This is a genomic window from Crocosphaera sp. XPORK-15E (genome assembly GCF_034931425.1).
Classification (GTDB): domain Bacteria; phylum Cyanobacteriota; class Cyanobacteriia; order Cyanobacteriales; family Microcystaceae; genus UHCC-0190.
This window is the reverse complement of record NZ_JAYGHQ010000007.1, coordinates 113,894-214,915: the sequence shown is the minus strand read 5'-3', so window position 1 is coordinate 214,915 and position 101,022 is coordinate 113,894. Positions and strand designations below refer to the sequence as shown.

The 101,022-nt window shown below is 38.1% G+C and carries 103 protein-coding genes, 1 tRNA gene and 3 pseudogenes (1 of these 107 running past the window's edge); 52 read left to right on the top strand and 55 right to left on the bottom strand.

Annotated features, from left to right (window positions below):
• The 4 genes from VB691_RS09490 to VB691_RS09475 all read right to left on the bottom strand — a co-directional run.
• The coding region (locus tag VB691_RS09490) for a helix-turn-helix domain-containing protein (RefSeq protein ID WP_323291250.1) at nucleotides 1-116 on the bottom strand (116 nt) is incomplete at its 3' end.
• Nucleotides 117-451: 335 nt separating this feature from the next.
• A complete protein-coding gene (locus tag VB691_RS09485; RefSeq protein WP_323291239.1) occupies nucleotides 452-1,405 on the bottom strand; it encodes a PRC-barrel domain-containing protein in 954 nt (317 codons plus the stop codon).
• A 342-nt stretch (nucleotides 1,406-1,747) separates the two neighbouring features.
• Nucleotides 1,748-1,993 carry a hypothetical protein gene (locus VB691_RS09480; RefSeq protein WP_323291238.1) on the bottom strand — a complete coding sequence of 82 codons (246 nt, stop codon included), beginning with the start codon at nucleotides 1,991-1,993 and terminating at the stop codon, nucleotides 1,748-1,750.
• A 365-nt stretch (nucleotides 1,994-2,358) separates the two neighbouring features.
• The gene (locus tag VB691_RS09475; protein WP_323291237.1) at nucleotides 2,359-2,883 is read right to left on the bottom strand and encodes a DUF721 domain-containing protein; all 525 of its coding nucleotides are present in this window, start codon (nucleotides 2,881-2,883) and stop codon (nucleotides 2,359-2,361) included.
• A gap of 62 nt (nucleotides 2,884-2,945) precedes the next feature.
• On the opposite strand from VB691_RS09475, the gene VB691_RS09470 reads away from it, so the two are divergent.
• The 4 genes from VB691_RS09470 to VB691_RS09455 all read left to right on the top strand — a co-directional run bounded on the left by VB691_RS09470 (nucleotide 2,946) and on the right by VB691_RS09455 (nucleotide 6,046).
• Nucleotides 2,946-3,113 (top strand): hypothetical protein, encoded by a 168-nt coding sequence (locus VB691_RS09470; protein ID WP_323291236.1) that lies wholly within the window; start codon nucleotides 2,946-2,948, stop codon nucleotides 3,111-3,113.
• Between the two features lie 399 nt (nucleotides 3,114-3,512).
• Nucleotides 3,513-5,051, top strand: coding sequence for a 4-alpha-glucanotransferase (gene malQ / locus VB691_RS09465; protein ID WP_323291235.1), 1,539 nt, complete (start codon nucleotides 3,513-3,515; stop codon nucleotides 5,049-5,051).
• 144 nt (nucleotides 5,052-5,195) lie between these two features.
• Nucleotides 5,196-5,567 (top strand): nucleotidyltransferase domain-containing protein, encoded by a 372-nt coding sequence (locus VB691_RS09460; RefSeq protein WP_323291234.1) that lies wholly within the window; start codon nucleotides 5,196-5,198, stop codon nucleotides 5,565-5,567.
• Nucleotides 5,564-6,046, top strand: coding sequence for a hypothetical protein (locus VB691_RS09455; RefSeq protein WP_323291233.1), 483 nt, complete (start codon nucleotides 5,564-5,566; stop codon nucleotides 6,044-6,046). Before VB691_RS09460 ends, VB691_RS09455 begins: the two co-directional genes overlap by 4 nt.
• A 13-nt stretch (nucleotides 6,047-6,059) precedes the next feature.
• Here the strand turns inward: VB691_RS09455 and VB691_RS09450 are convergent, their stop codons facing one another.
• A complete protein-coding gene (locus VB691_RS09450; RefSeq protein WP_323291232.1) occupies nucleotides 6,060-7,226 on the bottom strand; it encodes an FtsW/RodA/SpoVE family cell cycle protein in 1,167 nt (388 codons plus the stop codon).
• 261 nt (nucleotides 7,227-7,487) lie between these two features.
• On the opposite strand from VB691_RS09450, the gene VB691_RS09445 reads away from it, so the two are divergent.
• The 9 genes and pseudogenes from VB691_RS09445 (at nucleotide 7,488) to VB691_RS09405 (ending at nucleotide 15,482) form a co-directional block, all read left to right on the top strand.
• A complete protein-coding gene (locus VB691_RS09445) occupies nucleotides 7,488-7,877 on the top strand; it encodes a DUF3110 domain-containing protein (protein WP_323291231.1) in 390 nt (129 codons plus the stop codon).
• Nucleotides 7,878-7,883: 6 nt separating this feature from the next.
• Nucleotides 7,884-8,807, top strand: a complete 924-nt coding sequence (murQ, locus tag VB691_RS09440) for an N-acetylmuramic acid 6-phosphate etherase (RefSeq protein WP_323291230.1) — start codon at nucleotides 7,884-7,886, stop codon at nucleotides 8,805-8,807.
• A gap of 24 nt (nucleotides 8,808-8,831) precedes the next feature.
• Nucleotides 8,832-10,340: a site-2 protease family protein gene (locus VB691_RS09435; RefSeq protein WP_323291229.1), complete on the top strand. Its 1,509-nt coding sequence runs from the start codon at nucleotides 8,832-8,834 to the stop codon at nucleotides 10,338-10,340.
• Nucleotides 10,341-10,513: 173 nt separating this feature from the next.
• The gene (locus VB691_RS09430; protein ID WP_323291228.1) at nucleotides 10,514-11,581 is read left to right on the top strand and encodes an amino acid ABC transporter substrate-binding protein; all 1,068 of its coding nucleotides are present in this window, start codon (nucleotides 10,514-10,516) and stop codon (nucleotides 11,579-11,581) included.
• Nucleotides 11,582-11,663: 82 nt separating this feature from the next.
• Nucleotides 11,664-12,713, top strand: coding sequence for a glycosyltransferase (locus tag VB691_RS09425; RefSeq protein WP_323291227.1), 1,050 nt, complete (start codon nucleotides 11,664-11,666; stop codon nucleotides 12,711-12,713).
• 93 nt (nucleotides 12,714-12,806) lie between these two features.
• Nucleotides 12,807-13,976 carry an ABC transporter permease subunit gene (locus VB691_RS09420; RefSeq protein WP_323291226.1) on the top strand — a complete coding sequence of 390 codons (1,170 nt, stop codon included), beginning with the start codon at nucleotides 12,807-12,809 and terminating at the stop codon, nucleotides 13,974-13,976.
• Nucleotides 13,977-14,032: 56 nt separating this feature from the next.
• Nucleotides 14,033-14,902, top strand: a pseudogene (locus VB691_RS09415) (4-hydroxybenzoate solanesyltransferase); the annotation flags it as partial.
• Nucleotides 14,903-14,998: 96 nt separating this feature from the next.
• Nucleotides 14,999-15,136 carry a helix-turn-helix transcriptional regulator gene (locus VB691_RS09410; RefSeq protein WP_323291249.1) on the top strand — a complete coding sequence of 46 codons (138 nt, stop codon included), beginning with the start codon at nucleotides 14,999-15,001 and terminating at the stop codon, nucleotides 15,134-15,136.
• On the top strand, nucleotides 15,126-15,482 hold the full coding sequence (locus VB691_RS09405; RefSeq protein ID WP_323291225.1) for a hypothetical protein: 357 nt from the start codon (nucleotides 15,126-15,128) through the stop codon (nucleotides 15,480-15,482). The genes VB691_RS09410 and VB691_RS09405 overlap by 11 nt, the downstream gene beginning before the upstream one ends.
• Here the strand turns inward: VB691_RS09405 and VB691_RS09400 are convergent.
• The 4 genes from VB691_RS09400 to plsX form a co-directional block, all read right to left on the bottom strand.
• Complete coding sequence (locus tag VB691_RS09400; protein WP_323291224.1) at nucleotides 15,460-17,172, bottom strand: Eco57I restriction-modification methylase domain-containing protein; 1,713 nt, start codon at nucleotides 17,170-17,172, stop codon at nucleotides 15,460-15,462. The genes VB691_RS09405 and VB691_RS09400 overlap by 23 nt on opposite strands.
• A gap of 215 nt (nucleotides 17,173-17,387) precedes the next feature.
• Complete coding sequence (fabD, locus tag VB691_RS09395) at nucleotides 17,388-18,260, bottom strand: ACP S-malonyltransferase (protein WP_323291223.1); 873 nt, start codon at nucleotides 18,258-18,260, stop codon at nucleotides 17,388-17,390.
• 51 nt (nucleotides 18,261-18,311) lie between these two features.
• Complete coding sequence (locus tag VB691_RS09390) at nucleotides 18,312-19,313, bottom strand: beta-ketoacyl-ACP synthase III (protein ID WP_323291222.1); 1,002 nt, start codon at nucleotides 19,311-19,313, stop codon at nucleotides 18,312-18,314.
• A 75-nt stretch (nucleotides 19,314-19,388) separates the two neighbouring features.
• A complete protein-coding gene (plsX, locus tag VB691_RS09385) occupies nucleotides 19,389-20,435 on the bottom strand; it encodes a phosphate acyltransferase PlsX (RefSeq protein ID WP_323291221.1) in 1,047 nt (348 codons plus the stop codon).
• A 163-nt stretch (nucleotides 20,436-20,598) separates the two neighbouring features.
• Between plsX and VB691_RS09380 the strand changes: the two genes are divergently transcribed.
• Nucleotides 20,599-21,891 (top strand): D-alanyl-D-alanine carboxypeptidase/D-alanyl-D-alanine-endopeptidase, encoded by a 1,293-nt coding sequence (locus VB691_RS09380; RefSeq protein WP_323291220.1) that lies wholly within the window; start codon nucleotides 20,599-20,601, stop codon nucleotides 21,889-21,891.
• A gap of 250 nt (nucleotides 21,892-22,141) precedes the next feature.
• On the opposite strand, the pseudogene VB691_RS09375 reads toward VB691_RS09380, so the two are convergent.
• Together VB691_RS09375 and VB691_RS09370 are read right to left on the bottom strand one after the other, a co-directional pair.
• Nucleotides 22,142-22,864 (bottom strand): annotated as a pseudogene (locus VB691_RS09375) (DUF262 domain-containing protein); the annotation flags it as partial.
• A 12-nt stretch (nucleotides 22,865-22,876) separates the two neighbouring features.
• Entirely contained in the window at nucleotides 22,877-23,002 is a 126-nt protein-coding gene (locus VB691_RS09370; RefSeq protein WP_323291219.1) for a hypothetical protein, read from the bottom strand.
• Nucleotides 23,003-23,344: 342 nt separating this feature from the next.
• Between VB691_RS09370 and atpD the strand changes: the two genes are divergently transcribed.
• From atpD to VB691_RS09345, 5 genes are all read left to right on the top strand, one after another.
• Nucleotides 23,345-24,796, top strand: a complete 1,452-nt coding sequence (gene atpD / locus VB691_RS09365) for a F0F1 ATP synthase subunit beta (RefSeq protein ID WP_323291218.1) — start codon at nucleotides 23,345-23,347, stop codon at nucleotides 24,794-24,796.
• A gap of 80 nt (nucleotides 24,797-24,876) precedes the next feature.
• Entirely contained in the window at nucleotides 24,877-25,287 is a 411-nt protein-coding gene (atpC, locus tag VB691_RS09360; RefSeq protein WP_323291217.1) for an ATP synthase F1 subunit epsilon, read from the top strand.
• A gap of 64 nt (nucleotides 25,288-25,351) precedes the next feature.
• Nucleotides 25,352-25,996 carry a histidine phosphatase family protein gene (locus tag VB691_RS09355; protein ID WP_323291216.1) on the top strand — a complete coding sequence of 215 codons (645 nt, stop codon included), beginning with the start codon at nucleotides 25,352-25,354 and terminating at the stop codon, nucleotides 25,994-25,996.
• 84 nt (nucleotides 25,997-26,080) lie between these two features.
• Nucleotides 26,081-26,467: a cyclic nucleotide-binding domain-containing protein gene (locus VB691_RS09350; protein WP_323291215.1), complete on the top strand. Its 387-nt coding sequence runs from the start codon at nucleotides 26,081-26,083 to the stop codon at nucleotides 26,465-26,467.
• A 22-nt stretch (nucleotides 26,468-26,489) separates the two neighbouring features.
• Complete coding sequence (locus VB691_RS09345; RefSeq protein WP_323291214.1) at nucleotides 26,490-26,783, top strand: acylphosphatase; 294 nt, start codon at nucleotides 26,490-26,492, stop codon at nucleotides 26,781-26,783.
• A 51-nt stretch (nucleotides 26,784-26,834) separates the two neighbouring features.
• Here VB691_RS09345 and VB691_RS09340 read toward each other — a convergent pair whose 3' ends face one another.
• Entirely contained in the window at nucleotides 26,835-29,321 is a 2,487-nt protein-coding gene (locus tag VB691_RS09340; protein WP_323291213.1) for a phospholipid carrier-dependent glycosyltransferase, read from the bottom strand.
• A gap of 280 nt (nucleotides 29,322-29,601) precedes the next feature.
• Here VB691_RS09340 and VB691_RS09335 point away from each other — a divergent pair, with 280 nt between their 5' ends.
• From VB691_RS09335 to VB691_RS09325, 3 genes are read left to right on the top strand one after another with little or no spacing between them, the layout of a single operon-like run.
• Nucleotides 29,602-30,537 (top strand): hydratase, encoded by a 936-nt coding sequence (locus VB691_RS09335; protein ID WP_323291212.1) that lies wholly within the window; start codon nucleotides 29,602-29,604, stop codon nucleotides 30,535-30,537.
• Nucleotides 30,538-30,558: 21 nt separating this feature from the next.
• Nucleotides 30,559-31,173, top strand: a complete 615-nt coding sequence (locus tag VB691_RS09330) for an esterase/lipase family protein (RefSeq protein ID WP_323291211.1) — start codon at nucleotides 30,559-30,561, stop codon at nucleotides 31,171-31,173.
• Nucleotides 31,174-31,200: 27 nt separating this feature from the next.
• On the top strand, nucleotides 31,201-31,704 hold the full coding sequence (locus tag VB691_RS09325) for a tetratricopeptide repeat protein (protein WP_323291210.1): 504 nt from the start codon (nucleotides 31,201-31,203) through the stop codon (nucleotides 31,702-31,704).
• A 28-nt stretch (nucleotides 31,705-31,732) separates the two neighbouring features.
• Here the strand turns inward: VB691_RS09325 and VB691_RS09320 are convergent, their stop codons facing one another.
• The 3 genes from VB691_RS09320 to VB691_RS09310 form a co-directional block, all read right to left on the bottom strand.
• Nucleotides 31,733-33,088 (bottom strand): cytochrome c biogenesis protein, encoded by a 1,356-nt coding sequence (locus VB691_RS09320; protein ID WP_323291209.1) that lies wholly within the window; start codon nucleotides 33,086-33,088, stop codon nucleotides 31,733-31,735.
• Nucleotides 33,089-33,212: 124 nt separating this feature from the next.
• The gene (locus VB691_RS09315) at nucleotides 33,213-33,953 is read right to left on the bottom strand and encodes a cytochrome c biogenesis protein CcdA (RefSeq protein ID WP_323291208.1); all 741 of its coding nucleotides are present in this window, start codon (nucleotides 33,951-33,953) and stop codon (nucleotides 33,213-33,215) included.
• Nucleotides 33,954-34,035: 82 nt separating this feature from the next.
• Nucleotides 34,036-35,286: a folylpolyglutamate synthase/dihydrofolate synthase family protein gene (locus VB691_RS09310; RefSeq protein ID WP_323291207.1), complete on the bottom strand. Its 1,251-nt coding sequence runs from the start codon at nucleotides 35,284-35,286 to the stop codon at nucleotides 34,036-34,038.
• A gap of 65 nt (nucleotides 35,287-35,351) precedes the next feature.
• On the opposite strand from VB691_RS09310, the gene VB691_RS09305 reads away from it, so the two are divergent.
• The gene (locus VB691_RS09305; RefSeq protein ID WP_323291206.1) at nucleotides 35,352-36,533 is read left to right on the top strand and encodes an aldo/keto reductase; all 1,182 of its coding nucleotides are present in this window, start codon (nucleotides 35,352-35,354) and stop codon (nucleotides 36,531-36,533) included.
• Between the two features lie 19 nt (nucleotides 36,534-36,552).
• Here the strand turns inward: VB691_RS09305 and VB691_RS09300 are convergent, their stop codons facing one another.
• Nucleotides 36,553-36,924, bottom strand: coding sequence for a PilZ domain-containing protein (locus VB691_RS09300; RefSeq protein WP_323291205.1), 372 nt, complete (start codon nucleotides 36,922-36,924; stop codon nucleotides 36,553-36,555).
• A gap of 154 nt (nucleotides 36,925-37,078) precedes the next feature.
• A complete protein-coding gene (locus tag VB691_RS09295; RefSeq protein ID WP_323291204.1) occupies nucleotides 37,079-37,558 on the bottom strand; it encodes a hypothetical protein in 480 nt (159 codons plus the stop codon).
• A 96-nt stretch (nucleotides 37,559-37,654) separates the two neighbouring features.
• Between VB691_RS09295 and gshA the strand changes: the two genes are divergently transcribed.
• The 4 genes from gshA to VB691_RS09275 all read left to right on the top strand — a co-directional run bounded on the left by gshA (nucleotide 37,655) and on the right by VB691_RS09275 (nucleotide 42,116).
• Complete coding sequence (gshA, locus tag VB691_RS09290) at nucleotides 37,655-38,800, top strand: glutamate--cysteine ligase (protein WP_323291203.1); 1,146 nt, start codon at nucleotides 37,655-37,657, stop codon at nucleotides 38,798-38,800.
• A gap of 119 nt (nucleotides 38,801-38,919) precedes the next feature.
• A complete protein-coding gene (locus VB691_RS09285; protein ID WP_323291202.1) occupies nucleotides 38,920-39,381 on the top strand; it encodes a tRNA (cytidine(34)-2'-O)-methyltransferase in 462 nt (153 codons plus the stop codon).
• A 401-nt stretch (nucleotides 39,382-39,782) separates the two neighbouring features.
• Complete coding sequence (locus VB691_RS09280) at nucleotides 39,783-41,918, top strand: peptidoglycan DD-metalloendopeptidase family protein (RefSeq protein ID WP_323291201.1); 2,136 nt, start codon at nucleotides 39,783-39,785, stop codon at nucleotides 41,916-41,918.
• A 124-nt stretch (nucleotides 41,919-42,042) separates the two neighbouring features.
• Nucleotides 42,043-42,116: transfer RNA gene (locus VB691_RS09275), tRNA-Met, on the top strand.
• Between the two features lie 96 nt (nucleotides 42,117-42,212).
• Here VB691_RS09275 and VB691_RS09270 read toward each other — a convergent pair.
• Both VB691_RS09270 and VB691_RS09265 read right to left on the bottom strand, forming a co-directional pair.
• Nucleotides 42,213-42,500, bottom strand: coding sequence for an HU family DNA-binding protein (locus tag VB691_RS09270; protein ID WP_323291200.1), 288 nt, complete (start codon nucleotides 42,498-42,500; stop codon nucleotides 42,213-42,215).
• Nucleotides 42,501-42,744: 244 nt separating this feature from the next.
• A complete protein-coding gene (locus VB691_RS09265; RefSeq protein WP_323291199.1) occupies nucleotides 42,745-42,972 on the bottom strand; it encodes a hypothetical protein in 228 nt (75 codons plus the stop codon).
• 298 nt (nucleotides 42,973-43,270) lie between these two features.
• Here VB691_RS09265 and VB691_RS09260 point away from each other — a divergent pair, with 298 nt between their 5' ends.
• Complete coding sequence (locus tag VB691_RS09260) at nucleotides 43,271-44,749, top strand: NADH-quinone oxidoreductase subunit M (RefSeq protein ID WP_323291248.1); 1,479 nt, start codon at nucleotides 43,271-43,273, stop codon at nucleotides 44,747-44,749.
• An 11-nt stretch (nucleotides 44,750-44,760) separates the two neighbouring features.
• Here the strand turns inward: VB691_RS09260 and VB691_RS09255 are convergent, their stop codons facing one another.
• From VB691_RS09255 to VB691_RS09245, 3 genes are all read right to left on the bottom strand, one after another.
• Nucleotides 44,761-45,105 (bottom strand): SH3 domain-containing protein, encoded by a 345-nt coding sequence (locus VB691_RS09255; protein WP_323291198.1) that lies wholly within the window; start codon nucleotides 45,103-45,105, stop codon nucleotides 44,761-44,763.
• A gap of 119 nt (nucleotides 45,106-45,224) precedes the next feature.
• Nucleotides 45,225-45,971 (bottom strand): L,D-transpeptidase, encoded by a 747-nt coding sequence (locus tag VB691_RS09250; RefSeq protein WP_323291197.1) that lies wholly within the window; start codon nucleotides 45,969-45,971, stop codon nucleotides 45,225-45,227.
• Nucleotides 45,972-46,009: 38 nt separating this feature from the next.
• Nucleotides 46,010-46,561 (bottom strand): L,D-transpeptidase, encoded by a 552-nt coding sequence (locus VB691_RS09245; RefSeq protein ID WP_323291196.1) that lies wholly within the window; start codon nucleotides 46,559-46,561, stop codon nucleotides 46,010-46,012.
• Between the two features lie 378 nt (nucleotides 46,562-46,939).
• Here VB691_RS09245 and VB691_RS09240 point away from each other — a divergent pair, with 378 nt between their 5' ends.
• Complete coding sequence (locus VB691_RS09240; protein WP_323291195.1) at nucleotides 46,940-48,649, top strand: DnaJ domain-containing protein; 1,710 nt, start codon at nucleotides 46,940-46,942, stop codon at nucleotides 48,647-48,649.
• Here the strand turns inward: VB691_RS09240 and VB691_RS09235 are convergent.
• From VB691_RS09235 to VB691_RS09215, 5 genes are all read right to left on the bottom strand, one after another.
• On the bottom strand, nucleotides 48,646-49,899 hold the full coding sequence (locus tag VB691_RS09235) for a dihydroorotase (protein ID WP_323291194.1): 1,254 nt from the start codon (nucleotides 49,897-49,899) through the stop codon (nucleotides 48,646-48,648). The genes VB691_RS09240 and VB691_RS09235 overlap by 4 nt on opposite strands.
• Before the next feature lie 132 nt (nucleotides 49,900-50,031).
• The gene (locus VB691_RS09230) at nucleotides 50,032-50,649 is read right to left on the bottom strand and encodes a class I SAM-dependent methyltransferase (RefSeq protein WP_323291193.1); all 618 of its coding nucleotides are present in this window, start codon (nucleotides 50,647-50,649) and stop codon (nucleotides 50,032-50,034) included.
• A gap of 66 nt (nucleotides 50,650-50,715) precedes the next feature.
• Nucleotides 50,716-51,462: an HAD family hydrolase gene (locus VB691_RS09225; protein ID WP_323291192.1), complete on the bottom strand. Its 747-nt coding sequence runs from the start codon at nucleotides 51,460-51,462 to the stop codon at nucleotides 50,716-50,718.
• A gap of 38 nt (nucleotides 51,463-51,500) precedes the next feature.
• On the bottom strand, nucleotides 51,501-51,902 hold the full coding sequence (locus tag VB691_RS09220) for a type II toxin-antitoxin system VapC family toxin (RefSeq protein ID WP_323291191.1): 402 nt from the start codon (nucleotides 51,900-51,902) through the stop codon (nucleotides 51,501-51,503).
• Nucleotides 51,902-52,060 carry a hypothetical protein gene (locus VB691_RS09215; RefSeq protein WP_323291190.1) on the bottom strand — a complete coding sequence of 53 codons (159 nt, stop codon included), beginning with the start codon at nucleotides 52,058-52,060 and terminating at the stop codon, nucleotides 51,902-51,904. The genes VB691_RS09220 and VB691_RS09215 overlap by 1 nt, the downstream gene beginning before the upstream one ends.
• A 484-nt stretch (nucleotides 52,061-52,544) precedes the next feature.
• On the opposite strand from VB691_RS09215, the gene psb34 reads away from it, so the two are divergent.
• The 3 genes from psb34 (at nucleotide 52,545) to VB691_RS09200 (ending at nucleotide 54,311) form a co-directional block, all read left to right on the top strand.
• On the top strand, nucleotides 52,545-52,877 hold the full coding sequence (psb34, locus tag VB691_RS09210) for a photosystem II assembly protein Psb34 (protein WP_323291189.1): 333 nt from the start codon (nucleotides 52,545-52,547) through the stop codon (nucleotides 52,875-52,877).
• 53 nt (nucleotides 52,878-52,930) lie between these two features.
• Nucleotides 52,931-53,248, top strand: a complete 318-nt coding sequence (locus VB691_RS09205; protein WP_323291188.1) for a hypothetical protein — start codon at nucleotides 52,931-52,933, stop codon at nucleotides 53,246-53,248.
• Nucleotides 53,249-53,417: 169 nt separating this feature from the next.
• Nucleotides 53,418-54,311, top strand: a complete 894-nt coding sequence (locus tag VB691_RS09200; RefSeq protein ID WP_323291187.1) for a mechanosensitive ion channel family protein — start codon at nucleotides 53,418-53,420, stop codon at nucleotides 54,309-54,311.
• Nucleotides 54,312-54,334: 23 nt separating this feature from the next.
• Here VB691_RS09200 and VB691_RS09195 read toward each other — a convergent pair whose 3' ends face one another.
• Nucleotides 54,335-54,913 (bottom strand): hypothetical protein, encoded by a 579-nt coding sequence (locus tag VB691_RS09195; protein WP_323291186.1) that lies wholly within the window; start codon nucleotides 54,911-54,913, stop codon nucleotides 54,335-54,337.
• A gap of 136 nt (nucleotides 54,914-55,049) precedes the next feature.
• On the opposite strand from VB691_RS09195, the gene VB691_RS09190 reads away from it, so the two are divergent.
• Nucleotides 55,050-55,334, top strand: a complete 285-nt coding sequence (locus tag VB691_RS09190; RefSeq protein WP_323291185.1) for a DUF427 domain-containing protein — start codon at nucleotides 55,050-55,052, stop codon at nucleotides 55,332-55,334.
• Nucleotides 55,335-55,345: 11 nt separating this feature from the next.
• Here VB691_RS09190 and VB691_RS09185 read toward each other — a convergent pair whose 3' ends face one another.
• The 7 genes from VB691_RS09185 to VB691_RS09155 form a co-directional block, all read right to left on the bottom strand.
• Complete coding sequence (locus VB691_RS09185) at nucleotides 55,346-56,359, bottom strand: hypothetical protein (protein WP_323291184.1); 1,014 nt, start codon at nucleotides 56,357-56,359, stop codon at nucleotides 55,346-55,348.
• Between the two features lie 152 nt (nucleotides 56,360-56,511).
• Nucleotides 56,512-58,218 carry a DEAD/DEAH box helicase gene (locus VB691_RS09180; RefSeq protein ID WP_323291183.1) on the bottom strand — a complete coding sequence of 569 codons (1,707 nt, stop codon included), beginning with the start codon at nucleotides 58,216-58,218 and terminating at the stop codon, nucleotides 56,512-56,514.
• A gap of 60 nt (nucleotides 58,219-58,278) precedes the next feature.
• A complete protein-coding gene (locus VB691_RS09175; RefSeq protein WP_323291182.1) occupies nucleotides 58,279-58,824 on the bottom strand; it encodes a hypothetical protein in 546 nt (181 codons plus the stop codon).
• A gap of 148 nt (nucleotides 58,825-58,972) precedes the next feature.
• Complete coding sequence (locus VB691_RS09170; RefSeq protein ID WP_323291247.1) at nucleotides 58,973-59,782, bottom strand: tetratricopeptide repeat protein; 810 nt, start codon at nucleotides 59,780-59,782, stop codon at nucleotides 58,973-58,975.
• A gap of 43 nt (nucleotides 59,783-59,825) precedes the next feature.
• Nucleotides 59,826-60,725 (bottom strand): ferritin-like domain-containing protein, encoded by a 900-nt coding sequence (locus VB691_RS09165; protein WP_323291181.1) that lies wholly within the window; start codon nucleotides 60,723-60,725, stop codon nucleotides 59,826-59,828.
• A 123-nt stretch (nucleotides 60,726-60,848) separates the two neighbouring features.
• A complete protein-coding gene (locus VB691_RS09160) occupies nucleotides 60,849-62,537 on the bottom strand; it encodes a glycosyltransferase family 39 protein (protein WP_323291180.1) in 1,689 nt (562 codons plus the stop codon).
• 222 nt (nucleotides 62,538-62,759) lie between these two features.
• Complete coding sequence (locus VB691_RS09155; protein WP_323291179.1) at nucleotides 62,760-64,403, bottom strand: LA_3751/LA_3752 family putative glycosyltransferase; 1,644 nt, start codon at nucleotides 64,401-64,403, stop codon at nucleotides 62,760-62,762.
• A 9-nt stretch (nucleotides 64,404-64,412) separates the two neighbouring features.
• Between VB691_RS09155 and cofH the strand changes: the two genes are divergently transcribed.
• Nucleotides 64,413-65,555 carry a 7,8-didemethyl-8-hydroxy-5-deazariboflavin synthase subunit CofH gene (gene cofH / locus VB691_RS09150; RefSeq protein WP_323291178.1) on the top strand — a complete coding sequence of 381 codons (1,143 nt, stop codon included), beginning with the start codon at nucleotides 64,413-64,415 and terminating at the stop codon, nucleotides 65,553-65,555.
• Nucleotides 65,556-65,577: 22 nt separating this feature from the next.
• Here cofH and VB691_RS09145 read toward each other — a convergent pair whose 3' ends face one another.
• Nucleotides 65,578-65,973, bottom strand: a complete 396-nt coding sequence (locus VB691_RS09145; protein ID WP_323291177.1) for a hypothetical protein — start codon at nucleotides 65,971-65,973, stop codon at nucleotides 65,578-65,580.
• A 124-nt stretch (nucleotides 65,974-66,097) separates the two neighbouring features.
• Nucleotides 66,098-68,764 carry an ATP-dependent chaperone ClpB gene (clpB, locus tag VB691_RS09140; RefSeq protein ID WP_323291176.1) on the bottom strand — a complete coding sequence of 889 codons (2,667 nt, stop codon included), beginning with the start codon at nucleotides 68,762-68,764 and terminating at the stop codon, nucleotides 66,098-66,100.
• Between the two features lie 280 nt (nucleotides 68,765-69,044).
• On the opposite strand from clpB, the gene VB691_RS09135 reads away from it, so the two are divergent.
• A complete protein-coding gene (locus VB691_RS09135) occupies nucleotides 69,045-69,437 on the top strand; it encodes a hypothetical protein (protein ID WP_323291175.1) in 393 nt (130 codons plus the stop codon).
• On the opposite strand, the gene VB691_RS09130 is transcribed toward VB691_RS09135, so the two are convergent.
• Nucleotides 69,404-70,573: a transposase gene (locus tag VB691_RS09130; protein WP_323291174.1), complete on the bottom strand. Its 1,170-nt coding sequence runs from the start codon at nucleotides 70,571-70,573 to the stop codon at nucleotides 69,404-69,406. The genes VB691_RS09135 and VB691_RS09130 overlap by 34 nt on opposite strands.
• A gap of 353 nt (nucleotides 70,574-70,926) precedes the next feature.
• Between VB691_RS09130 and VB691_RS09125 the strand changes: the two genes are divergently transcribed.
• Nucleotides 70,927-71,742 (top strand): SDR family NAD(P)-dependent oxidoreductase, encoded by an 816-nt coding sequence (locus tag VB691_RS09125; protein ID WP_323291173.1) that lies wholly within the window; start codon nucleotides 70,927-70,929, stop codon nucleotides 71,740-71,742.
• 271 nt (nucleotides 71,743-72,013) lie between these two features.
• The gene (locus tag VB691_RS09120; RefSeq protein ID WP_323291172.1) at nucleotides 72,014-73,432 is read left to right on the top strand and encodes an LCP family protein; all 1,419 of its coding nucleotides are present in this window, start codon (nucleotides 72,014-72,016) and stop codon (nucleotides 73,430-73,432) included.
• Here the strand turns inward: VB691_RS09120 and VB691_RS09115 are convergent.
• Together VB691_RS09115 and VB691_RS09110 are read right to left on the bottom strand one after the other, a co-directional pair.
• Nucleotides 73,429-73,866 carry a Bdr protein gene (locus VB691_RS09115; RefSeq protein ID WP_323291171.1) on the bottom strand — a complete coding sequence of 146 codons (438 nt, stop codon included), beginning with the start codon at nucleotides 73,864-73,866 and terminating at the stop codon, nucleotides 73,429-73,431. The two genes, VB691_RS09120 and VB691_RS09115, sit on opposite strands and share 4 nt — an antisense overlap.
• 39 nt (nucleotides 73,867-73,905) lie before the next feature.
• Nucleotides 73,906-75,366 (bottom strand): DASH family cryptochrome, encoded by a 1,461-nt coding sequence (locus tag VB691_RS09110; protein ID WP_323291170.1) that lies wholly within the window; start codon nucleotides 75,364-75,366, stop codon nucleotides 73,906-73,908.
• A 386-nt stretch (nucleotides 75,367-75,752) separates the two neighbouring features.
• On the opposite strand from VB691_RS09110, the gene VB691_RS09105 reads away from it, so the two are divergent.
• Nucleotides 75,753-75,905 (top strand): hypothetical protein, encoded by a 153-nt coding sequence (locus VB691_RS09105; protein ID WP_323291169.1) that lies wholly within the window; start codon nucleotides 75,753-75,755, stop codon nucleotides 75,903-75,905.
• Here VB691_RS09105 and argJ read toward each other — a convergent pair.
• The 8 genes from argJ to bchD all read right to left on the bottom strand — a co-directional run bounded on the left by argJ (nucleotide 75,898) and on the right by bchD (nucleotide 82,271).
• Complete coding sequence (argJ, locus tag VB691_RS09100) at nucleotides 75,898-77,142, bottom strand: bifunctional ornithine acetyltransferase/N-acetylglutamate synthase (RefSeq protein ID WP_323291168.1); 1,245 nt, start codon at nucleotides 77,140-77,142, stop codon at nucleotides 75,898-75,900. The genes VB691_RS09105 and argJ overlap by 8 nt on opposite strands.
• A 121-nt stretch (nucleotides 77,143-77,263) precedes the next feature.
• The gene (locus VB691_RS09095; RefSeq protein WP_323291167.1) at nucleotides 77,264-77,452 is read right to left on the bottom strand and encodes a type II toxin-antitoxin system HicA family toxin; all 189 of its coding nucleotides are present in this window, start codon (nucleotides 77,450-77,452) and stop codon (nucleotides 77,264-77,266) included.
• A gap of 3 nt (nucleotides 77,453-77,455) precedes the next feature.
• Entirely contained in the window at nucleotides 77,456-77,674 is a 219-nt protein-coding gene (locus VB691_RS09090; protein WP_323291166.1) for a type II toxin-antitoxin system HicB family antitoxin, read from the bottom strand.
• Nucleotides 77,675-78,058: 384 nt separating this feature from the next.
• Nucleotides 78,059-78,370 (bottom strand): hypothetical protein, encoded by a 312-nt coding sequence (locus tag VB691_RS09085; protein WP_323291165.1) that lies wholly within the window; start codon nucleotides 78,368-78,370, stop codon nucleotides 78,059-78,061.
• Between the two features lie 418 nt (nucleotides 78,371-78,788).
• The gene (locus VB691_RS09080) at nucleotides 78,789-78,959 is read right to left on the bottom strand and encodes a type II toxin-antitoxin system HicA family toxin (protein ID WP_323291164.1); all 171 of its coding nucleotides are present in this window, start codon (nucleotides 78,957-78,959) and stop codon (nucleotides 78,789-78,791) included.
• A 67-nt stretch (nucleotides 78,960-79,026) separates the two neighbouring features.
• On the bottom strand, nucleotides 79,027-79,281 hold the full coding sequence (locus VB691_RS09075) for a hypothetical protein (RefSeq protein WP_323291163.1): 255 nt from the start codon (nucleotides 79,279-79,281) through the stop codon (nucleotides 79,027-79,029).
• 205 nt (nucleotides 79,282-79,486) lie between these two features.
• Nucleotides 79,487-80,068 (bottom strand): hypothetical protein, encoded by a 582-nt coding sequence (locus tag VB691_RS09070; protein ID WP_323291162.1) that lies wholly within the window; start codon nucleotides 80,066-80,068, stop codon nucleotides 79,487-79,489.
• 187 nt (nucleotides 80,069-80,255) lie between these two features.
• Nucleotides 80,256-82,271 carry a magnesium chelatase ATPase subunit D gene (bchD, locus tag VB691_RS09065; RefSeq protein ID WP_323291161.1) on the bottom strand — a complete coding sequence of 672 codons (2,016 nt, stop codon included), beginning with the start codon at nucleotides 82,269-82,271 and terminating at the stop codon, nucleotides 80,256-80,258.
• A gap of 831 nt (nucleotides 82,272-83,102) precedes the next feature.
• Between bchD and VB691_RS09060 the strand changes: the two genes are divergently transcribed.
• The 6 genes from VB691_RS09060 to VB691_RS09035 all read left to right on the top strand — a co-directional run bounded on the left by VB691_RS09060 (nucleotide 83,103) and on the right by VB691_RS09035 (nucleotide 86,409).
• Entirely contained in the window at nucleotides 83,103-83,477 is a 375-nt protein-coding gene (locus tag VB691_RS09060) for a hypothetical protein (RefSeq protein WP_323291160.1), read from the top strand.
• A gap of 248 nt (nucleotides 83,478-83,725) precedes the next feature.
• On the top strand, nucleotides 83,726-84,079 hold the full coding sequence (locus tag VB691_RS09055) for a hypothetical protein (RefSeq protein ID WP_323291159.1): 354 nt from the start codon (nucleotides 83,726-83,728) through the stop codon (nucleotides 84,077-84,079).
• Between the two features lie 484 nt (nucleotides 84,080-84,563).
• Nucleotides 84,564-84,731 carry a ribbon-helix-helix protein, CopG family gene (locus VB691_RS09050; protein WP_323291158.1) on the top strand — a complete coding sequence of 56 codons (168 nt, stop codon included), beginning with the start codon at nucleotides 84,564-84,566 and terminating at the stop codon, nucleotides 84,729-84,731.
• Between the two features lie 119 nt (nucleotides 84,732-84,850).
• Nucleotides 84,851-85,069 carry a hypothetical protein gene (locus VB691_RS09045; RefSeq protein ID WP_323291157.1) on the top strand — a complete coding sequence of 73 codons (219 nt, stop codon included), beginning with the start codon at nucleotides 84,851-84,853 and terminating at the stop codon, nucleotides 85,067-85,069.
• Between the two features lie 177 nt (nucleotides 85,070-85,246).
• The gene (locus VB691_RS09040) at nucleotides 85,247-85,420 is read left to right on the top strand and encodes a hypothetical protein (RefSeq protein WP_323291156.1); all 174 of its coding nucleotides are present in this window, start codon (nucleotides 85,247-85,249) and stop codon (nucleotides 85,418-85,420) included.
• Nucleotides 85,421-85,587: 167 nt separating this feature from the next.
• Nucleotides 85,588-86,409 (top strand): hypothetical protein, encoded by an 822-nt coding sequence (locus tag VB691_RS09035; protein WP_323291155.1) that lies wholly within the window; start codon nucleotides 85,588-85,590, stop codon nucleotides 86,407-86,409.
• Between the two features lie 174 nt (nucleotides 86,410-86,583).
• On the opposite strand, the pseudogene VB691_RS25825 reads toward VB691_RS09035, so the two are convergent.
• Both VB691_RS25825 and VB691_RS09030 read right to left on the bottom strand, forming a co-directional pair.
• A pseudogene (locus VB691_RS25825) lies at nucleotides 86,584-86,673 on the bottom strand (transposase); the annotation flags it as partial.
• Nucleotides 86,674-86,724: 51 nt separating this feature from the next.
• Nucleotides 86,725-86,919, bottom strand: coding sequence for a transposase family protein (locus tag VB691_RS09030; protein ID WP_323291246.1), 195 nt, complete (start codon nucleotides 86,917-86,919; stop codon nucleotides 86,725-86,727).
• 697 nt (nucleotides 86,920-87,616) lie between these two features.
• Here VB691_RS09030 and mazG point away from each other — a divergent pair.
• The 3 genes from mazG (at nucleotide 87,617) to VB691_RS09015 (ending at nucleotide 90,180) form a co-directional block, all read left to right on the top strand.
• The gene (mazG, locus tag VB691_RS09025; RefSeq protein WP_323291154.1) at nucleotides 87,617-88,450 is read left to right on the top strand and encodes a nucleoside triphosphate pyrophosphohydrolase; all 834 of its coding nucleotides are present in this window, start codon (nucleotides 87,617-87,619) and stop codon (nucleotides 88,448-88,450) included.
• Between the two features lie 32 nt (nucleotides 88,451-88,482).
• Nucleotides 88,483-89,088 (top strand): signal peptidase I, encoded by a 606-nt coding sequence (gene lepB / locus VB691_RS09020; RefSeq protein ID WP_323291153.1) that lies wholly within the window; start codon nucleotides 88,483-88,485, stop codon nucleotides 89,086-89,088.
• Nucleotides 89,089-89,190: 102 nt separating this feature from the next.
• Nucleotides 89,191-90,180, top strand: coding sequence for a DnaJ C-terminal domain-containing protein (locus VB691_RS09015; RefSeq protein ID WP_323291152.1), 990 nt, complete (start codon nucleotides 89,191-89,193; stop codon nucleotides 90,178-90,180).
• Between the two features lie 84 nt (nucleotides 90,181-90,264).
• On the opposite strand, the gene VB691_RS09010 is transcribed toward VB691_RS09015, so the two are convergent.
• Nucleotides 90,265-90,864, bottom strand: a complete 600-nt coding sequence (locus VB691_RS09010; protein WP_323291151.1) for a tetratricopeptide repeat protein — start codon at nucleotides 90,862-90,864, stop codon at nucleotides 90,265-90,267.
• Nucleotides 90,865-90,938: 74 nt separating this feature from the next.
• Nucleotides 90,939-93,713, bottom strand: coding sequence for a tetratricopeptide repeat-containing serine protease family protein (locus VB691_RS09005; RefSeq protein ID WP_323291245.1), 2,775 nt, complete (start codon nucleotides 93,711-93,713; stop codon nucleotides 90,939-90,941).
• A 105-nt stretch (nucleotides 93,714-93,818) separates the two neighbouring features.
• On the opposite strand from VB691_RS09005, the gene VB691_RS09000 reads away from it, so the two are divergent.
• On the top strand, nucleotides 93,819-94,115 hold the full coding sequence (locus tag VB691_RS09000) for a type II toxin-antitoxin system Phd/YefM family antitoxin (RefSeq protein WP_323291150.1): 297 nt from the start codon (nucleotides 93,819-93,821) through the stop codon (nucleotides 94,113-94,115).
• Complete coding sequence (locus VB691_RS08995) at nucleotides 94,115-94,375, top strand: type II toxin-antitoxin system RelE/ParE family toxin (RefSeq protein ID WP_323291149.1); 261 nt, start codon at nucleotides 94,115-94,117, stop codon at nucleotides 94,373-94,375. Before VB691_RS09000 ends, VB691_RS08995 begins: the two co-directional genes overlap by 1 nt.
• A 47-nt stretch (nucleotides 94,376-94,422) precedes the next feature.
• On the opposite strand, the gene VB691_RS08990 is transcribed toward VB691_RS08995, so the two are convergent.
• Nucleotides 94,423-94,653 carry a COP23 domain-containing protein gene (locus tag VB691_RS08990; RefSeq protein ID WP_323291148.1) on the bottom strand — a complete coding sequence of 77 codons (231 nt, stop codon included), beginning with the start codon at nucleotides 94,651-94,653 and terminating at the stop codon, nucleotides 94,423-94,425.
• Between VB691_RS08990 and VB691_RS08985 the strand changes: the two genes are divergently transcribed.
• Nucleotides 94,646-97,873: an eIF2A-related protein gene (locus VB691_RS08985; RefSeq protein ID WP_323291147.1), complete on the top strand. Its 3,228-nt coding sequence runs from the start codon at nucleotides 94,646-94,648 to the stop codon at nucleotides 97,871-97,873. The genes VB691_RS08990 and VB691_RS08985 overlap by 8 nt on opposite strands.
• A gap of 66 nt (nucleotides 97,874-97,939) precedes the next feature.
• On the opposite strand, the gene VB691_RS08980 is transcribed toward VB691_RS08985, so the two are convergent.
• Nucleotides 97,940-98,827 carry a hypothetical protein gene (locus VB691_RS08980; RefSeq protein ID WP_323291146.1) on the bottom strand — a complete coding sequence of 296 codons (888 nt, stop codon included), beginning with the start codon at nucleotides 98,825-98,827 and terminating at the stop codon, nucleotides 97,940-97,942.
• 395 nt (nucleotides 98,828-99,222) lie between these two features.
• Here VB691_RS08980 and VB691_RS08975 point away from each other — a divergent pair, with 395 nt between their 5' ends.
• A complete protein-coding gene (locus VB691_RS08975; protein ID WP_323291145.1) occupies nucleotides 99,223-99,597 on the top strand; it encodes a cytochrome c in 375 nt (124 codons plus the stop codon).
• A gap of 37 nt (nucleotides 99,598-99,634) precedes the next feature.
• Nucleotides 99,635-100,267, top strand: a complete 633-nt coding sequence (locus VB691_RS08970; protein WP_323291144.1) for a Uma2 family endonuclease — start codon at nucleotides 99,635-99,637, stop codon at nucleotides 100,265-100,267.
• Here VB691_RS08970 and mdh read toward each other — a convergent pair.
• Nucleotides 100,264-101,022 carry the 3' portion of a malate dehydrogenase gene (gene mdh / locus VB691_RS08965; RefSeq protein WP_323291143.1) on the bottom strand. Its footprint extends 216 nt past the window's final position, so 759 of the gene's 975 nt are visible here — the last part of the coding sequence; its start codon lies off the right edge, out of view; it ends in the stop codon at nucleotides 100,264-100,266. The genes VB691_RS08970 and mdh overlap by 4 nt on opposite strands.

Here is a 101,022-nt window from a genome sequence, read left to right as displayed (position 1 = left end):
GAAAATCTTTCACCTAGCATCCGATTGTACCAATAACGACAGACCCGAAGCCAGGTATTCAGTTCTAGCTTTTGTTCTGTTGTTGGCTGTAATTGATACTGATAAGTTGATTTCATTGTTATTTTGGTTTATCTCCCTTACAATAATGCTAGACCAATCACGTTCATTTTGTCAAGCATGAGAGAAAAAAAAGTTGAGGTCAGGGTAAATGAAGTTGAATACAATTGGCTGAAAAGCTATGCAGACAGGGAACAAATCTCTATGGGTGAGGCTATGAGACGTTTTCTTAATAGTTATCGGTTAAATCAATAAATTATTTGTCAATTTTCGGGGCATTGAACCCCTCAATTGACCCGCTTTCATCCCGACGCTAACCCAAGGGTATAGCGCGGGGCTTCTCGCGGAGGAGCTAACCCCATCTGTTTCTCAACAAGGATGGGGCCATCAATGATCATGCTTCTTCTTCGTAATATTCCGCTTGTTTTTGTTTTTGAGGAATATTGACGCGAGGGGGGTTGTAAGGTTCAGGTTCTACATCATCATCCCAAACATCTCCCTGCACCTCATCATAGTCATAATCGTACTCTTTTTCTTGGCGAGGGGGTTGATAGGAGAGGGGTTCTTCTCGTCGCACGTCTTCCCAGTTATCTTCCTCATACTCATCATAGCGAATTGACTCAGCTTGTCGTCTTGGGGGAGGGGCTGTGATCGGTTTTTCCCAGGTATCTTCGTCCCAACGTTCCTCCATCACAGGTTTTCGCATTTCTACGGGGGTTCTGATGGGAATACCCGTTCCTAACTGGTTTTCGGGGCGGGCAGTTGGGGGAGAATAGATGTAGTCTTCGTCTTCTTTTTCCCAAGGGGGTCTACCGATGCCTAAACGTTCTAAAACCCCGACAGTTAACTGGGTTAACCGTTCCTCTGCCCCTTCAAAAACAATTAAGCGGTTGGGGCCACTACTGACAACTTCTTCAATGCTAATTTCGTAGGTACTTAAGACCTGATCGGGAATTTGAGGATATCCGAAAGAAGCAATAATAATTGAGGATACTTTACCCGTTGCTAAATCAAACTGAAAGTCTCGAACTTTCCCTAAAGGTTCCCCCGCTTCTGTAATCACCTCACTATTAATTATGGGAGTATAAGCGTCAATATCAACAGGTTCGATGGCATCTTCATTGTCAACGAGGATGACATCGCCGATTTGACGGATACTGGAAATATACATATATTGGGGCATACCAGACAAAGAAAGCATATTATCCCGTAGCCCTAGGGCGACGACTTCCCGTTGGTCAATATCGACCAAAATTTCTTTGACGACCCCTAATTTTTTCCCCCTATCACGGGTGATCACTTGTGTATTAATAAATTCGTTGCGTAATCGGATGTTATCTGTGGTCATTTTGTCTTAGGTTTGATGACTGGCTTCCTAGGGATAGAAAAATCAAATAGCAGATTTTTAGGTTTGACGATAATAGGTCTTAGTTAATCGATAATACCTTAAGAGCTAACTTTTATCCTTAATCACGATTGGTCAGTAATTAGGATTCAGGATGGTTTTCATTTAAGCCCTCAAGCATCTATGGGAAGGCTCTGTCTTCTATTTTAACCAATCCCTTGCCATTTGCCTGAACCAGCCCGCCACAAAAATAACACCTTTAATGACAAAGGTGCTTTCTTTTTAGGAATCTGAGGTAATTTTAGCAAAAAAAAGCTTAATTATTGAAGAAATTGAAAAAATTGATTAGACTAAGGTTGTTTCAATTGTTGCTAGATCAACTTGGCATTCCAGTCCGAGGGACTTTTCTAGCTTAACAACATTTTCTAAACTTTCCCAGGTTTCGGTGAAAGGTGAGACAGCTAGACTACAAGCTTTCCATTCGGCTCGAACGGGAACACCCAACTGCTGACACATTCCCCCCCGACGGCCTTCTGTTTGATAATAACGACAATAGCGGCAAGATGACGTTAAGCAATTAGCGGTTTTCATGGGAGTTCTACGGCAAGGAGTAATTTTGAGAAATTAAGTTTATCTTATACAACCTATTATCTAACATGACCTAATTGATTCTCGATTGACCCTAATTGCGCCACTGTCTTGATTTCATTGTTTCCCTTGAGTCCTGACTCTTTAGGGTTTTTTAATATTTATTTTACAAAATTTAATATTATGTCCTAGTAATCAAAGAAACTTAATAAAATAAAAGTAGACAATTTTAGACATTTCTTAGGGAAAACCCTAGGGATCAAGGGTAAAAACCGTATAACACAGGAGACATAAAAAATAAAACCGAAAATTTACGGAGAGAGATTTAGGAGTAAAACTTATAGAATCAAGAATTAATCGAAAGTTTATTAAGATTTTTGTTGCCAATATCGTATCATACAAAGCGAACATTTGTCCCAACGGTTAAGTTCTGCAAGGGGTGTGGGACAGTGACATTGAGGACATAACGGCAGAGCTTGATCTCGATGTTGGAGGACTTTCACCCATTGTTCAAAGGCTTCTTGGGGGTTTGTGGTAACTTCAGAGGATAGGCTTTCTGAAGCCCTGGAAATGGGATCTGGAGTCAAGGGTTGAGGCTGATACCACTGGGCAGAAGAAAAGCGAATATTCTCTAAGGGTTCAGAAGATAAGTGAGTATTGAGTTGTTTCAGTAGAGAATAGCGGGTTAGGGAGAGTTGCTGGGCCCAAACCGCACTGGCGGTAGCTACCCAAAGAATATTGCGGTTGATAGATAGGGGGCGTGTCTGAGCAGCGACTCGCTCATTAACCACTTCATCCCAGGCCTGACAAACTGTTTGATATCGTTGATAGGCTGCCAAATGAGGTTGAGCGATGAGGTTAGTTAGTAGTTGATTGAGAGAGTTCAAAGTCATGGAATTCTCGCTACAATGAAGAAAGTTATTCGTTTGTTCAGATGCCATTTTAAGGAATAAAAATGAAAAAAATCACCAATTTGACTTTATGCGCCCTTATCGGTGCGGCTACAGTAGTTTATACTTATCCCTTCTTCCAAAACGCAGCCCATCAAGTGGCTTATAAATGGGATGGGAAAGCTGAACAATTTCATTACAATTTCTCCAAATATTTACGTTATAGTTCTTAAGTTTATCGCAAAATCATGGGTCTAAAACCCCGCCCTTCAGGGCATAATTGTGCTACAATGGAATTGTAGCGTTAACGGCTACCTACTGGGGGTCCCCCAGGAAGTGACGACTAACCCTGAATTGGCAGGGTGTCTGGAAACAGATGGATGTATGACCTAGTAAGGTAAGTACCAGTCAGCCTAGTAAACCTCACAAGAGAGTAGGTTTCAACAAGTAATTGTTGAATCATACTCCACTCGCCTTTAGGCAGTGGAGTATGTCAACTTAAAATTCTCTAGGGATCGTGTTCTTAAGCCTGCTGACGCAGGCTTTGTCTCTGGATGACAAAACTAAGCGGCCACATTGTTTTATAATCGGGCTACATAGCATCATTCAAGGCAGACAAGGCGTAGCCATTCATGACATTTTTTAACAGATCTAGTGGTATTTTACTACACCCAACCTCCCTACCCAGTCGTTTTGGAATTGGAGACTTAGGGGAAGGCCCTTATCGCTTCATTGATTTTTTAGCCGCCAGTGGACAAACTATCTGGCAAGTATTGCCCTTGGGGCCAACAGGCTATGGAAATTCACCCTATTTATCCTATTCTGCCCTAGCAGGAAACCCTCTTTTGATCAGTCCTGATATCCTCTACGGAGATGGATTACTTACCCAAGAAGATTTGGACAGTTTACCCGAATTTCCGGCTGATTATGTAGATTATGACCTGGTAATTCAAACCAAGTTTCCCCTACTCAAAAAAGCCAGTGATACCTTTAAAAATCAGGGCCATGAGGAATTATGGCAAGAATTTAATCAATTCTGCGATCGCCATGCTTATTGGTTAGAAGATTATGCCCTGTTCATGTCTCTCCATGAAGCACACCCAGGCAAAGGATGGCATCAATGGGAACCTGATTTAGCAAAACGGGAACCCCAAGCCCTTCAAGCTTGCAAAGAACGGTTAGGGGATGCCATTTTTTATCATAAGTTTCTCCAATTTGAATTTTTCCGTCAATGGCAAGGGGTGAAAAAATATGCCAACGAGCGCAACGTTCAGATTTTTGGGGATATTCCCATTTATGTCGCCTATGATGGGGCGGATGTGTGGGCCCATTCCGATATCTTTTGTATTGACCCCGAAACCCATGAAATTGAGTTAATGGCCGGTGTTCCCCCGGATTATTTCAGTGCCACAGGGCAGTTATGGGGAAATCCTGTTTATAATTGGGAAAAAGTCCAAGAAAATAACTTTAAGTGGTGGATTCAACGGTTTAAAACAACCTTAGAGTATTTTGATCTGGTGCGGATTGACCACTTTCGCGGTTTCCAAGCCTATTGGGGAGTTCCTAAAGGGGAAACCACTGCCATGAACGGGGAATGGCTAGAAGCCCCAGGCGATGCCTTTTTTGAGCGTCTCAAGGAAGAATTAGGGGATTTACCGATTGTAGCTGAAGATTTAGGGGTAATTACCCCAGAAGTGGAAGCTTTACGGGATAAATTTGAGTTTCCTGGGATGAAGATCTTACATTTTGCTTTTGATTCAGATCGAGGGAATCCCTTCTTACCCTATAACTACGTTAACCGTAATTGTGTGGTTTATACGGGAACCCATGATAATAATACGACGGTGGGATGGTTTGCTGAGCGTAATTTTGAAGAAAAAGCGAGAGTTGGGGACTATTTAGGGTCGATCTGTTCTCAAGGTATTCATTGGGGTTTGATTCGTTTAGCGATGGGTTCTGTTGCTAATCAAGCTGTGTTTCCTTTGCAAGATTTGTTAGGGTTAACAGAGACAGCGCGGATGAATACACCTGGCCTCGCAGATGGTAACTGGGGATGGCGATATCGTCCTGAAATGTTAACACCAGAGTTAGGGAAACATTTACGGTTTTTAACAGAATTGTACGGACGTATTGTTTACCCTGAATATAAGGAATCTGAAGAAGTATCATAGGGGATTTTAGCTGATTTTTGGGCTAATATTTATCCTGAAAAGGTAGGGGCAATTCATGAATTGCCCCTTTTAAGATAATTTAAAAATTATTGTTTATTGTGCTACCATGTTTTAAAAAATAATCTATCAATACAATCAAAAATCATGAATAAAGTTAGACTAGAAGACATTATTAAATATCGTCAAACCGCACAACAAAATTGGCAAAAAACTCAAGTCCAAAGACAAGCAAGACAAGAAAAAGCTTGGACATTAGCAAAACAAGCAGCAACCTTATTAAAAGAACAATTTCAAGTTACAAAAGTTGTTGTTTTTGGCTCACTTATTCGAGAAGATTGTTTTACCCTTTGGTCAGATATTGATCTTGCTGCTTGGGGACTTTCCCCTCAAGATACTTTTCGTGCAATGGAAGTATTAAAAGACTTAGATCAAGAAATTGAAATTAATTTGGTCGATATAGAAACTTGCAGTCAACAATTAACAAAAAGTATAGAAAAAGAGGGTATATTCTTATGAATAAGCGGTATCAAACATTATCAGCAAGAATTAAGCAAGAATTAATTGAATTGGAAAAAGTTGTTAATCGCGCTAAAAGAGCAATGAATGCAGTCAATAATCAGTTAGAAAACCAAGACTTATTTTTAGATTCTGTTGCCTTAAGCATTCATGATTTTTATACAGGTTTAGAAAGAGTATTTTCTCAAATAGCAACTGTTGTTGATAATTTTCTGCCATCAGGACAAAATTGGCACAGAGAATTATTGAATCAAATGGGACGAGAAATAGATAATTTACGTCCTCAGATTTTTTCAGCAGTAAGTATTGAACAATTAGATGAATATAGAAGATTTCGTCATGTAGTCAGAAATGTTTACGGGTTTGAATTTGAGATAAGTAGAATTGAACCATTAGTAATTAAATTAGAGGAATGTTTTACAATTGTCAAAAAAGAGCTATTAAATTTTGCTGAATTATTAGAGGTTATCGCCCAATAATTTTTTAACTTGTTTAACCTTTTTGGGGTAACATCACCACATCAGCTTCATTACTTTCTCTTGCCACTCGAATTAAAAGGGCTGCTAAAGTTAAACTAGCTAAAGTAGAACTACCGCCATAACTCCATAAGGGAAAAGGTAAACCTGTTGTTGGTAAAGCCCCTGTTGCCACACCAATATTTAATAAAGCTTGTCCCACCATCATTACCATAACGCCGATCGCTACTAGCCGTTTAACACGATGACTACAATTTACGGCCACTCGTAAAGCAAACGTTGCATAAGTTAATAATAATATCAGTAAAACAATGCTACCGACAAAGCCAAATTCTTCCGCATAAACCGAAAAAATAAAATCAGTATATTGAATCGGTAAATAAAACAATTTTTGTTGAGACATTCCATAGCCTACTCCAAAAGTCCCCCCCGATCCCACAGCCATCAAACTTTGTACTAATTGATAGCCATTGCCCAAAGGATCAGCCCAAGGATCAAGAAATGCTGTAATCCGTTTCCGTTGATATTCTCGAAAACTAATACTAACAAAAGCAGTTAAAATACCCCCTAAAGCGGTTGTGGTTAAATACATAGATGGAATGCCCGATGCTAAAGCAATTAACCATAAACTCATGCCACATAAAGCAGTTGTACTTAAATTCGGTTGTAATAAAATTCCGGCTAAAATTAAGCCAAATACACCGATCCATTGCAGTCTTACGCGCCAAGAATGTCGGTGCCATTGACCAAAAATATAGGCACTTTGTAACACTAAAAAAGGTTTCATTAACTCCGAGGGTTGGATTAAAATTGGGCCCAATTTAATCCAACGAGTCGCCCCATAAACCTCATGGCCTAAACCTGGGACAAGGGTAGAAAAAATTAATCCTAATAATAATAAAATAGACCAAGGAGCCAACTTGACTATGTATTGTAGGGGCAATCGCGTAATTAAATTAAGCCCGTGCAGCCCGGCCCAGATCCAGATTCCTTGACGAATTACATAATACCAACCATTACCCGTTTCAGCGAGGGCAACGGGATAGGAAGCGGAAAACAGAGCAATTAAACCAAGAGATAACCAAAGCAAAGTTAACCAGCGTAAAAAGCGGGCTTCGTTTGACCAATGCTCTAAATCGGGATTGACAATGGGAAAGATAATCAGAATGAGTTTTCGTAGCACAGTAATTCTCTGACCCTGGGTAAGAATTAATCCATAGAATAGCAGACTCAGTGATTTAATCAGTGTTCCCTCTCCTCCCCATCTTCCCTCTCCTCCCACACCCCCCATCTCGTCTTAATGAAAAAGATGACGTGAAAAGTCAGGTCCTGATGACCTTGCTTGACTTGGTGAAAAAACCGAGAATCAGATATTCTAAGTAACAATGATCTGAGTGTATTGGTGGTCAAATTTTGTCACACCGATGGAGGAGATAGCACGTTTATGGCTAAAGTATATGTCTTACTATTTAACGCCCGTAAGGAAAATGAAGGAATTCATACGGTACAAATGGGCGATCGCAATAAAATTCTGATGTTTGAGTCAGAAGATGATGCCACCCGTTACGCCTTATTACTCGAAGCCCAAGATTTTCCGGCCCCAACAGTGGAACCCTTTGATTCAGAAGAAATTGAAGCTTTTTGCCAAGACGCTGATTATGATTGGGAATTAGTTCCTGATGGACAGTTAGCCATTCCTCCAGAGCAAAATGTGGACGATATCGATTGGCAAGAGGAAGGAAAAAGTCAACCTACTGGGGAACCAGATAGCCCCTCGGACTTATCTTCTGAGGAATTAGACAAAATTCGCCGTAAATTAGAGGGCCTACTATAACCAGCTATGGAAAACTTAGAAGAACGGGGCCATCTGTTGACGGAACAAGTCAACCCCAATAGTCACAATTTAGATCAATTAACTTCTGTGGAGTTGGTTGATCTGTTTAATCAAGAAGATACCCAAACCCTGAAGGCGATCGCCCAAGCCCGCTTAGAATTGGCTCAAGCGATTGAAGTTACCAGTCAAGCCCTCAGTAAAGGGGGTCGTTTATTTTACGTTGGAGCAGGCACTAGCGGACGTTTAGGGGTATTAGATGCGGCGGAATGTCCCCCCACCTTCTGCACTCATCCTGACATGGTACAGGGCATTATTGCGGGGGGGGCTGCGGCTTTGGTGAGAAGTTCTGAAGACTTAGAAGATTGTCCCGAAGATGGGGCCTCCGCGATCGCTCAACGACAAATCACCAACAAAGATGTGGTGATGGGTATTAGTGCGGGAGGTACGACACCCTTTGTTCACGGGGCGTTAGAAGCGGCTAAACAGCGAGGGGCCCGCACCATTGCCATGAGTTGTGTTCCGGCCCAACAAGTACCGATGATTGTTGATATTGATATTCGTTTGTTAACGGGGCCGGAAATTTTAGCGGGTTCCACCCGTCTTAAGGCGGGAACCGTGACTAAAATGGCTTTAAATATCCTCTCGACGGGGGTAATGGTCAAACTGGGAAAAGTATACGGAAATCGCATGATCGATGTTTCTGTGACTAACCGCAAGCTCCATGACCGCGCTTTACGGATTTTACAAGAATTAACCGATCTGAATCGAGAAGGGGCGGGATTTTTGTTAGAGCGCAGTGGAAGACGGGTTAAACTAGCTTTATTGATGCACTGGACAGGATTGGATGTTCAAGATTGTCAAGAGCTTCTGAAAACCCATCAAGGAAACTTGCGGGCTGCCCTGGAAAGTCATACTCAATCGTCTAGTTAATTAGAATTATTGTTAATTAAGCTTATGTTAAATGTCTCTGAGACAACGACCGTTTTCATCATTCTTTTAGTTGCCTTTGGTCTTCTTGCCTGGGGTTATAATCGCGCTAAAGCTTATGGAAAATTGGGAATTTTAGCCTGGTTACAATCAGTGATTTTGATGGCTCCTTGGTTGATTTTCTTTGGCTTATTTGCTGTGGGAATTTATCTCAATTTAGTGGGAATTTTACTCTTATTAATTGGCTCTGTCGCTTTTTATATCTATTTAGGAAAGCGTCTAAGGGCCGAAGGTCAAGATGTGCTGTTGCGAGAAAAAGCAGCGCAACGGTTACAAGAACAAGAAGCCTCAAATTCCCTGGAAACTTCGGAATCTTTCAGAACAGAATCAGACCCCATAATTGTGCCTGATGTTCTCCCTATTCCTGAAGAAGACTTACAATTAATTAAGGGGATTTTTGGCATTGATACTTTTTTTGCAACGGAAACCATTTCTTATCAAGAAGGAGCAATTTTCAAAGGCAATTTAAGAGGAGAACCCGATCAAGTTTATGAGCGTCTCTCCGACAAACTTAAAGCAAATTTTGGAGAAAAATATCGTCTCTTTTTAGTAGAAGGAACTGAAGGAAGACCAGTCATGATTGTCCTGCCTAGTACAGACGATCCTCAACCAACAACCCTTGTCCAAAAAAACTTAGCATTGGTGTTATTCGTAGCAACAATTGTCACTACTTTAGAAGCGGCAGGAATTCTTTTGGGCTTCGATTTATTTAATAGTTGGGGTCGCTATCAAGAAGCTATTCCCTTAAGTTTAGGAATTTTGGCAGTCTTGATTTCTCATGAAATTGGCCATCGTATTTTAGCAAAACGCTACGGTTTACGCCTAAGTTTACCTTTCTTTCTCCCCACTTGGCAAATTGGATCTTTTGGGGCAATTACTCGTTTTGAATCCTTAATTCCTAGCCGTACTGCTTTATTTGATGTAGCATTAGCGGGGCCAGCTTTAGGGGGAATTATTTCCTTTATTTTCTTAATTATTGGTTTGATTTTGTCCCATGAAGGTAGTCTTTTTCAAGTCCCAACTCAGTTTTTCCAAGGCTCAATTTTAGTCGGCAGTTTAGCCAAAGTTGTCTTAGGAGAACAATTGCAAAACTCGATTGTTGATGTTCATCCTTTAACCATTGTAGGATGGTTAGGTTTAGTGATCACGGCTCTTAATTTAATGCCTGCTGGTCAATTAGATGGGGGCCGAATTGTCCAAGCAATTTACGGCAGAAAAACCGCTAGACGGACAACTATTATTACCTTAATTGTCTTGGGAATTGTGACCTTATTTAGTCCCGCTAATCCCATTCCTTTATATTGGGCCATTGTCATTTTATTCTTACAACGGGACTTAGAAAGGCCTAGTCTGAATGAATTAACCGAACCCGATGATACCCGCGCTGCTTGGGGCTTATTAGCTCTCTTTTTAATGTTAGCAACCTTGATTCCCTTAAGTCCAGGATTAGCTGGAAAATTAGGCATTGGTGGCTGATTATCAATGGATAATGGATAATTGACAATGGATAATTAATCATTATCGATTATTAATTGTTGAACGGCCTCTTTTGGCCTTTCTTAACGGGAGGGAAACGAGTATACTTTAAAAGGCGATTAATATTCAGAATAATTTCTTTGTGATCACCCATGTTTAATCTGAGCAAATCAATGAGAAAAGTACCATCTTTAATCCTAACAACCCTTCTTTTAATCCTACCTTTAACGGCTTGTAATGGGGAAAAAACAACCAACGAAACCACAACAGGAGACAATAATCAATCAACTGCAAACAGTCGCTTAGAAACCGTAAAACAAAGAGGAACCCTGATCTGTGGAGTTAATGGGGAAGTACCTGGATTTAGTTTTGTGGACGAAAAAGGTCAATATTCTGGGTTGGATGTGGATGTTTGTCGGGCGATCGCAGCAGCTTTATTTGGGGACGCGACTAAGGTTGAATATCGTAAACTCAGCGCACAAGAACGGTTTTCTGCGGTTCAATCAGGAGAAGTCGATGTTCTCAGTCGTAACACCACTTGGACTCTCAGTCGAGATACCGCTAATGGCATGGAATTTACCCCCACAGTCTTTTATGATGGTCAAGGACTGATGGTGACGAAGGCCAGTGGTGTCACGAAACTTGAAGGATTAGGGGGTAAATCGATTTGTGTCCTAGCGGGAACCACTACGGAACAAAATCTGGCGGATCAGATGCGTAAACGAGGCGTAAAAAACTATAATCCGGTGGTTTCGGATGATGTAGATACCCTTTATGCAGCTTATCAAGAGGGACGATGTGAAGGGGTGACAGCAGATCGTTCCCAATTGGTGGCCCGTCGTTCTATTTTACCGAAACCGGATGACCATGTGATCTTAGATGTGGTATTGTCAAAAGAACCTTTAGGCCCTGCAGTTAAAAATGGAGATTCTGCTTGGTTTGATACAGTAAAATGGGTTACTTTTGCTCTTTTTGAAGCTGAAGAATTGGGCATTAATTCTCAAAATGTAGACAAGTTTGAAACCAGCGAAGATCCTAATGTTAGACGCTTTTTAGGATTAGATGATAAGCTAGGAGAAGGGATGGGATTACCGAATGATTTTGCCGCCAGCATTATTAAACAAGTGGGCAATTATGGCGAAATTTATGACCGTAATATTGGTAAACCATTAGGGTTAGAACGGGGGCCCAATAAACTTTGGACTGACGGAGGATTGTTATATTCTCCCCCATTTAGATAATTAGATAACTCAACTTAATAAGCTGATTAATCTTTTTGAATTTTTCGATTATTATTCATGTAAATCATTCATTATTGCAGTTATGAGTCATCAATTACCGCCTATTTATTTTTATGTTCCACCGAAACATATGCCGCAGAATCTACCAGAAGATCCAGAATTATTTGGACAATGGCAGGGGACTCAAGGAAAAAGAAATTTAGGCATTCATGATCTTCCGATTCAAGCTTATTTACATTTAAAAGCCAATAATTTCCCTTGCGAATTAGTTTCAAACTTTCCAGAAAAAGGAATTGTTTTAGCCCATCGTTTTTGGTTACATGATCACAAACAACCTAATGCTAACTTGCTAATAGTTTGTATAAGAGGAGATAGGCCCCGACATCCCTATGCCCAGTTACACATTGTTCAAAATCCTAGCCAAGCATCTCCTAGAAACTTGTTCAATTTCTGGGAAAGTTATTACATTCCCCATTGGAGACAATCAGGATTAATTAAACGTGATATCGAACGTGGTGATCGCTTTGAAAATGTTGCCTACTTTGGTTATGATGTTAACCTGATTCCTGAAATGAAATCTCCTTCATGGATTGAGGAACTTAAAGCATTAGGACTAACTTGGCATATTGTGGATCAGCCTTCAGGATGGCATGATTATAGTTACGTAGATGTTGTAGTAGCCATGCGTTGTCTGGGACGAAAAAATGATTTTAGTTGGAAACCAGGCTCAAAATTATATCAGGCTTGGGCAACCGGAGTTCCTGCTATTCTTGGCTATGAATCAGCCTTTCGCTTGGAACGTAAAAGCGAATATGATTACTTAGAGGCAACTTCAATAGAAGAAATATTAACAGCCTTAAAAAAATTACGAGATAATCCAGAATTACGCAGAAAAATCAGAGAAAATGGATTTATTCGGGCCAAAGAAACCGAACCGACTCAGTTAGCAATTCAATGGCGTAACTTTATCACAGATATTGCTGTTCCTGCTTATCAACGCTGGTGTAATACATCAAAACTAAGGCAACAAACCTTTCTTAAACATCGCTATCTAGAAACAAAAATTAATTCTTTTCAGAAAAGAATGGGATTACTTGCCGTGCCAGAAATTGATAGATTAACCATTACTTAAGAGAGCAAAATTACAGTTTTATCTGTTAGGGAATCGACTTGCTTGAATTGTTGGTCGATCTATAGGCCTTACAATCTTTTTTACAAAAATAACATGAGTGAAAATAAAATTCCGTTTTGGCGTAATAGTCGTTTCCTTAACCTTTTTTTTCAAAGTATCATTATAATTTTTATTTTATTGTTATTAGGTATCTTCAGGAATAATTTAACCACTAATTTTAACCAACTTGGGTTAAGTTTTGGTTTTAATTTTATCTTTGATCCTGATCTCAATTCCCGTTTTGATATTGGAGATTCTCCTATCCCTTATCAAGCGACTGATACCTATAGTCGGGCCCTTTTAGTAGGATTACTCAATTCCCTAAGAGTGATGATTAGTGGCATTATTTTAGCCTTTATTTTAGGGGTAATTATTGGGTTAGGAAGATTATCTGATAATTGGTTAATTCGTAAAATAGCTACTGTTTATGTCGAAATTATTCGCAATACTCCTTTACTTTTACAATTGTTCTTTTGGTATTCTGTTGTTTTTCTGAAATTGCCCAAAATTAACAAGCCTTTAATATTTATTAATTCGTTTTTTTTGTCAAATCAAGGTCTTTACTTACCTTGGCCTAGGGGTAATTTACAAACCTCCTTATCTGTCTTATTACTGATAACTATTCCTATTTTATTTATAATGATTTGGCGTAGAAATGATCAAATTATTATTCAACAAGGCATCAATAATAAGCTATACCAAGCACTCTTAATTTTTCTGGTAATTTCTGTTATTTTCGTGATAATCTGGGGCTTAGATTGGCAAATTCCCCAATATAATTATCAACTTAAAACCCTTCAAGGTGGTTTAACTCTCTCCCCTGAATTTGCTACCCTATTAGTAGGTTTAACTGTTTATACTGCTGCCTTTATTGCTGAAGTAATTAGGGCAGGTATTCAGTCGGTTTCTCAAGGACAATGGGAAGCAGCGAAAGCGTTAGGATTAAACTCAGGAATAATCATGCGCTTTGTGATTTTTCCCCAAGCATTACGAGTCATTATTCCACCTTTAACTAGCGAATTTCTCAATTTAGCTAAAAACTCTAGTTTAGCAAGTGCTGTCGCTTATCGGGATATTTATGCCGTTGCGAGTACCATTTCCAATCAAACCGGAAAATCCCTAGAAATGTTGCTCGTTGTCATGATCACTTATTTAACCTTTAATCTGATTATTTCCACAGGGATGAATTGGTTTAATCGTTGGGTACAAATTAAAGAAAATTAAACAAATTTTGATGATTTCTTTATACAATATAGATTAAAAATTATCTCAGACAAACAATGGTAACTAACTCTCAACCCACAACTGAACCCACTTGGTTAACAATTGTTCGTTTGCTCAGATGGGATAAACCCGCAGGAAGACTCATTTTGATGATTCCCGCACTTTGGGCGATTTTTTTGGCCGCGCGGGGAATTCCTCCCTTACCCTTAATTGGGGTGATTATTCTGGGAACTTTGGCTACCAGTGCCGCAGGATGTGTGATTAATGACCTTTGGGATAAAGATATTGATCCGCAAGTAGAAAGGACTCGTAAACGTCCTTTAGCTTCCCGTGCTTTATCAATCAAGGTTGGCATTGCGATCGCCTTTATCTCCCTAATTTGTGCCGCTATTTTAGCATTTTATCTTAATCCTCTCAGTTTTTGGTTATGTGTTGCCGCAGTTCCGGTGATTGTTTGTTATCCTTTAGCAAAACGGGTCTTTCCAATTCCTCAATTAGTATTATCTATCGCTTGGGGATTTGCAGTATTAATTAGCTGGACAGCAGTTACAGGAAAATTAGAAAATTATACATGGGTATTGTGGGGAATAACAGTATTTTGGACTTTAGGCTTTGATACAGTTTATGCTATGTCTGATCGAGAAGATGACCGCAAAATTGGCATTAATTCCAGTGCTTTATTCTTCGGAAAATATGCAGGAGAAGCAGTGGGAATCTTTTTTGCTATTACGGCAGGTTTATGGGTTTATTTAGGGGTAATTATGCACCTAAATTTAGGGTTTTGGGTAACATGGGCCATTGCGTTAGGGGGTTGGATGATCCAATATATTCTGTTAAGTTCTCCCGAAATTCCCCAAGAAACTTACGGAAAAGTCTTTAGTCAAAATGTCAACTTAGGCTTTATTCTCCTCGCAGGAATTGTCATGAATTCAGATTCCTACTTTGTGGGAGTTTGGAGAGTGCGATCACTGTCGGTTATCTTTTGCTCAAATGGGAATTTTCTAGCCAACAGAACGCTTTGAATTATAGATAGAACTTATATTGCTAGTATTGAAAATGGCAAAAGAAATGTCTCTATCGAAAATATAGAAAAGATTGCTTCAGCTTTAAGTTTATCCATCACTGAGTTTTTTGATTCGGAGTTATTTAGTGAACATTAAAGAATTTGAAGATTTGATTAGAACAGAGATTACTAATATCATACAAGAAATTATTGTCAAAGATGAGTTCCTAACCCACATTGCGGCTAAGTCAAGAGCAGGTAAAGATATAAGTCCAAAATTTAGAAGAACTCCAACCAATCAATTGCAGGTTAATAGGTCAGATGAACCGACATATAGAACAAGGGATGAGTTTATAGACCTGTTAATGGAGAAAATTCAAGAAGGACTGATACGACAGCTTGAGAAAGCTCAAAAAAAGCTCTCTCAAATGGATGAAAAAAAAGAATTACTTAAGAATAGAAATGCTGAATCTGAAAAAATTATCGAAGAAAAAATTCAATAGAACTATAGATAACCTCGATCTCTTCATTATTTAATTCGTAGTAATCAAAAAGAAACTTGTCAATTTGTTTTTTATATTTACTAGACTTTAAAGGATCACTATAAATGCAATCTACGAGAAAAACGATATCTTTCTTTAATTGTTCGTCCAATGGGATAAATATTTGGTATAAATCTGAAATTTTTATTTGTGGTTGTTTCCCTGTGTTATAACGAATAATTCTTCTTTGTTGTGCAAAAAAACTGTAAAGGTTTGAATTCAACAAACCACAGAGGTATTTCAAAAAGCAGATTGACTCTTTTGTATTATCTCTTAAGCTAAAAACGTAAAGACTATTATTAGCTGAACTCTTTTTTTCATCATAAGATGCAATAAGTTGCTTTGCAGACTGTCTAATGTACACTTTTGGATTGTCATATATTACGGCTTCACCAAGACCAATTCGTTTCTTATTTTTTATCCCTTTTAATGTTAACTCTTCTTTTAGTTTTTCATTAATACTGTTTTGTAAATTCTTGTCATAATTAAAATATCTGTCATGTTTAAGAGTAGAATACCTATCTTTTAGACTTTTAGAACCTCGATAGTATGGATAAGAAGGCACAGAAATAGATTTTATATCGCTAGTAAACTGATCTTCCATATTTAGGAGCATTGTGCAAGTTCTAAGATTTTTTTGGGGATACAATTCTTTCAAGGTAGGATCATTTTTTTTGAAAATTTTATCTACTATTTTGTCTGATCGACTACAATATGAAATCCTAAACTTATATTCATCTTTAGGGTTATTCCAATAGCTTTGCTCTATTAAAGTAGTTTTTCTTGTTTCAGCATCAGTCACTAATATTGAGTTGTTTGTAGGTGGTGTATTTGTAACCTCAAGAATAATTTGTCCACTTGCTACACTATCAAAACCCTTTAAATTATAAGTTAATGAATTGATTGTATAATTTTCTATTATAAACTTCCGACAATGTTGATAAGCAGTTTCAAAAAATGCGAGATCTATTATAAATGATAATTTTCCTTTACTTTTAAGGAATTTTAAGCCTCTTTCAATAAAAAGCATAATATAGTTAATTTTTCCATTTTTAAGTGATGGTGGAAATTGAGAGTAATTGCTTAAATAATATATCCGTTGCTTCTCATTTTGCTTTTTATCACGTCTACCATATAATGTAACAAACGGAGGATTGCCAATAACAAAGTCTATTTTATTGTATAAATTAGTCAGGTTGCTAATTTTTGAGGGATTGGTTTTATTGATTTTTGTAAAATCTTCGCAGAATGAATTAAAAGTTCCTTTATATTCTTCCTGAAACAAGTCAAAAAATAATTTAGATATATTATTTTCAGTTGTCTCAAGCATTTTCAGATCAATATCTACGAAATAAAGATTTTCCTGTATAAATTTTGAAATAGCTGAAGCACTTGGTTGAATAGCATAGGCTTTAATTATTAGATTCAGAAAAAATACCCCTTGTCCACAAGATGGCTCAAGAAATGACTTGGATAGAATAGATATGTCATCTGGAATGCTAACCAAAACAGTATCTATTATAGATGCGTTACTGGTTAAAAATATTCCGTTTAGTTTTTTTTTGATAGAACAGAAATAACTTTCTAATTTAGACTGTTGGAGCAAAAAGTTACTGAACTGTGAATCCAATTGAGAGGAAATGGCTGTCATTTCAAATCTTGTTCATAATAGTGATGCTGATACCTTACTAGAATAGACGAAAAATGTGATATATAGTCAACAATTATCTAGAAAGACAGTGCTAAAACATAATTTTGGTTTTAAGTTAATGGGCGATACTGAATTTGAACCAGTGACCCCTGACCTGTGAAGGAAGTGCGCTACCCCTGTGCTAATCGCCCGAATACCCTTAGTCCTATCACAAATTAGAGATCAGCGATACATCCCACATTACCCTGGGCAATTTCAGGACAAGCCCGCTTAATCAGTCCGGCTAAAACTTTACCAGGCCCCACTTCGATCGCTTGTGTTACCCCTTCCGAGGACAAAGATAACATAATCTCACGCCAGCGCACAGAACCCGTCATTTGCTTAATTAAACGGTCTTTTAAGAGGGTTGCTGATGTTGCGGGAGTTGGGTCAATATTAGAGAGTAGGGGAACCTGAGCATCCAGAAAATGAGCAGCTTCTAATAATTCTTGAAACTGTGCGGCTGCTTTGGCCATCAAAGGAGAATGAAAAGCCCCCGATACCTTGAGAGGCAATGCTCGTTTTGCTTGTACTTGGGAACAGAGTTGATCAACCGCTTCTGGAGTACCAGAAATCACCACCTGCTGCTCGCTATTATCATTAGCCAAGACCACATCAGGAATTGCTGCGATCGCCATTTCTAATTGTGAGCGATCAAACTTCATCAAAGCTACCATTTTCCCGCCCGCCGCTTCACTCATCAACTCAGCGCGGCGTTTTACTAATTGTAACCCTGTGGCAAAATCAAACACTTTAGCAGCATACAAAGCCGAATATTCTCCCAAACTATGACCAGCGACTAAATCCGGTAATTGACCCTTTTCGGTTAACAAATCCACTAAAATACTTTCAATGACATAAAGACAGGGTTGAGTGTAAAGCGTCCGAGATAACTCTGTTTCATCCCCTTGACACCGTTCGATCACAGACCAGCCTAAAATCTCTTGTGCTTTTTCAAACTTAGTTTTTCCGATAGCTGTTGTTGCTAAATCTACCCCCATACCGACGGCTTGTGATCCTTGTCCTGGAAATACCCAAACTGTTTTCATTGATTATCAATAATTAATGTGTAATTGTTGCTCAGAAATCGAGAATTGTTGTTAGTTTCCCCAACGGAAGATAGCGGCCCCCCAGGTTAACCCTGCGCCAAAGCCAGAACTAGCAATAATATCTCCTGGTTTAATTTTTCCCTGTCTGACTGCTTCATCAAGGGCAATGGGAATAGAAGCGGCGGAGGTATTGCCATATTCATCCAAATTAGCAATAACTTTTTCAGCCGGAATTTTTAAGCGACTGGCCACCGCATCTATAATTCGTTGATTAGCTTGATGTAAAATTAACCAATCGATGTCATCGGTAGTTAAATCTGCTCTGAATAGGGCTTTTTCAATCACTTCTGGCACCTTGGCCACAGCAAAACGATAAACTTCCCGTCCGTTCATAGAAATGGGCTGATAAGTGCCTTGACTGATGACCATTCCCTCTTTTAAGGTTTTCGCTTCTCCCTGATAGGTTAGATTTAGGGATTCATGTTGTTTACCATCACTGTGCATTTCAAAGCCCAACAAGTGATCATGATCTGCCGTAGCTTGACAAACTACAGCCCCGGCCCCATCGCCAAATAAAACACAGGTACTGCGATCTGACCAATCAACCCAACGGGACAGCACATCAGCCCCAATTACCACTACTCTTTGATAAGTTCCTGTGCGGATAAATTGGGCAGCTGTCACCAGGGCAAAGACGAAACCCGAACAAGCAGCCGTTAGATCAAACGCCACTGCCTGAGAAGCCTGTAAAAGTTCCTGGACTTTTGTTGCACTGCCAAATAAATCATCAGCCGTCGAAGTCGCTAAGATAATCAAATCAATATCAGCCGGGGTTAAACCTGCCATCTTAATGGCTGCTGCTGCCGCTTGGGCCGATAAATCACTCAAGGATACATCTTCTGAGGCTAAATGTCGCTTACTGATTCCAGTTCTAGTGCGAATCCATTCATCAGAGGTATCCACCAACTGACTCAAATCTTCGTTAGTCATCACTTGGCTAGGCGTAGCTGAACCACAGCCTATAATTGCCATTCCCGCCCCTAATCCTTTCAAGACCTTTCTCTCCTTGTTCAATCTCAGTTATCTATGGGGAGGAAGTCCTCCCCTTCCCTTGGCTAACTGTCTGATTTACTCATTGATCATTACGGAAGGATTGACGTTATCTGGTTGGATAGCCTCTCCATAGGCTTGAATCCGATCTAAGACCTGATTATCAATCGCTTCTTTAGCCAGGCGAACGGCATTAAAAATCGAAGGAGCTTGAGAGCTACCATGACTAATAATACAGACCCCTGCTACCCCAAATAACAACGCGCCCCCATGTTCAGCATGATCGACCCGCTGTTTGAGTTTTTTGAGGTTAGGTTTGAGAATAGCGGTTCCCAGTAAACCCCGCCACCCTTGAGGCAATTCTTCACGGATAATTTGTAATAAAATTTCCCCAACCGCTTCCGCAAATTTGAGCAGGACATTACCTGCAAAGCCATCACAAACAATGACATCAAATCGACCAGAGAGAACGTCTCTACCTTCCGCATTACCGATAAAGGGAATAGTTTTGTTTGCTTCTAATAGTTGATATGTTTGTAAAGCGAGATCATTGCCTTTGTTGGATTCCTCGCCAATGTTGAGTAATCCCACTTTAGGAGCATCAACCCCCATGACATATTTACTGTAAATTGTCCCCATCAGGGCAAATTGTTCTAAATATTTGGGGCGACAATCTACATTGGCCCCTACATCCAAAATAATCACTGATTTACCGGCCAAGAGGGTGGGGAAAACGGCACCGATCGCCGGACGGTCAATTCCTTTGAGGCGACCTAATCTTAAGGTAGCGGCTCCCATAGCTGCCCCTGAGTGGCCCGCAGAAACAACTGCATCAGCCCGGTTTTGTTTAACTAAATCCATTGCGACGTTAATGGAGGCTTTGGGTTTGCGGCGAAGTTCCGTGATTCCTTCGTGCATGGCGATCGCCCCATCCGCATCGACAATTTCGAGATTGGGTGCTTGGGTGTGATGTTGGAGGGATGCTTCAATTTGTTGGCGATCGCCGACCAACAAAATTTTTACATCCAGTTCTTCAGACGCTCGGATCGCTCCGGCGACGATTTCATCAGGGGCGTGATCCCCCCCCATAGCGTCTACTGCAATTCTTGCGCGATTTGCTGCCATTGGTCCAAGTGATAGAAGCCTTCAAAATTTTAACAGAAGCCTTGAAAAATTCTGAATCAAGAATTCAGAATTCTCCAATTAGCTAAGCAAATAATGCTAAAAGAGAAATGATCCATAAAGGTCAATGTTAATTCAGATTATCGCATTGTGAGGAGGTTTTAGAATGCAAGAATTACTCGGATTTGCTTTGGGCAGTTTATTGGCTAATGTTTTGGGACAAAATCAACCCTCTCTGAAAACAGTTCCTGTGGTGGCTTGGCAAGAGGCCAAAGTCTTTGATGTCCCTACCCAAAGCGATCCTGTGGTAGAGTCGATTGTGGCTGATTATCTCAAAGAATTAGCGTCCCTGGGATTTTCCCCTGAGCAACAAGGGATCTGGATTCAATCAGATTGGGCCTATTTAGGGGATCATCAAGCTAAGATGCCTCTTTCTGCTGCTTCTTTAACCAAAATTGCTACTTCTTTAGCAGCTTTGGAAACTTGGGGAACGGAACACCGTTTTGAAACCAAGATTTATAGCAAGGGAACCCTGAGCAATGGGGTGTTAAACGGGGATTTAATTATTCAGGGCAGTGGTGATCCCTTGTTTGTTTGGGAAGAAGCGATCGCCCTTGGTAACAAACTAAATGAATTAGGGATTCGAGAAGTTACAGGGAATTTAATTATTGTTGATAATTTTTATATGAATTTCAAGGATGCTCCCCAAATTTCTGGGGAATTATTACAATTAGCGTTTAATTCTAGTCGTTGGACTCCCCTAATTAAACAACAACATCAAGCTTTACCCCCTAAAACCCCTCGTCCTCAAATTACCATCAAAGGCAAGGTACAAACACAAGATAATCTCCCAGAAACGGCTAAATTACTTTTCCGTCATCAATCTTTAACCCTGGCTGAACTCCTCAAACAAATGAATCTGTATAGTAATAATGCGATGGCTGAGATGTTAGCTCAATCTGTCGGTGGTGCGGCTGTGGTGTCCCAAATGGCGGCTAAAGGGGCTAACATTGAACCCAACGAAGTGCAGTTAATTAACGGCTCAGGGTTAGGGGTGGAAAATCGCATTTCTCCAAGGGCCTCTGTCGGAATGTTAATGGCGATCGAAGATAAATTAAAAGATAATCCCTTAACAGTAGCTGATTTATTCCCCATGGCGGGACGAGAAACCACCGGAACAGTACAATGGCGCAATATTCCTGATGGGGTAGCGGTGAAAACGGGAACCCTGGCCCAAGTCAGTGCCTTAGCGGGTGTGATCCCCACGAAGGAACGGGGTCAAGTTTGGTTCTCGATTATTAATCATGGCCCGAATGTGGATCGGTTTCGGGTGGAACAGGATAAATTATTACAAAGATTAGCTAAACATTGGCAAGTTATGCCTGTAATTTCTCCCGTAAAAACCACTGAAAAAGTCCCGTTAGGTGATCCGAAACGTAATCTTACGAATGAAAGTTAAAAATCAATTATCACTTGCGTAGGGTGGGTTAGGTGGCGATAACATATATAACTAATTTGTTAATTAATTATCCACCGTAACCCACCATTAAAAAGAGTTACGTTTATAGATACCCTCTAACTTGTTTATTTTTTATTTTCAGCACAAAAACCTAGAATTGTTGGGTTTCGTCATTCAGAATAATTAATTTGAAGTCTTTTATATCGTTCAGTGATTGCCGCATTTAAAATATCATCTTTAATATTTCTCATTAAAGTTGTGATAATTTCATGAATAATGAAAAGATTTTTTCAAATTTTCTTTTTTCAAGATCACGATCAAATAATTTCGATTCACATAACTCCGTAAGGTAATCAGTTAAATATTCATTTACTTCTTTTTTACTAAATTCTTTCGGTTCAAAATTAATATCCGAAATTGCTAAATATTTCAGCACTAATTCCATATCATAACGTTCCTCTTTTAATCGATCTGAAATTGAAATACAACTTTGGAAATTTTCATTGGTTGCCAGTTCTAACAACCAGATATAGAGTGTTTTGTCAAGCATAATTAAAAGACAATTACGCACTTCCTGATAAGATAAAAATGAGCCTCCTGTATTTAAGCGATCAAAGACCTCAAATTTTGCGTTTTTATCGGATTCTTTTTTGATAATTTGGACTTGCATTTTAGCTCGCTTAAAGTCAATTCTCAGAGGATTGGGTAAATTATGATGTTCATCTTCAGCCTTTTCCCACTGAACACCTTCTAAACTAGGTAATGACTTAGTTCCTTTTAAAACTAAATAAGATTTTGACTGTCCATTTTCATCTTTTAATTCTCCGACAAATTCTAAAATTGTCGAAATTCTTTGCAGTCCATCAACCAATTCCCAAACACTATCTTCTTTTCTTTGATAAACAAAAATTGAAGGGATAGGAATACCCAGTAGAATAGATTCTATAAAACGACTTTTTTGATCAATAGTCCATCTAAAGTAACGCTAAAAATCAGGGTTAATCATCATTTCGCCATCTTTATAAAGACTAATAATTTCACCAATAGACATGGGATAACTATCTGTACGATATTCTTTTGTTTTGTCTGTAACGTCTTTTAATAAGTTCATTGCATTTGACCTAACATCATTAGGGCGATCTTGTAGGTTGGGTTATAGATCAATGGTTTCTTCAAGCCATAAAGCATAATCGGTTTCGGTAAACAGTAAGATATACAAAAATAGCTATCTGTTTGTTTTTTTTATAATTTTACCAGTGAAATACCCCAACTAACCGTAAAAGGTATAGTTGAGCTTCCAGCTTCCTTGGGATTTTAAAAATCGCTTCTGACGAATGACTTCGGACATATTCCCCCAATGGCCCAGAAGTGGTAATCTATAGGGTGGCAAAAATAACATTACAGATTCTCTCTCAGCCAAATTATACGCTAATCCCCAAACAGACAAATAAGCATGGTAGCTACAACAGAACAAACAAGCGTTGGTAAAATCACCCAGATCATCGGCCCCGTAGTCGATGCTGAATTTCCCAGTGGCAAATTACCCCGTATCTACAACGCCCTGAAAGTAGAAGGTACAAACCCCGCAGGGAACATAGTTTCCGTCACCTGTGAAGTCCAACAATTACTAGGTGACAACCAAGTTCGCGCCGTTGCGATGAGTGGTACTGACGGCATGGTCAGAGGCATGAATGTTATTGATACAGGCGCACCCATCAGTGTTCCCGTTGGTAAAGCGACTTTAGGTCGTATCTTTAACGTCTTAGGGGAACCCGTAGACGAAAGAGGAGAAGTAGGAACCTCAGAAACCTCTCCTATTCACCGCCCTGCTCCTAAATTAATCGATTTAGAAACCAAACCCCAGGTGTTTGAAACTGGAATTAAGGTGATCGATCTACTCACCCCCTATCGTCAGGGTGGAAAAATTGGTCTGTTTGGCGGAGCGGGTGTGGGTAAAACCGTTATTATGATGGAGTTGATCAACAACATCGCCATTCAACACGGGGGTGTATCCGTGTTTGGTGGAGTGGGGGAACGTACCCGCGAAGGGAATGACCTCTACAACGAAATGATCGAATCTGGCGTAATTAACGCTGAGAACCTCAATGAATCCAAAATTGCTCTGGTTTATGGACAGATGAACGAACCCCCTGGAGCAAGAATGCGGGTGGGTCTATCTGCTTTAACCATGGCTGAATATTTCCGCGATGTCAACAAGCAAGACGTACTACTGTTTATTGATAATATTTTCCGCTTCATTCAAGCTGGATCTGAAGTATCTGCACTCTTAGGCCGGATGCCCTCTGCGGTTGGATATCAGCCCACCCTAGGAACCGACGTGGGAGACTTACAGGAACGGATCACCTCCACCAAGGAAGGCTCTATTACCTCCATTCAAGCGGTTTACGTACCTGCGGATGATTTCACCGACCCCGCCCCTGCGACAACCTTCGCTCACTTGGACGGAACCACTGTATTATCCCGTGGCTTGGCTTCTAAAGGGATTTATCCTGCGGTTGATCCCTTAGATTCTACCAGCACCATGTTACAGCCCAATATTGTTGGGGAAGAACACTACAATACAGCCCGCGCCGTACAGTCTACCCTACAACGATACAAAGAATTACAGGATATCATCGCCATTCTTGGTTTAGATGAATTATCCGAAGAAGATCGTCGGACTGTAGATCGGGCCCGTAAAATTGAGCGTTTCTTGTCTCAACCCTTCTTTGTGGCAGAAGTCTTTACCGGATCTCCTGGTAAATATGTCTCCTTAGCAGACACCATCAAAGGCTTCCAAATGATCCTTAATGGGGAATTAGATGATCTACCTGAACAGGCATTCTACCTGGTAGGTGACATCAACGAAGCTAAAGCTAAAGCCGAAAAACTCAAGCAAGCTTAATTGATTGAGCGATCGCTGATTTAGGGGTCAACGGCCGTTGACCCCTAGGAATAACTGATAACTGATAATTAATAACTAATATGGCCTTAACAGTTCGTGTAATTACCCCAGATAAGACCGTTTGGGACGGCAATGTCCAAGAAGCGATCTTACCCAGTACCTCTGGCCAATTGGGCATTTTAACTGGCCATGCTCCTCTTTTAACTGCCCTCGATATTGGGGTGATGCGGGTTCGTCCTGATAAAGAATGGAAAAGTCTTGTGGTGATGGGTGGCTTTGCTGAAGTCGAACAAGACGAAATTAAAGTCTTGGTTAGTGCTGCTGAAGTGGGTGAAGCCATTGATAAAGAGGAAGCCAAAGCCGAATTTTCTGAGGCTCAGACCCGTTTAGAGGAAGCTAATAAGGGAACAGAACGTCGGGAACAAATTAAAGCGGCTACCGCGTTTAAACGTGCCAGAGCGCGTCTTCAAGCGTCTGGTGGTTTAGTTTAATCCTTTAGTTCAGTTTCTTAAGCTCAGGACAGAGAATTGCACTCTGTCCTTATTTTTTGACACTATGAGTTTAATGCTTTATTTTCTCCGTCATGGACAAACCGCCTACAGTGAGACTGGGGGATACTGCGGTAAATTGGAAAATGATCCAGGATTAACCCCTGAAGGGCAAGCAATGGCTCAAGCTTTTGCTGATACTTACGCTAACGTACCCTGGACAGCGATTTATGTTAGTCCTTTATATCGCACTAGACAAACAGCTAAGCCTTTATGTGACGTAGTAGGGTTGCCGATGCAACTACGCCCAGGATTACAAGAAATTGGTTATGGTAAGTGGGAAGGAATGCACCCTACAGATATTGATCAGCAATATCATGATCTCTATGTCAAATGGTTAACTGATCCTGCTTGGAATGCTCCCCCAGAAGGTGAAAGGGGGATCGATATTGCCCGTCGCAGTTCCCAAGTTCTTCAAGAAATTGAAGAAACTTATCAGACTGGTAACATTTTAATTGTTTCCCATAAAGCCACAATTCGTATTATGTTATGTGGATTACTTGGCATTGATATTAAATATTATCGTGATCGCTTTTTGATGCCCGTTGCGGCCCTGAGTTTGGTAGAATTAACCATAAGTGGCCCCCTAATTCATTTTATTGGCGATCGCTCTCATCTTAATGATTATTTACGTTCTTTACCGAATACCTAATCAGGGTAAGATCATTAACAAACAAGATTGATTAATTCCATTTTCTATCGTTTTTTAACCTTTATTTTTTGAGGACTTAAACTCATGTTAAACCCCATTGAAACCGTTAAGCTTTTTGAATCTCAATCTGAACAAACTTTCCCAGCAGGGGACATCATCTTTCGGGAAGGAGAGAAAGGTCAGATAATGTATGGCATCGTGGAAGGAGAAATCGAAATGTTGATTAATGGCAAAGTTATTGAAGTTATTAAACAAGGGGATGTATTTGGACAAGGGGCCCTGGTTCATGAAGATTATTTAAGAGCATCTACTGCGGTGGCAAAAACTAACTGTAAACTTGCTTTTTTAGATCGAGAACATTTTCTTTTTGCTGTTCAACAAACCCCGATGTTTGCTTTAGAAGTCATGCGGAGTTATTCGGATCGTCATCGTCGTTTAAAACGAGTGATGGATGGTTTAGGTAATATTTAAAACCAGGGATAATTGAGAGAAAATGACCAACAGTGACACAATTTTTGTCCATGTTTTAATTAATGGAAAAGTCCAAGGGGTCGGATATCGCTATGGAACGGTACAGGAGGCTCGAAAACTGGGAATTAGGGGATGGGTCAGAAATTTGGCTGACGGACGGGTAGAGGCGGTTTTTGTGGGGGATAAACCAATAATTGAACAGATGGTGCAATGGTGTCATCAGGGGCCTCGTCATGCTCAGGTAACAGATGTAGACGTAAAACCTTTAGAACCCCAGTTATTTCAAGGGTTTGAGGTTAGAGAAACCCCATCTTAGCTATAAATTTATATTTTATTGTAGGGTGGGCAATGCCCACCTTACGTTTTATTACGATAATAATGATGATAAGATTTGCCATCCTTTAATAAAATTGCCTTGCATCACCGCAGAAATGCCCGCTAAAGCCTGAAATTCTTCAACTTTTGGTTGCTGTTCAAGAGCAGGTCTTAAGGCGGTTTCTGCTGCCTTTGGTTGCCAATTGTAGAGATAAATAAACGCTAAATAAGCATGATGATAAGGGTTATTGGGGTCAAGTTTAATTAGTTGTTTTAAAGCTGCGATCGCTCCTTGGGGATCTTCCTGTAAAACCTGAGATAATACTAACCCATAAGTCCAATTTAGTTGATGGTTTCCTGGATCATTTTCTAAGCGATAGTTTAGAGCGATTTCTGTTTGTTTGAGATAGTCTTGAATGGGATCATATTGATTAAAACGGCCTACCTTACTAAATATTGTATCTAATCCTGGCATTCCTTGGGCTAAATTTAAGGAAATTTCTCTTAATTGAGTTCCTAAATCTAATTCAGGAGATATAATAGCAGGGGCATTATTATCAAGGGTTAAGGTAACATCAGGAACAGGAATTAAGTATGTTTTATTGGTTTTACGATTCAGATACATTGCTCGTAATTTATAGTCACCATTAGTAAGATTTTTGTCAGGAAGCATGGCGAGATTTTCAATTACTTTAAAACCTTGATTATTGTCTAAGTCTCCATATAGCATTCCCTTACCAATACCATGATCATGTATCCAAGCAATTTCTGATGTTTTTGATGTTTCAGGATACCAAGAAAGTAAGACAATTCCTTCTTTTAAATCTTGCCCATTTCCTGACCATTCGTAAGTAATAGGAATGGGATAATTAGGAGAAGCTTGAGCAGGAATAATGACTTTATCTAGTCTAATTTTATCAAGTGCTTTAGGCAAACTTTCAACTATAATTGATTGCTCTTTGCGCTGATAGAGATTAACCCAACTTTTATCAGGCATTTCCCAAGTTTTAATGACTGAAAAATTGGGATTATTTTCTAAGGTTTTAGCAAAGGCTAATTGATTATCTCTAGCAAACCCATTATCTCCTGTTTTACTAACAAACCAATCAAAAGATTTACTATCCTGAAGGATATAATCTTCTTTATTACCTAATTCTCGTCCATAGACTTGAAAATTAGCGAGTTGACCATAATAATTAAGGGTATTATGATTAATGGAATCAGTATTAGCAATTACCCCTAAATTAGCAATTTGATAAGGGGTGGTTTTTTGAACAGTTTTAATGATATCAGAAACGGAAATTTCTTGACCTAAATATGGTCGAAAGGAAACCCCAGGACTTAATAATAAAGATAGCTGCTCAGTACCAGAAATAGGAAATAAATTAGTAATCATTACCATAATAGCAACCATAACACTTATCCATCTAACAGGTTCCCATTTACCTCGCCATAGGGTTAAAAAATAGCCTAAAACTATCGCTAAGATTGGCAGATAGGACATAATATAGCGAGTATCTTTATTAAATATTGCCGAACAAACAAAATAGGAACCTACAAAATAAATACCTAACCATTTAATTCCTTTAATAGCTCTTTTACTATCAATATCTTCGTTAATTCCTGGGAATTTTCCTAAGAGATGTAAGAGTAAACCAACCAAGGGAACAATCAATAATACCCACCCCATTGCTAAGGGTAAATCTTGCCAGTAATATGTCCAAGCTGCTAAGGTATTAAGAGGAGGATCACCCTCATAAGTTGCAGGAATAGCATTAGAATTTTGTACGGTACTAAATAAATAAATCCAGTTAGTTCTATACCAAGGAAACCACAGTAAACTAGAGATAATAAAGCTCACAATTAATTGTAATATTCTTTCCCACTTTCGTTGCCATATATAACTAATTCCCAACCATAACAAAGGAGTAATAAGAAAAAACATGATACTTTGTTTTGTTAACAAAGCAAGTCCCCAACCGAGTCCAAAAATTACTGTCCATAACCACTGTTTTTGTCTAGTTTTTTGTAATTTCCAGAGAGTTAAACAGCAAAAACAAGCAATAGTAAACGTCATTAATGGGGTATCAAGGAGAAACTGTAAACGAGTTTGATATAAGCGCGGAAATAACATCGATAACCCTGCACCCCATAACCCAACTTGGGGACTAAATAAGGTTTTTCCAAGGGTATAAACTGAGATAATTAGAATTGCGCTATAAAGTAGATTTGTCAATAAAGCTTGATCATTACCTAACCCAAATATTATTTGAAAAAATGCGCCCAAAATATAGGTAATAGGAGGATATTTAGTTGATAACATCCAAAAACTACGCCACCATTCTCCATCTAATAATTGAGGGGAGGTTAACGCATTTACATATTGCAAAGATTTGCTTAAATGATTACTTTGATCCCAAGCAGGGATAGAATGATCTAAAATTAACCAGAGGCGATCACAGACATTACTCCCTAACCATATTAGTCCTAGAATTATCCAAATATGAGTTTGACTTAAGACAAATTTTTGACGGGGCATAGGACAGTTTATTATTCTATAATTGATTATTATTACCCTAAACTTAGACAAATGGCTAGTGCCGCTACGCGGAAGTCAAAAGGCAAAAGGCAAAAGGCAAAAATATGGATTTGTAAGGATTATATGATTTTGTAACTGGTGGGTTATTTCCACCGCGTTGCGCTAGTTATTGTAAGAATTTACTCTTGAAAAGTAACACAGTCTTCTAGACTGTCACAAGCTAGAAGCCTATGTTACAGTATTTATCATCTTTAATCAACCTAAGCATGAATTATCTCTCATGAATAAACTCAAATTATTGTTGTTATTTTCATTTCTTCTATTAAATCATTTTTCTGCGGTTGCTTACCCAAAATTCTGGGAATTTAAAAAGTCTCCTGTTGACACTAAACATAATTTTTTAGATGATTTACCTTGGTTAAGTTTATCATCAGTTGAGACACAAAAAATTGTCGAAATTCTAGTCAATGCTTATCGAGAAAAAAAAGCTATTGCAAATTTCACCTATTCTCTTACCCTACAGCAAGCGCAAGAAATTCAAGATCAATTAATTCAGCTTTTGATTCCCTCTCAAGGTAATATCATAGGATATAAAGCAGGTTTAACTAATGCTAAAGCGCAGGAAATGTTTAAAGTTTCCGAACCAGTTTTAGGCAGATTATTAGAGCAAATGTTACTACCATCTGGGGCAAAAGTTCCAGCAAAATTTGGGGCAATACCTATGATAGAAGGAGATTTAATAGTTAGAGTAAGTAGTGAAAAAATCAATGAAGCAAAAACCCCTGAAGAAACCTTAAAATATCTCGATGCAGTGATTCCTTTTCTTGAATTACCTGATCTAGTTTATGATAAAAACGTACAATTAAACGGAGAAAAATTAATCGCTATTAATGTGGGTGCAAGATTAGGAATTGTGGGAAAACCTATTACTTTATCAACAGATAAACTCATGAATATTCAAATTACCCTAATTGATGAATCAGGAGAAATTATCGCACAAGGAGATAGTAAAGCTTTGTTAGGTGATCCGCTTAAGTCTGTATTTTGGATCAAAGAAACCTCAAACAATCAAGGAAAAATATTAAAGAAAGGTGACTTATTGTCATTAGGTAGTATGACTCCTTTAATTCCTGTAAAACCAGGTAAAACAATCACTGCCAAATATCAAGGGTTAGAACAAAACAAGACAACTGAAATATATGTTATATTTGAATAGTAGAGGAAAACAAGCAAAAACATGAATCACAATCAACGCAATCCTGTATTATTAGTTCATGGACTTTACAACACAGTTAATAAGTTTAATACCATGACTAATTATCTCACTAATTTAGGTTGGTCAGTCCATAGTTTTAACCTACAACCAAATAATGGTGATGGCCACCTTGACATCTTAGCAGAACAAGTTAACCATTATATTAATAATAATTTTGAACCCAACCAACCCCTTGATTTAATTGGGTTTAGTATGGGAGGAATTATCACCCGTTACTACTTACAACGTCTTGGAGGAATTGATCGGGTTCATCGTTATATTAGTATTTCTGCACCAAATAATGGAACTCTAACCGCTTATGCTTTATCTCGTCCAGGAATTAAACAAATGCGTCCGAATAGTCAATTTTTGCAAGACTTAAATAAAGATATTCATGAGACATTAAGTCATCTCAATATTACGATTATTTGGACTCCCTATGATTTGATGATTTTTCCTGCTCATAGTTCTAAAATAAATCTAGGAACAGAAATTAAAATCCCTGTTTTTAGTCATGAATGGATGGTAAGAGATACCAGACTTTTAAACATTCTCTCCCAGTCTTTATCTCAATCTGTTACTATGGTAAAAAATTAGTTAAATACTCGGTAAAATCAGCAAAAAATGGATGATAAGTTAGAACAATTTTACCTTAAATATCAAGCGGGACAAGATTTATTACAACGGGGACAATATCGCTTGAGTGTCCAAACCCTCGAAGAAGCAAAAGCATTAATTAACCTATCTTCACGCTTAGGAGGAGACGTACAAATGTTTTTGGTGACTGCTTATCAAGGAGTGGGACGTTTAGAGGATGCGATCGCGGTTTGTGAAGAATTAACTCGTCATCCTAACTTAGAAATTCGTCAACAAAGTCAACAAGTATTATACATTCTTAAAGCCCCAAAATTAAAGCGTCCTGATGCTTGGATGACTAAAATTCCCAATACCAACCCAGAAGCAACAGATAACCCCAGTTATTTACAAGCAAAACCCACATCTAAACCCCCAGAAAAACCTCCTCTGGAATTAGAAGACTTAAGCAAAATAAATACTGAAGATAATGCTTTTATTTGGGTAGCATTGGGATTATTATTGATTATTTTAGGGGGGTTAGCTTGGTTATAGAAACCTTATATACAACGTCTCTATCTGGTTAATTTTTAGCCAAATTTAATTCATCAACAACTCCCAATAATTCTCGTTCAAAAATCACTTGGGCCCGATTAGTTTTACCCCCAAAATAACAGCGATCGCCTTCTTTTAAAACCCAAATTTGTGAATGAGAAACATAACTCATGATCACCCCGATCATTAATAACCCAAACCCAGTATACACAAAGGGAATCCCAGGATCAGCTTTAATTTGTAGACCTGTACTACCAATTAATTCATGAATTTTTAGGGTGACACCATTAATATCAATGGCCATTCCAGCACGGACTGCACCATAAAGATTCCCCTTAGTATCATAAACCATCATGGTTCCTTGTAAGTCCCTAGTTAATAAGGAAACCCCTTCACTTAAATCAGGTTTTGTGGGTATCCAAGTCCCCCAAATTTTGCCCTGTCCATTGGTATTTAATGGGGCCGCAGGAATGTTAAAAATTGGGCTATTATTGACTTGAACTTTAACCCCTGCAACTCCCCAACTTGTTTGATAAAAAGTTACCCCATGATAGCGCAAAGGTTGATTAACATAAATTGTTTTACGATCTAATTCTTCCCCTTTTTCATTAATAACTGAAAGATCAGAATAAAACTGATCAATATTACCATCAGGAGTATAATCAATCCAAAAACGATTGACTAAAATTCCCCAATCTTTAGGAATTTGTGGTGCAGATAAAGGGCCAGCTTCAATAATATTATTAACCTTAAATGCTGCCCCACTGGGAATCATTTCTTGTGCCAAAAATCCAGTTAATGCGCCCCAAATTGCACCCCCTAATATAATTAACATAGCAGCATGAACTACAATTGGTCCAATTTTTCCTATAATGCCTTTTCTTGCATAAATGGCTTGATTTTCTTGAAAGGTTTTATACCCTTTTTTTTCTAAAATAGGAATAATAGGAGTGAGTTCACTAATTTCTAATTCCGTACTCAAAGCTAACTTTTCAAACTGTCGAGGTTGCTGATAAAAATTCCAGTGACGGGCCGCTTTTAATGCAGGAAATTGACGGGTAAAAGTGCAAGCGGTTAAACTCGTACCAAATAACACTAAAAGGGATAAAAACCACCAGGTTGTATAAACATGATTTAAACCCAATACTAAAATAACTTGCCAACTTAAAAAGCCAAATAAAGCCGGATTTTCTGGGTAGTTTTCTTGATAAAATGTTAAAGTTTCTCCCTGTTCGATCACCGTACCACTAATACTAAATAGGGCTATAGTTAATAGGAGAATAATTGCCAAACGCAAATCAGCCACAGTTTTAATTACTTTGCGTAAACTTTGTTGTGGCCAGGATAAGTTATCAGGAAGTTTTGGGGGATCAGATGCAGTCATAAATTCGCTTAATGAGGATTTTCTTGATATCAATATTGTCGTTGTTTATTGGCTTATTATTGGAGGTGTTAAGAATATTTTTAGAATTGAGTAGTATTCCATTTATTGTGGTTTTACTTTTTGGTTAAAACCTGCCTAATGGCAATCTAGACAACAAAGAAAACATTCCAAAACCAATTAATAAAACCCCACTAACTGGATTTATCCAAGCAGACCAACGACGCAATTCTAACAGTTTTTTGATGGTAGCTGTAAAGGTTCCAGCTAAAATTAAAGGCATCACATAACCAGCGGTATAAGATAATAGTAACACACCCCCTAACATCAAATCTTGTTTAGTGGCAACCCAAGCTAACAAAGTGGCTAAAACTGGGGTACTACAAGGGGAAGCAATTAACCCAAATGTTAAGCCTAAAGAATAGGAACGAACTCCCGCAGGTAGTTCATCTGTAATCCAATCACTTCCACCGAAAGAGGGAAACCTTAAAGGGATTAATTCTAACAAATTTAAGCCCATTAAAATAGAAATTATACTAACAAAAATAGGTAATCCTAAGCCAATTTGTCCATAAATTTTTCCGAGGGAAGCTGCTAAAATTCCCAAACCTGCCAAAGTTGTTGCTAACCCCAAAGAAAACCAAGTTGATTGGATCACTCCCTGTAATTTTCCTTGAGATTCATAACCCCCAATATAAGCAACTGTAATCGGTAACATTGACAACATACAAGGGGTTAAACTGGTTAAAAGTCCTGCTAAAAAAATGATAGCAATACTTACCAAACTGAGATGATTTAATTGTGTAGAAACCAGTTTATTAGCAAATTGTTCTAGGTAATAAGCTTGGTTTTGTAAGATCTCTAGCATAATGGAATAATAGCTTAATGGCTACCTTCTATTATAGCTTATTTTAAAAAGAATTAAGAAGTCATCTGTTAATCATGTATATTTACTTGTTAGTTGATTGTATGTTTGTCAAAAAATACCCGACTAAATAAAGAGAACCACACAAAACAATTAACTTATCTGATGTAAAATTATTAATGGCTGTATCTAACGCATCAAAAACAGTTTCAAAGGTTTTAATCGTGGCTAATTCAGGGCAAATATTAACTGCTAATTTAGCCAAATCTTCTGTTTTTTTACTATCACAATTCGGAACAGGAACTAAATATAAACTATCATTGATTTTAAGTAATGCCTGAAAAATTTTATCATGTTCTTTTGTTGATAAAATTCCCATCACCCAAGTAATAGATTTTCCAAAAGTATCAACATAATTGCGTAACATCTCAGCAGATGCTGGATTATGGGCCCCATCTACTAAAATAGAAGTATTTTGCCATTTTACCCATTGTAATCTGCCCAACCATTGAGTTTTTGCCATGCCATTTTGAATGGCAGTTAAGGGAATATTCCAACCTTTTTGTTGTAAACATTTTACTGTTTCAATAGCAATAGCAGAATTACTTAACTGCATTTGAGCTAACAAGGGTAAGGGATATTCAATATCTTGATATTTGGCCCAATTATCTTTAATATAGATGGCAGGTTTAACCCAAATAGACGGACAATTTAATTGTTGAATCCGCGCCTTAAAAACTAATTCAGCTTCCCTAGAAACGGGGCCAATAATAGTTGGACAACCAGGCTTAAAAATACCTGATTTTTCCTTAGCAATTTCTGAGATAGTATCCCCTAAAACTTGCCAATGTTCTCGACTAATAGAAGTAATGACACTCACTAAAGATTGTTCACAAACATTAGTTGCATCTAACCGCCCTCCTAACCCTACTTCAATCACAGCAATATCTACTTTTTGTTGAGCAAAATAAACCCAAGCAGCAGCAGTAATGACTTCAAATTGTGTCGGACTTTCTGGATAAGAATCAATAATGTTTTGAATTTTAATTAATATTTCTATTAATTTGGATTCACCAATTGGTTGATTATTGAGACAAATTCTTTCTGTCCAGTCTATTAAATGCGGTGAGGTATAACGCCCCACATTGTAACCTGCTTCTGTTAAAATTGAAGATAGATAAGCACAAACTGATCCCTTGCCATTGGTTCCACCAACATGAATAATGGGAATAGAATGATGAGGGTTTCCCAAATCAGCTAATAAGGTTTGGATACGATCTAAACCTAAATGAACACCAAAATGTTGAAAGGGTTTGAGTAACAAATCAATTGACATTAGTTTATAATAGTATGTAATCATTTAATTATCATAAACACTTAAGTTCTAGAAAGCAACCCATTATGCACTATCGAAGATTTGGCCGCACAGAATTACAAATGCCCCTATTTTCCTGTGGAGGAATGCGCTATCAATATAAATGGCAAGATGTTCCTGCATTGTTAGTTCCCAAAGAAAATCAGCGAAATTTAGAAGCAACAATTCAACGTTCCTTAGAACTAGGAATTAATCATATTGAAACCGCTAGGGGATATGGGACTTCTGAAATGCAATTGGGCAAGATTTTGCCAAAAATTCCCAGAGAAAAATTAATTGTTCAAACTAAAGTATCCCCCAAAAAAGATGTTAAAGAATTCCGTAATCAATTTAATCAATCTTTAAAATATCTTCAATTAGATTATGTTGATTTATTGGGATTACATGGCATTAATAGCAAGGAAACGTTAGATTATTGTCTAAGTCCAGGAGGGTGTTTAGACGAAGCGAGAAAATTACAAAAACAGGGAAAAGTTCGCTTTATTGGTTTCTCAACTCACGGGCCAACCGATGTCATTACAAAAACAATTGAAACCGATTGTTTTGATTATGTTAATCTCCATTGGTATTATATCAATCAAAGCAATTGGTCTGCCATAGAAACAGCAAAAAAATATGATATGGGAGTCTTTATTATTAGTCCATCTGATAAAGGAGGAAAACTCTATCAACCCCCACAAAAATTAGTTGAATTATGTCAACCTTTAAGTCCAATGGTATTTAATGATTTATTTTGTTTATCCCATCCTCAAGTTCATACCCTTAGTTTAGGTGCATCCTGTCCAACGGATTTTGATGAACATCTAAAAACCTTATCATTATTAGGAAATTCAGATCAAGTTTTACCACTAATTATTAATAAATTAGAACAAGAAGCTATTAATATTTTAGGAGAAAATTGGGTAAAAACCTGGCATATTGGACTACCAGAACATCATCAAACTCCAGGAAATATTAACATTCCAATTATTTTATGGCTCAGAAATTTAGTGTTGGCTTATGATATGCTTGACTATGCTAAAATGCGATATAATTTGTTAGGTAATGGGGGAGATTGGTTCCCTGGCAAAAATGCAGAAAAGTCCCATAAATTTGACTTTAAAGATTGCTTAATTAAGAGTCCTCACCGAGATAAAATACCTCAGTTATTGGCAGAAGCTCATCAATTATTAGGTGGCGAATCCGTGCAAAGACTGTCTCAAAGTTAATCTTAGAATAAGTTGATAACTAATGAGTTTTCTGGAAAAATATTTTAGTCTTTACTGATTTAGAAGTTACATATTTAACCCCTAACCTAAATTGATTATTTTCGATTTGTTGACTCCAAACAATTTGGGCGGGAATAGGTTCCATTCCCTGCATTAAAATGAGAAATGATTGTTCGGGAGATAACTTTTCTTCACTCTCAACCATTAAACCACATCCATGAAAAGAATCATCAATAATTACTCCCTCAGAAGGAAGATTAATTTGTTGCTGATTAAAAACCAATTTAATCAAGCTTCCTTTGTTGAGATTAATTCTTTTACTTTTTCTTTGATTAGATAGAGAGATAATAGCTTGATTAATACTGGTGTTATCGGGGGGTAAATCAGACATAATTCCTTCATTTCATGTTGTTTCTACTTAATTATTAAAGTATTTTGATATTTTTGCCATCCGTAAATTCCCTTAAATACCTAAGCCTAATTGTAGGTATATTTTCGGTTAACTGTTAAAGTTTAGGGTGTTTATACTGAAGTACAGAGATTCTCTACTGACTGATTTTAGTTAACTTCATAGATTTATAAACCTCAGATAAAGATCCCTCCTGATAAGTCAATTTAAAGTCTGTGGTCAACAGAAACCGGAAATTCAGAGAATCATCAGGATTTTCTCGATTAGTCCCTGATACTGTCACCTGATCGCCCTCAAATTCCCATTGCCCTTGCCAAATTTTATCTTCAATGGTTTTGTCCCCTTCATAAACCCGATGTCTAGCCCAAAATGTCCCATCACTGCGAAATTGATAACCATAATAAACCGTGAATTCTCCTGTTTCATGAAACCCACGCCAAATCCCAGGAATCAAATCTTGTGCTTCTTTTAACGAAATAGAATTAACCAGAGAAGGATTCTTATCCAAGGTTTGATCCAGAGAAAAAACTAACTGAGATTGATCAATGCTTTGATCGGGAATCATGAGAAAATTAACCCCAAAACAGATATAAAAACTCAGTAAAAGATAATTCATAAATCAGCAAACAATAAAAAAAAGTAGAAACCAACTACAAGATCATTAATAATATAAAGAGATGAGGCAAACCATGCCAAGCTATCCAGAGGAATCATGGCACGACTATCCAAAGGCGTTGAAGTAGAAATGTATACGGGGACATCCCAAGGAGAGATCATTGGATTATCCGATCGCATTACCAAAGATCTTAATGAGTTTGTTCGAGAACCCGATAGTCGTAACGTTGAGTATACAACGGCCCCACTGTGTTGCTACGATCACCTATTATGTTCCCTGGTACGGCCTCGACGTAATCTGCGGCAGTATTTAGAGAAAATGGGAGATTATACCCTGATTCCAGGAAGCACCTTATCCTTGGGGGATAGTAGCCAATTTTATCGCTCAGATCCCCAAAACCCTTATCATACCTACATTGAACAGACTTACGGCACCAAAGTTGTGACCGCCAGTGTTCATATTAATATCGGTATTAGTGATCCTGATATCTTAATGCGTGCCTGCCGTTTAGTGCGGGTTGAAGCCCCCTTATATCTGGCTCTGAGTGCTTCCTCCCCGTTTCTGGATGGCCAGGCCACAGGGTATCATTCTACTCGCTGGCAAATGTTTCCCCAAACCCCCTCTCATGTGCCTTTCTTTGAAAGTCATGCCCACTTTATTCAGTGGACAGAAGAACAATTACGCCTGAAAACCATGCAAAATGTGCGGCATTTGTGGATGTCAGTGCGGCCCAATGGGGATAATCGTCCTTACCATCTTAATCGCCTAGAATTGAGAATTTGTGACTTAATTGTTGATCCGATCGCCTTGTTAGCTGTGATCGCTTTATTAGAGTCCCGTCTGCTGCAAATGCTTGATGATCCGACTCTAGATCCTTTGCCCCAAAGTCAATTATCCCCCGAAACCTTATTAGAGATCACCGAAAAAAATGAAATGGCCGTCGCTCAACATAGTTTAGACGCATCACTTTATCATTGGCAAGATGGCCGCACTATTCTGGCGAAAGAATGGATTGAGCAATTGTATCAAGAGGTTTGGCCCTGGGCGAAACAGGGAGGATTTAGCTGTTTTCTGACCCCAATCAAAAAAATCCTCCGGGATGGTAATTTGGCTCAGCAGTGGCTACAAAAATATGATTCAGGACAAGCTATTTCCTCCATTGTGACCCAAGAAATTGCAAAGGTGGCTCAAGTCGAAGCCTCCTTAGAAGATCAACTCTGTGATAGCCTCTTAGTTGCTTGAGTAATTATTAAGATTTTCAGAAAATACATAAGTTTTCTTAATTTACTTTGGCGATATGTTGAGTAATTCCAATGATTCACGCCTTATTGGCGATAGATAACAAAAAACTATAGATTCTTATGCCTAGGGTTGTTTTAGTTAATCCCCAAATTCCGCCAAATACGGGTAATATTGCCCGAACCTGTGCCGCAACAAAAACTGAGCTTCATTTAGTTGGCCCCTTAGGGTTTGAATTAAGCGATCGCTATTTGAAACGGGCAGGATTAGATTATTGGCCCGAAGTAAATTTACATTACCATCCTGATCTTGAGGCATTTCAGGCCTATTATCAACAACAGCAAGGGCGATTAATTGGCTTTAGTGTTAGGGGTAAGTCTTGTTATGGCGATTGTACATTTCAGGATGATGACTGGCTCCTATTTGGTAGCGAAACCGATGGACTGCCCCCAGAGATTTTAACCGTTTGCGATCAAGTCCTCAAAATTCCCATGATTAATCCCGAAATTCGGAGCTTAAATCTCTCCGTAAGTGTCGCCATTGGGTTATTTGAAGCCTTAAGACAATTAGATTATTTGCACTAATTCCATAAGAAATTGTTATCATTGCCCCCCCAACCGATTGCCAAATCTTTAAGAGAACATAAAGATTTGCTGAGGGCCTCAATTTCCCAGTCTATAAGCCCCAAACCGAGGAAATTGCCAGGAAAAATTGACCAGGAGGAAACCTTTGAGCCAGGGGATTCGTCTACGGACTCGCATCTTAAAACGATAGATTAAGAATTCCTGATGTAAATTGTAAATAACTCAGACTTGTTTAAAATTACCAAAACAAGTTAACCTTTCATAACAGACTGATTAGGTATATTGACTTAATTAGCGATCCTGGTTAAAAATAAACCCTGATAGGATCTACTCACGAAAAAACAATCCCAACTGACTCATTTAATTCCTAAATCGCTCGTTCACACACTAGGAGGTTTTTTTTGAAAGATACACTCACCAACAAAGCAACCGAGATTTCCTCTTGTCTCGCCGATTGCCCCCAGGCATCCGTAGACCCCACTTTAGAGGAAACCCTGAATAAATTGACCCCCAATGACCATAAAAGTCGGGTACGTCGCTCTGCTGCCATGATTGGCCTAGCCATTTCCATGAGTGCCACGGGTATGATACTCAGTCAGGAAAAGGCAGCGATCGCAGCTAATCCATCCATTCCTAGCCTACCAACAGTTTCCCACTCAGATATAGAACAAGGTCAATTAGCCCCCCTAGCCCTGAAGCATAAGGTGCAGCCTGGGGAATCCCTTCAACAATTGGCTAAGGAATACCAAGTCTCATCAGAATCAATTGCCCTTACTAATAATCTAGCGATAACTGCTGACCTAGAACCAGGACAAACTATTAAGATTCCTTCCGTTAGAAAATCTGCTGAGAAAGTCACTGGAAAAGCAACTGTCTCCCCCAACCCAGAGACTGATTTAGTCGCTACTAAACCGATCAACACTTCCCTCGATCACCTTAGAGAAACTCGTAAGCGTCTGCAAGATAGCCTAGCGGAGCTTAAAACCGAAAAATCTCAGACCAATGTACAAACAAACAGCGTAGTGGCTGATGTCTCTGATGTGAGTCAATCCTTAACGGTTCCTGAAACCTCCTCAAAATTGACCAACCCATCGGCTAAAACCGAGGTAGCTCAAGCTATTGAGATCCCGGTTTTAGGGCCTGAGAGTGAAGCTGTTTCTTCTACTTCAAACGTTCCCCTGACGATTCCAGAAATTAAATCCCCAACCGGGAATTCTACCCCCCCTCAGCCCAAAGAAAACGTGGCTTCTGCGGGTGTGTCTCGACAAGAAGACACGGAACCTAAAACCCCATCTCTGTCCACTTTGCCTGCTGTTCCCTCGGTGAGACAGCAAACTACAGCCAAAGCTGAGCAAGAGCAACCTATTTCTATTCCTGTAATTTCTCCCGAAGCTCAGTCTTCCCAAGATGCTTCAGAAACAAATTTACAAGCACCTCAACAAACTTCCTTCAGACAGCCGACAGCCATTGTCCCTCAACCCCAAGTGGTTGTCACGCAGAAAAGTTACCAAATTCGTCCAGGAGATACCTTAAACAGTATCGCTCGTCGCCATGGCATCTCCGCCACTGAATTAATTCGTGCCAATGGTATTACAAATCCCAATTTGATTAAAGTTCATCAAACTTTAGTCATTCCCCAAAAAACAACCTTGGCGAATAATGGGGCAAGAAACCAAAGTTTTGCTTCGTCTCCTTTATCAGCTTCGGTGAATAAGTTGCCACTACGGGGTAATACGGCTCAAAGAAGTTTCGTGACTCAAAATCAGCGCGAAATTTCCGTGGCCACTGCCCAAGAAGCTTACACAGAGAAATTGAGATCGGATATTGTTAGCCTTCAGCAAGACTATAGTCAACAACCTCAATCGATCTCGATTAATGTGGAACCTTACCGCACGGAAGATGCAAGTCAGACAGTGGTTGGGGAAACCGTTAACTCTGAATGGAAAAATGACCGCCGTCAAGCTCGTAAGTCACCTCAAGAAATCCTTGGGCAACGATCAGACCAAGAAAAACCGCAATTAATTAGCACGGCTCCCACTGACCCAGGTTTTTATAATGATGCCTTCCAAATTCCCGTAGGAACCAATGTGGGCCCTGAACTTCCTGGTTTATCTAACCCTGATGATTATCTGCCTGGTGCGCCTACTAAGTTTACGGGTTATATTTGGCCCAGCAAAGGCGTAATTACTTCTGGGTTTGGCCGACGTTGGGGCAGAATGCACAAAGGTTTAGATATTGCGGCTCCCGTGGGAACGCCTATTATGGCTGCTGCTCCTGGAGAAGTGGTTTATGCTGGCTGGAATTCGGGCGGTTACGGCAATTTGGTTAAGGTACGTCATCCTGATGGCAGTATTACCTTATATGCTCACAATAGCCGCATTTTAGTCCGTCGTGGCCAACAGGTTGATCAAGGACAACAGATTTCTGAAATGGGCAGCACGGGTTATAGCACCGGCCCTCATCTTCATTTTGAAATTCATCCTAATGGTAAAGCCGCTCAAAATCCGATCGCCTTTTTGCCTAAGAGCAGATCATAAATGATTACTTCTGTTTGTTGAGTCGAGCGATGGGATAGATCAGAGGAAAATTTTTCTCTGATCTTTTTTTGGGACTAGACATTTTGTGAATCTTGGTATACCATAGAAAAGGTGTAAAAAAATCGGCTCAGTAGCTCAGTTGGTTAGAGCAGGGGACTCATAAGCCCAAGGTCGGGTGTTCAAATCACCCTTGAGCCATTTAAACTAATTATTTGTCATTTGACGAGTTCGTTAATAAAGTTCCCCACCGTGTAAACGGCGGGGAACTTTAAACGAGTTGCCAACAATCTTGATCTAGATCTCGATAGATTCGACAACCTTTTCTTTGAAGACTTTTCCCGCAGAAAATGCAGGAACAGTAGTAGCAGGAATCGTGATCGGTTGGCCTGTTTGGGGGTTCATCCCTTTCCGTTCCTTTCTGTCTCTGGGTTCAAATGTACCAAATCCGACTAAAACAACTTTGTCACCTGATGCAACAGTTTCCATAATGGTATCTGTAAGGGCATCGAGAATTTGACTCGTTTCTTTTTTGGTGAGACGAGTCTTAGCGGCGATGGTATTGACGAGATCTTCTTTATTCATTGTTACTTAATCAACAATTCTGACTGAGGCTGATTATAGCGGAAGTTTTACCCTAAGATCACGAAAAAAGAGACAAAAATTAGCTTTTTTTTTAAGCGTCAAATTTCTTGGCCTTCCCCTCATGTCTAGGCCTTACCCAACTCGTGTTATTTTTTAGTCAGATAATGTGAGCATTGCTGATCTGTTGTATATTTAAACTGCTTATCTTTTTTTAAACTCGCCAAATATCAAATTAAACTTAGGTTTAAGCCGCCTGATGATGTTTCGGGGACAATAAGCAGAATAAACTATTCATTAGTCGTAGTTCATGGGGATAGTGTGGCATGGGATCATCTTTTAACCACACGGGAGGAACCATCATCGGGTCATATTCGGCAATAACATAAATCTTACCAGGCCGTTGCTTTAGCTCAACAGGTCGGCCAGAGGAATATTTACGAGCTTCTTTTTGGTCTAAATCTTCAAAATTCATGGTTTTTTAGCTTAATATACAAAATGAGATGGGAGATGAGAAGACAAACAAAACAAAACAAAATAAAATAATTTCTGTATTAATTGTTACAGAAGTCTTGGAAGATTATCAAGGATTCATAACATAACTTTATATATAGAACATTTGAACTTCCTAAAGGGTGAGGTTAACTCTGAGATACTAATTTAGAGAAATTGGCCGCTAAAGCAACGGGAATGGTCGTTTCGGTATAAAATTAACCCTATTATCTGTCCGTCGTTCTTGACCATTTTAATTATTGGGAGTAACAAAATTAATGATACTCAGTGCCTTAATTTGGATACCGTTGGTTGGTGCTATTGTGATCGCGTTTTTACCAGGCAAGCTAGAAGAAACAGTCTATCGCTCCTTGGCAATAATTACTGCAAGTATCCTTCTGGTATTAACCATAGTCCTTGGCCTACAATTTGATCCAACCAATCCCCATATCCAGTTTACTGAGTATTTACCTTGGATTTCTGGTCTTGGTTTAAATTATCATTTAGGGGTGGATGGATTATCCTTTCCCTTGATTTTTCTCAATAGTTTATTAAGTTTAATTGCCATTTATAGCAGTAGTAAAACCATTGAGCGATCGCGGTTTTATTATGCCCTGATTTTAATTCTTAACAGTGGGGTTGCGGGGGCATTTTTAGCCCAAGATTTATTGTTATTTTTCCTGTTCTATGAATTAGAAATTATCCCCCTCTATTTCCTCATTGCGATCTGGGGCGGCCCAAAACGGGGTTATGCAGCCATGAAATTTCTGCTGTATACGGCGGCTTCGGGCTTTTTGGTGTTGATTTCATTTTTAGGCTTAGTCTGGCTCTCAGGGGCATCAACCTTTGACTATGAGCCTTTACGCTCTCATACCTTACCCTTATCCACTCAATTAATTTTACTGGCCCCATTGTTGATTGGCTTAGCCATTAAAATCCCGATTTTCCCCTTTCATACTTGGTTGCCTGATGCTCACGTGGAAGCCTCTACCCCAGTTTCTGTCTTATTAGCCGGGGTATTATTAAAATTAGGCACTTATGGGTTATTGCGGTTTGGAGTCGGGTTATTTCTAGATGCCTGGACTTATCTTGCCCCCTGGTTAGCAACCTTAGCGGCTATTAGTGCCTTATATGGGGCTTCCTGTGCCATTGTCCAGAAGGATATGAAAAAAGTGGTTGCCTATTCTTCTATTGCTCACATGGCTTATATTTTATTAGCTGCCGCTGCTACAACTCGCTTAAGTATCACGGCCGCGACTTTTCAAATGGTTAGTCATGGTTTAATCTCAGCCCTGTTATTCCTGTTGGTGGGAGTTGTTTATAAGAAGACAGGAAGCCGTGATGTTGACTATTTACGGGGTTTGTTAAATCCTCAACGGGGTTTACCCATTATCGGCACCCTAACTATTATGGGGGTGATGGCCAGTGCAGGAATTCCAGGGATGGTGGGATTTATTGCCGAGTTTTTGGTCTTTCGGGGTAGTTTTCCTATCTTCCCCATACAAACTTTGTTCTGTTTAATTGGCAGTGGTTTAACGGCGGTTTATTTCTTATTGATGGTCAACCGTGTCTTTTTTGGTCGCTTAACTCCCGAATTAGCCAAAATTCCCCCCGTTTTATGGTCTGAGCGTCTTCCGGCCTTTGTCTTAGCCATTTTTATTCTGGTATTAGGTATCCAACCAGGTTGGATGGTGCGGTGGAATGAACCCCAAGTAGGACTCTTGTTAACCGGAAAGCCAGAAGTCGCTCTGTTGAAATAATGGACTTATGGTTATTGGGGGTCATTGCAAACAAAATCTGAGCGTACCCAACCGCCTCGGCCATTATAGTTAGCCCGCCACCAATAAATTCCATCAGGGCCATATTCTCCTTGGGAGAGTGCCACATAATTCCCGTTAGGAATTTCTGTCACTTTACTATAGTTTTGTCCTGGGCCTGTTCTCATGGAAAGACGGCCATTTCTCTGATTAGTACAAACTCGACCATAGGGGTTTTCTCCCCCAGTACCCGGCCGACAGTTACCATCACTGGGGCCACAGGCTGGGCCAAATTGTGCTTGACTGGGTAAAACGGCAAGACTTAACAAAATTGCGCTAGTTATCAGGGTTTTTAACATGGTTTTATCCTCCGGTGGGTGAGAAGTAAGAAGTTAAGAAGTAAGAAGTTAAAGGTTTCGCTGTTTCTAAAAAATTAATCCCGTTTCCTGTTCCTTATTCCAGAATTCTGCAACAAGTCTTAAGATTCAATTGTGACTTCAAGATATTGGGGTTGATAGGTGTAGATGTAATGCAATACTTGCTCAAGGTCTTGTTTTTGGGTTAAAGCAATACATCCATGAGTCCCGTCTTCTCCATTGGTTTTCTGAAAGGAAGGATCATAATGAATGCCTAATGCTGTACGTCCCGTCGAGAATAAGGGTTGAATGGGCAAAAATAGTTCCCCTACTTCCGGTTCAGTCCCTGCAACGGCAGTATTAGCTACCGCGTATTTTCCATCTGGTAAGGGGGCTTCTGTGCCTTCTTGGTGACGGTTTTTTTGTTGGGTGGTTGCTTGTCCGGTAACAGTGGCATAATTACCAATTAACTGACCCTTGGCATAAAGTCGCAGTTCATAAATAGGGTTCCCTAAAGCGTTGCTGGTATTCGTGGGGGTTAGGGTCATATAATTTTCTTGAGAAATAGGGGGAATAACCTCCGGTTCAGGATTTTGAGGCGGTTGTTTAACTTGAAGTTCTAAGGGTTTGAGACTGGGCCTATCGCCATTGAGGGGAATGGGGGGTTTTGCTTCTAAGGGAGAGTCTGATACTTCACGGAATTCTTGCCATTGCTGTTGTTTGCGGGTTGACAACTCATTGGCCGTTAGTTGAACATTTTTTTCTGTTTCTAATGGCTCTAACCCCTGGGTTTGCTGTTGTTTAGCAGCCGTGACATAAGCAAAGACTCCTAAACAGGTTAAAAAAGCTAATATTAGTTTTAAACGCATAAATAATTCCTAATTTAAACTAGCAAGATCCGTGACTTTTATTGAATATCAACTATCAATAATTGAGGGCGATAGGTTTCAATAAATTGTCGTAAGGTTTCAAAATTGGTTCTGGTTGTTAAGCCAATACAGCCCGATGTGCCATCTTCTCCATTACTCTTATTATAACTGGGATCATAATGAATGCCCAAAGCACTTCTTCCCGTCCGAAATTGCGCTTTAACTGGGATAAATCTTCCCCCCGCTTCCACAATTGTTCCTGGTATACTACGGGAACTAATGGTATATTTTCCATCGGGTAATGGGGCTTCTGTACCTGCTCGGTGACGGTTCCTGTTTTGGGTATAATTTCTACCACTTACGGTTTCAAAAGTATATAAATGTTGCCCCTGATGATATACTTCTAATAAGTAAATAGGGTTCTTTTGTTGATTGATAATTCCCGATGGAATTAACCGCAAACAATTCTGACATTGCGGATTTATCTGATAAGTTGTCTGTTTTGTTTCTGCTGCTAGGGTAGGCTCTTTTATTCCCATGAAAGGTAACAAAACTACTATAACGAGACAGAAAAACCGCCAGGAATTCATGATTATTTGAACCTGTTAAGTAATGTTGTTAAAAAAAGTTAAGTTAGTTAGGGAGATTTATTGACACCGATTGATTGGATGCTTATAACTCTAATATAGCCTAGCATTTTGGGGAATGGGTAAAAATTTCATTTTTTTTTATAATTGTTAATATCTTTTTGGGGGATTTTTCCTGCATAGCTACCATCTTCTAATTGTTTAATTTCTTAAGTGGCGATCGCTTCTCTGCTCTAATCACTCAAGTCATAACGAACTAACATCTGGCTTTTTCCCCATTCTCTTGCTATCTTAATTCTAATTGATCTCTAAGTGTTATTTTTTCTAACTATTTTGGGCATCTTATTATTATGATTATAGCCTCTCATTCATTTATCAATTATGACCAATAATTTAGAGCAAAGCATCGGTTTTATCTGGACTGGTGCAGTAACAGGAGCTAGTATTTATTCCACAATAGGCGGCATAGGATTAGTTGGAGGATTTGGAGGAATTGGACTAGGACTAGGCACAATGACTACGATGGGAATTATAACAGGTTCAGCCATTTATAGTGGTTTAAATGCTGTTGAAGAAGGGGATACCATAGCATTAAGCTCCATTGGGTTAGGAGTGGTTTCAGGTATTAGCTTATCAGCAATGGTTGGAGGGATGGGATTAAGTTTTGGGGGAACAGCTATCGGTATTGGTATGGGAACAATGGCCGTCACAGGTGGAGTGATAGGATTAGGGATTTATGGATTAACTAAGCCATTTCTAGACATTAATAATGAAAATAAATATTATGAAAATATACAATTTTTGGAAGATATAACAAGAGAATATGAGCAAGAACAAATCTGGCGAGAATTTGAATCAAAAGATAGTATAGAGGAAGAATTTAAAAAACTCAAAGAAGAAGTATCATCATCGACCAAAAATCAAGAAAACAATGCTGAAAATTCTCAAAATTCTGCTGGAAAAATACCTGAAAATAATCCGAAGGAAAATCAATCAGAAACTGTAACCTGGAAATGCACAAAAATTATTCATGAACATACCGCAGTGATTAATTCTATTGCCATTAGTTCTGATAATCATTGGTTAGTTAGTGGTAGTTCAGATCGCACAGTTAAATTGTATAATTTAAACCAGAAAAATCATGTTTATACATTTTTTGGATTAACCGCAGAAGTTCAATCTGTTATCATTAGTCCTGACAATAAACTTCTAGTTACTGGTGATTTTGATAATAATATTAGTGCTTGGAATTTACAAGACAAAACACTTAATTCTGCACTTTCCAAATCTCGTTATTCTTTTGGTCATAAAGGTGCTATTTTTTCCCTTGATTTTACATCGGATAGAAAATATTTAGTTAGTAGTAGCGGCGATCATACCCTCCGCTTATGGAATGGTTATAACGGAAATTTTGAAAGAACATTTAACGGTCATTCTGATATAGTATGGTCAATTAGTATTAATTCTAATGCTCAAATTATTGCCAGTGGAAGCGCAGATAAAACCATTCGATTATGGCATTTTAATCATTCACAAGCTTTGGCTATTTTGACAGGACATTTAGGCAGTGTTAACACAATAAAAATTAGTCCTGATGGTCAGTATTTAGTGAGTGGTAGTACCGATAAAACTATTAAATTATGGCAACTATCAACAGGAGAATTAATTGATACATTAATTGGTCATACAGAAGGAGTTTTAGGACTGACAATGACTCCTGATGGCAACATTTTAGCAAGTGGGAGTCATCAAGAAGTAATACTATGGCATTTACCCTCAAGAAAAAAACTAGAAACCCTCAAAGGATCTCACCCTATTCTTTTTAGTAATGATGGAAAATTATTAATTAGTGGTGGTAGTAAGGGAACTCTAAAAATTTGGACTCAAGAATCAAAGTATAATTCTATTTTGTCAACAGAATGGTGGGAGATTTTAAACGTAAGACAAAACGCTGATGCAGATCAAGTTAAATCGTCTTATCATCAATTAGCTAGACAATATCATCCCGATCTTAATTCTTCTCCTGAAGCTATTCAAAAAATGCAAATAATTAATCAAGCTTATGAGCAATTTTTAAACTTAATGTTTTAACTGATCACCTGTCCCTTAATTTCTTGTCCCAACCAAGGGGTATTGCTATCTAAAGATTTCAGGGTTAATGGGGTAACTTTCCAGGGTTTTTTAGGCTCAAAAATGATAAAATCTGCGGCTTTACCTGCCTTTAAAGGAGTTAATTTTTCACCTAAACATTGCCGAGGGTTGCTACTTAATGCTTTCCAGAGTTGTAACTCCGTCAATTGACCTTTTTCAACCAATTCTTGCCATAATAAGGGTAAAGCTAATTGTAAGCCGATCGCCCCTGGAGGTGCTTCCGCAAAGGGAACAGTCTTTTCCTCATAAGTATAACCATGATGATCAACGGCGATCGCATCAATGATCCCCTGAGAAATGCCGTCAATTAAAGCAAGACGATCCTCTGGGTTGCCTAAAGGCGGATCTAAGCGTAAACTAGGATGATAACTAGCGATCGCCTTTGTATCTAATAACAGGTGCATCCAGGTGGTACTTGCGGTAATCGGAATTCCCCTGGCTTTCCCCCAGGCGATTAATTCTACTGCGCGACGGGTAGAAATTCGCATCAAATGCACAGGGGTTTGGGTTACGGCTACCATTTCTAAGATTGTGGCGACTGCGGTGGCTTCTGTCATGGTAGGATTGCCAGGTAAGCCATAATTAATGGATGAATACCCCTCTCGCATCACCCCGTTACCTTTGAGAGAAGGAAATTCTGCAACCATTGCGACTGGTTTTTTCAGGGGTTTAAGATATTCCAAAATTCGTCTTAATAAGCCTAAATTTTCGATTCCTTGGTTATCTGTAAACCCTATTACCCCCGCAGCACCTAATTCTGCTAATTCTGTCATCTGTTTTCCTTCTCCTTTGAGGGTAAGGTTTCCCCAAAAGTCGAGTTTTATCGATGGTGACAAACTTTGGGCCTGTTTTTGTAAATAGGATAAGGTGGCTAAATTATCGATAGGTGGGATAGTTTGGGGGAGTATTGCGATACGGGTAAACCCTCCCGCGATCGCAGACTGGATTAGACTGTCTAAGGTTTCTCTGTCTTCGTGGCCAGGCTCCCCACTATAACTATACATATCCATTAAACCAGGGCCAAGAATGAGATCTTTTCCCTCAATAATTGTGGTTTCTGGGGGAATATCCTGAATATGTGGTTCAATTTCTTGGATAATTTTCGATAATATTAATATATCTTTGATCTTGTTACTATTAGCAACAGGATCTAACACTCGGATTTGTCGAATCAGGGTAGGGGTTGTCATAATGAATTGTAAGGGCATCTTATCGAACAAAGGGCGTATGCCATAGGCCCACAATGTACTAATCCTATATTTACTGTTGGCAATTATATCAAAATTTGTCCGGGCATGGCATCAAAAAATAATTTATACTTCTCAATTATTTTTAGTAGCAATACCTCGATACATATACCCTGAAAATTTGGGAAAATCTAACCCATAAAATTCTTCCACAGTTACTTTATTAAAATGATTCTCAACTAACTGTTTTATATCTCGATTCAAATGACAACCATCTGCAATAACTTTTTGTAGGGGAGTTAGTCTATTTTGCCACACTTGAATCTTAGGATCACGACTTAACCCATGTTCAATAAAATAGAATTTTCCTCCTGGTTTTAGGACGCGATAAATTTCTGATAATGCTTGATCAACATTGGGAATACTACATAATGTCCAGGTACTTACTACTGCATCAAAACTGTTATCATCCATCGGCAAATTTTCACCGCCTAATACTTTACTCTCAACAGGAATTTGAGAAGTGTCAAGACGCTTTTTAGCAAATCTATTCATCCCTGAATTTGGATCAATAACCGTTAAATGTTTAACAGTTTCAGGATAATAAGCCAGATTTAAACCCGTACCAAAGCCAATTTCTAAAACGTCCCCTGAGACATCTTTTAATAATTCTTTTCGATACTCAGGAAAGGGAGATTGAGACATCATCCATTCAATGCCCCAAGGAAAAATAACATTAGAATAAAACCCCATTGTAATGACTCCTAAATACATTTATCTGTGATCTCATGCGTAGGGTAGGCATTGCCCACCTAAACACTATCTATTAACTAAATTATAAGCTAATTCTAGATCAAAATAGTGTTTTTTTGTTACATTTCCCTGAATCACTGTAAAAGGTTGGTCTAGTTCCCCTAAATGTTCTAATACCAGAGTTGCTTGAGCAAAATCTTGATGTTTAGTATAATTATTGCGGGTAATGACTGTTGTTAGATTAGCTTGAGAAGCGGCTTGTAAACCCTGATAAGAATCTTCAAAAACCAAACAATTACCAGGTTCTAAATTTAGCTTGTCTAAAACATAATTATAAATCTCAGGGGATGGTTTTTTATTAGTAACAATATCCCCCGCAGCAATAACTTCAAACCAATCAGGATCAAGGTGTTTTTCTAATAAAGCTAAGGCATTAGGTAACGCACTAGTTGTTGCGATCGCCAGTCTAATTCCTTTATTATAAGCTTCCTCAATTAATCGTTTAACCCCTAACCTTAATTCTATTTCTCCTGATGATAATAATTCAAGATAATGATGAGTTTTCGCTTGATGCAGTTGGGGAATTAAGTTATATAAATCTTCATTGACATCAGAACAATATTGTTGTAAATAATAACTAATTCGTTCTTTACCTCCCGAAACTTCTAATAACTTACCATAGAGATCAATTGACCAATTCCAATCTAAACCAGCCTCAGAAAAAGCACGATTAAAAGCGACACGGTGGCCATCTCTTTCCGTTTCTGCTAAAGTTCCATCTACATCAAAAATCAATGCTTTTAATTGAGTCATAAGTACCTTAAACTTAAAATTTCATGTTTATTGTAGTATCATCCTCTCCAGTTAATAACCCTTAAGTCTGGCACTCGCTCAAATTCTTTAACATTCGAGGTAACAATCGTCAGATAATGAACTTTGGCTGTTGCTGCAATCAACAAATTATAAGCACTAATAGGAGAACCCTGCGCTTTCAAGATAGTGCGAATTTTGCCTGCTTCGGTGGCTTCAGTCTCAGTAAAGGGTGAAATCGTGATAACATCTAGAAAATCTTCTATCACATAACGAATTTTCTGGTTACTGTCTGGATTAAGGAGCATTCCATAGTGAATTTCCATCAATGTAATGGAAGAAATAAAGATATCACTGGGAGTCATTAACTTGATATGTCGCAGTGTGTTACGTTCTCCTTTCGCAAAGTCGCTTACGGTACAAGTATCTAACAGATAAGTCATTAGATTAAGTCTTCTTCTGTTGGGGGGAGTAATTCGGAGCGATATGATTCAAAGGGAATGATATTCTTATCTCCTTCAAAATTTTGAATGGATTTCGGCCAAGTTGGTGATTGATGTTGAGATAACCAGGATACCAATGCCTCACGAATGATGGCCATTCTCTTTACATACTAACATTGTACTTTATTTGTCCTAACAGGATTATAGCAGGATTTTACAGGGTTTCAAGCCCCTTTACTGTATTTTGTTAGTACAATAACTTGACAAAGTATAAATTTTGTCCTATGATAGTAATAACGGAGCAAAAAACTGCACTGTTTGTTGAATCGGAGATATGTGTCACTAACCCCTCCCTAAAAGGGACGGGGCTTGCCTAGACCAATTTGGGCAACGCAAGTAGAGACTACCACATTGAGACACAACTTGGTACAGACTTCCGAATACTTCCCTAGTTCGGATTCCCTCTAAGCCTTATTGGTAAGGCGTTGTCGGACAAGCCATCTTAGTTGTGTTGTGGGAAGGGACTTAAACGAGTTTGCTGGTTCTTGGCCTTATCGGCGATTAAAAACCAGCTTCCCGAAAGGGATTGTCAAGCCGTCCGACCCTATCGCGCTTAGGACGGGATTTCTACCCATTTTTCTTATGAACACCTCTACCAAAACCTTAGAACACAACTATAGTGACGGTAGCGAACTAATTCCAGCAGAAGTCGCTGCAAGAGAGAAACGAGAAGGGAGTCAACCCCCAAATAATCCTGTTTCTCAAACTCAAAAAAAAGAGAGTTTAAATAACCCAACCACGACTAAAGGTTACACAGTTGATCAGGAAGGATTAATCAATAATTATCCAGTCACACCTAAACTTCAGGGGGCAAAATATCCCACTCCTAGAGAGCAATATGCTTACATGATTCTAGGGGGACTAGCTACTGTATTTGTCCTTGGTTTAATCTTCATTGCTATCAAAGTTAGCTAGATTATAAACCAAAAAACAACATTTTTTGAACATTGTAATTAAGAGGTATATCTATGTCTACTCAGACACCCATGAACACTCGAAATCTCAACAAAGAAACCTACGAAAAGAAAGTTAAAGCACAACTGGATAAGCTGAATGCACAAATAGATGAACTAAAGGCAAAAGCACAACAAGCTAAAGCTGATACTGAGATTGAATATCACAGTCAAATCGAAGAATTATCAGCCCAACGAGATGCTGCTTATCAGAAATTTGAAGAACTTCAAAAAGCAGGGGAAGATGCTTGGATCGAGATTCAAACTGGGTTTGAAAATGCCTGGAACAATCTACAATCCTCTTTTGAAAATGCCGCCAAAAAGTTTAAATAGGAACTTTTAAACTGAATAGTCTGTCATTTACATTAGGACAGAACTGTCAAGAACTAATTCAAGAAATCCGTCTGGTTTTTCTGGCGTTATTTCAAGGTGGGGGAAACCCCCCACCTTGCCTTTTAGACAGTCTTCTCAAAATACTTAATCTCATGGTTTATGGAGATAGATGAATCAAATTTTAGAAACAGTCACTAACAGTATCAACGATCTAATTAGTAGTAGTATTAAAGGAATACCTGCTGTAATTTTTGCGATTATCATTCTTGTGTTAACTCGCTTTGCTGCTGACTTCATTGAACAAGTAGCTGATAGAATTGGGAAACAAGTAATTAAAAGCCATTCATTACAAGTTTTGTTCACCAAAACAAGCTATATTCTTGCTTGGGTAACGGGCTGTCTTCTCGCTGGTGTTGCTGCTTTTCCAGGGCTGAGATTAGGAGATGTTATTGCAACTTTGGGGTTAAGTTCAGTTGCCATTGGTTTTGCATTTCAAGACATTTTTAAGAACTTTTTGGCGGGAATTCTTCTATTAGTACAAGAACCTTTTCGCATCAATGATCAAATTATTGTCGGTGAATATGAAGGTACTGTTGAATCTATTAATATTCGGACAACTCAAATTATTACCTATCAAGGTGAACGGATTTTATTGCCTAATTCTGCTGTTTTTACCAGTGCAGTACAAGTAAGAACTGCCTTCAATTATCGGCGTACAGATTTAGGGGTTGGTGTTGACTATAATACTTGTTTACCTCAAGCAAAAACAATTTTACTTAAAACAATTTATGAGATGAACGGAGTATTAGAAAACCCGGAACCAGAAGTAGATTTGGTTAATTTTGGTGATAGTTCTATTGATTTAGTTGTCCGTTATTGGACGGCACCTTCTCAAACAGATGTTCGACGTATTCAAAGTCAAGTAATTATGGCGATCAAACAAGCATTTGATCAAGCGAATATTAACATTCCCTATCCCATTAGAACTGTTTATAATTACAATCAACAAGAGTTTAATGATTACCTTCCTAGTGATCAAAAAGAATATGCTAATCATTCTTAAAACATTTAATTATGACAATCTAATTATTTTGTGATGTTTGCCAAATCTTTCTTGTGAAAAACAGCTAAAATTTCTTGATAACAAATTAGCCAAAAATAAAGGGCAAAATTAACCCCAAAGAACAGTTTTGGAATTCCTTCTATCAAGAGAGATTTGACATACAATTTAGCCGAAACTGAATCAATTAATACAGCAATAAATAGCAGAAAAATGCCAAAAAGAATAATTCCATAGGGGGTAGTTCTAAGATTTTTCCAAAATAGGAAAAGATAAGTTAATAAAATAATTCCATAAACTTGAATTGTGGTGCTTTTAGGAACATCAAAATACAGTAAAACGATATGAATACGATAAATTTCATTAAACAAAAATCCACTGGTAAAAATAGAAGATCCCAAGAAAAAAAAATTGTTTTTATTTTGAGGATCAATTTGTCTGAGAATAGCAAAAGTTAACCCACAAACAACAGGGGGAATACTACAGAGAATTTGAAAAGTATGAGTTAATAACCCCCCGGTGGGATAGGGAGGTGTTGCTGGAGGAATAAATAAACCGTCAACCGATGGTTCAAAGTATTTTGCATACAAGATTATCAACAGCATTAATATTAAACTTAAAATGTTATATATTATAAAAACAGGAGGGATCTTCTTGAGTAGGGTAAATTTCATAAAACTATTGTCAAATTAACTCATCTCCTTCATAATAGACAATAGCAGTGTTTAAATTAAAAAAAAAATGGCAAAAGCAATTTGGAATGGTGTTATCTTAGCCGAAAGTGATAAAGGTGAAATTGTAGAAGGAAATTATTATTTTCCCCCAAATTCTATTAATCAAGAATATTTTAAATCCAGTGAGACTCACACCACTTGTTCCTGGAAAGGAGTAGCAAATTATTACACGATTGAAGTCAATGGACAAGAAAATAAAGATGCCGCCTGGTATTACCCTGATGCTAAAGAAAAAGCTAAAAATATTCAAGGATATGTAGCTTTTTGGCGAGGAGTCAAAGTTGAAAAATAACAGTTGGGAACCTAATCTAACCGACAAATCCGCATTCCCTCATCTAAGATAAAATCGGTAATGGGAACATTAGTGGCCTCGCATCGCCACGGCTCAATTATTTGAGTGTAGGGATTGTAGACAGCGATGCAAGACCGCTTATTTTTCTTGCGGATTAATTCACATTCAATCTGAACTGTTTGTAACCAAACCACCATGACGCTATGGATTTCAGCCTCAATAGTAAGAGTAGCTCGTTCTTGAAGATCGATTAGTTTGCGCTCTAGTTCTAATTGGGTTGCTTCAATCCGGCTCATTTCTTTGGCCAAAGCCTCCCCTTCTAACTTCTTTTTCTGGCATTTATGGTGAATCTCTTGGATAATAGTCTGATAATATTCAGTTAACCTTTGTTGATCACGGTTGAGTCTGCGCTCCTTGCTATGAAACCAAGGAGCAATTTCAGCATCAATGGACTCACGAGCGACTAATTGAGCCAATGGTACTAGGGTCGAAACATCTAATTCAAGATCTTCAGGGACGGGGGTGCGATCGCTTTCCCAAAATAAAGCATCCCCGACAGAGACACCAGGGACTTGGGTGAGTCCATTCAGCCAAAAAGAAACCAATCCTAAGCGTTTTTCATCAGCAATGGCGGTATAGGTGACGTTAAATCGGCAGTAGGGAGTCCAAGCAGGAGTGGCCTTACCGACTCGTAGTAAACCGTTGTGGGGAATTAAGGTTTCGCTGATTAATTTCTCAAATCCCGATTGCTTCAAGTAACCTTGATACTCAACAGCCAAACTAACAAAACGTCCCTTGTCTCCTAATAAAGTTTCACATCGTTGGAATATTTCGGAGTTGTAACTGACAAAGGCACAGTCGCGCTGTGTGGCTGAGGTAGAGAAGGTGACGGAATCAGGGACTCCTAAGACTTTAGCCACAGTCGGGGGTAAAGCCACTTCTAGGGTGTCTTCCTGGTTAAATTCTGCGATTCCCTCAGAAACCGCAATCACTTGGCCTAATGCTTCTAATAATTGTTGGGCCATGGTTCAAATTTCTCCTTAAATTGATTTTAACTCAGATCTTGCACCAACACCGAAAAGCTAAAAAAATCCGATTTTTAAACAGTGAAACCCTGATTTTTTCCTTGAAATTTAAGCAAAAAATCGGATTTTTAGTTCAAGTGGAAGATCTGAGTTTAAGCTTCAAAATCGTCCCCAAACAACTCATCTTCATATTCTTGAATCTCAGCGTAGCTATGTTTAGCCTGGAGTAATTGGGAACCCAACTGCTCAAAAGCATCTTCCCGTTCTGTTAGGGATTGATTTTGTAACCAAAGAGACACCACCTCTTCACCGAAGTCAAATTCCTCACCCATTTGACCTAAAATCGTGTCAATCTCCCCGACAACTAACTCAAACAAGTTAATCTTCTCATGCAGCACTTTGAGGATATATTCCTCAAGACTGTTGGCATAGCAGAAATTAAAGATGTAGACATCCTGGGTTTGTCCGATGCGGTGCAACCGTCCGATGCGTTGTTCAATCTTCATGGGATTCCAAGGCAAATCGTAGTTAACGATAGTGTTAGCAAATTGTAAGTTGCGTCCCTCTCCCCCTGTTTCCGAAGCCAGCATGACGGGGACAGACTCACGCCACTGTTCAATGGCGGCATCTTTGGCTTTGAGGGAAAGATTGCCCCTGAACTCTGTATGTTCAATTCCGGCGGACTGTAAAACTTTGGCTAAATAAGATTGAGTGGCACGGTGATTAATGAAAACTAAGGTTTTGCTGTTTTTCCCTTGAGAAAGTAGGGCGATTAATTGTTTGGCTTTCTCACTTTCCTTAACCTGTGAAGCCCACTTGCTCAAAAATTTTAACTCGTCATGGTCGAAGCGTTTTTCTAGCCCTTTTAGGGTTTCTTTCAAAGCAGCCGGACTGCTACCAGCCCGCATCAATAGAGTGTTGCGGGTCAACTTGTCCAGTTCCGTTGGATGTTGTTGCAAATAAGCATTAATCGCCACATAGAGGTCTTGCTCTTTGGGGGTGGGCTGACAGACAATGGTAGTGGCAAAACGTTTGGGGAGTTTCACATCCACCCCAGAACGGGTATTGCGAATCATCACTTCTCGCATCAGTTGTCGCAACTGCTCTGGGTTTTTGACAACCCGTCCATTTTTGGATTTAATGTATTCTCGTTTAAATTGGGCTTCGGTGGAAAGTAAACCGGGCTTGAGTAGAGTCAGCAGATTGTAGAGTTCGAGCAGGTTATTTTGGACAGGGGTAGCCGTTAGAAGCAAGATGAACCGCTTCTTGAGAGAATTAACTAATTTCCAGTTGAGGGTCGAGCGATTTTTCAGATGGTGCGCTTCATCAACTACGACTAAGTCCCATTCTCGGCTGGTAACGTAATCCCAATGGGCCTTGTGTTTGGCGACGGTGATGGAGGCTACAATCTGGTCATTGACAGCCCAGAATTCCTCTGGTGGAACATCTCTGGCATCTGTAGTCTGGGCAGTAATGCCAAATTTTGAACCTAATTCTGATTGCCATTGGGAGACTAAGGTGGCTGGGGTCAAGACTAAAAGGGATTTGATCATGTTGCGGCACAGATATTCCTTACAAATCATGCCTGCTTCGATAGTTTTGCCTAACCCCACCTCGTCCGCTAAAATTGCCCGTCCCCCCAACTGTTTGATCACTTTTTTGGCCGTTTCCATTTGATACCAATGTTTATCAATGGAGTTGAGTTCACTCAGACAGATTAATTCGTCGTAATCAGCGCAGAGAGCCACTTTTAATAAGGCCAGCCTCGCTTCATAGGCAATGATAGCACTCCCGTCGGAGTTATCTAGGGTGTAGGAGGCGGCTGAGGGGTTAAATTGAAAAGTGGAGGAGATTTTCAAGGTTGTTGACCGAAAATTTAATCTTATTGTTGGGGATTTGGGAAATTATTTTAGTCGCAACTATTTTAGCATCATCGCTGTCCAAATTGTCCAACTATCCATTAATAATAAAAACAGCGTAACAACTAACAAAATTAAATACATCCAAGGTTGAGATAGAGGACGAATATCAGTGGTATCAATTCCTGTTTTTTCTGTGACAATTTTAACTAAATAGGAAAATCCAGCGATTCGCATCGGCAATAAATAGGCTTTTTCTGAATTTTCACTGATAAAATAATAAACTAATCCACCTTGTCCAGTCGTCCGTAATTTTAAGTCCTTAATCTCTTGCCAATTTAATGACCATCCCTGACGAAAAAAAGACGGAAACCAAACAGGATAAGTCACTTTAATTTGGGTTTCATCAACTACAACCCGTTCACTTAAAGCCCCAATTAACAGCAATAAACCCAGAATAATACCTGTCCATAAAATTAAAGGAGAAACCGAAGAATCTGTCACTTTAGCTAAGAAAGGAAGAGGAATAGTCAGGGATACATATAGACTAATTAAAGTCACTTGAATCAAGGGAGAAATACGAAAACTAGAACGGCTTAAAGTCATGGATTTTCAATTCTTAATAGTTACTGAAAAAGGAGGTTTTGTCAAGTAGAAACTTGAATGTTTGTTGATTAAAAATATTAGGGGTGAGGAAGTTAATAACTCCCATGGTATAACAACCTTACCCCTATTTTTATGGGGATTTTTGAGCTTATTTCAAGTTTAAAAACTTATCCAAAGCAGCAACCATTTGCGGTGGCCAACGACGAATATTTTTAACCCAATCTAAATCTTGATAACGGTTATCCATACCCATCGTTGCTACCCAATGACTTTCCGCTTCTCCCTGTTGTCCCATATTCCACAACACCGCAGTTAAAGCGGCCCGCATATCAGGAAACATCGGATATTTGCGAACCAAATTCCGCATTTCTGTGATTGCTTCCCCTGTTTTTCCTAACTGATAAGAAGCAAGGGCAGCATTAGCACGCGCAAAGGCAAAATTTGGGGCAATTTCCGCCGCTTTTTGATAATCAATTAACGCTTGTGTCCAATCTCCCTGGCCACCTTCCGCATTACCCCGATTATTATAAGCCATAGGATCATCGGGATTAAGTTCTAAAACCCGATTATAATCTGCGATCGCCGCTAAATATTGCCCCTGGCCCTCTAAAGCTGTCCCTCGATTCAAATAAGGATCTGGCGCATCTGGGGCCAATTCAATCGAACGGTTAAAGTCGGCAATCGCCTCCTTTAACTTATTTTGACTCACACGGGCATTCCCCCGATTACTCCATACTGCCGGATTACTGGGAAACTGGTCTACTAATTGAGTCCAATAGGTTTCAGCTTGGGCAAAATCTCCTTTTTCCGTGGCTTCTATGGCTTTTTTAGCGATTGTTTCCCCCTGTTGTAACTGTTCCTCCGTAATGGGGGGAGTCGTCGCTTCCTGAGCGAATCCTGTGGGGATAGCTGCCGTCCAAATTACTAAAATAGTCAGTAAACTTAAAATCCAACCCATCATTCCTGTCTTCATCCCTAATATTTTTTTACTTATTATGACGTTAAACCTGAGATTTGGTTTTCACAGATTTGGGCTGATTTAACCCATTTAAAAACATTGGTACAAACTTTTCAACAAAGTCCTGGGGATTGCGATTCCAAGCCCGTTGTGCTGCCTGTAGACGAGTTTTTTGTAATTGAGGATCAAGTAAAGTTTGGGGAAGATATTGCATTAAATATTGTGGTCTTTCCCATAGGGGTAAGGTGTTGGCAATGTCTACAATATGGTTTAAGCGACGTAATTCAGCCCCGGCCATAATATCCATTCCCGCTTCATAGGCCGCTTGTTCAATGGCAGTATATTTTTGTTTAGCTTGTTCAACTTTTTGTTGAGTTTCTGGACTTTTTTGAGCAATTTTCTTTAACCAACGATTTCCCCAACGGACATGGCCTGCTTCTTCCGGAAAAATCTGTTCTAAGGTTTCTCTAATCTTGATATTTTCCTCAGTTTGTGGGGCTTCTTTTAAGGCATGAATATGGGCAGAAAAATATTCACAGCCCCGTTTTTCTGTCACATTAATGGCAGCTAAGGCAGCAATAATGGCTTCTTCCCGATGATTTTCATCAACGTATGAATCTTGGTCTAATAAGCGTTCAAATTCATCAATATAAGACATTCCAGGAGGCGTACCAATATTCGCCCCCAAGTCTACCAATAAGTTAGTTAACCACATGGCATGGCGGGACTCATCGCAAACATGACGGGACAACTCTTGGACTAAATCTTTGGGTTGACCATTGAGTTTTTCAATGACATCCGTAAGATCTTTACAGCTACGTTGTTCATTATAACGATAGCGGTTGAGGGTAATCAGATGAATTTCGCGATCGCTAACGACTCTTTTCAAGATATCGCGGGCGTTCATTCCATTGTAGAGTTTGTGAGGATAGGAAACTGTCATGACTCGATTAAGTATTGATTTTTGTTAACCAATTAATATTTTAACGAGATTTCAAACAGATAGGGTTTCTCGCACTCATGAGGTTAGGGTGCATTAGTTTCAAAGCCTTATCTCACAAGGGTTTTACTTCTTCGTTGTCAATAGAGAATCTTTATTGCGGTGAGCAGTTACCTTTTGATAAAGATTAAGGGTAAAATCATCTAATTTCCCAGTTCCTAATAATTGTTTACTTTTTTCTAATTTATAGTTGGTTCCTAAAACTATTTTGACTTGCTGTTTTTCGGTTTCTGTACTCGGTTTACCCCAGACGGGACGCGCACTATCTAACCAAATAATTCTTTGATATTTATTGGGGTTTTGCTTTAAACTTTCTTCTAAATTAGTCCCCAGTGTCGCCGATTTTTGTGCGAGTAAACTAATGGGAGAAGTGGGGGGAAGATAATAAGCTAAGCGTAAAACATGACCCCAAGCGGGAGAATTCATCACAATTAATGTCGGGGTATTTGGTTCTTGATTAATGATATCTGCGACTTGATGAAACATCCAACGGGGACGTAAACTAAAATCAGCAATACTAATACTTAAATACAAAATTAGCATGGCTAAAATAGATATATTTTTAAACTTTCCTGCCGCTTTTTCTAGAAAAATAACTAACAATAATAAACAACCAGGAAGCACAAAAATAACTGAACGTCCCCAGCCAAAACCTAATGTAAATTTGCCTGTGATAACGTCTAAGGTTAACATGATGATTAGGGGAAATATGCCTAAAATTAACCCGATAATTAAAAGACGATATTGTTGATTTTTATACAAACACCAACTACACCAACTTAAGACAATAAGGACTAAAATTCCAGCTAAGGTTGTCAAAAAAGTAGGTAAAATACTTACCCAGTCCCCAATTAATAAGTGAATTCCTAATACATCTATAAATTCTTGTAGATGTTTCAAGGTTGCTGCTAACAAACCATTGGGACTAGCAAATCTTGCTAAATCTGCATTTCTTAATTGTTGTCTGGTTCCCCATAATAACCAAGGAATTGTTACAATAATACTGGTAGTTAAATAAAGAGCATATTGCCACCATCTTTGTTTATCTAAATAGAAAACAAGGGCAGCTAATACCAAAAACCAGCAAGCAAAATAATAAAAGGTCATAAATCCTGCTGTGGCTGAAATTATCAATAATAATATCCATAAAAGTTTAGGTAATTTGGGAGAATTTGAGTCTTTTTGAGAGGTATTAAAAGAGATTAATTCGAGTAAAGACCAACTACTTAATAAGACCCAAAATATAAGTGAACCATACATTCTTACGTTCAAAGAATGAAAGAGATAATAGGGATTTAAGCCTAATAATGCGGCAAATAATAACCCTCCTTGACTACCTAATAAATATCGTCCTAACCCATAAGCACAACCCAGAGAACCCAGACTAAATAATGCTACAATACTCCGCATTGCTGCTTCAGAATTGCCCCATAATCTTAACCAAAAATGTTGTTCTAAAAAGAAGAGAAAAGGATGGGGTTCAGCAACTAATCCTTTCAAAAAATTTTCCAAAGTTTTAATTGAATCAGTGAGACTATTTTCAAGAGGAATTGTTAGTAAATTAGTATAATTAGCTAATATTACAGGTACATCTTTAGGGTGTTGATAATTACTTTTTTGCCCGGTAGAAAGTAATAAGGATAAAACTTCATCATACCAAAATTCTCGACTTCCTAAATTAGTGATTCTCAGAATAACAGCAATAGCAATTGCACTTAAAAGAATAATATTGATGGTTTTTTGAGGTATTTTCATGATTGATTTTGCCTTTACTTTTTAAGTTAAATAATAAGCTGTTGTGCATTTAAACTGCTTATTTGTTAAATTGAAGGAAACAGCTACAACCCTCTTTCCTTTTGCTTTTTGCTTGGTTGGTGAGCTTGTCGAACCATTGCCTTTTGCCTTGCTAATACGCATTATAAATGCGTATTAGCTTAGCGTAGCTTCAAAAAATAGGTGGTTTATCTTCTCCTATTTTTATCTATCTACTTTCTCCAATGAACCTGTATAAATTGGATACTTACCAAATTTATTGATCAACTTAAAGTGAATTATAAACCATTTATTGTCAACTTGAAAGCTTAAGTTTTTTGTAGATTCATTGGGAAGCTCACAGGGACGATTAGAATAACAAATATAGATAAACTCTTGATATCCTTGATTTAATAAAACACTTGATAAAAATTTTAAATCTTTTTCTGTATCAGCTTTTAAAAATATTTTTTTGTCTTTGAGTGCAGGTTCTAATATTTGACCAACAAATTGATGAGAGATGATAATTATTTTATGGTCATCTTCCCTTAAAAATTCAAGAGATGGTGTCACACCATTATGAGATTTTATTAGATAACTTGTGGCTGAATAAATATTAGTATAAATAGAGAAAGTAAGTAAGATTGTAAACAATGAAACACAAATATTCTTGAGAATTTTATTATTAATTTTTTGACTATAATTAAATTGATAAATAACCCAGGCAGAAATAAGAGGAATTAAACTTAATAAAAAGCGAGTACCCCATTGTTTACCCCCAGGAATTAACCCGGCTGTACCTCCGGGAACTATTAAAGAAACTCCCATAATAAATAATAAACAAACTGAACCAATTATGATTTGTAAATAGTCTGATGCAACTTTATTTTTTTTAACAATAATTTGGGCAAGAATTAAGCAAGAAAAAGCAGCAATGGGGAAGAATTGTATAAACCCTTGGCTTAATTGTTTAAAATTGGTGATTGCTTCTGTTAATCTATCTGTTAAAGATGCTTTTTCAATCACTTGAATTCCATGAATTCCCAAATAATGATGATAGATTAACTGATTACAAATAAAAAAGAGACTTACCGCTACTATCGTTGAAAGTGAAAAGAGATTTTTCTGAGTTATTGATAATTTAAACAAGTTTAATTTAAGGTGATTAATGAATTTACTTTTAGGAATAAAGTTAATTATTTCAGAGAAATAGATTAACAATAAAACCAGTAGAATAGCACATAAACATTCCGGCCTTAACCAAACGGAAAATCCTAATAAACAGCCAAAAAAGATAATCCATAGATTAGATATTCTGGATTGACTATTAATTATTAAAGGCAAAAAAGTTCCTGCAAAAATCAGGAAAACAGCTAATGTATGTTCCCAATACATTGCACTATATATAGTTAGAGGAGAACCGAAAATCAATAAAATTAAAGCGAGAGATGTTATTAAAGAATTAAATTTTAACCAGAGACAAACTCGATAAAAAATAGCCCAAATTCCCAAGGTAGAAAGAAAGGGAATTACATATAAACCTCGATATCCAAGAAAGTGATAAAAAGGAGCCGTAATTAAAGGAAAACTAAAGGGGAATGTTATATAATAACGATGATCAATATCATAAAAAAAAGGTTCCTCATAGGGATATAAACCTTGACTCCAAAGCTGCTGTACCCAAGACTCAGAAGGAGGTAATAAGTAAAAGCGAAACTCTCCCATACTTAACTGTTGTGCTAATAATGATTTTAGTCCAGCATCTCCACTAAAATAAACCCCTTCGGGAATTTGTGCCTGAAGATAAACAAGAAACAATATTCCCGCTACAATAGTAAATAATGGCAAAAATGATCCTTTAATCTTCATCAAACTCCTGTGATTAATCAAATTGAATCCATAACAACTATTTTAGACCAAGTAGAAAATAATTTTGAATTATCAGAATTAGAGGGGGTTAAGCTTCTTTCTCAAACGGAAGAAACCGTCATCAATAAAATTCAACAAACTGCTGATAAACTCCGTCAAAAACAAGTGGGAGATACTGTTACTTATGTTATCAATCGTAATATAAATTTTACCAATATTTGTGAGCAACATTGTAACTTTTGTGCTTTTCGACGAGATGCTGGCGATGATGGCGCATTTTGGCTTAGTATAGAGCAAATTCTCGAAAAAGCTGCCGATGCTGTCCAAATAGGGGCCACAGAAATTTGTATGCAGGGAGGGTTAAACCCTGAAGCAAAATTACAGGGAACATCCTTAAACTATTATCAACGATTAATTAGCAGTTTAAAACAAGAATTTCCTCAACTTCATTTACACGCTTTTTCTCCCCAGGAAATTCAATTTATTGCCAGGGAAGATAAGATTAGTTATGCTGAGGTTATTATAGCCTTAAAAGAGGCCGGTTTGGGGTCAATGCCAGGCACTGCTGCAGAAGTTTTAGATGACAAGGTAAGACATATTATCTGTCCTGAAAAAATTGATACTGAAACCTGGTTAGAAATTATTAGTTTGGCCCATAGTTTAGGAGTTAATACCACCAGTACCATGTTATCTGGTCATATTGAAACCCCCCAACAACAAATACAGCATTTAAGTCATTTAATAAACTTGCAAAAAGTAGCAATTGAAAACAATTATCCGGCTAAAATTACTGAGTTTATTTTATTACCTTTTGTGGGACAAGATGCACCAAAAGCATTACGAAACCGCGTTAACAGAGATCAACCTAGTTTAGAAGCAACCTTATTATTAACAGCAGTTTCTCGAATTTTCTTAGGAAACTGGATCAAAAACCATCAGCCAAGTTGGGTTAAATTGGGCTTAAATGGTGCATTAGAAGCTTTAAAATGGGGTTGTAATGATATTGGGGGAACTTTAATGGAAGAACATATTACCACCATGGCCGGTGCAATGGGAGGAACTTTTATGGAGGTAGAAACCTTACAAAATGGGATAAAATCTTTGAACCGTCCCTATCAGCAACGGGGAACTTTATATGAGGTTTATTCTTGAATTGATTAATCAGACAAGAAGATTAATGATCATGGGAAATTGATAATGATTTTAATAATATATTCTGTAAATTATTTAAGTTGACTATTGATTCTTTTAAAGAATTATCTAAGTTTTCTATTAATTGATTAATGGTTGCTGAGATGTTTTTTAAGGTTCTTTTTAATTGGCGACTTTGTTCATACGACCATAATATTTTATGGCGATAACTTAATAGTTGTAGTAAATTTCTTTGTAATTTACTAATAGTTTTTCCTCTGTCTATATCGGAAGTATTAACAGGAAACAGACAAATAATAATATGATAACTTTGATTAATTCCATCGAGGTTAACATCTGGTTTTGATAGTTCAAATAAATGAGCATTATTATAGTTACCTTGTCCTTTTAAATCTCGTTTCCAATGTATCTGACGCATTAGCAGCATTAATAGAAGCTTATGAAGATTTAAACCAACCTTTACCCCCTGCATTAAAACCTTATTAGGGGTTATTCTCCTTAGTTTAACTTGTAAGGTGGGCAATGCCCACCCTAGGATAAGTTTAAGGGGAAACTACCTCAACCTCTACCGTCGGAATTATCTCCTCTCCCTTCTTATCAAACAATAAATTATTGTTTTGACAATCTATTAAAATAGTATCTCCAGCAGCAAAAGTCATCTCTAAAATTTTGGTGGCGATCGGATTTTCTAATTTCCGTTGAATGGCTCGTTTTAAAGGTCTGGCCCCATATACGGGATCATAACCAGAATTGACGATATAATCAAGGGCAGCATCAGTTAATTCTAAACTAATACTTTGTTCCTCTAATAACCGTTCAATACGCTTAATTTGTAGGGTAACAATGCGTCTTAACTGGTCTTTCTTGAGGGTATGGAAGATAATTAAATCATCAATACGGTTCAAAAATTCAGGACGGAAATGTTTACGCAATGCTTGCAAAACTTTCTTTTGCATTTCCTCATAATTATTGTCATCCCCTGCTAAATTTAAGATATATTCACTACCAATATTACTGGTCATGACAATAATAGAATTACGAAAATCTACAACCCGACCTTGAGAGTCCGTAATACGCCCATCGTCAAGCACTTGTAATAAAATGTTAAAAACATCAATATGGGCCTTTTCTACCTCATCCAAGAGGATAACAGAATAGGGACGACGACGCACCGCTTCTGATAATTGTCCCCCTTGATCATAGCCCACATAACCAGGAGGGGCCCCAATTAACCGCGAAACTGCGTGTTTTTCCATGTATTCTGACATATCAATGCGAATCATGGCATCTGGTGAGTCAAAGAGGAATGAAGCTAAGGCCCGCGCTAATTCTGTTTTTCCCACTCCTGTGGGCCCCATGAACAAAAAGGAACCAATGGGACGAGAGGGGTCTTTCATACCGGCCCTAGCGCGACGTATCGCAGCAGCAACCGCAGCAACTGCTTCTTCTTGACCAATAACTTGTTGATGTAAATGACCCTCTAATTCCAGGAGTTTTTGCCGTTCTGACCCCAATAAACGGTTAATCGGAATACCAGACCATCCTGCTACAATTTCCGCAATATCTGACTCGGTTACTTGTTCTCTGAGGAGGGTTTGTCCTTGAGATTGAATATCAATTAATTTGCTTTCTTTTGCTTCTAATTCCCGTTGTAATACTTCTAATTTACCATACTTTAATTGGGCTGCTTTATTGAGATCATAGGCCCGTTCTGCTTGTTCAATTTGTACCCTTAAATGTTCTTCTTCTTCCTTCAGGGAATTAATATCTTCTAGCATTTTCTTTTCAGCTTGCCATTGTGATCCTAAACTTTCATGAATAGCTTCTAATTCTTTGATTTCCTGTTCAATTTTATCTAATCTTTCTTTTGAAGATTTATCTATCATTAAACCAGGTCTTTTTTCTTCCCCTTCTAATGAAAGTTTTTCCATTTGTAGCTGCATCAAACGGCGATCTACATCTTCTAATTCCACAGGTTTAGAAGTAATTTCCATCTTTAATTTGGCCGCAGCTTCATCAACAAGATCGATCGCCTTATCGGGTAAAAATCTATCAGTAATATAACGATCAGAAAGGTTAGCAGCAGCAACTAAAGCGGAGTCCGTAATTTTCACCCCATGATGGACTTCATAACGTTCCTTGAGTCCCCTTAAAATAGAGATGGTATCTTCCACAGTAGGTTGCTTAACATATACCTGCTGAAAACGCCGTTCTAGGGCAGGATCTTTCTCAATATGCTTGCGATACTCATCAAGGGTCGTTGCACCAATACAGCGCAATTCTCCCCGTGCTAACATAGGTTTTAAGAGATTCCCTGCATCCATAGAACCCCCTTCCCGTGAACCGGCCCCAACAACGGTATGGACTTCATCGATAAACAGGATGATATGACCTTCCGAGTTGGTCACTTCTCGCATGACTGTTCGTAGACGTTCTTCAAATTCTCCCCGATATTTGGCCCCTGCGATCAAACTTCCCATGTCTAAAGAGATTAATTGCCGATTTTTCAGAGATTCTGGGACATCAGCATTTATAATACGTTGGGCCAACCCTTCCGCGATCGCAGTTTTACCGACCCCTGGTTCTCCAATTAATACAGGATTATTCTTAGAACGACGGGATAAAACCTGAATAACGCGACGTATCTCCTCATCACGCCCAATTACGGGATCTAGCTTACCTTGTTTTGCTGCTTCGGTGAGATCTCGGCCATACTTTTCTAACGCTTCATAACGGTCTTCCTGGTCGGGTTCCGTAACTTTTTGGGTTCCGCGAACCGCTTTTATTTCCTGTTCCAAGTCTTGGGGATCTAGGCCAAAGGTTCGTAAACAACGCCGTCCAACGCGCTCATCTTCTGCAAACCCGATCCAAAGATGTTCCACAGAAATATATTTATCGCCCCAACTTTCACGGGAAGCTTCAGCCCGATCCAGCATAACATCTAAACTACGGCCCAAATATAACTGATCAATGCTAACAGATTTAGCTTGTCGATTGGTAAAGGCTTCTATTTGCTGCTGCAACCGAGGGATATCAAGATCTGCCTTTTCCAAAATCCGCAAAGTTAAGCCCTTTTCTTGTTCAAGAAGGGCCAGCATGACGTGTTCTACTTCTAGGGTTTGATTTTTGAAGCGACGGGCCACATCTTGAGATTTTACGATAGCATCCCAGGCTTGTTCGGTAAATTTATTAGAATCGGTTGGTTGCATTAGTGGCTAAGTAAATCCCTCGATATAATAGCAATTCCCAAGAATAGTATATCAATGTTATCAGCGACCATTGACATCCTCACCGCCCTAAAAGGGACGGTGATTCCAAAGATCACTCTTTGGGTTTCCTCTTTCTTCGAGTCGGCTTACTTGAAGGAATTGCTCCCTCCAAGCAGAGGTCGTTCTCTCCAGAGGCGTAGGTTCCTGAAAGAACAAGTTTCGGTGTGTCCCACCGTACTTTAAGGCGTACTTTTATCACAAAGTATGCTAATATGTCAGTATGAGAAATCAATCCCAAGAACGCAAAAATAGGATGTCCAAAGGGTTGTGTAAATTCTGTACTCAACCTAGATTGAATAATCATGCCCAGTTGTGTGAAAAGCACTTTATTGCTAATTCTGCTCAATGGGCTATTAAAAGATGTAATAACCAAGTAATAGAAATCCTCAGACAAAGATTTTATAAAAACCCTTATTGTCATTATACAGGAGAGAAACTTGTACTTGGTGTTAACACTCATTTAGATCACATTCAATCAAAAAAGAATAATCCTGAATTAGCTTTAGACATTGATAATGTTGAATGGGTATCAGAATCCGCAAACTTAGCTAAAAATGGGATGAATAAAGATGAGTTTATTCAATTCTGCAAATTAATAGCTTCTAGATTTTGACAGCTAATGTGTCCCACAGTACGCAATCCTAATTCTAGGATGTTTCGAGCAGCGTTCTCATCTCTATCGGCTACATATCCACAATGAGGACATTTATGGGTTCTAGTTGATAAAGATTTAATAACTTTTTTGCCACAGTTTGAGCAATCTTGAGAAGTATTATGAGGAGGAACTGCTACAGTCACAACACCATAAACTTTACCAAAATACTCAATCCATTCTCGAAACATTGTCCAAGAAACATCACTAATTGACTTAGCTAAACGATGATTTCTAACCATATTTTTCACCTTCAAATCTTCATAGGCTACCAAGTCGTTAGACCGGACTACGCACAATGCCGTTTTAACAGCAAAGTCTTTACGTTGCCTACTTACTTGAAGATGTTTTGTGGCTAATCTTTGTTTAGCTTTTTTATAGTTATTAGACTGAGGTTTTCCTTTCTTAAACTTCTTAGATACTCGTTTTTGAAGTCGTTTAAGCTTACGCTCTGACTTTCTGAGATATGTAGGATTATCTACAGTTTCACCATTGTTATCTGTATAAAAATGATTTAAACCGACATCTAAACCTATTGTCGTATTTGTCGGCTCTCGTTTTTCTACTCGATTATGATCAATGAGAAACTGAGCATAATAACCATCAGCACGACGAACAACTCTAACCCTTTTAATCTGGTTGAGTTGATAATAATGCAAATCGCGGGTTCCCCATAATCTAAACAAACCTGCTTCAAATCCATCGGTGAAAGTAATATACTTTCTATCATCAGAAAGTTTGTAGCCAGATTGCTTGTATTCAACTGACCCGTGATTAGGGTGGTTTTTCTTAAACTTAGGGAACCCTTTTCTCCCAGGTATTTGCTTTTTACAGTTATCAAAGAAACGATTAATTGATGCCCAAGCCCTTTCAGCACTAGCTTGTCTAGCTTGAGAATTTAACCTTTTAGCCCAAGGAAATTCAGGATTATCTGCTAACACCTTACAATATTTATAAGTATCGTTACGGCTCTTAGATTCTCCATCCATCCATGAACGAATGCAAGCGTTACGAACAAACAAAGCAGTACGAATAGCTTCATCAAGCCGCCCGTACTGTTCTTTAGTTCCCTTCAACTTGCTTTCGTAGACTAGCATCTTATCGTTGATAACTTACGATACAATCTATCATAGCACACAAAATAAAAAGCGATGCAGTCCGGTCTTGGACGGCAGTTCCTCTACTTTGGGAGACCCCAAGACAAGCAACTCCGGTCTTGGCGGTTTCCGCCGAGGAGGAAGTTGCGCCGGACTGCCTCCGTTTCCCGTCGAGGAGGAAGTGCATCTCTGTTGCCGCGCTGAAGACGCGGGGCTTTAAACCCAAATCTCCGGTAAGCATAAAATCAACCCAACTTCTTTACCCTTTGTTTCTAAAGTAATAAAAGCGAAGTAAGGATGCAGCCTTGATGCACCATAATTCCCAAAAACTTTGAAAAAGGAAGATGTAAAAGGTGAAATTGCCAGGAAAAACCGTGCTAGTTACTGGGGCATCTCGTGGGATTGGGCGGGCGATCGCCCTTGAATTAGCCCACCAAGGGATTAACCGCCTATTATTAGTTGCTCGCAACCAGATCAATCTCGCTGATGTTGCTGCGGAGATTGATGCAATGGGTGTCAAGGTAGAAGTAGTGATTTTGCCCCTAGATCTTACCGACTCTGTTGCTGTCAGTAGGGCGATCGCCCAAGCATGGCGAGACTATGGACCAATTGATCTGTTGATTAACTGTGCTGGAATTGCCCATCAAACCTCTTTTCTTCAGTCCAAGTTATCCCAAGTCAAAGACGAACTCTCTGTTAATTTAATTGGAACTTACAATATTACCCGCTTAGTGGCCAAACGTATGGTGAAGCAAAAAAAAGGAACTATCATTAATGTATCGAGTTTAATGGGGAAAATTGCTGCCCCCACTATGGCTACCTATTCTGCCACTAAATTTGCACTTTTGGGCTTTACTCAAGCGTTACGGGGAGAATTAGCCCCCCATAAGATCCGAGTGATGGCCTTGCTGCCTTCTTTAACCGATACGGATATGACTCGTGGATTAGAGTGTTTTCGCTTTATGAAACCTGTTTGTCCAGAAAAAGTCGCTCAAGCTTTAGTGATGGGATTACAAAAAGATACCCCAGAGATTGTTGTGGGATGGCAAAGCCATTTAGCATTGTGGTGTCAACGATTAGCACCTTGGTTAATGGAACAGATCACTGCAATGGCTGCCCCTTTGTCTCAAAAACCCCCCTCAATTGGTAGTGTCGTCAAAATGATCTGACAAAATCCTTCAGTTAGTAGGGGAGAGTACAGTGTTCGCATTTTATTAGGCGAACACTGTCCCTAGGGGGTAATCTGATCACAGCCTTTTCAAAAATAAGTTAAAGTAAACTTTAGTTAACTTATCCCACTTATGGCATAATTTGCCGAATGGGGTTTATTGAATGACCCCAAACCCAGTTAAAGCCAGTTAAAGCTAGAATACCCCTAAGATAGCGTTTTCGGACGCGATCCCCAGGGACAAAAACGACATTAAAGGTGTGAGGAAAGCTGTGTCAGTTAAAAAAAGCCATCCTAAAAATCTCTCCCCAAAAAAATCCCCTACCAAAAAGAAACCCAAGGGTGTGAGTTGGATGTTACTGGGTTTAGGGTTAACAAGCGTTTCTTTCGCTTCAGCAGCGACGGGGGCATTTTTGGCCGTTTCTTTGTCAGCAACCCCCCTTAAACAAGGTTCCCTGACAGCAGAAGAAGCAAAAGTCTTTAGTAAAGATGATGCGATCGCCTATAAAAGTTTACGTCTTCCTGAATTAAATCGTCCGGTTAATGTATTAGTATTGGGGACAAAAGTTTTAACTTCAGATCTTGAAGAAAAAGTCACAGAAGATGTGGGTTATCATGCCTTAGTTAACTCCTTTAAAGGGTTATCTGATACCATGCTTCTCCTCAGATTTGATCCCCTTGACAAAAAGCTAACAGTATTATCAATTCCTAGAGATACTCAAGCTACAATTAATGAAAAAATCAAGAAAATTAATGAAGCCAACTATGACGGTGGCCCCGCATTAACGGCAGAAGTAGTTAGCGAATTATTAGAAGGAGTTCCCATTGATCGTTATGTTAGAGTCAATGTCCAAGCAGTTGAGAAAGTAATTGATGCTTTGGGAGGGGTCAAAGTTTATGTTCCCAAAGATATGAAATATAAGGATGATAGTCAACATCTTTATATTGATCTTAAGCAAGGAGAACAACATTTAGATGGGACAAAATCTGTTGAATTTTTACGTTTTCGTTACGATCAATATGGGGATATTGGACGAGTGCAACGGCAACAAATGTTTATGAGGGCTTTAGTTGAACAGGCATTAAAACCCCAAACTTTATTAAAAATGCCTGAGATTTTTTCAATTATTAGTGCTTATATTGACACCAATTTAAGCGTCGAGGAATTAGTCGCTTTATCCGGTTTTGCTTCTCAAACAAAACGATCTAATGTGCAAATGTTGATGCTTCCCGGCCAATTTAGTGGAGATGGTAGACACGAAATTAGTTATTGGTTGCCTAACCATAATCAAATTCAAAATATGGTAGCTACCTATTTTGATCAAGGCCAAGTTAATATAGAGCTTGAAGAAACGGATGCCACTCGTTTAAGAATTGCCATTCAAAACAGCACAGAAGATCCAGAAGTAGCTCGTAATATGGTTCGTTATTTACGAGAGGCTGGTTATCGCCGGATATTTATTAGCGATCAATGGTCAGAACCTGTGCAAACTACCCGCATTTTAGCACAAAATGGTGATGATTTAGGTGCAGCAAATTTACGGGCCGATTTAGGTATGGGTGAAGTATTAGTAGAAAGTACCGGAAATTTAGCTTCTGATATTACTATTGTTTTAGGGAAAGACTGGCAGCAAAAATATCCTAGTTCTTCGGTTCCCTTTAAGGAAACTTCGAGAAGGACTCGCTATTAATGGGGAAAATTAGGGAAAAATAACTTAACGGCCCCTGTCCCAATAGCTAAAACAAAGCCCACAACAACCGAACGATTAATAAATTCTTGAGTGTCTAAGCGTTTGCCAATTCCCTCTACTTTAGCATCTAATGTTTTGACATCTCCTGTTAAAGAAATTACGTCTTTTTCAAGGTGATCAAATTTTTCATTAAGGGTTCCAAATTTCGCTTCAAATTTTTCGTCAAGCTTATCTAGTTTAGTTTCAAATTTGTTTTCAAACTGCTCAAATTTAGTTTCAAATTTGTTTTCAAGCTGCTCAAATTTTGCCTCAAATTTGTTTTCAAGCTGCTCAAATTTTGCCTCAAATTTGTCATCAAGCTTATCTAATTTACTGTTAATTTGTCCTAAAATTTCTTCTAGAGAGTAAGTGACGGTTATCGGAGTTTGACTCATGATATGACATTCCTATTTAGGTATAAAATTTGTCTGATTTTAGGAACAAGCCTGATTATAAACTTTTTCCTTAGCCTTGACTGATGTAAAAAAGTCTACAATTGGACGGGGATAATTAACCCCAATAATTACATTATAGCGTTTTTGTTCTTCTGGGGATAGTCGCCAAGGTTCATGAATTTTATCTCCTGGAATGGCTTTTAATTCTGGCAACCAATGTTTTAAATAGTCACCTTTAGGATCATAATCTTTTGATTGTTTGGTAATATTAAAATAGCGAAATCCTCTGGCATCATTACCTACTCCTGCCGTATAATTCCAGTTACCATAATTACTACAAACATCATAATCAATTAATAATGACTCAAACCATTCTGCCCCCATTATCCAATTAATTCCTAAGTTTTTCGTCAAGAAACTAGCAACATTTTGTCTACCTCTGTTTGACATAAATCCTGTGGCGGACAATTCTCTCATATTAGCATCAACTAAAGGATAACCAGTCTTTCCTTCTTGCCATAATCTAAATCTTTCTGAGTCTTCTTTCCAAGGTATTTCTAATCCCTGTAACCCTGATTTATAAAAAATTTTATTACCATGTTTGGCACAAATAAACCTGAAATAATCACGCCAAAGTAATTCAAAAATGAGCCAATAAGTTGAATCGTTTTTAACTCTTTCTTCTTCATATTTTTGTACTTCTTCATAAATATAACGAGGGGAAAGACAACCATTTGCTAACCAAGGAGATAATTTAGAAGAATAGTCTATCCCTAACATTCCATTTCTGGTTTCTTTGTAATTTTTAAGACAGTTATTATCCCAAAAATAGTTATTTAAGCGTTTAATACCTTCAGTTTCTCCTCCTTTAAAATTCAAGACAATTCTGGTATCAAATATAGTTTCTCTTAATCCTAATTCCTCAAAACTTGGAATTTTACCTAAATCTATTTCAGGTAATTTTGGTAATTTTTGGGGTGTAGGAAAGGTAGGATTTACGGTAGAATATTTTTCAACTTTTTTACGAAAATTGGTAAAGAGTTCAGGAATTTGATCAACTTTAAATGGTAAATTATCCCAATGATATAAAGTTGACCCCCAAAACCCTTGAAACTTAACCCCAAGACTTGATAATTTTTGCTGCAAAGCTTTTTCTATTTTGATTTCTTCTGCGGTAACTTCTTGATGAAAATAAACAGTATCAATAGATAATTCTTTCACTAATTGCGGGATTATGTTTTCAGGATACCCTTTTCTAATAATTAGATTACTACCAATTTTGTGTAGAGATTGTTTTAAATTGTCAATACTTTCCATTAAAAAATTACCTCGAAAATTGCCAGTTTTGGAAAAGCCAAAAGAAGTATTTTGAAATTGTCTAGTATCAAAACAATAAAAGGGAATAATTAAGGCTTTTTCTTGAATTGCTTGGCTTAAGGCTTCATGATCGTGAATTCGTAAATCATTACGATACCAAATTAAAATAGTTTTGTTAGACATAATAAAAGTTATAAGGTATTTTTTGCAATTGAGGATAGGATTTGACAGTGGGTAAAATACATTATATAATAATCTTATACTAAATATTTTAAATGATTTTCAACATTGCTTACGAATGAATTTGTTATTAAATACTTGGTTAAAATGCAAACAGCAACAATGAATAATCAAAAGTGGTCAAAACAACAATGGGATGATCATCAAACAATGGTTTATAGTCGTGATTTTGAAAATTTGTGTGATAGCATTTCTTAAGACTTTTTACACTACAACAACCTCCCCCAAAAGAATGAAAATACTTTCATCTGTTATGGGGAGGTGACAAATTAAATTCTCTTGTTTGAATAGAAATAGCTCGAATCTCGCCTAGTCTGAGGAGTGCTATTATGCTTTATCGACCCCTAAAACTAATGATTATTGCCGCTACGGTTTTGGTCTGGATGCGACTTCTAGTCGGCACAGTAGAAGTGTTTAATGATCCAAATCAAAGCTTTATGGATCATCAAACCATTGCCAGCCAAAACACCCAAATTAGGTAGTATATTCGGCGTTAATCTTAACATAATCGTAGCTTAAATCACAACCCCAAGCGATGCCAGTTCCCGAACCATTGCCAATACAAACTGATATCAATACTGTATCTTCTTTGAGGTAAGCACCGGCCGCCGCTTGTTTCATATAATTACTAGCAGCTTGTCGATCAAAAGGCAGGGGTTGACCATTTTCCATCATAATAAAATCCCCCAATTTAATCTGGAGATCTTCTTGATGAAAGGTAACACCGGCCCGGCCTGCGGCCCCGGCAATTCTTCCCCAGTTGGGATCACGACCAAAAATGGCTGATTTTACCAAAGATGAACCCGCGATCGTCTTAGCAATGCGTCGCGCTGCCTCATCATCAGGGGCCCCCGATACTTGCACTTCCACTAAACAGGTTGCCCCCTCCCCGTCTCTGGCGATCGCCTTAGCCAAATATTGACAGACTGTAGTTAACATCGCCTGTAATTTTTGAGCATTTTTACTGCCCATATCCGTAATAGCCGCCGTGCGAGATTGACCATTAGCCAAAGCAATTAAACTATCATTGGTACTGGTATCCCCATCTACCGTAATTTGGTTAAAGCTTTGGTTAGCCGCTTGGGTTAACATTTGTTGCCACAAGACTGTAGAAACCGCCGCATCGCAGGTGACAAAGGATAACATGGTAGCCATATTAGGGTGAATCATGCCTGACCCCTTAGCAATGCCCCCAATGCGGACAGGACGGTCATCCATCATGGTTTCTAAGGCGATGGATTTGGGGACTAAATCTGTGGTTATAATAGCTTTAGCAGCCGCTGCGCCCCCATCTTCTGAGAGACGTTCTACTAACTGGGGAATACCAGCCTTTAAAGCATCCATCTTGATCCGTTGCCCAATCACCCCAGTAGAGGCTAATAGGACAGAGTCTGGGGAGATATTGAGGGTTTGGGCTAAAAATTCGGCACTTTCGACCGCATCCTTCCATCCTTGTTGCCCTGTAGCTGCATTCGCTTGGCCGGCATTACAGAGAATTGCTCTTGCACTAGCTTTTTGTTGCAGACGTTGACGACAATAGTCAACACAAGCGGCCCTTACCTGAGAAGTGGTAAAGACTCCCGCAGCGATCGCATCTATTTCTGAGACAATGAGGGCTAAATCAGGCGATCCTGATGGTTTTAATCCCGCAGCCATTCCTGCTGCTTTAAATCCTTTGGGGGCTGTAATACCGCCTGTAATTTCTTGCCAGTCCGTCATTCTTATTACCTATTGAAGCAAGTGCTATACGTGATTAATTATATCAAGGGTTGACTTATTAAGTTGACAAGTCTGGTGCATTACATTTCATTAACGCACCCTACAAGATCGGCGATATCCCTTAAAACTTTGGTTCAATTTCAGCTTGTTTACAAATAGCATTTGCCGTAATTCTATCTATCGTTCGATGTCTTTTGATAGGAATTGTTTTAATTCCATTCGTATAAATGGAATGATTACCACCTTCCCGTAATAAGTAAAAACCGTTATTTTCAAAATGTTTGACGAGTTCTTGTCGTTTAACGGACATGATTTATATTTCTACAGGAATATGTTCGATTAAAGATTTTCCTAACGGAATGGCTTTATTTTGTTGCCGATAAGCTGCGATCATTTCATGGAGGGCATCTTGAACCGACTGACGACATGATTCAATGGTTTCACCTTCTGAAATAACTTCTGGCCATTCTATCAATTGTCCCATATACCCTGCGCTAATTTTAGTGTAGGCAATAGTAAAGGTTGTCAGCATAATAATCTTCAATTTAATCAATGTCTTTATTTTACCGTCTTCGAGATCGCTTATTCATCAGATACAACACAAGGTTAGAATTTTTGGGTTTCGTTCATCAACCCAACCTACACTCGTCGGTGATGCCGAAGGCACTGCGAAGCAGACCGCACTATTGCCATAAGTAAACTCGAAGATGATTAAAATTAATGGAATCAATCTCTAACTATAGATTAACAAGTTTGATTAATAAATCATAGTCTTCAGGTACAAATTGTTCAGTTCGCTTAAATTGAGAAATTCGCTTACGATTAGAAGATCCTACAATTAAAAGTAATAAAATATTAGTGTCAATTAGGATTCCTTTATTTCGATATCTATTCAAAAGCTTCTGAATATCATCCATTATAATTCTCTGATTTTTATCGATTTAAGATCCCCTGTTTCTGCATCTATTTCAATAACTTTATATTCTCGTTCTGTTGGGTTCAGTAAATTAGCTAAATTAGGAATACCTGTTTCCTTTTTTAGTGAATTTTTCTGCTTATCTATTGGTGAATTAAATAAATGGAAACCCAAGGTAATAAACCAAGATTTTTTGTCTGATGATAGTTCGATTTCTTCTAATCTTATATCATCGATATAGCCAAAAAGGTCGATAATTTGATTCAAATGATTTTTCGCACTACTAACCGCTTGTCTAACATCTATAGTCATTACTTCCTTACCTCCATAATCAACCTAGTATCTTATCATATAAATCAAGAAGCATAAATTAGGTGCGTTACATTTCATTAACGCACCCTACAAGATCGGCGTTGCCGAAGGCACTGCGAAGCAGACCGCACTTATTGTATACTTTTTAAAGTTTCTACAAGTACCTTCGGATTTACTTTCTGGATACTTTTTTAGTCTGTGCTTACCCACCCTATAGCCAGCTTCAATGCTTCCAGCCATACCCAAGGAGAGTAATATTGTCGATATGAGTGCTACAGCTACAAATTCCATAATTTATCAAAATAAATGATACTGATTGTAACTTAGATCTGGTCATAGCTAAGGATTACCGGAAAATGCACTAATAACAAATCGAATCACTGTTCATTAAAACACCCTACAAGATCAGCGATCGCACTTAGATTCGATTATAAGCTTGTAAAAACTCATCTCTAGAAATACCAACTTGGGTACAAATTGCCCTCAAGGTTCCGCTTTTGATGTTTGAATGATTTGGCATGACTAAAGGGGTTTCTGTTCCATCTTTATTGTTACGTCTCATCACAATATGTTCACGTTCACGAATCATTTCAAACCCCAATAACTTAAAGGTTTTAATGACCCTATTTTAGGTGCATCCACGGGAAATTTAGGCATCAGATAGCAACCCCTGCCTCGGCAATGAATACCTCAACGGTTGGGGTATCTTCTAATATTTCTTTGCCGAATACTTCAATATAGCAAGCAATCGCTGATTTTACGTCTGATAAGGCTTCTTCGTAGGTATCTCCTTGGCCAACAATTGCACCAACAACACCTATAGGATAAGCAACATAGCCATCTGGATGCTTTTCAATGACGATTTTAAACTGTTTGATAGATTTTTGATTATTCGGGGAATGGGAGGTCATTGGGGTTTAAATGTTTTTGGTTACAGCAGATACTCTCATATTGCCACTAAATAAATTAATTAAACATGAATTTATGATCGTTGGGTTTCGTTCCTCAACCCAACCTACAAGCTGATTATTTATTATTAGTATTTTATCATATAAATAAATGAATCAATAAGCATAAATTTAGGTGCGTTACATTTCATTAACGCACCCTACAAGATCAGCGATCGTACTCATTTTGTTGATCCAAGGAATGTGAAATATCAGTACGTATACAATATAGGAAAGAACTGACTTCATCAATGGTTTGTCCCAAATGTCGTAGATTGATGCAGGAAAGCCCAGGATTCGATTTTTGACCACTTTTGTCTTTAGAGTATCGAAAGCTCATTGATTTGGGATCAGCTTCACTAAGCTCCTTGATGACATGATCAATCAGCTTAAATTCTTCGGGATCTTCTTCTGGCGACACCTTGTTAACTATGTCTTTAACTAAAAGCCAAAGCTTATCTATTTCATGGTGTTTAGGATGACCAATTTCATTATTTAGAAGTTGATGACCATTATTTATAATATCCTTCAAAAGTAACTCTATGTGTTGCCTATATAGAAAAACAATTGGATAAACTAGAAAATCTCGATCTCTACCAATTTGTTTTTCATTAACCTGAATTACTAGAAAATCTGCTGCCCGCTTGTAACCCTCAATGTATCCGTACGACATATCGTCTTGGAAATTCAATAAGGCATTGTTATGGTAATCTGAATCAGATATAAATAACGGCTCAAATTCTTTACTCAAGTTATAATTCCTCACTATCACGATCAATATCATTGTTTATTATACTGCAATTTACCGTATAGTCAATCTTTAGAGAGTAAAAAGCTGAAGATGTCGGTATATTTTCTGATAATAGGGGGTAGGGTGGGCAAATGAATATTATTAATAATGAGATAACAATAACTAAAGTTTTACCCACCTAAGAAAACTACCTTAAATCAGCGATCGCGCCTCTTGCCATCTGAGCGATCGCCTGATCAGTCGCCCTTGGTAACTGATAATAAGTCCCTCCTGCTGTTTGGGCCAACTCCTTACCAAACCCCGTAGAAACAAATTTTTTCTCTGTATCTATCACCAATAATTTAATACCTAAAGCCCGAATTTTTTTTGCAATATCTAATAGTTCGCCCTTAATATCTGGCTTTTCTCCTTCCGGTGTGGGTTCCCCTAAAGAACGAGATAAAGAAATATTCCCTCGACCATCCGTAATAGCGACGATCACCACCTGACCAATATCCCCCGACATCTTGGCATTCACCCCCACATGAACCGCTTGGGTTAACCCGTGGGCCAAAGGTGAACCACCCCCACAAGGCAAGGTTTCTAAGCGTTTACGGGCTAAAGAAATAGAACGGGTAGGTGGTAACAAAACGTCTGCTTGTTCCCCTCTGAAGGGTATTAAAGCCACCTGGTCGCGGTTTTCATAGGCTTCTGTCAATAAACGCATCACTGCACCCTTAGCGGACTGCATCCGGTTTAAGGCCATTGACCCGGAAGCATCCACCACAAAGACGATTAAAGCCCCTGCTTTGCGTGCTAAACGCTTAGAACGGATGTCACCCTGTTCTACGATAACATTGCGCCCAGGATGCCTTAAACGTCGGGCTTTTTGATAGGGGGCCGCAGCGCGTAAGGTTGCATCAACCGCAATACGTTTGCTTTTGCCTTTGGGTATCATGGGTTTAATGTAGCGTCCCCGATCTTCGGAAAAGATCAGACTACGACTGCCTGACTTACCCTGATTTTGAGCCATTTGGGCAAAATAAAGCACACTGGGGTCTAATATAACCCCTTCTATATCAAAAACGAATTCTTCGGGAATGCCTGGGGGTTCTTCTTCCGGTTCTTCCTTGTCTTCTTCTTCTTCCTTGTCCTCTTGGTCTTGGTTAGACTCATCTTGAGGTTGTTGTGGTGGGGGAGGAGGAGGGGGTTGAGGTGCATCTTCTGGGGGAGGTTGCATCATGGTGGAACGGGGAACTATCACCAGTTCTACCGCCCTTCTCAGGTCGTCTGGGGTGATAATATTGCGTCCATCTAAGGCAGCAGAAGCTTTAGCGACTCTGACGGCGAAAATTTCGGCCCGATGTCCTTCTACCCCTCCTCTGAGTGCTTCTTCGACTAAATATTGAATCTGATCGGTGGTAATATTGACTTCTTTTAACCATTCTCTGGCTAATATAATTTGAGTCTTAATATCGTCTATTTCGTCGTTATATTGACTCAGAAATGCTTGAGGAGAGTTAGCATAGTCAATAGCTTGGTTAACTGCGTTTACCCGTTGATCGAGGGCTAATACACCATCCGCAGAAAGGGCGATCGCAATGCGGTCTAATAAATGCCGTCTTAATGGCCCTTCTTCGGGGTTATAAGTAGCAATTAAAATAGGTTTGCAAGGATGTTGAAAACTGATCCCTTCCCGTTCTATTTGGTTGCGTCCATCGGTCAAAACGCTTAACAGTTGGTTGGAAATTTGCTCATCTAATAAGTTTACTTCATCTACATATAATACGCCTCGATTTGCTTGTGCTAACAACCCCGGTTGAAAAATAGCCTCTCCCTGTTTAACCGACTCCTCTACATCTACTGATCCTAATAGTCTATCTTCTGTAACGCCGATGGGAACTTGTATGAAGGGGGCCGGGACTATTTCTGTAGGGATGTCTTCAAGGGAAGTGTTTATGTATTGTTCTTGAGTATTATCGTCCCATTCATTGGGAATGTTGCGATCGCAGTTAAAGGGATTATCTTGTATTCTTTCAATAGGGGGCAAAAGGGCGTGTATTCCCCTTGCAAGCACTGATTTTGCAGTTCCCCGTCTTCCTGCAATCACCACACCCCCTAAACCTGGGTCTACTGCTGCTAATAATAAGGCGAGTTTGATGGCTTCTTGACCAACAACGGCAGTTAGGGGAAAGTTAATGGGGGTGAGGGTAGGGGTAGGCATTCGAGAAAATTTTTAACGATTAATGCCAATGTATCACGAACCATGACCGTAAATACACTACCGTAGGGGTTTAATACCATTAAACCCTTGGTCGATTTCATATAACCTGTTATGACCTGTTATACATATTCAGATTTAAACTATAGCACTAGGGTTTTTATTAGGCGATCGCAGCAACATTGAAAAACTATCTATGATTAGGTTAGATAGTGATATTTAACGCTTCAAATTCCTGTGTTTAGCTGGATGAAGAAAATTTTTTCTGTATCTTGTCCCATTTCGGTGCAAGTTTGCCTCTTAGTTAGAAAGTGGACAATTGTAAAACATATTTAATGGAGAGTTATATCATGTCTTATGATGATGATGATTTATTTTATTTTTACGTATTCAACGTTGAATACGTTGAATACGTTGAATACGTTGAAAATTTAAAACAAGAAGTCACCGAAAATTTAAAACAAGAAGTCACCAAAGACGAAGATGTACTTGCTACGTGCATAGATATAGCGTATCGAATAATCGAAAAACCAACTTTAACTTATATAAACTTTCCTATTCTACAATCAATATTGAAGCTAATAAGCAATAACGTTTCACATATATTAATTGAAATTATGAAAGAATATATTACCATCATTTTCTCACCTCATTTGTTCAAAGAACAACGAAAATATCGAAGGAATTTCACTCAACTTAAACATATAAGTAGGCAATTTTGGGATATATCACCTCGAATTATATCCATATTCAGTGTCTTTTACTTATTCAAAAGACAGAAGATTACCTTTGCATTTTCACGACTATTAACAAAAATAAATCGCCTCAAGAAAGATGACGGAGAAATTAGGCATGACATCCCGCAATATTGGCCATCAAGGAAATATCGAAAAAACCGAATACCTGAACCTAACCAGACAATCAACTGTTTACTTCAAACTCAGTTTTGTATTAGACAAACATTGTCCAACTTTGACACTTTTGATGAGTTTAGTGTATCTAGAATATGCTAACCGTAGAAACCATCTTGACGCAGAAGATGACTTGCTTCTTAGTGCTTTACTGGAACAAATTGATTATTGTATCTTGTCTCGAAAAGAAACAATGAACAAAAAAACAGTATGTCATTATCAAGATCAAGGAGAAAAATTTAGAAGCAAATTGAAACAATTATCTATGATGCAAAAAAAAACTTATGACTTCTCTTGATCTTGATTGTCCCAAAAATAGAATTAAATGCCTCTAGTTAGTAGCTGAGTTAACTAAGAATAAAATGTCAAACCCTGCTACTAACAACAAAGATAATTCTTCTCGTTTTTTCTCCAAAACTGTAACGATTTTTTATATAGTTCAATTATGCAGATACTCTCTAACATTGATTAAAGATAAAGACTCATAATATTCAACTATAATAAAGTCAGGTAAGTATTTTAAAGACTTTAGGAGGATTTTAACCGATGAATGAACCTGTTACCGTTACCTACTCCTTAGAGGAAGTCTTGAAGCGCATTGAAGATAAAATCGACAATAATCAAAAGGAGATCAAACAGGAAATTAAGGACATAAACGCTAAACTAGACAATAATCAAAAAGAGATTAAACAAGAAATTAAGGACGTAAACACAAAACTAGACAAGCTCAATACTATTGAGGTTCAGATCGTAACCCTAACAGAAAAAGTTGAGGGGATAGATAAACGAATGGAAAAGGTAGAAGGAACTCAAAAAAATCAGGTTTGGGCCTTAATTGTTCTTTTGGTTGGTGCTATTGCTACTGCTGGAGCGAGATTATTTTTTACTACTAACCCTTAACGAAGTCCGCAAGTCAGAAGTTAGAACTCAGATTTTATAACCTGTTATAACCTGTTATGTATGCTTGGGTTTCAACTCTAGATGCTCAGGTTTGGGTGTGCGATCGCAACAGTTGTTTTTCCAACCTGTTATAATATGTTATAAATTTGGCGATGTAACCATGAACTTTAATATCTATATCGAATCCGAACTAGGGAAGTATTCGGAAGTCTGTACCAAGTTGTGTCTCAATGTGGTAGTCTCTACTTGCGTTGCCCAAATTGGTCTAGGCAAGCCCCGTCCCTTTTAGGGAGGGGTTAGTGACACATATCTCCGATTCAACAAACAGTGCAGTTTTTTGCTCCGTTATTACTATCATAGGACAAAATTTATACTTTGTCAAGTTATTGTACTAACAAAATACAGTAAAGGGGCTTGAAACCCTGTAAAATCCTGCTATAATCCTGTTAGGACAAATAAAGTACAATGTTAGTATGTAAAGAGAATGGCCAGAACAAAACCCAAGTCTGATAAGGTGTTAACCATCCGTCTTCCAGAAAAGGACTTATTGCGTCTTGAAGCGTATTGCATCATGGATGGAAAGACGAAAACGGAAGTCATCAGACAGTTTATACATAGTTTACCTGTTCGGGAAACAGCAGTCATGGAATAGATTGAAGGGTTGAAGGTTGGGAGTTTTTAGGTTTAAAGTTCTCAACTTTTAATCATTTAGAGATTAAATTTTAACCAATTAAATACCTGTTCAATCGAGATTATTTAAAAGTATTAGGAATGTTGATTTATGAATATGAAGAAAATTCAGAACCTATCCCAAAATTAGAAAGTGTTGAGTTACTTAAAGCTTTAATAGAAGAAGATAATTTATCTCCCCAAGATTTTTTAAGGATATTTGATAGTGAAAAAGTCGTTTTAGATGTGTTACAAGGTAAGCGAAAAATAACGCCGTCAGAAGCTGGAAAATTGACAAAGTTTGGAAGTTTACTAATTTAAAATTTTGCAATAAATCACTAATGATTATTATACTGATTATCTAAAGCCCATTGATGATTTTACGAAATTACACTGATAAGCGACAAAAAAATCTAAATTTTTTCTGTAATTACAGCAGTTTACGTAAAGTAGATTGACTGAGATATACTAATACTTAATAAATTATAGGATTAATCTATGTCTCGTACAAATGACTCAAAATCAATGGCTAAAGCTGCTAGTTTAGGATCAAAAATTATTGAAGCAGTTGCTCCTCCTGTCACAAAAGTTCTTATTGATGAGCTAGAACAAAAACATAAACAGGAACGTAAAAAAACACAAAATAAAGGTTCTACCGAACCTACTATGTAAAACTATTAAAAAATATAGGCTCAAACCCTTAAGGGTTAAGCTATACAGACAAAACCCGCCTACGCGGGTTCAATTTAGTCTCCGAAGGGAGACTTAGTTTCTATAGTATCAGGCTTCAGTCTGTATGTAGGTGTTGATTTAGCTAAACAAGAAAAAAGTTGATAAAAATGAGCTTTAAAACTGAAAATTCTAACCCTGCCCAAGCTTTTTATCTACTAGCAGAAATTCACAATCATTTACATAATAATGTTATTCGTCACGAATTATCTCAAATTGCTAGACATACGAAAGATAGAGAAATAAAAGAAATTTGTAAATGGGCAGCTAACTGCTTAGAAATTATAATTGATACCCGTTTTAGTCATATTGACTATCAACAATGTAAACATTCTTTTACTACTTTAGTGAAGCACTTAAAATGGGCAAAAGAAAAATTTGATAAAGTAGTAGAATTGGTTCCTGACTTAAATCAAAAATGGATAGAAGAACCCTTTAAAGAAACTCAACTTTTGTTATTAGATATTTCCAACTGTATAACACTTTTAGATCGAGAACATGATATCTATGATCAAAATGATCGAGTCATAAAAATTGGTGATCTGGTTGCTGTACATTGTACAGATGAAAATAACAAACCTTATAACCATTATGGTATTGTGGTTGCTAGTAGTCGAGGATTTAGAGTTGCTCATTTCTTTACTGGAGAAACCGTAAAGGCACAAAATAGTCTCGTTGAAAAAGGGTTTGGATATATTCATGAAGTTGGTTATTCATTAGAATGGTTGGTTCAAGAACATTTACCCAAATCTATTCCTTATAGTGATGTTGAAGACAGAATAAAAGCCTCCAGAAAAATCCATCGAAGAGTTTGGAATAAACTTAGTTATAATTGTGAACATTGGGCCAGAGAAATGTTTACAGGTCAACCTGAATGTACACAACTTAAACAATGGAAAGAAGAAATTAGAAATAAGAAAAATAATGAATAAGTGGTCGGACATAATTAAACGAATACAACTTGTAGGGTGGGCATTGCCCACAATAACCTCTAGATCAGCGTTTTAGCCTTTTGGTGGGCAATGCCCACCCTACGCTTATTTATGTCCGACCACTTAACTGAAAATACAAAAAGATTATGGTTCTACCGAACCTAGTATGTAAAGTTAGCTAGAAAAATGCCAAGTTAAGAAACTTCTAATTTGAAAATTATCAAAATTCCTAAAACCATAACCTCTTCTTTTAATCAACTTCAAGGCTCTCCCGTACCTGTGGTGATAAGTAAAGCTTATAATTCGTAGGGTGGGTTAGACTATGAATTTCTTTTGACATTTCTCACATCTCATTTGACGACGATTTATTTTGAGATAAACACTTTGCTCTCCCCAAGGCAAATCTCTGATTGTTAGCGCATTATTTTGGTGTAGTTTTCTGGTCACAGAACCACAGTATATACAAGTTGCTTTCTTCTCTACTTTCTCTAGGGATAAAACTATTCCCATCCCCTCTATTAACTGATAATCTTTCAACAATTGACAATGAACAATGGACAATTGACAATTACCTCTACCTAAAAGGTAGAGGATTGAAAATAAGGAAAAATTTTTTAATTTCTCCCCTTAAAAGAGGAGGTTTTAAACCAAATTAACCAATTGTCAATTGTCAATTGTCCATTGTCCATTGATAACGATAACTCCTTCTAATTGAAGGACATTTGTCATTAAGTTTAGTTGAGAATTTGATGGCATGAGTGTAAGTTAACTTGAAATATCACTTTTCTTTCAATATTTATTTAACCATTAAATGTCTCTAAAAGCAAGCCTTGTAAGGATCTTGTTTCTTATTCTATTTTCTTTTTACTAAAAAAAGTAAGTTATTATTTTAAGAATTTACATAATAAGTTCGGTAGAACCCATTTTAGCTTTAATTGTAGGGATTTAAAAATGTTAAACCCTCACGCTAATATTTGTAGGGGTTTAACACCGTTAAATCCTGACGCTAACGGGCATAATACTATTATGCCCCTACTACATTTTGATTAATTACAAACCCACTGCCTTCTTATATTATAACAAGGGCGCAAGCATTGCGCCCCTACAACCGAACAAATTACATCTACCCTTTGCGACTTTGCGCGACATTTACAAATAGGGACAACTTAGTTAACAATAGATAATAGACACCTTATGACTCTTATCTATGTCTAAACTCCAAACCACCCCAAACCAAACCTATTATGCTATTTTAGAAGCATTAAACCACCTGATTGAAGTAGTAGCAAAATTGCGATCGCCTGACGGTGGATGTCCTTGGGATTTAGCCCAAACCCCCCAAACTTTGATACCATACATAATAGAAGAAGCCTATGAGGTAGTTCATGCCATCAGAAGTGAAGATCAAAATGCCATTGCAGAGGAATTAGGAGACTTATTATTACAAGTAGTATTACAGGCACAAATTGCCGATGATTATGGACATTTTAGCTTAAAAGAAGTAGCGCAAGGCATCACAGAAAAGTTAATTCGTCGTCACCCTCATGTCTTTGGAAATGTAACAGTTAAAGATAGGGAAGAAGTAGGACAAAATTGGGAAAAAATTAAAGCACAAGAGAAAGGAGAAACCCCAGAAATGGCTCAATTATTGAGTCGAAAACTAGCCCATTATAATCGAACTTTACCCCCCTTAATGGCAAGTAGTAAAATCTCAATTAAAGCAGCAAAAGCAGGATTTGAATGGGAAAATATTGATGGAGTTTGGGATAAATTTTCAGAAGAATTAGCAGAATTTAAAGAAGCATTAGAAACCGATAATCAAGAACATCAACAATCAGAATTAGGCGATTTACTCTTTACCATAATAAACCTAGCGAGGTGGTATGGTTTAGATGCGTCTGAAGCATTATCAGGAACTAATGAACGGTTTATTCAACGTCTTTCTAAAATGGAAACCTTTGCCGATCGCCCCTTAACTGATTATAGCTTAGAAGAATTAGAAAACCTTTGGCAACAAGCCAAGAAAAAATTAAACCAATAAGCTATAATTCAAGAACAGCTAGAACAATTTTTATGACCTTAGATCAAGAAAAAACAAAATCATCTTCCGTCTCTGAACAGGAAAAAGTCCAAAAAAATAACCGATGGAAAGCTTTATGGGAAAATGTACAAATTCTCGTTATTGCCTTAATTTTAGCCTTTATTATTCGTACATTTATTGCTGAACCCCGCTACATTCCATCAGAGTCTATGTCTCCCACCCTAGAAACAGGCGATCGCTTAGTAGTTGAAAAAGTTTCTTACTATTTTCATCCTCCCCAACCAGGAGATATTATTGTTTTTGAACCGCCCATTCAATTACAATTACAAGGATACAAAAAAGAGCAAGCATTTATTAAAAGAATCATTGCCAAAGGAGGAGAAACCGTTGCCGTTAATAATGGTAAAGTCTATCTTAATAATCAACCCCTTGATGAAAAATATATCCTAGAATCTCCTCATTATAACTTAGAACCCGTCCAAGTTCCTGAAGGCTATTTATTTGTCATGGGAGATAATCGCAATAATAGTAATGATTCTCATGTTTGGGGATTTTTACCCGAAAAGAATGTGATTGGTAATGCTGTTTTTAGATTCTTTCCTTTCAATCGAATTGGTAGTATTGTCAAGGTAAATTAAAAGGAAAACTCAATAACAATTAACTTATAGTAAAATATTATTAAGGATCTTTCTGCCCCAACTGTTTAACCTAATTAACCACTCAAGAGGAGATTTCTGTAGATGGCTGCTACCGATTACAAAGATTACTATGCCATACTAGGAGTGAACAAAAACGCCAGCGCGGACGAAATTAAAAAGGCGTTTCGGAAACTAGCGGTTAAATATCACCCCGACAGAAACCCCGATAATAAAGAAGCAGAAGAACGCTTTAAAGAAATTAGTGAAGCCTACGAAGTGCTATTTGATACCGAAAAACGGCAAAAATACGATCAATTTGGGCAATATTGGAAACAAGCCGACCAAAGTGCCTGGCCCGGCGGCGGTAACGTCGGTGTTGATATGGGAAGCTTTGACTTTAGCCAGTATGGTAACTTTGAAGAATTTATCAATGAATTATTAGGACGCTATTCAACCTCTGGTGGCCCCACAACCGGACATTATAGCTACCGTACCAGCAGAGGCGGCCCCACAGGCTATAATCCTTATAGTAGCGGCTTTGATAGCCAAACCCCCGCCCCCAACCGAGAAGCAACCCTGCGTCTCACCTTTTCAGAAGCCTTTCGCGGGGTACAAAAACGCCTGAATTTAGGCAATGAAATCATAGATGTGCGAATTCCTGCCGGGGCGAAAGCCGGAAGTCGGGTTAGGGTAAAGGGAAAAGGGGCCGCCAGTCCCCACAGTCAAAACCGAGGAGACTTATATCTGAATGTGGAACTTGAACCCCATTCCTTCTTTCAATTTGAGGAGGATAACTTAGTCTGTGAAGTACCTATTACCCCTGATGAAGCCGTTTTAGGAACAGCAGTGGAAGTGCCTACCCCTGATGGCATGGTGACGGTTAAAATTCCCCCTGGCATTCGTTCCGGCCAGTCCCTACGTTTACGGGGAAAAGGATGGATACATCCCAAAGATGGACGGGGAGATCAATTAGTTAAAATTGTGGTTGATACGCCCCAAAATATCAGTGATACCGAACGAGACTATTACGAGAAAATTCGTGACAGTCGTACCTATAACCCCCGTAGCAATTTATCCAGCATTCGGTTGTAGTCTCGTTGATGCTTTCTTTTATTGATAATGTTCTAAGGATTGAGTTTGAGATAGGGTTTAACAGTGTTAAACCCCTACGAATATCTATTTTTTGAGGAAAGTAACCATTTCTGGATTTTGTAGAAGTTTTTTCACTTCTATTATTAATTTATCAGGCCAAAGATTTTTCTTGAGATAGTCTACATCAGCTAATTGTTTATCTAAAGTTAGGGCTTGTTTAGCCACTTCTAAGCTTGATTCTGTGTCGCCTTTACCATAAAGAACTGCTGCAATAGCTAATTGAGGTTCTGCTAAATTCGGATTAATTTCTAGGGCTTTTTGCCATTGTTGTAAGGCGGTTTCAGTGTCTCCTTTTTCATAGGAGATATAGCCAATATTAATGATAGCAGAAGCTAAATTTTTATTTTTCTCTACGGCTAATTTATAATCCTCTAAAGCTTGATCAAATTCCCCTTGTTTTTGATAAATAAGGCCACGAAGAAAGTAAAAATCTGCTTGATTTTGATTTAAACTAATTGCCTGATTAATATCTTGTAAAGCAGCTAAGTAATTCTCTGAACCAAAATAACTTAGACTCCTTGCATGATATCCCACAGCATTATCAGGAACAAGGGCAATAAATTGGCTATAATCTTTGATAGCCAGTTCATATTGTTGGTTATTAGCGTAGGAGAATCCTCGCATAAGATAGGGTTTAGGACTGTTGGGACGACGGTTAATAAGTTGGGTAAAATCCTCAATTCCTTTAGGAGCATTTTTTAATTAGAATTAAGTTCGATAGAACGGTTAAAATCATCTAAAGCGGTTTGATAATCTCTTAGCTCATGGGTAACAATTGCTCGGTAAAAATAAAGCTTAAAATTCTGAGGAGCTTTACTGATTTCTTGGGTATAATAAGCTTGCATTCGTTTCTGTTTGGCTCTAAAATTTTGAATTGTTTCAAACCCTTCTATAGCCAAAGATTTATCTTGAGCTAACAGTTCTTTGGCTTTCTTATAATCTTCCTCTGCCCCTTGGGTATTACCTAAACTTCGACGAACACCCCCTCGGAAACTATAATTTAAAGGATCATTAGGAACTTTTTGGATATTTTGGGTAAATAATTCTTCAGCTTTTTTGTAGTCTAATTTCGCTTTTTCTGCATCTTTTAATTGGTTACCATAAACTTCTGCTCTGAGGTGATAGGCATTAGCAGAATCAGGTTTAAGGGCGATCGCTTTCGTTAAATCAGCTAAAGCCCCTTGTAGATCTTTTCCTTCCAAATGGCGGTAGAGTCCCCGTACAAAGTAATGCTCTGCATTATTGGGGTCTAATTCAATAATTTTCGTAAAATCAGCGATCGCTTTATTCCACTCTTTCAACGTACTATAGTTACTCGCTCTCATAAAATAAGTCTGCTTCAACATATCTGGGTCAAATTCTCTCCCATTATTAATGATTTTTGTTAGATCAGCGATCGCTCCTTGGTGATCATTTATCTGACTAAGAATAAGGCCTCTAGAAAAATAATTAACTAAGAAATCAGGATCGAGTTGAATAGCAGTATTAATGTCTTTTAGGGCAGCAGATATATCTATGCCTTGTTGCCAATAATTCATGGCTCTTGTGGTATAACCCAATGAATAGTTGGGTTGCAATTCAATGGCTTTTGTGGCATCAGCGATCGCCCCTTCATAATCTCCCCACTCCTGACGAGCAAAGGCTCTACCGAGGTAAGAGTCAGCATTCGGTTTAAGTTTAATGGCTTCTGTATAGGCTTCTTCTGCTTCGGGATCTCGTTCTAAGTCACCTAAAATAGTGCCTCGCAAACCATATAATTTCGCTTCTTGGGGTTGTAATTCTAGTGCTTTATCCAAGGCAGTCAAAGATTCTGGGTATTTTTGGAGTTCATAACGCAAAATCCTCGCTTTTTCATACCAAGCTAGGTAAATTTTAGGGTCAATTTCGATGACTTTTTCTAACGCAGCTAAGGCTTCAGGATATTTTTCCCGCCACTTGAGGGCAACACCTTTGAGATAATAAGCTTGATAAAATTGCGGGTTGCCTTGAATAGCTTGATTGTATGCTGCAATAGCTTGATCATATTGTTCCAAACGGGCTAAAAATTGCCCATAATGAAACCATTCCACCGCACTTGATGACGCTGTGGGGGTCTTTTGGGTAAAGAAACCAAGACGAATTTGATTAATTTGCTCTTTTGATAAAGTTTCTGGGGCTTTGGTTTCAATTTTGAACCATTGGGGATTAAGGTTGCCTTTTTGCAGTTGTCCTAAAAAAGTTTTGATGGGAACCCCTAAACTATTGCCAAAATAAAGTTCTTCAGCTTCTTCTCCCTGACCGATTACCGCATATTCTGCCCCTGCATTAATGCCAATAACACGGCCTTGATGATCTAAAACTGCCCCTCCACTCATCCCAGGTAAAGATAGGGCATTATAGATCAATTCCATGCCTGTAGAGAGGGAATAACGGTCATTGGTAGCCATTAGGTTAATATATTCGGGAGAGGCGACCCCAATGGTAAATTTACGGCTAGGATTACCGGATTTAACCAAGGGAAAGCCCGACAAAAAGATCAGGGGCTTTTGAATATCTATATCAATTTTATTCGTTTTAAAACCACCTACAGTATAGTCAGCTAAGGTAGCCACTTGATAGGTTTCGGGACTGGTAAACTCAACCACCCCAATATCTACGCCCTCAAAGGTTTTAATCCCGTCTTTTTTGGGAACATGGGATTTACCATCAGGAGTGATAATTTTAAAGTCTGTTATGCCTTCTACCACATGACCGGCAGTTAAGACATAATAGGTTTGTCCGTTGCGTCCAATGATGACCCCAGAACCATCATTAGGATCTGGGCGTTCAATGCGGACGGTGATTTTTTCAGCAATTTGGTTAACTTGACGGGGAATTTGGGTATTTGTGGCTTCTTCGCTGTAGAGTTTGGCGAGAAAGGCCACAGGTTCAATGGGAATGGCAAAATAGGACTGCTGCATTTGTTTCAGCAAAGTAGCATCAGGACGAGTACCATCTTGATAGTTATAAGCATCGGTTAAAATGGCGTTGCCTTTGCCTAAAATGCCTACTAATTCCCCTTTTTCGTTTAACAATACCCCCCCACTCATTCCTTGTTTTGTGGGGTTGCTAAAGCCAATTTGATAGCCTCCTGTGATGGGTTTTGGGGTGATTAGGGTAACATTTCCTTCACTGATGCTAAGTTGAGGACTATCATAGGGAAATCCTGCGGCATAAACGGCTTGATTGGGTTTTAAGGGGTCTGTGGCGGCGAAAGTGGCTAAACTGTAAGAATTGGTAGAATTGAATTGTAAGAGGGCTAAATCATTACCTGTGAGGGAATCTTCTGCGGTTTTCAGGGTAGCATTATGGGTGATGCCGTCGGGGGTTTGAATGCGGTAGGGTTCCCCCCGTTTAACCACATGGGCATTGGTAATAACGGTGTAGGTTTCTCCGGTTTGGCCAATCAGTACCCCTGACCCATTGGTGTCTCCTGTATAGACTCTAACGGTGATAGTTTGGGCGGTTTGCTGTGGGGTTTTAGCTGTTTGGGTAAGCAGTTGAGGAAACGCTACAATTGATCCTAAATTGACCAGAAAAATTTTGACTAGGGAAATCTAATGACACATATTGCTGTTAATCAAATGAGTGGTGAGCGATTTATTTCAATAACAGTTAACGAAGCTCAAAATCACTTAAGCGAAATCATAGAACAAATTGAAACAAACGATATTCCTGTTATTATTACCCATCAAGGAAAAGGGCAAGCCGTGATGATTTCTCTAGAAGCTTTTGCTTTTTTAGAAAAAATGATTGCTCAACAAGAGGATGAGATAGACCGAGAAGCATTACGAGAAGCGAGGCAAGATTTAGAACCGACGACTTCATTAAATGAGTTAAAACAAGAATTAAAATAATGAGTTATCAGGTTGAATTAAAATCATCAGCTAAACGACAGTTTAAAAAACTTTCAGCCGATATTCAAAGGGTAATTTTGACAAAACTTGAGCAGTTAACGCTTAACCCTCGTCCTCCTCAGTCCCAAAAAATGGTAGGAGAAGATAATACTTATCGAATTCGTGTGGGAGATTATCGAATTATATATGAAGTGTTTGATCATAGATTAGTCGTTATGGTAATACGCATTGGCCACAGAAGAGAAGTGTATCGAAAGTAGAAGAAAAAAAAGAGGGTGGGTATTGCCCACCTTACTGAATTACAGGATTATTTTTCTACTGGGGCAGTCCGCAAAAATTCCTCAATATCGATTTTCATATACCGTTGATTGGTATGTTTGCGAGGTCCAATTTGCTCCCCATTTAAAATACGAACAATTTCATCTAAAAACTTTCCTGAATCATCATTCGGACGCAAAGTAATTAATAGAGTATTACATCCTTCTCCATATTCTTTTGCCGTACAAATGACACTTTGTCTAAGGGTTCGGGTGACCAAAAGATTAAGAAATGAAGGAATTTGCTGCGCTTTTGTAGACTTAACATTAATTGGTGTTAATGTCAATCAAGAACAATGGTATAAAAGTTTTTCTCGTCTCCTATTGGATGGTTTAGAATTAGATGAAATTAACTTAAATTTATTTTGGCAAGAATTTCAGGGACTAACTGAAGTTCAAAAATTACAACAGCTAATCGAATTAATTTTAGAGACAGTTGATCATAAATTAGTAATTTTTATTGACGAGATTGATAGTTTAATTCGGATTCCCTTTAAAGATGATTTTTTAGCTTTAATTCGTGGATGTTACAATCTAAGGGTTGAAAAAATACAATATAATAATCTTAGTTTTTGTTTATTAGGAGTTGCGTCTCCTACAGATTTAATTCAAGATAAAATAAGAACTCCCTTTAATATTGGTAAATCTATTAATTTATCAGGAATAAGTTTTCTTGAAGCAAAAGATGCTTTATTAACAGGATTATCACAGTTTAATCAACCAGATGTATTATTAAAAGAGATTTTAACTTGGACAGGAGGACAACCCTTTTTAACCCAAAAAGTTTGTTATTTAATTACTGAAAAATGTCAAAATATAAATCCTAATATTGAAGAAATTATTCAAGAATATATTATTGAAAATTGGGAAAGTCAAGATCAACCAGAACATCTCAGAACTATCCGCGATCGCCTATTAATTAATGAACAAAAAGCCATTGCATTATTAGAGTTATATTCCCAAATTGTTAAGTCTCCAATTTTAGCCAATGATACCCCAGAACAAATGACGTTAAGACTAACAGGAGTAGCTCTCAAACATAAAGGATATTTACAGATTTATAACCCTATTTATCGCCAACTTTTTAATCAAGAATGGATTCAAGAACAATTAAATAAATTCCGTCCTTATTATCAGCAAATAAATCAATGGATAACTAATCATCGTTATCCTAATTATTTACTACAAGGACAAAGTTTAACCGCAGCATTATTGTGGTCAAAAGACAAAACTTTAAGTAAGATATATTATCAATTTCTATCAGCAAGTCAAGCAGAACAAGATCGAAAAGAGAATCAAATTTTAGTAGAAGCAAACCAAAAAGCACAACAATTAATTAAACGAGGCAGTATCATTTTTGGAGTAACTTCTTTAGTCTCAATTATTATCGCAATTACTACAACAATATATAGTCAAAATCAGTTAAATATTGCCAAGGAAGGTATCCGTTTAGAAAAAGCAGGAATTAAAGCAAAGACAGAATTTGATCAAAAACAACTCGATAGTTTAGTATTAGCAATAAAAGCAGGACGAGATTTAAAAAAAATCTTAAATACTAATTCATCTTTAGCAGATTATCCCACCCTTAGTCCTGTTTCTGCTTTATTGAAAATCCTCAATGAAATTCAAGAAATAAATCAATTAGAAGGTCATCAAAAAGGAGTAAAAAATGTTGCATTTAGTCCTGATGGAACTCTCATTATTACGGGAAGTGATGATGGCAGTATTAAACTATGGAAAGCTAATGGTCAGCTAATTAAAACTTTAAATCCTAGTGAAAATAATAGCCCTATTAATTATGTAGAATTTAGTTCAGATGGTCAACTCATTGCTTCAGGTAATATGGAAGGAATGCTTACTTTTTGGACAAAAGAAGGTACGCTGATTAAAACATCTCATCATGGAGAGTCTATTTATACACTAAATTTTAGCCCTGATAATAAAATAATTGCAACTACGGGTCGTAATGGAATTATTAAAATTTGGGATATGGACGGAAATTTAGTCAAAAAATTTAGTCATAACCATTCTATTTATAGCTTAAAATTTACTCCTGATGGACAAGAAATTATTACCGGAGATAATCAAGGAATGATTATTTTTTGGTCTTTAGAAGGAAAACCAATTAAAAGTATTAAAGCTCACGGAGAGGTAATTAATAATATTGCCTTAAGCTTTGATCACCAATTATTGGCTTCAGCAAGTGTTGATAAAACCGTAAAAATTTGGACGATAAATGGTCAATTATTAAAGACACTAATGGGACATAAACAGTCTGTTCATGGGGTTATTTTTAGTCCTGATAATCAAACAATCATTACAGGAAGTCTTGATAAAAAAATTAAATTATGGACAATTCAAGGTCAACTTAAAAAGACATTAATAGGTCATGGAGATTCTGTATATAGTATTAATTTAAGTCCTGATGGAACTCAACTTGTTTCTGGCAGTGAAGATCGAACAATTAAACTCTGGAAATTAACAAAAAGTTCCCCAGATTTAATGCAGCAAGGTGAAGAAATTATCAAAATAGGGGTAAGTAAAGATGGTAAAAGAATGATAGCAGCAAGTCTAAATGGATTGGTCAATATTTGGAACTTAGACACGAAGCTTTTTCAACAATGGACTGATCAAAAAACCTTAGTCAGCAGTATAGATTTTGATTTAGATAATCGCCTATTAGTCTTAGGACAAGCTGATGGAGTAATCAAACTAATTAATGCTCAAGAAACGATTAAATCTTTAAAAGGACACCAACAAGAAATTACCAGTATTATAATTAGTCCTGATAGTAACTTAATCATTTCTGCCGATGAAACTGGAATCATTAAACTCTGGAATAAAGAAGGTGATTTATTAAAAAGTATTAAATCTAATCAAGAACTCATTAATAGCCTTGATATTAGTTATGATGGTAAGATGTTTATATCAGGAAGTCAAACAGGAGTGATTAAAATTTGGAACAGTCAAGGAAGTTTAATTACTACCTTAAATACTCACCCAGAAAGCAATATACAAAGCATTAAATTTAGTCCAGATAGCAAAACCTTTGTTGTTGCTAGTCATCAAGGATTAATTACCATCTGGAATCAAGAAAAAATGCTTAAGCAAATAACTACTGATATCCGAAATGAACTGAAAGTAATAACCTTGAGTCCTGATGGTAAACTACTTGCAGTTGGTGGAAATAACGGTAATATTGAATTCTGGAAACTTCAACAAAATCCCACTTTATTATTAACTATTGAACAGTCTAATAGTCCTGTTACCAGTCTTAATTTTACCCCTGATAGTAAAGTTTTGATTGTTGGAGATAGTTATGGAGATATTAGGGTTTGGCCAATTAATTTAGACCAACTCTTAATCCAAGGTTGTCGTTGGCTCAAAGATTATTGGATAATGAATAATTCTAGACAAAAAACTTTGCCCACTTGTCAATAGAAAGCATAATATTTTTAGAGATTAAGTAGGGGTAATTCATGAATTACCCCTACAGATAGAGTCCTGTTATTGCAAAATTTGAGAACCAGTCCAACTACGGGTAACTAATTGCCCATAAGTCACTGAATCAGCATCCTTGGCTAATAATGTGTTACCTTGAGGCGTAACCGCCACCACCGGCCAATCTTCATCCCCTAACATTCCCGATTTAAACAGGACTTCACTGCTATTATTATCATTCCATCCTAAAAGAATCGCCGTTTCATGATCCTGGGGTTTCGGGGTGGGGGTAACTGTGGTAGTTTGATTCGTGTCTCGTTCCCAAATGACAGCATAATCTGTCACATCGGAAGTGCTAAAAAATCCTTCCATTTGACGAGATAATAAGCGATCGCCATTAGAAGACCAAGAAACAGGCATTAAAATTGACATAATCCCTGGTTCATTTTCCTGGTTTTCCCCATCATGCAAATGCTTGGCCAGGGGAGAGTTTGGTCGAATGACTTGTAATTCTCCTGTCTGCAAATTCTCCAAAAACATCACACTCGTGGCTTGAGACTCATGGAGTTCCGGTGTCGCTATCATGGAAATACGGGTATAAGCCGCATATTTGCCATCAGGAGACAGTAAAGCTTGACTGCGATAGTATCTTTGTCCAACTGTCCCTTTGCTACTAAATTCTTGCTGAGTTTCGATTAACCATTGCCAAGGAACAGGAAAAGGACTATCCAGGGGGTCATTAGGTACAGTGAATGACTCCGGTACAGTCTCATCCTCAAATTCAGTCACCGATGACTCCAGAGAAACCGTTTCTACTCCATAATCCATCTCAGGGGGAATAAAATTAGTTTCCGCGTGAACAGATAAAGGCGCAGCAAGTAACCATCCCGTTAATAAACAACCAGCAGAGACGGTAGAACGAAACCATTGATTAGCCAAGAAGCGTTTAAACATAGTATTTACAAGACAGGAGAATATAGCGTGAGCAGTCTTGGCGAGGAGCAGAAATGAGTAAGTGAGTGATTGCGCTTTGGGTTACAGAAATTAACCTACTTATACCCTTAGTCTCTGAGGAAGATTGCAGTGTTCCTTCTATGTTAAAGGACTTCACATTTTTGAGGAAGGAAAGTGTTGCACAATGTTAATCAATACTAAGAGCCTTAAACTTGTTAACTTTTATTTTGAACACTAAATAGTGTTTATTGTCAAGTTTTTTTTAAATATCTTAATCATTTAGCCCGATTTAAGCCAACATTGTTACATCAATTTAACGAAAGGGGCCCATTAGTCCCAAAATATTGCAAAATGTAAAGAACAAGTTGCTCTGATCCATCCCTTGATAATTACCCGTGACTGAACAGTTAATTCAACCCAAAGATATTATCCAACAGCTAACCTTAATTTTCGTCGCCATTATTTTTGTGGTCATTGTGGTGATGGTTGGTTTGTATCTTCATCAAATTTCTGATCCCTATATTAATCAAGTGTTATCTCTAACAGGAAATATGGAAAGAGGCCAGGCAATGTTTGAAATTAATTGTGCAGGATGTCATGGGTTACAAGGCAATGGTATGGTGGGGCCAAGTTTACGTCATATCAAAAAGCATAAATCTACACTAGGTTTGATTCGTCAAGTAACCAGCGGCCAAACCCCACCAATGCCAAAATTTCAACCCAACCCCCAAGAAATGTCAGATTTATTGAGTTATTTAGAAACTCTGTGAAATAGAAAGATGATTTAGACAAAAATAGGGAAAAATCATGGTTATTTCCTCGATAAACAGTCAACCATTTTCACAAATTTTAGATCAGCTAAACAGTTATAACCTTGAAAGTGATCAACTATTGATTTTAAGTGGTATCTCTTGGGAAATTTATGCTGATTTATTAGAATATTTGGGAGATTCACCTTTATTTCGAGTTATTTATGATCAGGGAATTTTACAAATTATGTCCCCCAGTAGTCGCCATGAAATTGACAAAGAAAATCTTGGAATTTTGTTAGAAACCTATTTATTAGAAATGGGAATTAGATTTTATTCTTTAGGTTCAACAACCTGGCGGAGTCCTCACGTAAAAAAGGGAATTGAAGCAGATAAATCTTATTGTTTTGGTCAGAAAAAAGATCAGCCTGATTTAGCCATTGAAGTCGTTATTACTAGCGGTGGAATTAATACCCTGACAATTTATCAAGCTTTAGCAATTCCTGAAGTTTGGTTTTGGCAAAATAGACAGTTAAAAGTGCATTGTTTAGTCAATGGAACCTATCTACAATCTAACCAAAGCAAGTTATTACCTAACCTAGACTTGGACTTATTAACCAGTTATATAAAATGGGATGAACCTTTTGATGCTGTCTTAGAATTCAGGAAAAATATCAAAAAAATTGATTAACTCATTCCCACACTTTCTAAGGCTAACTTAACATTTTTTCTCACAGAATTAGCGGAAATATGTAATGATTCCCTTTCTTGTTCCGTCAATTGAACCTCTAAAATCTTTGTCACCCCACGACATCCCAATAAACAAGGAACCCCAAGATAAATATCATCTAATCCATATTCTCCCCGAAGATAAGCCGCCGTTGGCAATAAACGAGATTGATCCCGTAAAATAGTTTCAACCATCAAACAAGCAGAAGAAGCGGGCGCATAATAAGCCCCTCCCGTTTGTAATAACTTCACCACCTCAGCCCCACCATTGCGCGTCCTTTCCACCAGACGCTCAATAGTAGCTTGGTCTAACAATTCAGGGATAGGAACCCCATTAACCGTACAGTAACGAGGTAAAGGTAACATTAAGTCTCCATGACCCCCCAAAACCAACGCCGTCACATTGGCCGTTGAGATGCCTAATTCCATGGCAATAAAAGTCTGTAAGCGGGAGGAGTCCAAAACTCCAGCCATACCCATCACCCGTTGGGGAGGTAGCCCCGTCGCCTTCCAGGCCAAATAAGTCATCACATCTAGGGGGTTGGTAATGATGATAAAAATAGCATCAGGAGAGTATTTAATCGCTTGCTGAGCCGCATTAACGACAATTTTGGCATTAATTGCCATTAAGTCATCCCGACTGATACCGGGGGTTCTGGCCCGCCCTGCGGTAATCACCACTACATCAGATCCTGCTGTCTCCTCATAATTATTCGT

Excerpts from the sequence above, each read along its gene's own strand:
- VB691_RS09480 (WP_323291238.1), bottom strand. The coding sequence starts at position 1,993 with ATGAAAACCGCTAATTGCTTAACGTCATCTTGCCGCTATTGTCGTTAT.
- VB691_RS09135 (WP_323291175.1), top strand. The coding sequence starts at position 69,045 with ATGAGAAATCAATCCCAAGAACGCAAAAATAGGATGTCCAAAGGGTTG.
- VB691_RS09190 (WP_323291185.1), top strand. The coding sequence starts at position 55,050 with ATGGCAAAAGCAATTTGGAATGGTGTTATCTTAGCCGAAAGTGATAAA.
- VB691_RS08995 (WP_323291149.1), top strand. The coding sequence starts at position 94,115 with ATGAGTTATCAGGTTGAATTAAAATCATCAGCTAAACGACAGTTTAAA.
- malQ (WP_323291235.1), top strand. The coding sequence starts at position 3,513 with ATGACATTTTTTAACAGATCTAGTGGTATTTTACTACACCCAACCTCC.
- VB691_RS09060 (WP_323291160.1), top strand. The coding sequence starts at position 83,103 with ATGACGGAGAAATTAGGCATGACATCCCGCAATATTGGCCATCAAGGA.
- VB691_RS09370 (WP_323291219.1), bottom strand. The coding sequence starts at position 23,002 with ATGAACTTATTAAAAGACGTTACAGACAAAACAAAAGAATATCGTACA.
- VB691_RS09305 (WP_323291206.1), top strand. The coding sequence starts at position 35,352 with ATGCACTATCGAAGATTTGGCCGCACAGAATTACAAATGCCCCTATTT.
- VB691_RS09380 (WP_323291220.1), top strand. The coding sequence starts at position 20,599 with ATGCAAGAATTACTCGGATTTGCTTTGGGCAGTTTATTGGCTAATGTT.
- VB691_RS09010 (WP_323291151.1), bottom strand. The coding sequence starts at position 90,864 with ATGCGAGGATTCTCCTACGCTAATAACCAACAATATGAACTGGCTATC.
- plsX (WP_323291221.1), bottom strand. The coding sequence starts at position 20,435 with ATGGCAGCAAATCGCGCAAGAATTGCAGTAGACGCTATGGGGGGGGAT.
- lepB (WP_323291153.1), top strand. The coding sequence starts at position 88,483 with ATGACCTTAGATCAAGAAAAAACAAAATCATCTTCCGTCTCTGAACAG.
- VB691_RS09175 (WP_323291182.1), bottom strand. The coding sequence starts at position 58,824 with ATGACTTTAAGCCGTTCTAGTTTTCGTATTTCTCCCTTGATTCAAGTG.
- VB691_RS09035 (WP_323291155.1), top strand. The coding sequence starts at position 85,588 with ATGAGCTTTAAAACTGAAAATTCTAACCCTGCCCAAGCTTTTTATCTA.
- VB691_RS09285 (WP_323291202.1), top strand. The coding sequence starts at position 38,920 with ATGCCTAGGGTTGTTTTAGTTAATCCCCAAATTCCGCCAAATACGGGT.
- VB691_RS09110 (WP_323291170.1), bottom strand. The coding sequence starts at position 75,366 with ATGTCTAACAAAACTATTTTAATTTGGTATCGTAATGATTTACGAATT.
- VB691_RS09015 (WP_323291152.1), top strand. The coding sequence starts at position 89,191 with ATGGCTGCTACCGATTACAAAGATTACTATGCCATACTAGGAGTGAAC.
- VB691_RS09340 (WP_323291213.1), bottom strand. The coding sequence starts at position 29,321 with ATGCCCCGTCAAAAATTTGTCTTAAGTCAAACTCATATTTGGATAATT.
- VB691_RS09000 (WP_323291150.1), top strand. The coding sequence starts at position 93,819 with ATGACACATATTGCTGTTAATCAAATGAGTGGTGAGCGATTTATTTCA.
- VB691_RS09355 (WP_323291216.1), top strand. The coding sequence starts at position 25,352 with ATGAGTTTAATGCTTTATTTTCTCCGTCATGGACAAACCGCCTACAGT.
- VB691_RS09160 (WP_323291180.1), bottom strand. The coding sequence starts at position 62,537 with ATGAAAATACCTCAAAAAACCATCAATATTATTCTTTTAAGTGCAATT.
- VB691_RS09475 (WP_323291237.1), bottom strand. The coding sequence starts at position 2,883 with ATGACTTTGAACTCTCTCAATCAACTACTAACTAACCTCATCGCTCAA.
- fabD (WP_323291223.1), bottom strand. The coding sequence starts at position 18,260 with ATGAAAACAGTTTGGGTATTTCCAGGACAAGGATCACAAGCCGTCGGT.
- bchD (WP_323291161.1), bottom strand. The coding sequence starts at position 82,271 with ATGCCTACCCCTACCCTCACCCCCATTAACTTTCCCCTAACTGCCGTT.
- VB691_RS09250 (WP_323291197.1), bottom strand. The coding sequence starts at position 45,971 with ATGCGTTTAAAACTAATATTAGCTTTTTTAACCTGTTTAGGAGTCTTT.
- VB691_RS09145 (WP_323291177.1), bottom strand. The coding sequence starts at position 65,973 with ATGCGTCAGATACATTGGAAACGAGATTTAAAAGGACAAGGTAACTAT.
- VB691_RS09445 (WP_323291231.1), top strand. The coding sequence starts at position 7,488 with ATGGCTAAAGTATATGTCTTACTATTTAACGCCCGTAAGGAAAATGAA.
- VB691_RS09255 (WP_323291198.1), bottom strand. The coding sequence starts at position 45,105 with ATGTTAAAAACCCTGATAACTAGCGCAATTTTGTTAAGTCTTGCCGTT.
- VB691_RS09095 (WP_323291167.1), bottom strand. The coding sequence starts at position 77,452 with ATGTCCGTTAAACGACAAGAACTCGTCAAACATTTTGAAAATAACGGT.
- VB691_RS09235 (WP_323291194.1), bottom strand. The coding sequence starts at position 49,899 with ATGACAACCCCTACCCTGATTCGACAAATCCGAGTGTTAGATCCTGTT.
- VB691_RS09220 (WP_323291191.1), bottom strand. The coding sequence starts at position 51,902 with ATGACTTATCTGTTAGATACTTGTACCGTAAGCGACTTTGCGAAAGGA.
- VB691_RS09330 (WP_323291211.1), top strand. The coding sequence starts at position 30,559 with ATGAATCACAATCAACGCAATCCTGTATTATTAGTTCATGGACTTTAC.
- VB691_RS09040 (WP_323291156.1), top strand. The coding sequence starts at position 85,247 with ATGTCTCGTACAAATGACTCAAAATCAATGGCTAAAGCTGCTAGTTTA.
- mazG (WP_323291154.1), top strand. The coding sequence starts at position 87,617 with ATGTCTAAACTCCAAACCACCCCAAACCAAACCTATTATGCTATTTTA.
- VB691_RS09295 (WP_323291204.1), bottom strand. The coding sequence starts at position 37,558 with ATGAATTATCTTTTACTGAGTTTTTATATCTGTTTTGGGGTTAATTTT.
- VB691_RS09300 (WP_323291205.1), bottom strand. The coding sequence starts at position 36,924 with ATGTCTGATTTACCCCCCGATAACACCAGTATTAATCAAGCTATTATC.
- VB691_RS09350 (WP_323291215.1), top strand. The coding sequence starts at position 26,081 with ATGTTAAACCCCATTGAAACCGTTAAGCTTTTTGAATCTCAATCTGAA.
- VB691_RS09155 (WP_323291179.1), bottom strand. The coding sequence starts at position 64,403 with ATGAAGATTAAAGGATCATTTTTGCCATTATTTACTATTGTAGCGGGA.
- VB691_RS09075 (WP_323291163.1), bottom strand. The coding sequence starts at position 79,281 with ATGACCTCCCATTCCCCGAATAATCAAAAATCTATCAAACAGTTTAAA.
- VB691_RS09080 (WP_323291164.1), bottom strand. The coding sequence starts at position 78,959 with ATGATTCGTGAACGTGAACATATTGTGATGAGACGTAACAATAAAGAT.
- VB691_RS09115 (WP_323291171.1), bottom strand. The coding sequence starts at position 73,866 with ATGAGTCAAACTCCGATAACCGTCACTTACTCTCTAGAAGAAATTTTA.
- VB691_RS09230 (WP_323291193.1), bottom strand. The coding sequence starts at position 50,649 with ATGGGGTTTTATTCTAATGTTATTTTTCCTTGGGGCATTGAATGGATG.
- VB691_RS09225 (WP_323291192.1), bottom strand. The coding sequence starts at position 51,462 with ATGACTCAATTAAAAGCATTGATTTTTGATGTAGATGGAACTTTAGCA.
- VB691_RS09460 (WP_323291234.1), top strand. The coding sequence starts at position 5,196 with ATGAATAAAGTTAGACTAGAAGACATTATTAAATATCGTCAAACCGCA.
- VB691_RS09420 (WP_323291226.1), top strand. The coding sequence starts at position 12,807 with ATGAGTGAAAATAAAATTCCGTTTTGGCGTAATAGTCGTTTCCTTAAC.
- VB691_RS09215 (WP_323291190.1), bottom strand. The coding sequence starts at position 52,060 with ATGGCCATCATTCGTGAGGCATTGGTATCCTGGTTATCTCAACATCAA.
- VB691_RS09165 (WP_323291181.1), bottom strand. The coding sequence starts at position 60,725 with ATGACAGTTTCCTATCCTCACAAACTCTACAATGGAATGAACGCCCGC.
- VB691_RS08980 (WP_323291146.1), bottom strand. The coding sequence starts at position 98,827 with ATGTTTAAACGCTTCTTGGCTAATCAATGGTTTCGTTCTACCGTCTCT.
- VB691_RS09050 (WP_323291158.1), top strand. The coding sequence starts at position 84,564 with ATGGCCAGAACAAAACCCAAGTCTGATAAGGTGTTAACCATCCGTCTT.
- psb34 (WP_323291189.1), top strand. The coding sequence starts at position 52,545 with ATGAACACCTCTACCAAAACCTTAGAACACAACTATAGTGACGGTAGC.
- VB691_RS09205 (WP_323291188.1), top strand. The coding sequence starts at position 52,931 with ATGTCTACTCAGACACCCATGAACACTCGAAATCTCAACAAAGAAACC.
- VB691_RS09400 (WP_323291224.1), bottom strand. The coding sequence starts at position 17,172 with ATGACAGCCATTTCCTCTCAATTGGATTCACAGTTCAGTAACTTTTTG.
- VB691_RS09345 (WP_323291214.1), top strand. The coding sequence starts at position 26,490 with ATGACCAACAGTGACACAATTTTTGTCCATGTTTTAATTAATGGAAAA.
- VB691_RS09425 (WP_323291227.1), top strand. The coding sequence starts at position 11,664 with ATGAGTCATCAATTACCGCCTATTTATTTTTATGTTCCACCGAAACAT.
- VB691_RS09105 (WP_323291169.1), top strand. The coding sequence starts at position 75,753 with ATGCTTTATCGACCCCTAAAACTAATGATTATTGCCGCTACGGTTTTG.
- atpC (WP_323291217.1), top strand. The coding sequence starts at position 24,877 with ATGGCCTTAACAGTTCGTGTAATTACCCCAGATAAGACCGTTTGGGAC.
- VB691_RS09455 (WP_323291233.1), top strand. The coding sequence starts at position 5,564 with ATGAATAAGCGGTATCAAACATTATCAGCAAGAATTAAGCAAGAATTA.
- VB691_RS09045 (WP_323291157.1), top strand. The coding sequence starts at position 84,851 with ATGTTGATTTATGAATATGAAGAAAATTCAGAACCTATCCCAAAATTA.
- argJ (WP_323291168.1), bottom strand. The coding sequence starts at position 77,142 with ATGACGGACTGGCAAGAAATTACAGGCGGTATTACAGCCCCCAAAGGA.
- VB691_RS09185 (WP_323291184.1), bottom strand. The coding sequence starts at position 56,359 with ATGGCCCAACAATTATTAGAAGCATTAGGCCAAGTGATTGCGGTTTCT.
- VB691_RS09240 (WP_323291195.1), top strand. The coding sequence starts at position 46,940 with ATGACCAATAATTTAGAGCAAAGCATCGGTTTTATCTGGACTGGTGCA.
- VB691_RS09055 (WP_323291159.1), top strand. The coding sequence starts at position 83,726 with ATGAATGAACCTGTTACCGTTACCTACTCCTTAGAGGAAGTCTTGAAG.
- VB691_RS09315 (WP_323291208.1), bottom strand. The coding sequence starts at position 33,953 with ATGCTAGAGATCTTACAAAACCAAGCTTATTACCTAGAACAATTTGCT.
- VB691_RS09435 (WP_323291229.1), top strand. The coding sequence starts at position 8,832 with ATGTTAAATGTCTCTGAGACAACGACCGTTTTCATCATTCTTTTAGTT.
- VB691_RS09310 (WP_323291207.1), bottom strand. The coding sequence starts at position 35,286 with ATGTCAATTGATTTGTTACTCAAACCCTTTCAACATTTTGGTGTTCAT.
- VB691_RS09325 (WP_323291210.1), top strand. The coding sequence starts at position 31,201 with ATGGATGATAAGTTAGAACAATTTTACCTTAAATATCAAGCGGGACAA.
- VB691_RS09245 (WP_323291196.1), bottom strand. The coding sequence starts at position 46,561 with ATGAATTCCTGGCGGTTTTTCTGTCTCGTTATAGTAGTTTTGTTACCT.
- clpB (WP_323291176.1), bottom strand. The coding sequence starts at position 68,764 with ATGCAACCAACCGATTCTAATAAATTTACCGAACAAGCCTGGGATGCT.
- gshA (WP_323291203.1), top strand. The coding sequence starts at position 37,655 with ATGGCACGACTATCCAAAGGCGTTGAAGTAGAAATGTATACGGGGACA.
- VB691_RS09265 (WP_323291199.1), bottom strand. The coding sequence starts at position 42,972 with ATGAATTTTGAAGATTTAGACCAAAAAGAAGCTCGTAAATATTCCTCT.
- VB691_RS09085 (WP_323291165.1), bottom strand. The coding sequence starts at position 78,370 with ATGACTATAGATGTTAGACAAGCGGTTAGTAGTGCGAAAAATCATTTG.
- VB691_RS09170 (WP_323291247.1), bottom strand. The coding sequence starts at position 59,782 with ATGGGTTGGATTTTAAGTTTACTGACTATTTTAGTAATTTGGACGGCA.
- VB691_RS09195 (WP_323291186.1), bottom strand. The coding sequence starts at position 54,913 with ATGCTGTTGATAATCTTGTATGCAAAATACTTTGAACCATCGGTTGAC.
- VB691_RS09335 (WP_323291212.1), top strand. The coding sequence starts at position 29,602 with ATGAATAAACTCAAATTATTGTTGTTATTTTCATTTCTTCTATTAAAT.
- atpD (WP_323291218.1), top strand. The coding sequence starts at position 23,345 with ATGGTAGCTACAACAGAACAAACAAGCGTTGGTAAAATCACCCAGATC.
- VB691_RS09090 (WP_323291166.1), bottom strand. The coding sequence starts at position 77,674 with ATGCTGACAACCTTTACTATTGCCTACACTAAAATTAGCGCAGGGTAT.
- VB691_RS08970 (WP_323291144.1), top strand. The coding sequence starts at position 99,635 with ATGGTTATTTCCTCGATAAACAGTCAACCATTTTCACAAATTTTAGAT.
- VB691_RS09200 (WP_323291187.1), top strand. The coding sequence starts at position 53,418 with ATGAATCAAATTTTAGAAACAGTCACTAACAGTATCAACGATCTAATT.
- VB691_RS09270 (WP_323291200.1), bottom strand. The coding sequence starts at position 42,500 with ATGAATAAAGAAGATCTCGTCAATACCATCGCCGCTAAGACTCGTCTC.
- VB691_RS09030 (WP_323291246.1), bottom strand. The coding sequence starts at position 86,919 with ATGGGAATAGTTTTATCCCTAGAGAAAGTAGAGAAGAAAGCAACTTGT.
- VB691_RS09430 (WP_323291228.1), top strand. The coding sequence starts at position 10,514 with ATGAGAAAAGTACCATCTTTAATCCTAACAACCCTTCTTTTAATCCTA.
- VB691_RS09485 (WP_323291239.1), bottom strand. The coding sequence starts at position 1,405 with ATGACCACAGATAACATCCGATTACGCAACGAATTTATTAATACACAA.
- VB691_RS09470 (WP_323291236.1), top strand. The coding sequence starts at position 2,946 with ATGAAAAAAATCACCAATTTGACTTTATGCGCCCTTATCGGTGCGGCT.
- murQ (WP_323291230.1), top strand. The coding sequence starts at position 7,884 with ATGGAAAACTTAGAAGAACGGGGCCATCTGTTGACGGAACAAGTCAAC.
- VB691_RS09320 (WP_323291209.1), bottom strand. The coding sequence starts at position 33,088 with ATGACTGCATCTGATCCCCCAAAACTTCCTGATAACTTATCCTGGCCA.
- VB691_RS09130 (WP_323291174.1), bottom strand. The coding sequence starts at position 70,573 with ATGCTAGTCTACGAAAGCAAGTTGAAGGGAACTAAAGAACAGTACGGG.